This window comes from Mesorhizobium sp. G2-6-1 (assembly GCF_055809095.1).
Genome location: NZ_CM147896.1, coordinates 287,684 through 403,026 on the forward strand (window position 1 = coordinate 287,684; position 115,343 = coordinate 403,026).

At 55.8% G+C, this 115,343-nt stretch carries 98 protein-coding genes, 3 tRNA genes and 13 pseudogenes (2 of these 114 running past the window's edge); 48 read left to right on the forward strand and 66 right to left on the reverse strand.

Translation table 11 applies throughout. The annotated features are described in order from the left end of the window. From AC0L7S_RS01335 to AC0L7S_RS01345, 3 genes and pseudogenes are all read left to right on the forward strand, one after another. Window positions 1–228, forward strand: partial view of an SDR family NAD(P)-dependent oxidoreductase gene (locus AC0L7S_RS01335; RefSeq protein ID WP_473472737.1) — the final stretch only. It extends 555 nt beyond the left edge of the window; 228 of the gene's 783 nt are visible here — the last part of the coding sequence; its start codon lies beyond the left edge, outside the window; the stop codon is at window positions 226–228. 115 nt (window positions 229–343) lie between these two features. Continuing rightward, window positions 344–1,171 (forward strand): annotated as a pseudogene (locus AC0L7S_RS01340) (thiamine pyrophosphate-dependent dehydrogenase E1 component subunit alpha); the annotation flags it as partial. A 117-nt stretch (window positions 1,172–1,288) separates the two neighbouring features. Continuing rightward, a pseudogene (locus tag AC0L7S_RS01345) lies at window positions 1,289–2,282 on the forward strand (alpha-ketoacid dehydrogenase subunit beta). Window positions 2,283–2,515: 233 nt separating this feature from the next. Here AC0L7S_RS01345 and AC0L7S_RS01350 read toward each other — a convergent pair. Then, window positions 2,516–2,591: transfer RNA gene (locus AC0L7S_RS01350), tRNA-Val, on the reverse strand. 217 nt (window positions 2,592–2,808) lie between these two features. Between AC0L7S_RS01350 and AC0L7S_RS01355 the strand changes: the two genes are divergently transcribed. After that, window positions 2,809–2,885, forward strand: a tRNA-Asp gene (locus AC0L7S_RS01355). A gap of 241 nt (window positions 2,886–3,126) precedes the next feature. On the opposite strand, the gene AC0L7S_RS01360 is transcribed toward AC0L7S_RS01355, so the two are convergent. Further along, window positions 3,127–3,909 carry a class I SAM-dependent methyltransferase gene (locus AC0L7S_RS01360; protein ID WP_473472738.1) on the reverse strand — a complete coding sequence of 261 codons (783 nt, stop codon included), beginning with the start codon at window positions 3,907–3,909 and terminating at the stop codon, window positions 3,127–3,129. A 148-nt stretch (window positions 3,910–4,057) separates the two neighbouring features. Between AC0L7S_RS01360 and AC0L7S_RS01365 the strand changes: the two genes are divergently transcribed. Then, a complete protein-coding gene (locus AC0L7S_RS01365) occupies window positions 4,058–4,357 on the forward strand; it encodes a GtrA family protein (protein ID WP_473472739.1) in 300 nt (99 codons plus the stop codon). On the opposite strand, the gene AC0L7S_RS01370 is transcribed toward AC0L7S_RS01365, so the two are convergent. Beyond that, window positions 4,319–5,314, reverse strand: coding sequence for a glycosyltransferase family 2 protein (locus tag AC0L7S_RS01370; protein WP_473474130.1), 996 nt, complete (start codon window positions 5,312–5,314; stop codon window positions 4,319–4,321). The genes AC0L7S_RS01365 and AC0L7S_RS01370 overlap by 39 nt on opposite strands. Before the next feature lie 222 nt (window positions 5,315–5,536). On the opposite strand from AC0L7S_RS01370, the gene AC0L7S_RS01375 reads away from it, so the two are divergent. Continuing rightward, window positions 5,537–6,979, forward strand: a complete 1,443-nt coding sequence (locus tag AC0L7S_RS01375; protein ID WP_473472740.1) for a hypothetical protein — start codon at window positions 5,537–5,539, stop codon at window positions 6,977–6,979. A 199-nt stretch (window positions 6,980–7,178) separates the two neighbouring features. Here AC0L7S_RS01375 and AC0L7S_RS01380 read toward each other — a convergent pair. Next, window positions 7,179–7,828, reverse strand: a pseudogene (locus AC0L7S_RS01380) (transposase); the annotation flags it as partial. Between the two features lie 329 nt (window positions 7,829–8,157). On the opposite strand from AC0L7S_RS01380, the gene AC0L7S_RS01385 reads away from it, so the two are divergent. Together AC0L7S_RS01385 and AC0L7S_RS01390 are read left to right on the forward strand one after the other, a co-directional pair. Further along, window positions 8,158–8,334 carry a hypothetical protein gene (locus AC0L7S_RS01385; RefSeq protein WP_473472741.1) on the forward strand — a complete coding sequence of 59 codons (177 nt, stop codon included), beginning with the start codon at window positions 8,158–8,160 and terminating at the stop codon, window positions 8,332–8,334. Between the two features lie 107 nt (window positions 8,335–8,441). Beyond that, window positions 8,442–8,642: an ATP-binding domain-containing protein gene (locus AC0L7S_RS01390; RefSeq protein WP_473472742.1), complete on the forward strand. Its 201-nt coding sequence runs from the start codon at window positions 8,442–8,444 to the stop codon at window positions 8,640–8,642. Window positions 8,643–8,656: 14 nt separating this feature from the next. Here AC0L7S_RS01390 and AC0L7S_RS01395 read toward each other — a convergent pair. The 6 genes and pseudogenes from AC0L7S_RS01395 to AC0L7S_RS01420 form a co-directional block, all read right to left on the reverse strand. After that, window positions 8,657–8,809 (reverse strand): annotated as a pseudogene (locus AC0L7S_RS01395) (IS66 family transposase); the annotation flags it as partial. 414 nt (window positions 8,810–9,223) lie between these two features. Next, window positions 9,224–9,496 carry an HU family DNA-binding protein gene (locus AC0L7S_RS01400; RefSeq protein WP_473474131.1) on the reverse strand — a complete coding sequence of 91 codons (273 nt, stop codon included), beginning with the start codon at window positions 9,494–9,496 and terminating at the stop codon, window positions 9,224–9,226. Window positions 9,497–9,691: 195 nt separating this feature from the next. Next, a complete protein-coding gene (lon, locus tag AC0L7S_RS01405; RefSeq protein ID WP_473472743.1) occupies window positions 9,692–12,103 on the reverse strand; it encodes an endopeptidase La in 2,412 nt (803 codons plus the stop codon). A gap of 264 nt (window positions 12,104–12,367) precedes the next feature. Further along, window positions 12,368–13,642, reverse strand: coding sequence for an ATP-dependent Clp protease ATP-binding subunit ClpX (clpX, locus tag AC0L7S_RS01410; RefSeq protein ID WP_473472744.1), 1,275 nt, complete (start codon window positions 13,640–13,642; stop codon window positions 12,368–12,370). A 295-nt stretch (window positions 13,643–13,937) separates the two neighbouring features. Continuing rightward, window positions 13,938–14,567, reverse strand: coding sequence for an ATP-dependent Clp endopeptidase proteolytic subunit ClpP (gene clpP, locus AC0L7S_RS01415; protein WP_473472745.1), 630 nt, complete (start codon window positions 14,565–14,567; stop codon window positions 13,938–13,940). Between the two features lie 156 nt (window positions 14,568–14,723). Then, window positions 14,724–15,827 (reverse strand): NAD(P)/FAD-dependent oxidoreductase, encoded by a 1,104-nt coding sequence (locus tag AC0L7S_RS01420; RefSeq protein WP_473472746.1) that lies wholly within the window; start codon window positions 15,825–15,827, stop codon window positions 14,724–14,726. 430 nt (window positions 15,828–16,257) lie between these two features. Here AC0L7S_RS01420 and AC0L7S_RS01425 point away from each other — a divergent pair, with 430 nt between their 5' ends. Beyond that, window positions 16,258–17,511 carry a cytochrome P450 gene (locus AC0L7S_RS01425; protein WP_473472747.1) on the forward strand — a complete coding sequence of 418 codons (1,254 nt, stop codon included), beginning with the start codon at window positions 16,258–16,260 and terminating at the stop codon, window positions 17,509–17,511. Window positions 17,512–17,519: 8 nt separating this feature from the next. Here the strand turns inward: AC0L7S_RS01425 and AC0L7S_RS01430 are convergent, their stop codons facing one another. The 5 genes from AC0L7S_RS01430 to AC0L7S_RS01450 form a co-directional block, all read right to left on the reverse strand. Next, the gene (locus AC0L7S_RS01430; RefSeq protein ID WP_473472748.1) at window positions 17,520–17,861 is read right to left on the reverse strand and encodes a cupin domain-containing protein; all 342 of its coding nucleotides are present in this window, start codon (window positions 17,859–17,861) and stop codon (window positions 17,520–17,522) included. Beyond that, on the reverse strand, window positions 17,858–19,183 hold the full coding sequence (locus AC0L7S_RS01435; protein ID WP_473472749.1) for an O-acetylhomoserine aminocarboxypropyltransferase: 1,326 nt from the start codon (window positions 19,181–19,183) through the stop codon (window positions 17,858–17,860). Before AC0L7S_RS01435 ends, AC0L7S_RS01430 begins: the two co-directional genes overlap by 4 nt. Before the next feature lie 139 nt (window positions 19,184–19,322). Then, complete coding sequence (locus tag AC0L7S_RS01440; protein WP_473472750.1) at window positions 19,323–19,844, reverse strand: CoA-binding protein; 522 nt, start codon at window positions 19,842–19,844, stop codon at window positions 19,323–19,325. Window positions 19,845–19,903: 59 nt separating this feature from the next. After that, window positions 19,904–20,323, reverse strand: coding sequence for a VOC family protein (locus AC0L7S_RS01445; protein ID WP_473474132.1), 420 nt, complete (start codon window positions 20,321–20,323; stop codon window positions 19,904–19,906). Further along, entirely contained in the window at window positions 20,323–21,144 is an 822-nt protein-coding gene (locus tag AC0L7S_RS01450; protein WP_473472751.1) for an enoyl-CoA hydratase, read from the reverse strand. Before AC0L7S_RS01450 ends, AC0L7S_RS01445 begins: the two co-directional genes overlap by 1 nt. A 177-nt stretch (window positions 21,145–21,321) precedes the next feature. Between AC0L7S_RS01450 and AC0L7S_RS01455 the strand changes: the two genes are divergently transcribed. The 3 genes and pseudogenes from AC0L7S_RS01455 (at window position 21,322) to rpsI (ending at window position 22,943) form a co-directional block, all read left to right on the forward strand. Further along, a complete protein-coding gene (locus AC0L7S_RS01455; RefSeq protein ID WP_473472752.1) occupies window positions 21,322–21,765 on the forward strand; it encodes a PaaI family thioesterase in 444 nt (147 codons plus the stop codon). A 238-nt stretch (window positions 21,766–22,003) separates the two neighbouring features. Beyond that, window positions 22,004–22,468 carry a 50S ribosomal protein L13 gene (rplM, locus tag AC0L7S_RS01460; protein ID WP_473472753.1) on the forward strand — a complete coding sequence of 155 codons (465 nt, stop codon included), beginning with the start codon at window positions 22,004–22,006 and terminating at the stop codon, window positions 22,466–22,468. After that, window positions 22,468–22,943, forward strand: a pseudogene (gene rpsI / locus AC0L7S_RS01465) (30S ribosomal protein S9). Before rplM ends, rpsI begins: the two are co-directional and overlap by 1 nt. A gap of 269 nt (window positions 22,944–23,212) precedes the next feature. Here the strand turns inward: rpsI and AC0L7S_RS01470 are convergent. Further along, complete coding sequence (locus AC0L7S_RS01470) at window positions 23,213–23,836, reverse strand: invasion associated locus B family protein (protein WP_473472754.1); 624 nt, start codon at window positions 23,834–23,836, stop codon at window positions 23,213–23,215. A gap of 287 nt (window positions 23,837–24,123) precedes the next feature. Between AC0L7S_RS01470 and AC0L7S_RS01475 the strand changes: the two genes are divergently transcribed. Then, entirely contained in the window at window positions 24,124–25,890 is a 1,767-nt protein-coding gene (locus AC0L7S_RS01475; RefSeq protein WP_473474133.1) for an extracellular solute-binding protein, read from the forward strand. 37 nt (window positions 25,891–25,927) lie between these two features. Beyond that, a complete protein-coding gene (locus AC0L7S_RS01480) occupies window positions 25,928–26,608 on the forward strand; it encodes a DsbA family oxidoreductase (RefSeq protein WP_473472755.1) in 681 nt (226 codons plus the stop codon). A 17-nt stretch (window positions 26,609–26,625) separates the two neighbouring features. Here the strand turns inward: AC0L7S_RS01480 and mfd are convergent. The 3 genes and pseudogenes from mfd to AC0L7S_RS01495 form a co-directional block, all read right to left on the reverse strand. Then, window positions 26,626–30,113, reverse strand: a pseudogene (gene mfd, locus AC0L7S_RS01485) (transcription-repair coupling factor). A 10-nt stretch (window positions 30,114–30,123) separates the two neighbouring features. Then, the gene (locus tag AC0L7S_RS01490) at window positions 30,124–30,411 is read right to left on the reverse strand and encodes an FAD assembly factor SdhE (RefSeq protein WP_473472756.1); all 288 of its coding nucleotides are present in this window, start codon (window positions 30,409–30,411) and stop codon (window positions 30,124–30,126) included. 162 nt (window positions 30,412–30,573) lie between these two features. After that, a complete protein-coding gene (locus AC0L7S_RS01495; RefSeq protein ID WP_473472757.1) occupies window positions 30,574–30,726 on the reverse strand; it encodes a hypothetical protein in 153 nt (50 codons plus the stop codon). Window positions 30,727–30,824: 98 nt separating this feature from the next. Between AC0L7S_RS01495 and recG the strand changes: the two are divergent. Continuing rightward, window positions 30,825–32,932: pseudogene (recG, locus tag AC0L7S_RS01500) on the forward strand (ATP-dependent DNA helicase RecG). Here recG and AC0L7S_RS01505 read toward each other — a convergent pair. From AC0L7S_RS01505 to AC0L7S_RS01520, 4 genes and pseudogenes are all read right to left on the reverse strand, one after another. Next, entirely contained in the window at window positions 32,884–33,633 is a 750-nt protein-coding gene (locus AC0L7S_RS01505) for a DUF502 domain-containing protein (RefSeq protein ID WP_473472758.1), read from the reverse strand. The pseudogene recG and the gene AC0L7S_RS01505 overlap by 49 nt on opposite strands. Before the next feature lie 76 nt (window positions 33,634–33,709). After that, window positions 33,710–35,537: pseudogene (gene glmS / locus AC0L7S_RS01510) on the reverse strand (glutamine--fructose-6-phosphate transaminase (isomerizing)). Window positions 35,538–35,694: 157 nt separating this feature from the next. Further along, window positions 35,695–37,044, reverse strand: a complete 1,350-nt coding sequence (gene glmU, locus AC0L7S_RS01515) for a bifunctional UDP-N-acetylglucosamine diphosphorylase/glucosamine-1-phosphate N-acetyltransferase GlmU (protein ID WP_473472759.1) — start codon at window positions 37,042–37,044, stop codon at window positions 35,695–35,697. 88 nt (window positions 37,045–37,132) lie between these two features. Continuing rightward, window positions 37,133–37,878: pseudogene (locus AC0L7S_RS01520) on the reverse strand (cytochrome c biogenesis CcdA family protein). A 170-nt stretch (window positions 37,879–38,048) separates the two neighbouring features. On the opposite strand from AC0L7S_RS01520, the gene AC0L7S_RS01525 reads away from it, so the two are divergent. After that, window positions 38,049–38,423: a COG4315 family predicted lipoprotein gene (locus AC0L7S_RS01525; RefSeq protein WP_473472760.1), complete on the forward strand. Its 375-nt coding sequence runs from the start codon at window positions 38,049–38,051 to the stop codon at window positions 38,421–38,423. An 83-nt stretch (window positions 38,424–38,506) separates the two neighbouring features. Here AC0L7S_RS01525 and AC0L7S_RS01530 read toward each other — a convergent pair whose 3' ends face one another. Next, complete coding sequence (locus tag AC0L7S_RS01530) at window positions 38,507–38,665, reverse strand: hypothetical protein (protein ID WP_473472761.1); 159 nt, start codon at window positions 38,663–38,665, stop codon at window positions 38,507–38,509. 319 nt (window positions 38,666–38,984) lie between these two features. Here AC0L7S_RS01530 and topA point away from each other — a divergent pair. From topA to AC0L7S_RS01620, 18 genes and pseudogenes are all read left to right on the forward strand, one after another. Further along, window positions 38,985–41,598: pseudogene (gene topA, locus AC0L7S_RS01535) on the forward strand (type I DNA topoisomerase). Between the two features lie 5 nt (window positions 41,599–41,603). Next, window positions 41,604–43,910, forward strand: coding sequence for a ribonuclease R (gene rnr, locus AC0L7S_RS01540; RefSeq protein ID WP_473472762.1), 2,307 nt, complete (start codon window positions 41,604–41,606; stop codon window positions 43,908–43,910). Window positions 43,911–43,927: 17 nt separating this feature from the next. Continuing rightward, window positions 43,928–44,362 carry a DUF983 domain-containing protein gene (locus AC0L7S_RS01545; protein ID WP_473474134.1) on the forward strand — a complete coding sequence of 145 codons (435 nt, stop codon included), beginning with the start codon at window positions 43,928–43,930 and terminating at the stop codon, window positions 44,360–44,362. 70 nt (window positions 44,363–44,432) lie between these two features. Continuing rightward, window positions 44,433–45,173, forward strand: coding sequence for an NUDIX hydrolase (locus AC0L7S_RS01550; RefSeq protein WP_473472763.1), 741 nt, complete (start codon window positions 44,433–44,435; stop codon window positions 45,171–45,173). Window positions 45,174–45,187: 14 nt separating this feature from the next. Then, entirely contained in the window at window positions 45,188–46,369 is a 1,182-nt protein-coding gene (locus tag AC0L7S_RS01555; RefSeq protein ID WP_473472764.1) for an MFS transporter, read from the forward strand. Window positions 46,370–46,725: 356 nt separating this feature from the next. Continuing rightward, window positions 46,726–47,178 (forward strand): 30S ribosomal protein S6, encoded by a 453-nt coding sequence (gene rpsF, locus AC0L7S_RS01560; RefSeq protein ID WP_473474135.1) that lies wholly within the window; start codon window positions 46,726–46,728, stop codon window positions 47,176–47,178. Further along, window positions 47,178–47,426, forward strand: coding sequence for a 30S ribosomal protein S18 (rpsR, locus tag AC0L7S_RS01565; protein WP_006203718.1), 249 nt, complete (start codon window positions 47,178–47,180; stop codon window positions 47,424–47,426). Before rpsF ends, rpsR begins: the two co-directional genes overlap by 1 nt. Window positions 47,427–47,681: 255 nt before the next feature. After that, complete coding sequence (rplI, locus tag AC0L7S_RS01570) at window positions 47,682–48,296, forward strand: 50S ribosomal protein L9 (RefSeq protein WP_473472765.1); 615 nt, start codon at window positions 47,682–47,684, stop codon at window positions 48,294–48,296. A gap of 267 nt (window positions 48,297–48,563) precedes the next feature. Then, window positions 48,564–49,877, forward strand: a complete 1,314-nt coding sequence (locus tag AC0L7S_RS01575) for a class I SAM-dependent methyltransferase (RefSeq protein ID WP_473472766.1) — start codon at window positions 48,564–48,566, stop codon at window positions 49,875–49,877. A 362-nt stretch (window positions 49,878–50,239) separates the two neighbouring features. After that, the gene (locus AC0L7S_RS01580; protein WP_473472767.1) at window positions 50,240–50,923 is read left to right on the forward strand and encodes a small ribosomal subunit Rsm22 family protein; all 684 of its coding nucleotides are present in this window, start codon (window positions 50,240–50,242) and stop codon (window positions 50,921–50,923) included. 208 nt (window positions 50,924–51,131) lie between these two features. After that, entirely contained in the window at window positions 51,132–52,622 is a 1,491-nt protein-coding gene (locus tag AC0L7S_RS01585) for a replicative DNA helicase (RefSeq protein ID WP_473472768.1), read from the forward strand. A 59-nt stretch (window positions 52,623–52,681) separates the two neighbouring features. Further along, entirely contained in the window at window positions 52,682–54,097 is a 1,416-nt protein-coding gene (gene radA / locus AC0L7S_RS01590; RefSeq protein WP_473472769.1) for a DNA repair protein RadA, read from the forward strand. 27 nt (window positions 54,098–54,124) lie between these two features. Next, window positions 54,125–54,742: a CvpA family protein gene (locus tag AC0L7S_RS01595; RefSeq protein WP_473472770.1), complete on the forward strand. Its 618-nt coding sequence runs from the start codon at window positions 54,125–54,127 to the stop codon at window positions 54,740–54,742. A 194-nt stretch (window positions 54,743–54,936) separates the two neighbouring features. Continuing rightward, a complete protein-coding gene (purF, locus tag AC0L7S_RS01600) occupies window positions 54,937–56,397 on the forward strand; it encodes an amidophosphoribosyltransferase (RefSeq protein WP_473472771.1) in 1,461 nt (486 codons plus the stop codon). A 164-nt stretch (window positions 56,398–56,561) separates the two neighbouring features. Next, a complete protein-coding gene (locus tag AC0L7S_RS01605; RefSeq protein WP_473472772.1) occupies window positions 56,562–57,323 on the forward strand; it encodes an SDR family NAD(P)-dependent oxidoreductase in 762 nt (253 codons plus the stop codon). Window positions 57,324–57,432: 109 nt separating this feature from the next. Then, complete coding sequence (locus AC0L7S_RS01610) at window positions 57,433–58,059, forward strand: hypothetical protein (RefSeq protein WP_473472773.1); 627 nt, start codon at window positions 57,433–57,435, stop codon at window positions 58,057–58,059. Window positions 58,060–58,270: 211 nt separating this feature from the next. Beyond that, window positions 58,271–58,501, forward strand: coding sequence for a hypothetical protein (locus AC0L7S_RS01615; protein WP_473472774.1), 231 nt, complete (start codon window positions 58,271–58,273; stop codon window positions 58,499–58,501). Between the two features lie 395 nt (window positions 58,502–58,896). Then, a pseudogene (locus tag AC0L7S_RS01620) lies at window positions 58,897–61,139 on the forward strand (AMP-binding protein). An 83-nt stretch (window positions 61,140–61,222) separates the two neighbouring features. Here AC0L7S_RS01620 and pssA read toward each other — a convergent pair. From pssA to AC0L7S_RS01650, 6 genes and pseudogenes are all read right to left on the reverse strand, one after another. Then, window positions 61,223–62,032: a CDP-diacylglycerol--serine O-phosphatidyltransferase gene (gene pssA, locus AC0L7S_RS01625; protein WP_473472775.1), complete on the reverse strand. Its 810-nt coding sequence runs from the start codon at window positions 62,030–62,032 to the stop codon at window positions 61,223–61,225. A 7-nt stretch (window positions 62,033–62,039) separates the two neighbouring features. After that, a complete protein-coding gene (locus AC0L7S_RS01630; RefSeq protein WP_473474136.1) occupies window positions 62,040–62,738 on the reverse strand; it encodes a phosphatidylserine decarboxylase in 699 nt (232 codons plus the stop codon). A 173-nt stretch (window positions 62,739–62,911) separates the two neighbouring features. Next, a pseudogene (locus AC0L7S_RS01635) lies at window positions 62,912–63,497 on the reverse strand (DUF922 domain-containing Zn-dependent protease). A 59-nt stretch (window positions 63,498–63,556) separates the two neighbouring features. Then, window positions 63,557–65,443, reverse strand: a complete 1,887-nt coding sequence (locus AC0L7S_RS01640) for an ABCB family ABC transporter ATP-binding protein/permease (RefSeq protein WP_473472776.1) — start codon at window positions 65,441–65,443, stop codon at window positions 63,557–63,559. 24 nt (window positions 65,444–65,467) lie between these two features. Continuing rightward, a complete protein-coding gene (locus AC0L7S_RS01645; RefSeq protein WP_473472777.1) occupies window positions 65,468–65,800 on the reverse strand; it encodes an ArsR/SmtB family transcription factor in 333 nt (110 codons plus the stop codon). 63 nt (window positions 65,801–65,863) lie between these two features. After that, window positions 65,864–67,444 carry a LysM peptidoglycan-binding domain-containing protein gene (locus tag AC0L7S_RS01650; protein WP_473472778.1) on the reverse strand — a complete coding sequence of 527 codons (1,581 nt, stop codon included), beginning with the start codon at window positions 67,442–67,444 and terminating at the stop codon, window positions 65,864–65,866. 112 nt (window positions 67,445–67,556) lie between these two features. Here AC0L7S_RS01650 and AC0L7S_RS01655 point away from each other — a divergent pair, with 112 nt between their 5' ends. Next, a complete protein-coding gene (locus AC0L7S_RS01655) occupies window positions 67,557–68,168 on the forward strand; it encodes an LOG family protein (RefSeq protein WP_473474137.1) in 612 nt (203 codons plus the stop codon). 34 nt (window positions 68,169–68,202) lie between these two features. On the opposite strand, the gene rarD is transcribed toward AC0L7S_RS01655, so the two are convergent. The 7 genes from rarD to cysS form a co-directional block, all read right to left on the reverse strand. After that, on the reverse strand, window positions 68,203–69,135 hold the full coding sequence (gene rarD / locus AC0L7S_RS01660) for an EamA family transporter RarD (RefSeq protein ID WP_473472779.1): 933 nt from the start codon (window positions 69,133–69,135) through the stop codon (window positions 68,203–68,205). 79 nt (window positions 69,136–69,214) lie between these two features. After that, window positions 69,215–70,831, reverse strand: coding sequence for a citramalate synthase (gene cimA, locus AC0L7S_RS01665; RefSeq protein ID WP_473472780.1), 1,617 nt, complete (start codon window positions 70,829–70,831; stop codon window positions 69,215–69,217). Further along, entirely contained in the window at window positions 70,828–71,136 is a 309-nt protein-coding gene (locus AC0L7S_RS01670) for a hypothetical protein (RefSeq protein WP_473472781.1), read from the reverse strand. Before AC0L7S_RS01670 ends, cimA begins: the two co-directional genes overlap by 4 nt. Window positions 71,137–71,198: 62 nt before the next feature. Then, complete coding sequence (gene pip, locus AC0L7S_RS01675) at window positions 71,199–72,158, reverse strand: prolyl aminopeptidase (protein WP_473472782.1); 960 nt, start codon at window positions 72,156–72,158, stop codon at window positions 71,199–71,201. Further along, on the reverse strand, window positions 72,155–72,649 hold the full coding sequence (locus tag AC0L7S_RS01680) for a GFA family protein (protein ID WP_473474138.1): 495 nt from the start codon (window positions 72,647–72,649) through the stop codon (window positions 72,155–72,157). The genes pip and AC0L7S_RS01680 overlap by 4 nt, the downstream gene beginning before the upstream one ends. A 16-nt stretch (window positions 72,650–72,665) precedes the next feature. Next, the gene (locus AC0L7S_RS01685) at window positions 72,666–73,046 is read right to left on the reverse strand and encodes an endonuclease domain-containing protein (protein ID WP_473472783.1); all 381 of its coding nucleotides are present in this window, start codon (window positions 73,044–73,046) and stop codon (window positions 72,666–72,668) included. Between the two features lie 104 nt (window positions 73,047–73,150). Next, window positions 73,151–74,728, reverse strand: a complete 1,578-nt coding sequence (gene cysS, locus AC0L7S_RS01690) for a cysteine--tRNA ligase (RefSeq protein ID WP_473472784.1) — start codon at window positions 74,726–74,728, stop codon at window positions 73,151–73,153. Between the two features lie 389 nt (window positions 74,729–75,117). Between cysS and AC0L7S_RS01695 the strand changes: the two genes are divergently transcribed. After that, window positions 75,118–75,270, forward strand: a complete 153-nt coding sequence (locus tag AC0L7S_RS01695; protein ID WP_473472785.1) for a hypothetical protein — start codon at window positions 75,118–75,120, stop codon at window positions 75,268–75,270. 57 nt (window positions 75,271–75,327) lie between these two features. Here AC0L7S_RS01695 and AC0L7S_RS01700 read toward each other — a convergent pair whose 3' ends face one another. Together AC0L7S_RS01700 and AC0L7S_RS01705 are read right to left on the reverse strand one after the other, a co-directional pair. Then, complete coding sequence (locus AC0L7S_RS01700; RefSeq protein WP_473472786.1) at window positions 75,328–75,702, reverse strand: SOS response-associated peptidase family protein; 375 nt, start codon at window positions 75,700–75,702, stop codon at window positions 75,328–75,330. Beyond that, complete coding sequence (locus tag AC0L7S_RS01705) at window positions 75,699–76,121, reverse strand: SOS response-associated peptidase (RefSeq protein ID WP_473472787.1); 423 nt, start codon at window positions 76,119–76,121, stop codon at window positions 75,699–75,701. Before AC0L7S_RS01705 ends, AC0L7S_RS01700 begins: the two co-directional genes overlap by 4 nt. A 116-nt stretch (window positions 76,122–76,237) precedes the next feature. Here AC0L7S_RS01705 and AC0L7S_RS01710 point away from each other — a divergent pair, with 116 nt between their 5' ends. The 6 genes from AC0L7S_RS01710 (at window position 76,238) to AC0L7S_RS01735 (ending at window position 79,989) form a co-directional block, all read left to right on the forward strand. Further along, complete coding sequence (locus tag AC0L7S_RS01710; RefSeq protein ID WP_473472788.1) at window positions 76,238–76,717, forward strand: NUDIX hydrolase; 480 nt, start codon at window positions 76,238–76,240, stop codon at window positions 76,715–76,717. Next, entirely contained in the window at window positions 76,714–77,091 is a 378-nt protein-coding gene (locus tag AC0L7S_RS01715; protein WP_473472789.1) for a TIGR02301 family protein, read from the forward strand. The genes AC0L7S_RS01710 and AC0L7S_RS01715 overlap by 4 nt, the downstream gene beginning before the upstream one ends. Before the next feature lie 137 nt (window positions 77,092–77,228). Further along, complete coding sequence (locus AC0L7S_RS01720) at window positions 77,229–77,486, forward strand: hypothetical protein (protein WP_473472790.1); 258 nt, start codon at window positions 77,229–77,231, stop codon at window positions 77,484–77,486. Between the two features lie 67 nt (window positions 77,487–77,553). After that, window positions 77,554–78,366 carry a hypothetical protein gene (locus tag AC0L7S_RS01725; RefSeq protein WP_473472791.1) on the forward strand — a complete coding sequence of 271 codons (813 nt, stop codon included), beginning with the start codon at window positions 77,554–77,556 and terminating at the stop codon, window positions 78,364–78,366. A gap of 142 nt (window positions 78,367–78,508) precedes the next feature. Further along, window positions 78,509–79,369, forward strand: a complete 861-nt coding sequence (gene ygfZ / locus AC0L7S_RS01730) for a CAF17-like 4Fe-4S cluster assembly/insertion protein YgfZ (protein WP_473472792.1) — start codon at window positions 78,509–78,511, stop codon at window positions 79,367–79,369. Continuing rightward, a complete protein-coding gene (locus AC0L7S_RS01735) occupies window positions 79,366–79,989 on the forward strand; it encodes a hydrolase (RefSeq protein ID WP_473472793.1) in 624 nt (207 codons plus the stop codon). Before ygfZ ends, AC0L7S_RS01735 begins: the two co-directional genes overlap by 4 nt. A gap of 14 nt (window positions 79,990–80,003) precedes the next feature. Here AC0L7S_RS01735 and AC0L7S_RS01740 read toward each other — a convergent pair whose 3' ends face one another. The 15 genes and pseudogenes from AC0L7S_RS01740 to rpoZ all read right to left on the reverse strand — a co-directional run bounded on the left by AC0L7S_RS01740 (window position 80,004) and on the right by rpoZ (window position 94,970). Continuing rightward, window positions 80,004–81,467 carry a RimK family protein gene (locus tag AC0L7S_RS01740; protein WP_473472794.1) on the reverse strand — a complete coding sequence of 488 codons (1,464 nt, stop codon included), beginning with the start codon at window positions 81,465–81,467 and terminating at the stop codon, window positions 80,004–80,006. Next, entirely contained in the window at window positions 81,464–82,570 is a 1,107-nt protein-coding gene (locus tag AC0L7S_RS01745; RefSeq protein WP_473472795.1) for a peptidase C39 family protein, read from the reverse strand. The genes AC0L7S_RS01740 and AC0L7S_RS01745 overlap by 4 nt, the downstream gene beginning before the upstream one ends. A gap of 217 nt (window positions 82,571–82,787) precedes the next feature. Then, entirely contained in the window at window positions 82,788–83,582 is a 795-nt protein-coding gene (locus tag AC0L7S_RS01750) for an anti-sigma factor family protein (protein WP_473472796.1), read from the reverse strand. After that, entirely contained in the window at window positions 83,579–84,097 is a 519-nt protein-coding gene (locus AC0L7S_RS01755; RefSeq protein WP_473472797.1) for a sigma-70 family RNA polymerase sigma factor, read from the reverse strand. The genes AC0L7S_RS01750 and AC0L7S_RS01755 overlap by 4 nt, the downstream gene beginning before the upstream one ends. Before the next feature lie 238 nt (window positions 84,098–84,335). Further along, window positions 84,336–87,110, reverse strand: coding sequence for a DUF2339 domain-containing protein (locus AC0L7S_RS01760; RefSeq protein WP_473472798.1), 2,775 nt, complete (start codon window positions 87,108–87,110; stop codon window positions 84,336–84,338). Between the two features lie 68 nt (window positions 87,111–87,178). Further along, on the reverse strand, window positions 87,179–87,940 hold the full coding sequence (gene recO / locus AC0L7S_RS01765) for a DNA repair protein RecO (RefSeq protein ID WP_473474139.1): 762 nt from the start codon (window positions 87,938–87,940) through the stop codon (window positions 87,179–87,181). 151 nt (window positions 87,941–88,091) lie between these two features. Further along, a pseudogene (gene era / locus AC0L7S_RS01770) lies at window positions 88,092–89,026 on the reverse strand (GTPase Era). Then, the gene (gene rnc / locus AC0L7S_RS01775; protein ID WP_473472799.1) at window positions 89,023–89,748 is read right to left on the reverse strand and encodes a ribonuclease III; all 726 of its coding nucleotides are present in this window, start codon (window positions 89,746–89,748) and stop codon (window positions 89,023–89,025) included. The pseudogene era and the gene rnc overlap by 4 nt, the downstream one beginning before the upstream one ends. 3 nt (window positions 89,749–89,751) lie before the next feature. Further along, window positions 89,752–90,501, reverse strand: coding sequence for a signal peptidase I (lepB, locus tag AC0L7S_RS01780; RefSeq protein WP_473472800.1), 750 nt, complete (start codon window positions 90,499–90,501; stop codon window positions 89,752–89,754). Between the two features lie 78 nt (window positions 90,502–90,579). Then, window positions 90,580–90,993, reverse strand: coding sequence for a holo-ACP synthase (gene acpS / locus AC0L7S_RS01785; RefSeq protein WP_473472801.1), 414 nt, complete (start codon window positions 90,991–90,993; stop codon window positions 90,580–90,582). After that, window positions 90,990–91,556, reverse strand: coding sequence for a DUF2062 domain-containing protein (locus tag AC0L7S_RS01790; RefSeq protein WP_473472802.1), 567 nt, complete (start codon window positions 91,554–91,556; stop codon window positions 90,990–90,992). The genes acpS and AC0L7S_RS01790 overlap by 4 nt, the downstream gene beginning before the upstream one ends. An 80-nt stretch (window positions 91,557–91,636) precedes the next feature. Beyond that, window positions 91,637–92,215 (reverse strand): orotate phosphoribosyltransferase, encoded by a 579-nt coding sequence (pyrE, locus tag AC0L7S_RS01795; protein ID WP_473472803.1) that lies wholly within the window; start codon window positions 92,213–92,215, stop codon window positions 91,637–91,639. Between the two features lie 20 nt (window positions 92,216–92,235). Continuing rightward, a complete protein-coding gene (locus tag AC0L7S_RS01800; RefSeq protein WP_473474140.1) occupies window positions 92,236–92,418 on the reverse strand; it encodes an ACT domain-containing protein in 183 nt (60 codons plus the stop codon). After that, window positions 92,334–94,463: a RelA/SpoT family protein gene (locus AC0L7S_RS01805; protein WP_473472804.1), complete on the reverse strand. Its 2,130-nt coding sequence runs from the start codon at window positions 94,461–94,463 to the stop codon at window positions 92,334–92,336. The genes AC0L7S_RS01800 and AC0L7S_RS01805 overlap by 85 nt, the downstream gene beginning before the upstream one ends. 111 nt (window positions 94,464–94,574) lie before the next feature. Further along, window positions 94,575–94,970, reverse strand: coding sequence for a DNA-directed RNA polymerase subunit omega (rpoZ, locus tag AC0L7S_RS01810; RefSeq protein WP_473472805.1), 396 nt, complete (start codon window positions 94,968–94,970; stop codon window positions 94,575–94,577). Window positions 94,971–95,239: 269 nt separating this feature from the next. Between rpoZ and AC0L7S_RS01815 the strand changes: the two genes are divergently transcribed. Continuing rightward, the gene (locus tag AC0L7S_RS01815) at window positions 95,240–95,824 is read left to right on the forward strand and encodes a LabA-like NYN domain-containing protein (RefSeq protein ID WP_473472806.1); all 585 of its coding nucleotides are present in this window, start codon (window positions 95,240–95,242) and stop codon (window positions 95,822–95,824) included. 11 nt (window positions 95,825–95,835) lie between these two features. Then, complete coding sequence (locus tag AC0L7S_RS01820; RefSeq protein ID WP_473472807.1) at window positions 95,836–96,486, forward strand: uracil-DNA glycosylase; 651 nt, start codon at window positions 95,836–95,838, stop codon at window positions 96,484–96,486. Between the two features lie 48 nt (window positions 96,487–96,534). Here the strand turns inward: AC0L7S_RS01820 and smpB are convergent, their stop codons facing one another. Together smpB and dapA are read right to left on the reverse strand one after the other, a co-directional pair. Beyond that, complete coding sequence (gene smpB, locus AC0L7S_RS01825) at window positions 96,535–97,014, reverse strand: SsrA-binding protein SmpB (RefSeq protein WP_473472808.1); 480 nt, start codon at window positions 97,012–97,014, stop codon at window positions 96,535–96,537. Window positions 97,015–97,161: 147 nt separating this feature from the next. Next, window positions 97,162–98,043 carry a 4-hydroxy-tetrahydrodipicolinate synthase gene (gene dapA / locus AC0L7S_RS01830; RefSeq protein WP_473474141.1) on the reverse strand — a complete coding sequence of 294 codons (882 nt, stop codon included), beginning with the start codon at window positions 98,041–98,043 and terminating at the stop codon, window positions 97,162–97,164. A 421-nt stretch (window positions 98,044–98,464) separates the two neighbouring features. Between dapA and AC0L7S_RS01835 the strand changes: the two genes are divergently transcribed. Beyond that, window positions 98,465–100,492: a lytic transglycosylase domain-containing protein gene (locus AC0L7S_RS01835; RefSeq protein WP_473472809.1), complete on the forward strand. Its 2,028-nt coding sequence runs from the start codon at window positions 98,465–98,467 to the stop codon at window positions 100,490–100,492. Between the two features lie 80 nt (window positions 100,493–100,572). Next, window positions 100,573–101,472: an alpha/beta fold hydrolase gene (locus tag AC0L7S_RS01840; protein WP_473472810.1), complete on the forward strand. Its 900-nt coding sequence runs from the start codon at window positions 100,573–100,575 to the stop codon at window positions 101,470–101,472. A 286-nt stretch (window positions 101,473–101,758) separates the two neighbouring features. Here the strand turns inward: AC0L7S_RS01840 and AC0L7S_RS01845 are convergent, their stop codons facing one another. After that, the gene (locus AC0L7S_RS01845; protein ID WP_473472811.1) at window positions 101,759–102,910 is read right to left on the reverse strand and encodes a porin; all 1,152 of its coding nucleotides are present in this window, start codon (window positions 102,908–102,910) and stop codon (window positions 101,759–101,761) included. A gap of 449 nt (window positions 102,911–103,359) precedes the next feature. Here AC0L7S_RS01845 and AC0L7S_RS01850 point away from each other — a divergent pair. Continuing rightward, a tRNA-Ser gene (locus AC0L7S_RS01850) sits at window positions 103,360–103,450 on the forward strand. A 351-nt stretch (window positions 103,451–103,801) separates the two neighbouring features. On the opposite strand, the gene AC0L7S_RS01855 is transcribed toward AC0L7S_RS01850, so the two are convergent. From AC0L7S_RS01855 to AC0L7S_RS01880, 6 genes are all read right to left on the reverse strand, one after another. Next, window positions 103,802–106,993, reverse strand: a complete 3,192-nt coding sequence (locus tag AC0L7S_RS01855) for a type I restriction endonuclease subunit R (RefSeq protein WP_473472812.1) — start codon at window positions 106,991–106,993, stop codon at window positions 103,802–103,804. A gap of 36 nt (window positions 106,994–107,029) precedes the next feature. Beyond that, the gene (locus tag AC0L7S_RS01860) at window positions 107,030–108,124 is read right to left on the reverse strand and encodes a TIR domain-containing protein (RefSeq protein WP_473472813.1); all 1,095 of its coding nucleotides are present in this window, start codon (window positions 108,122–108,124) and stop codon (window positions 107,030–107,032) included. Beyond that, a complete protein-coding gene (locus AC0L7S_RS01865; RefSeq protein WP_473472814.1) occupies window positions 108,121–108,627 on the reverse strand; it encodes a restriction endonuclease subunit S in 507 nt (168 codons plus the stop codon). Before AC0L7S_RS01865 ends, AC0L7S_RS01860 begins: the two co-directional genes overlap by 4 nt. Further along, a complete protein-coding gene (locus tag AC0L7S_RS01870) occupies window positions 108,627–109,379 on the reverse strand; it encodes a restriction endonuclease subunit S (RefSeq protein WP_473472815.1) in 753 nt (250 codons plus the stop codon). Before AC0L7S_RS01870 ends, AC0L7S_RS01865 begins: the two co-directional genes overlap by 1 nt. After that, window positions 109,372–110,937 (reverse strand): class I SAM-dependent DNA methyltransferase, encoded by a 1,566-nt coding sequence (locus tag AC0L7S_RS01875; RefSeq protein ID WP_473472816.1) that lies wholly within the window; start codon window positions 110,935–110,937, stop codon window positions 109,372–109,374. The genes AC0L7S_RS01870 and AC0L7S_RS01875 overlap by 8 nt, the downstream gene beginning before the upstream one ends. Window positions 110,938–111,243: 306 nt before the next feature. Next, window positions 111,244–111,789, reverse strand: a complete 546-nt coding sequence (locus tag AC0L7S_RS01880; protein WP_473472817.1) for a hypothetical protein — start codon at window positions 111,787–111,789, stop codon at window positions 111,244–111,246. A 112-nt stretch (window positions 111,790–111,901) separates the two neighbouring features. Here AC0L7S_RS01880 and AC0L7S_RS01885 point away from each other — a divergent pair, with 112 nt between their 5' ends. Then, window positions 111,902–112,273, forward strand: coding sequence for a hypothetical protein (locus tag AC0L7S_RS01885; protein WP_473472818.1), 372 nt, complete (start codon window positions 111,902–111,904; stop codon window positions 112,271–112,273). Window positions 112,274–112,418: 145 nt separating this feature from the next. Here AC0L7S_RS01885 and AC0L7S_RS01890 read toward each other — a convergent pair whose 3' ends face one another. The 3 genes from AC0L7S_RS01890 to AC0L7S_RS01900 form a co-directional block, all read right to left on the reverse strand. Then, complete coding sequence (locus AC0L7S_RS01890) at window positions 112,419–113,378, reverse strand: site-specific integrase (protein WP_473472819.1); 960 nt, start codon at window positions 113,376–113,378, stop codon at window positions 112,419–112,421. Next, window positions 113,368–114,459 carry a hypothetical protein gene (locus tag AC0L7S_RS01895; RefSeq protein WP_473472820.1) on the reverse strand — a complete coding sequence of 364 codons (1,092 nt, stop codon included), beginning with the start codon at window positions 114,457–114,459 and terminating at the stop codon, window positions 113,368–113,370. The genes AC0L7S_RS01890 and AC0L7S_RS01895 overlap by 11 nt, the downstream gene beginning before the upstream one ends. Before the next feature lie 342 nt (window positions 114,460–114,801). Continuing rightward, window positions 114,802–115,343, reverse strand: partial view of a hypothetical protein gene (locus AC0L7S_RS01900; RefSeq protein ID WP_473472821.1) — the final stretch only. The gene runs 688 nt beyond the window's last position; the window shows 542 of its 1,230 coding nt (coding positions 689–1,230); its start codon lies off the right edge, out of view; its stop codon occupies window positions 114,802–114,804.

Consider the following 115,343-nt stretch of genomic DNA (forward strand, 5'->3'; position numbering starts at 1 on the left):
GGCATGATGGATACGGAATTGCAACGCGTGACCGAAGAAGCAATGGCGCGCATCGACGGCATCACGGACATTGATGCATTCATTACCGAGCGCACCAGACGCATTCCATTGGGATATCGTGTCGAACCCGAAGACGTTGCAAATGGCATCGTGTGGCTTGCACTTGACGCCCCAATCTACATCACCGCCGAGCGTTTGAACTTCAGTGGCGGGCTGGACAAGGATTGAACTTCTTATTCGCCGGTCAGGATCAATGACGCAAAGCACAGCCAGCTCAGAACTTGATCGAACGGGGAGCAATCTTCAGGTTGAAGCGGGTGTAATGCTCGACCTCTATGAAACGATGTTTCGGATCCGGTGTTTCGAGGAGAAAGCCACGGAGCTTTTCAAGGCTGGACGCATCAAAGGAACAGCCCACAGCTATGCGGGCGAAGAGGCGATCGCAGCTGGCACCTGCCGCAATCTGTTGGCAGCCGATTACATCGGGAGCTACCACCGCGGTCACGGCCATTGCATTGCCAAGGGTGCCAGCGTCGAGCGCATGATGGCCGAATTGATGGGGCGCTCCACAGGATATTGCGGCGGGCTCGGCGGCTCCATGCACATCGCCGATCTGGAACTCAACATTCTCGGTGCCAATGGTATCGTTGGTGCAACCATGCCACTAGGCGCGGGTGCGGCTTTGGCTGCGAAACTACGCAACACCGATGCGGTCGCCGTTGCTTTTTTCGGTGATGGTGCGGCCAACCAAGGCGTTTTTCACGAGGCTCTCAATCTCGCTTCGGTGTGGTCATTGCCAATGATCTTCGTGTGCGAGAACAATCAATACGCATTAAACACGCCTTTTAACGTCACGACGTCGGTCGAACTGATTGCGCAGCGCGCCGTTGCCTATAGCGTGCCGGGGCGCACCATCAATGGCAATGATGTTGTCGAGGTCTACAAGGTCGTGGGAGAGGCGGTCGAGCGCGCGCGTGCCGGCGATGGGCCGAGCCTGATCGAGGCGATGACGTGGCGTTGGGGCCCCCATAGCATGCGTGCCAACCTGCGCGAACCGCGAAGCAATGAGGATCGCAAATCGTGGGAAGCGCGTGATCCATTGCTCTTGCTGGAAGAGCGAATGGCGAAAATGGATGCGGATTTCAATTCTCGGGTCATCGACATACGAAACGCGGTCACTGATGAAATAGACGCCGCAGTCAAATTCGCCGAAGAGAGCCCGGAACCCGATGAAGATATTCTGGCTAAAGCCGTTTATGTGCCGCACGCGGTTCTTTCGGAACCGAGCATGCAGGCGCAACGTGAACTGACTTATGCGCAGGCTCTCAATGAGGCACTGCGACAGGAAATGGAGCGCGATCCAGACGTCTTTGCAATGGGCGAGGATATTGCCGAGACAGGGGGAATCTTCCAGGTAACAGCCGGATTGGTCGACCTGTTCGGACGTGAGCGCGTTCGTGATACGCCGATTTCGGAAGCGGGGTTCTGCGGGGCGGGTGTTGGTGCGGCGATTGCCGGCATGAGACCGGTGGTCGAGGTTCAGATTTTTGACTTCGTAACGCAGATGATGGACATGATCGTCAATCAGGCGGCCAAATTCCGTTTCATGAACGGCGGCTCTGCACGCGTGCCCATCGTAATTCGCGGCCCCCAAGGGGAGGCATCCGTCTCGCCGCCCAGCATAGCCAGAGTCTCGAAGCCTGGTTCATGCACATTCCGGGACTGGTTGTCATTGCGCCGTCTACACCGGCTGATGCAAAAGGCCTGCTGATTTCCGCTATACGTGATGACAACCCGGTTATCTTCCTTGAACACAAAATGCTCTATCTGGGGATGCTGCATCCGTTCCGGAAGAACCTTACGCCATTCCCATCGGAAAGGCCGACATCAAGCGTGAAGGTAGCGACATCACCATCGTGGCTACCCAGATGATGGTGGCGCGGTCCCTGTCCGCGGCAGCCACACTCCAACGCGAGGGTATTAGTGCTGAGGTCATAGACCCGCGTACGATCAAACCACTGGATGAAGACACGATCATCAAGTCCGTACGCAAGACCAACCGCCTCATGGTGGTGCATGAGGCGGTTCAGACCGGTGGTTTTGGCGCAGAGATTGCCGCAATGGTCGTTGACAAGGCATTTGATTGGCTCGATGCGCCGGTGGTGCGGGTGACGTCCGCAGATGTGCCAATGCCGTTCAACGATCACCTCGAAAACATCGTCATTCCGTCAAAAGAGCGTATTGTGTCTGTGGCGCGCGACCTCGTAATGGGACGCCGCTGATCGCCTGACGCTTCCATCAACCGAGCCCATTCCTTAGCGTCGGGTAGCAATCGGAAGGATTTGATGGCCTGGAGGTATCCCCGCCGCAGATTCGGACCTGATACCCGTCCCGATGTTTGCGAATTAAAACCATAATCGTCGTTTCTGGTGCCAGAGTGGAGCCAGTGACCTGTTTCATTGAAATTCGGGAACGTCTCGATACCTCTAATCTATTGGAACCGTTGAGGTAAACATGGTGGGCGATGAGAGACTCGAACTCCCGACATCTTCGGTGTAAACGAAGCGCTCTACCAACTGAGCTAATCGCCCTTCCAAGAGCGGACCTTTAAGCAGTTTGGCAGAATTTCGCAAGACCAAACGAGCATTAGCTCCGTAGTAAAGATGAAGCTTTGTGCCCAGGAAGCGCGGGGGGACAAAAAACATTCAGCTCTTTTCTGTTATGGCTCTCTACTCGGCTTGACACCCTTCGATGAACGCCTTATCCAGCCGCTTCGGAGCACACAATATTTGCTGTGTTCGTTAGTGCGCGGGTGTAGCTCAGTCGGTTAGAGTGCCGGCCTGTCACGCCGGAGGTCGCGGGTTCGAGTCCCGTCACTCGCGCCAGTTATATTCTCCTAGTAATTCAAGACGATGAGGATCGTTTTTCGCGGCAGCGCGAAAATTAGAGTTTCAACTTTTTCTCAAATCCGGTTTCAACTTTATGTTCGGTATTTGCTTTCAGGCTTCTGCCTGTCGCCGGACGAGTGTCTTTGAGAAATTTTTAAAAGTTCCGTTCTTTGGTTAGTCGTCATGACCTATGTGAAAATGAGATGGTATTTTCCACGATTTGTGATTGCGCAGAGTGCTATTTCGAGGCTTGCCAAAGTGTAAGCGTTGCAAACGAGAAGAAACGGCCGATTGCGTTTTGGGAGAACATTTTATCGACAGACCAGAGACCGGACACTAGCGATAGAGGGCCCTTGTTGAGCCAGGGAAAAGCATCAGGATTATAAAATAGCGTATACGCCGAAAGGCCAAAATTCAGATCGTATCTATGTTCAAGCCCAGCGTTTTCGAAAAAGCTCCAAAGTTCTTGCACATGGAATGCTCGCTCGGTTTCAGCGTCGAAAAGACTGTTGCGTTTGTACACGCGATTGCGAATGGCTTTGTAGAACGAATTGGCGTGCGTAGGTTCGAAGGCTACAATATAGCCGCCTGGCGCCAATGCTGATGCTAAATTCTTTACAGTATCTTTCGCCTTCCAATGAACGTGATGTAACCCGCCAATGATCAAAATAATATCGAACTTCTCCTGTGGGACGTAAGATGTCGCGTCTGCTAGAAAAACGCAGTCATTCCCATGAATTTCTTGCGCAGCGGCTACCATATTCGGGCTGTAGTCAAATCCCTGCCACTTTGGTGCGACATTCAGATACTTCTGAAGTAAATAACGTCCTTCACCTACCCCACACATTGCTTCCAATACACGTGGCGCATCCGGCACTTGCATACCAGACTTCGTGAAGAATTCCTCCCATATAAGATTCTTGATAAGAAGATGACGAGGATCCTTGCGGGCTTGAATGTAAGTGCTTGCTATGCCATCAAAGTGTGCCTGTTGTCGCTCCGACGCGCTTCGTTGTTGCATCGATTGGTCCCTTAGATTCTTGAGAGTTGTCCTGGCAATGTCGCCATTCCCCCGATTGTGTTTGCCAAATAACCACACTCTCCGTGAGTTGGCGTGGTTCGCTGTAGCCGGAGGAGCCAATGCCGCAATCTATTTCGTGGTTTCCTACATGGTAATCAGTCTAAATCCTAATTCGGTAATCACCGCGACAACCACAGGCTATCTCGCCGCGGTGATCGTGAGCTTTGTAATGAATTCTACCTTAACCTTCAAGAATGGCCGCATAACATCAGCATCTCAGGCAGGAAAGTACGCAATATTATATCTATTTGGATACATATATAATGTTACGATAATCGGCGGCGGTCAACTTCTTCTCGGGGCATCATTTATTTCGATGGTTTTCCTTGTTACAATTACATGGCCCCTTTTATCTTTCATGGCCGGAAAGTTTGTAGTTTTCCGATAGATCGGACTCTGAAGAGAATAGCGTGTCTTTAGACGAAGATCTAACAATATAGAGAGGCCTCTGCCTAGATTCCTCAACCAGATTTGCCAAATACTCCCCCATCATACCCAACACTAAAAAATTCATGGTTGACACCGAAAGCAAAATTATCATCAGCGACGACCAGCCACGCGCTGGGGAATCGGAAAACAAAGCTATTTCAAACACATATGCAAGATAAATTAGTAAACCGACAGCTAGTACAAGTCCAATATAAGTCGATACACGCAAAGGCATAACAGTAGTCGAGAGAAGCCCCGCTCTAGCCAATCCAAACATACGATGAAGATTATACGACGATTGTCCATAATTCCTAATGTCAGGCTGGTACGGGATGTCTTTTTGGCGAAAACCCAGCATAGGGACAACACCGCGTATAAAAATATTGCGCTCTCTGCTTTGGCGGAGTGCATCCACTGCTTGTTTCGAGAGCAATCTAAAGTCAGATCCGCCGGGAGTGATTTTAGTACTGGAAACAGAGTTGATGATACGATAAAATGCTATACTTGTGATGTATTTGACAGACATCACACGTTGCTCCTGCCGCACCATATTTACAATGTCAAAGCCGGCCTCGAACGCTTCGACCATTTCTCCTATGTGTTCAGGAGGGTGCTGAAGATCGCCATCAAGCATAATAACAGCATCGGCATCTGAATGATCCAATCCGGCTCGTATCGCTATCTGATGCCCGTAGTTTCGTGAAAAATCGAGAAAATGCACTCGATTGTCAAATTCATGAAGGCGACGCAACTCAAACATCGTTCCATCAACACTCCCATCATTCACAAATAGCATCTGAGGGTCACACCGCTCTGGGATGGCGGCTAATATGCGGTCGTAAATCGAACGAATATTCCCCTCTTCATTGTAACATGGGATGACAATGGAGAGTCTCAATGGCGTTTTTCGCTTCATAGTCAAAATACCGAAATTGATATCACAAAACCGCCAACACAGAGCGGCATACGCATTCAACATAATATATGAGCAATGAAAAGTATTTTTGGCAGTTGACACAAATCAAATAATCCAACATTCGAGCCTTGAGGGCTAAAATGCCATGCGTAAGCTTGAGGATTTTTCTGAAATATGACGATTTCTCGAATTATAAGATACTTGATCATAGACTTTCGACCAATGACTACCTGGTCTCTACAGCGCATTCTGATTTCAGTCGTCATTACTTTAGCAATATCTTATATTTCTGGTTTTTCCAGCTTTCAATCAGATTCCGGTGCTGCCATTACCCTTAGTCACGTAAAACAGTCGCTAAAGGTGGGGATGGCGCAATCAATTTGCGGCATCCCTAAACGATACAACAATAATATCGATATTAAAGAACTATTTAATCGAGAAATAGATTATGATAAGTCAATATATAAACTGATCGATAATTTTTACATTGGCGGCGTTAATCCATACTGCGTCGACGCAAAACAATCAGTTTCGAATTTCCATGAAGCAACGACGGCATACATAATTGGGTCGATTATGTCGCTAATACCGAACGCGTCTTTGAATGATGTTGCTTTTGGTATGAAAATAATTTTCGCAACAGGGTTACTTCTGTCGGCTGTTGTTATGGGATGCTTTGGTATCGGCGCGATACCGTTAGCAATTATTGTGTTTGCAACATTTCACGCTGGGAAATCGATGGGGCCCACATTCGTCTATGAGTATTATTTTCTCTTGCCAATGTTTGCTTTGCTCGGACCCGCGTTGTGCTCGGCTATGGTAAGAGAGGCTGTTCTGGGTAGAACGTTTGTAGCGTGCTTATTTTCGTGCGTCGTCGGCATTATTACTATTATAATTTATAGATATAGAACCACCTATGGTATTTCACTTTTTTTGATACTTATATTATCTATTGTTTTGTTTTTCTTAAACAAGAGGCAGAACTTCTATTCTTCTGTTTTCCGCGTGTTGATGTGCGCTTTGGTTTTCATGTTTTCCGCCGCGTCGGTCGATAATTATATGGCCGGCAGATATGATGAAAGCGGAGGAATCGTGAGCTACCATGCGTTCTGGCATCCAGTAGTACTGAGTTTAGCAATTCCAGGAAACGAACTTACTGCCAAAGAGGGAATTCAATGGCTGGATCAAGTAGGTGCCACCCTTGCGCATCGTATAAATCCTCAGGCGAAATACCTTACGCCAGCTTACGAGGCGGCCTTGAAGAAATATTACATCAGCCTTTGGACGGATCACCCAACTGAGATGGTTGATGTATATTGGAAAAAACTTGGGCTATTTCCGGGAGATATGATTGCGTCCTGGACATCGATGAACATTTTTCACGACCTACATGGAGCCATATGGTTTTCGATTTTGTCAGCAATTTGTTTGTGGTCTTTATATCTGTCATTTCAACTTGGCGAATTCGTATTTGTGTTGTTTTCAATTTCTTCATTGTATTTTATAATTCTTTGCTCAGAGCAATGGATTGTGTATTCACGATATTCCATGGCGTATCAATTACCATTTATGGGACCGACTGTGCTTATGTTGTTTGCGCCAATTTTATTTTACTGCTCTCGCAACGGGATTGCGAAGATGCGGTCTGTTCAGTCAAATGAATGATTGATTACTCTGATCCCCGATTAGCCTACCCCTGAAAAATGACCATTCCTGGGGTATGGTCACGACGCCCGCATCCTTCAGAATTTTGCGCAGCGCCCGGACGGCATCGGTGCGGAGCGTCTCGAGCTTGTAGTTGGGCTTGTATGATGGCGTGAAACGCCGCAGAGATCGTGCGGTCGATATCATGTCGAGTTAAAGCTCCGCAGGCGAACTGGTCGTGCACGAAGTCCAGTGACCAGCGCGCATTCGGCCTCCGCTTCGACCAGAATCAGCGCTCTCATACCCACCGCTCGTCGCCGCGCCCGGCGCTTGCGAACCGTCAACCCTTCCTCCCGGTAGAGCCGATAGATGCGGTTGATGCCAGCCGGCTCGCCTTCCCGCCGCAGCAGGATGAACAACCGCCGATAGCCGAAGCGCCGGCCTCATTGGCAAGGTCACGTAGCCGGCCGCGCAGTTCGGTCTCTGGCGGACGGCACGACGGGTAGCGGATCATCTTGCGATCCGCACTGACGAAGGAACAGGCCCGACGCTCCGACAGACCCATGACGGCCTGCAGATGCGCGATGGCTTCGCGCTCTGCGGCGAGCCCTACCATTTTTTTGACAGAAGTTCGCGAAGTGCCGATGCTTCCAGCATTTGGTCGGCGAGCAGCTTCTTCAGCTTTGCATTCTCGTCTTCCAGAGCCTTCAAACGCTTGGCGTCGGACACGTCCATCCCGCCATACTTTGCCTTCCAGTTATAAAGGGTCGCCTCGCTGATCCCGCGCTTACGAGCCAGATCGGCCGCTTTCGCGCCCGCCTCGTGCTCGCGCAGCACACCGATGGTCTGTTCTTCCGTAAACCGCTTCATCTGTCCGTCCTTCAATCGAGGCCGGACTCTAACTCCAAGTGGATAATTCGGACAGCAATGCAACGCGCTGAGAGAAAGCATGAGGCACATAGCATTTTCTACATTTTGGGGTGTTTTCGCAGGCATGGGGACATTGTTGCTCGCTTACGGCAGCGTTGTCGTCGGCATCGCGATGATTGTGTTGTGATTGGCTCGGTTGGTGTGACCCTAGCTCGCGCAAACTATAACAGAAAGGGATAACACGCGGCGTATATGGTTGTGTACCTCTTGAAATACGATCTGAACGCGCGTAACACTAATTCAGATCAGTATTAAACTGGAATAAATTAGTGTTTGCTAAGATAGTCTACTACACAGGCTGCGGAATACTCGGCCTTGTGCTCCTGCCGTTTGTTTTGATTGCCGCGCTCGTCTATGGAATTATCGTCGTTTGGGAATGGGCGGAAATGATGGCCATATTCAAAGGCAACCGAAACGCCTACGAAAAGGCGCGCGGTAAATACTGATCCGGTCAGAGTTCAGCCGCATCGGCGAAGAATTCGTCGATACCGGATCTTTTCTGCGTGAGACCAAGTTCGACGCAATTTCACACCTAGAAGACTATAGCCCTCGTGTGATTACGGTCGATACCGTTGCTCGTTTCAAGGGATTGGGACGTTCTATAATCGTGCTGCGGGCACTCGATGGCTGCACATCCCTGCATGACAAAGAGACGCTATACATTGGAATGTCACGAGCGAAATCGGCTCTCTATTTGTGCGGGTCGCGCGAAGCATCCTATAGCTTCATTCTATCAGGGGAATTTGGCGGATAGGGAAGCTAATCGACGAATGCGGCAAGGTGGCGCGCCACGCAATCAGCGCCTTTGCTGTCATCAAAACGATAGGCAACCATTGGCGGACTGGTTCCGCCATAGGGCCTATTACTCCGTGCGAAGGCCCATAGCGAGGCTTTCGTGGTTTTCCCGGAACCTAGGGCAAGAATGAGAAAATGTGCTGTCGCGACCTAGTAGGGACGTGTGAATAGGTGTACATTTACAGCGTCAAACGTGGCTTGTGTGGTTTCAACTTTAAGAACTCTCGGAGCACGTTTGGAGGATTCTGGAATTGAAATTTCCATTGAATTCGCAGTATGATCCTACGGCCTGTCACGCTAAAGGTCGCGGGTTCGAGTCCCGTCACTCGCGCCATTTCTTTTCTGCATATCCGGAGCCATAATGTGGCTTCAGTCATCGGAACCTGAGCCAGAACTTCTGCTTGTTGATGATCCTACCGCGGCGCGCATATTTGCTCCTTGCCTGAAAATACCAACCATAGCAAACACGCATGCCCTCCTTTTGATCACAAAAAAGCCGGGCAGGCCCGGCTTTTGAATTACACTCATGTAATGCGGTCTTTAATTGACCGCATCCTTGAGGCCTTTGCCCGCCGAGAACTTTGGCACGGTACGGGCTGGAATTTGCACCTCCGCGCCAGTCTGCGGATTGCGGCCGGTTGAGGCAGCACGCTGCGATACGGTGAAATTTCCGAATCCAACAAGACGGACATCTCCGCCCTTTTTCAACTCGCCGGTGATAACGGAAAATACCGCATCAACCGCCGACTGTGCGTCACCCTTCGCAATACTCGCGGCATCGGCGACTGCGGACACCAGTTCGTTCTTGTTCATAAAATTTCCCTTCCATGAGAAAACCGGGACGAGCGACTCATCCGGCAGGAAGGTGACTTTAAAAAAAGCGCTCCAGCAACCAAGCGGGAATGAAGGAAAAAACGCAAAAATCCCCTGTTTTCCGGGATTCTTGCCATAAAAAAACCGGGCACAAGGCCCGGTTTTCATATTGGTGCAATGCAACATTAGAATTAACTAATGTGCAAGGCTCTTTCCGGTCTCGTCTGCCGCGTCATCTGGCGCGGGTGGATTGATCGGTTCAACCCATTCGATTGGCTCCGGCATCCGCACAAGCGCGTGTTTCAAAACCTCACCGACCCTTGCCACTGGGATGATTTCCATCCCATTCTTGACGTTGTCAGGTATCTCCACCAGATCCTTGGCATTGTCTTCCGGGATCAACACGGTCTTGATGCCGCCGCGAAGTGCCGCGAGCAGTTTTTCCTTGAGACCGCCAATAGGCAGCACCCTGCCCCGCAAGGTTATCTCGCCAGTCATTGCCACATCCGCCCTGACGGGAATGCCTGTCAGGATCGAAACAATGGCTGTTGCCATTCCAACGCCCGCCGATGGACCGTCCTTTGGCGTGGCACCTTCCGGCACATGGACGTGGATGTCGCGCTTGTCGAACAATGGAGGTTCAACACCGAAATCGATGGCGCGAGAGCGGACGTAAGATGCTGCTGCGGAAATCGATTCCTTCATGACATCCTTGAGATTGCCGGTAACCGTCATTCGACCCTTGCCGGGCATCATGACACCTTCAATCGTCAGAAGTTCACCGCCGACTTCAGTCCACGCCAGACCGGTCACAACGCCGACCTGGTCGTCCGTCTCGACCTGACCGAAGCGATAGCGCTGCACGCCAAGATAATCAGACAGATTCTCGGCTGTGATTTTCACCGACTTCTTCTTGGTCTTCAAAATCTCGGTCACAGCTTTGCGGCCAAGCTTCATGAGTTCACGTTCGAGGCTGCGAACACCTGCCTCACGCGTATAGGTCTGGACGATCGCACGAATGGCGCTCTCGTCGACGGAAAACTCTTTCGGCTGCAGCGCATGATCGCGGACCACCTTTGGCATCAGGTGCCTTTTGGCAATCTCGATCTTTTCGTCCTCCGTGTAACCGGCGATACGAATGATCTCCATGCGATCCATCAAAGGACCAGGAATGTTGAGCGTATTCGCCGTTGTCACGAACATCACGCTCGACAGGTCATACTCAACCTCGAGGTAGTGGTCCATGAACGTCGAATTCTGTTCCGGGTCGAGCACTTCAAGCAAAGCCGAGGACGGATCGCCGCGGAAGTCCTGCCCCATCTTGTCGATCTCATCGAGCAGGAAGAGTGGATTGGACTTCTTCGCCTTCTTCATCGACTGGATGACCTTGCCGGGCATCGAGCCGATATAAGTGCGCCTATGACCGCGTATCTCGGCCTCATCGCGCACACCGCCAAGCGCCATGCGAATGAACTCGCGCCCCGTCGCCCTGGCAATCGACTTGCCAAGCGAGGTCTTACCGACGCCGGGAGGCCCAACGAGGCACAGAATAGGCCCTTTCAACTTCTTCTGACGGCTTTGGACGGCAAGATATTCAACAATGCGATCCTTGACCTTGTCGAGCCCGTAATGGTCAGCGTCGAGCACATCCTGCGCGAAGCCCAGATCCTGCTTGACCTTGGAATTTCGGCCCCACGGGATCGACAGGATCCAGTCGAGATAGTTGCGTACGACGGTCGCTTCCGCTGACATTGGCGACATGGTGCGCAGCTTTTTCAACTCGGCTTCCGCTTTTTCGCGGGCTTCCTTGGTCAGCTTCGTCTTCTTGATGCGTGCCTCTATTTCGGCGGACTCATCGCGCCCATCCTCGCCTTCGCCAAGCTCCTTCTGGATCGCCTTCATCTGCTCGTTGAGATAGTATTCGCGCTGCGTCTTCTCCATCTGGCGCTTGACGCGCGAGCGGATGCGTTTTTCCACCTGCAGCACAGAAATCTCGGCTTCCATGAAACCCATCGCCCGCTCAAGGCGAGATTTGACGGAAAGCGTTGCAAGCATTTCCTGCTTTTCGGGGATCTTGATCGCAAGATGCGAGGCCACCGTATCAGCAAGCTTCGAATAGTCGTCGATCTGGCTGGCAGCACCAACCACTTCGGGCGAGATTTTCTTGTTCAGCTTGACGTAATTTTCAAAGTCCGTGACGACAGAACGCGCAAGCGCTTCCATCTCCACCTCTTCATCTTCCGGCTCAAGAAGTACAGTTGCATGCGCCTCGTGGAAGTCGTCACGTTCGGTGAACGCTGTTATGTTCGCGCGCGATGTGCCTTCGACCAGCACCTTGACGGTGCCGTCCGGCAATTTCAGCAATTGAAGTACGTTGGCAAGCGTGCCGACATCATAGATCGCGCTGGATTCGGGATCGTCGTCTGCAGCGTTCATCTGGGTGGCCAGTAGAATCTGCTTTTCCTGGCCCATGACTTCTTCAAGCGCCTTGATTGATTTTTCGCGACCGACAAAAAGCGGCACAATCATGTGCGGGAACACGACTATGTCGCGCAAGGGGAGGACTGCGTAGACGCCGTCATCGGAAGATCGGGCTATTTTGGCCATTCTCAAACCTTTCCATCGCAACCGCTCTCAGCCAATTGCGAATCTCATATTAACGACCCGGGGTCGTTCCGCCTACCACCGATTATTGCCGGATATTTACAGCACAGAACGTGGCCCTACGGGCTTCCACAGTTAGTTGGATACACATCGTCGAAAGATCAAGGTCCAATGCAGTCACACCGTCGATCTATTGTATTCCATACCGAGCAAAGAAAAGCGAAACGGCGCCTTGCAGCGCCGCTTCTACATTCGATCCAGGCCATGTCAGGCGCTGACATTGCCCTTCTTTTCCTTCTCATCGGAATAGATATAGAGCGGTCGCGCACCGCCGGACACCACCTCTTCGGAGATGACCACTTCACGCACGCCCTCCAGCGCCGGCAATTCGAACATGGTATCGAGCAAAATAGCTTCCATGATGGAACGCAGGCCACGTGCGCCGGTTTTACGCTCGATGGCGCGCTTGGCGATCGCCGACAATGCATTTTCGTGGAAGGTCAGATCGACACTCTCCATCTCGAACAGGCGTTGATACTGCTTTACAAGCGCATTCTTGGGCTCGGTCAAAATCTGGATCAACGCAGGCTCGTCCAGATCCTCCAGCGTCGCGAGGACGGGCAGTCGTCCGACGAACTCGGGTATCAGGCCGAATTTCAACAAATCCTCCGGCTCAACCAGACGGAAGACTTCACCGGAGCGACGATCTTCCGGTGAAGAAACCGTGGCGCCAAAGCCAATGGAGGTTTTTCTGCCGCGATCCGAGATGATCTTGTCTAGACCGGCGAAAGCGCCGCCGCAAATGAACAGGATGTTGGCGGTATCGACCTGCAAAAACTCCTGCTGCGGATGTTTCCTGCCGCCCTGCGGCGGAACGGAAGCCACGGTGCCTTCCATGATCTTGAGCAACGCCTGCTGCACGCCCTCGCCCGACACGTCTCGCGTGATCGAAGGATTGTCGGACTTGCGTGAAATCTTGTCGATCTCGTCGATATAGACGATGCCGCGTTGCGCCCGCTCGACATTATAGTCGGCCGATTGCAACAGCTTGAGAATGATATTTTCGACATCCTCGCCAACGTAACCGGCTTCCGTCAGCGTCGTGGCGTCGGCCATCGTAAAAGGCACGTCGATGATGCGCGCAAGCGTCTGGGCAAGCAGCGTCTTGCCGCAGCCGGTCGGGCCGATCAGAAGAATATTCGACTTCGCCAGTTCGACATCGGCGCTTTTCGAGGCATGGGCCAAACGCTTGTAATGATTGTGAACGGCAACCGAGAGCACGCGCTTGGCGTAGGGCTGGCCAATGACGTAATCATCAAGAACCTGAAGAATTTCCTGCGGCGTGGGCACGCCCTCGCGCGACTTCACCATCGAGGTCTTGTTCTCCTCGCGGATGATGTCCATGCACAGTTCGACGCACTCATCGCAGATGAAAACCGTAGGTCCGGCGATCAGTTTGCGCACTTCATGCTGGCTCTTGCCGCAGAACGAGCAATAGAGCGTATTCTTGGAATCACCGCCGCCGTTGCTGACCTTGCTCATCTTCCAGTCCTTTCATGGTCGCCCGCCAGTGGTCTGGCAGACAAGGCCCACATACAATCTATCGCGGGTTTCCCACGTTGCCAGTGCCTTGATTTCCCGTCATCTGTTCCAGATGAAACATATATCGGAAAACGTGGCAATGACTGCCGGAGCCCCGTACAAAGCTAAGCCGCCGAAACTCAATATAGCCTTAACGTAGGCAATCGAGCACGCTGTGGGAACAGGCAATTGTGGCTGAAATGCCGCAAAATCATCAAAAACGCGTCATAGCACACGTCTTCAGTGGCGACAGCCCTTATTCCTTGACCTCTTCGACCGCTTCTCGCGACGAAATAACCTTGTCGATCAGGCCGAAATCCTTCGCTTCATCGGCGGTCATGAAATGGTCGCGATCCAGCGTCTTTTCGATCTCTTCGTACTTCTTTCCGGTGTGCTTGACGTAAACCTCGTTCAGCCGGCGCTTCAGCTTGATGATATCCTGGGCATGGCGCTCGATGTCCGATGCCTGCCCCTGGAAGCCGCCGGAAGGCTGGTGGACCATGATGCGCGCATTCGGCGTGGCAAAACGCATATCCTTGTGGCCCGCGGTCAAAAGCAGCGAACCCATTGAGGCGGCCTGGCCGATGCACAGCGTCGAGACGGCTGGCTTGATGAACTGCATGGTGTCGTAGATGGCCATGCCGGACGTGACCACGCCGCCAGGCGAATTGATGTAGAGGTTGATTTCCTTTTTCGGGTTCTCCGCTTCAAGGAAGAGAAGTTGCGCGCACACCAGCGTGGCCATGGCATCTTCCACCGGCCCGGTAATGAAGATGATTCGTTCTTTCAAAAGGCGCGAGAAAATGTCGTAGGACCGCTCGCCGCGGTTGGTTTGCTCGACCACCATTGGGACGAGGTTCATGTAGGTTTCGACGGGGTTCTTCATCGACTGTCCCTTACTTCAGGTGGAATTGTGGTGCCCCAAAAGGCAGAATCGTTCAGAATTGATCCCTGTAAATAGGACGCCCACTTACCGTTGTGCAAGACCAACCCTGCACCGTGCGTGGTTAAGGTTGCCTGTTAACGAAGGTCGTGTGAGCAATCAGACGATTTCGGCACGTAGCCAGCGCTTCAGTTCATCAAATTCGCCACTGCCAAGCGCGCCGGCAACACGGCGCCCCACGGCCGCGCCAAATTTGTAACCGTGGCCGGAGCAGGCCGAGACAATCAGGCATTTGTCTTTTTCGTGGGCCAGAAATTTCTCGTCCTGTGTAAATGTGTAGGCACAGGTCACAACTTCGGTAATGACGTATTCCTCGATCCGGGCAATTGGCGGCGAAAACAGATTGCGAATGGCCTCGCCTTCGCCTTCCACCGGTTGCCGATTCCAGTCGGCATCGCTGGTTTCCACCCTGTGCAGACCCGAGCCGAATTTCATGCCTGTTCCACGTGTCGGCGGGATCATGTAGCCGTCGGTTTGGCCACCAACATCAAGAATGACGGGGGCAGCGTCCCACGTTGTCTTGAGATCGGCCGGCGGCTCGACATAAGCCATCGCGGTTCGGTAGGTTTTCAATCTGGTGCCAAGTTCGGGGAAAAGCTTGAGAACCCATGCTCCTGCCGTGATGACGATCTTGTCTGCCTGCATGGTCTCGCCGCTGGCCAGTGTCACCACGCCCTCAGCCGAATCAACGGCCACAACCTTGCTGTGCTCGAAGACATTGGCGCCATTGGAGCGCAGCCAGCCGGCAATTCCGGCAGCTATCTTGCGGCAGTGCAGCGCGCCGCCATCGGGCGAGAAATAGGCGTAACGAAAAGTTCCCGCCTGCAGAAATGGCCAGCGGGCAACGGCCTCCGCAGGTTCATATAGATCGAAGGGGTAGCCACCCTCCTCCATGCCTTCACGATATTCCTCGGCTTCGTCGCCCACTTCACGCGAAACACACAGAAAACCGCGCGCGTCGAGATGGTTTTCACCGAGATCAGCCCAGAGTTCATCCCATGCCTCGTAAGCCTCACTGATCAACTGGCCGTAGCCTGTACCAGCCCGGTAAGCGCGGCGAATGATGCGATGGTGGTCGCCAGACGCCGCCAATGGATTGGGGATCGGCCCCTGTTCGACGATGCTCACGCTATGGCCTTCCTTGACCAGCGACCAGGCCGTCGAAAGACCGGCAATTCCGGCACCCACCACAATAATGTTCATCGGCACACGCCTTTCCACGGCAATTGATCGAAGCCCGAATTTCCCAGTGTCGGCTGCGTATTCGTCGGCTGACGAATTTCAAAGAGCTCCAGACTCCATAGTTTGAAATGGAAGCGGGCGCAAAAGCGGATTTCACTTTGGCTGGCCGTGTTCTATTGATCTAGGGTCAGGACTCATTAATCTGGTTGGACTGGTATGAGCAAATTTGTTCGGATACGAGGAGAAAGCCCGCAGGAAACCATCCGGTTTTCAAGGGCTTGCGACGCTGTAGGCGGGCAAATTGACCATATCCTTGCGGACGGCGAAACGGCTGCGACCTGCGTCGTCGAACCGCTCGATCGGGGGTGGACCCCGCTCTTCGCGCTTCTCCTTGCTTCTCATTGCCGTTTCAGCCGCCATTTCAATCACATTAATGAGTCCTGACCCTAGCATGAGCCAGACGTCACCGCCGCCCTATCTCCATTTTGATACCGATACGCGCCATATGCGGCTCGATCCGCATGAACCGGCTTTCGTTCAAAACCCCTATGAGGCCTATGCCTGGCTGCACGCGGTCAGCCCGGCATTTTTCTGGGAAGAGTACGGTTTCTGGTGCTTTGGCAGCTATGACGACGTCAGCCGCCTGCTCCGCGACCGCCGTTTCGGCCGCCAAAACCCCGGCGGCGTACCTGATACGCGCGCAACCAGCAATGACCGCACGCATCTGGCGGCGTTCGATACTATCGAGGCCAGATCCCTGCTCGAACTGGAACCACCGGTGCATACGCGTCTCAGAACATTGGTCAATCGCGCCTTCGTGTCTCGCCAGGTTGAACGGCTGCGTCCGCGCATCGAGGCGCTTGCCAACCATTTGATCGACGGGTTTCCACCCGGCACACCCGTGGACTTGTTGAGCAACTATGCAGCGCCACTTCCCATCACCATCATTGCCGAAATGCTTGGCGTGCCTGTCGAAATGGGGCCACAACTGCTCGACTGGTCGCACCAGATGGTGGCCATGTATATGCATGGACGCACGCGTGAAACCGAGGAGAGCGCCAACCGCGCCGCACTCGACTTTTCCAGTTTCCTGCGAAGCTACATTGCCAAACGGCGCAGAAATCCGGGCGACGACCTCCTGTCACTGTTGATTGCAGCGCGCGATGAAGGTCAGAAATTGAGCGAAGACGAGTTGGTGTCGTCTGTCATACTTCTTCTCAATGCCGGACATGAAGCAACCGTCCACCAGACAGGCAATGCGGTAAGGTGCATCCTCGCTCAAGGCGGCGATCCGCGCCGATTTTTCGGATCGCCAGAGGCGACTGCCACAACCGTCGAAGAGTGCCTGCGCATTGATGCGCCGCTGCACATGTTCACGCGCTACGCCTATGAGGAGATCGAGATTGCGCCGGGCATCTGTATACGTCCGGGTGAACTCGTCGGGCTCCTGCTTGGCATGGCCAATCATGACCCGGAAGCATTTGCCAATCCGCAGGCTTTTACGCCCGGACGGCCCGACCAGAAGAATGTGACATTCGGTGCCGGCATTCATTTTTGCGTCGGCGCGCCGTTAGCGCGGCTCGAATTGCAAGTGTCGCTGATGACATTGTTCGAGCGCATTGCGCATTTGAAACTGAAAGACCGCCCGCAGTTTCGCGACAGTTTCCATTTTCATGGGCTGGAGGCGCTTTACGTCGAAGCGTGAACGACGCTTCACAGCTTGATGACGTATTCCTTGCGAGTCGTTTCAAGCACTTCCCAGCTTCCCTTGAAGCCGGGTCTCAACACAAAACTGTCTCCTGCCTTGACGGTGCGCGCCTCGCCGCCATCCTCGGCGATGATCGAGGTGCCGGAAAGGATGTGGCAAAACTCCCACTCGTCATATTCGATGCGCCATTTGCCGGGCGTTGCCTGCCATATGCCGGCATAAAGGCCCCCGTCACGCTCCTCGACATTCCAGCTCGTGAATTTCGGGTCGCCTGAAATAAGCCGATCAGGAGCCGGCGCGCCATTCTCGGGCGCGACGGCTGCGATATCTATTGGCGCGAAGTTCACGCCTTGGCCAGTGCCTGTTCAAGATCGGCGATGATGTCCTTGACGTCTTCAATGCCGACTGAAAGGCGAACCACTTCCGGTCCCGCACCTGCCGCGACACGCTGCTCGTCGGACAATTGACGATGGGTTGTCGAAGCCGGGTGGATGACCAGCGACTTCGTATCGCCAATGTTTGCAAGGTGGGAAAACAGTTCCAACCCTTCGACGAACTTGATGCCCGCGTCATAGCCGTCCTTGAGGCCGAAGGTGAAGACCGCACCAGCGCCTTTTGGCGAATATTCCTTGTGAAGTGCGTTGTTCTTGTCGCCCGCAAGGCCCGGATAAGACACCCAGGAAATCTTGGGATGTTTGGACAGCCATTCTGCAACCGCCAGCGCATTGTCGCAATGGCGCTGCATACGCAGCGGCAAGGTTTCCAGACCGGTCAAGATCTGGAACGCGTTAAACGGCGAAATTGCCGGGCCAAGATCACGCAAACCAAGCACACGGGCAGCGATGGCAAAGGCGAAATTTCCAAATGTCTCATGCAGGACCATGCCGTTATATTCAGGGCGCGGTTGCGACAACATCGGATATTTGCCGGACTTCGACCAATCGAAGGTACCGCCGTCAACGATGATGCCGCCAATCGAATTTCCGTGGCCGCCAATGAATTTGGTCAGTGCGTGCACCACAATATCAGCCCCATACTCGAACGGGCGCACGAGATAGGGCGATGCCAGCGTATTATCGACGACGAGAGGCAGGCCATGTTTGTGGGCTATCTCGGCAATCTTCTTGATATCGACAAATTCGCCACCGGGATTGGCAAGGCTTTCGATATGAATGGCCTTGGTTTTTTCATCGATCAGCTTTTCAAAACTGGCCGGATCATCGACATCGGCCCAGCGGACTTCCCAGCCAAAACTCTGGAATGCATGGCCGAACTGGTTGATCGTTCCGCCATAGAGCTTCCGGGCGGCAACGAAATTCTCGCCTGCGGCCAACAGCGTATGGAAAACGAGAAGATGCGCGGATTGGCCCGACGCTGTGGCAAGGGCCGCCGTTCCGCCCTCGAGAGCCGCAACGCGCTCCTCCAGCACCGCCTGAGTGGGGTTCATGATGCGGGTATAGATGTTGCCGAACGCCTTGAGGCCAAACAGCGAGGCAGCATGGTCGGCGTTTTCAAATACGAATGAGGTGGTCTGATAGATCGGAGTCGCGCGAGCACCGGTAGCCGGGTCGGGCTTTGCCCCCGCGTGAACAGCAAGTGTGTTGAAGCCGGGGGGTCTGCGACATTTTATTCCTCCAGAAGAGCCAGATTGGAAATCGGTTGCTATCATTGGCGAAGCATTGCGGCAAATGCAAAGCGTAAAATGCCTCTGCACCGGGAGCTTTGGTACAAAGCTTCTGGCGTTCGACTATTTTTGAGAAAATAATTCTACGCGCTGCGCGGCAACGCTGCCCAAAGAGCAAAAGGGGTCAGGTCCGCCTGATGCCAAAACTCTGAAAACCGGCGCGCATTATCGGTTTTTTGGATGAAATCACGCCGGAATTGACTCCGTTCCAGCCAATTTCGCCGGAAAGTCGGCCATATTCGATCTTGGGACAGCGATTCATGACCACTTTTATGCCGGCGGCTTCGGCTTTTGCAGCGGCTTCATCGTGACGAACGGTAAGCTGCATCCAGATTACCCTAGGCAGCGGTGTCAGGGTCAAAATCTCATCAACAATGGCCGGCACAGCGTTCGAGGCGCGGAAAATGTCGACCATGTCGATCGGTTCGGGAACTTCAGACAGTTTCGCATAGGTCATGCGGCCAAGCATTTCTTTTCCGGCAAATCCCGGATTGATCGGAAAGACTGAAAAACCCTTGCCAAGTAGATATCTCAGCACGAAATTGCTCGGCCTGATCTCGTTGGCGGAAGCACCGACCATGGCGATGGTTTTCACCGAATTGAGAATGCCGGCGATGTAGGCGTTGTCATAACTATCGTGATTCATGCAGCCACTTCGGTTGGTTGGTGCCTGTATTTATTCATGGAACGAATTCGCGACGGCAATTAATCGGGCAGGGAAATACGGCCATCCTCATCTATGGGGAAATCCGGATTGTGGGCAATTTCCCAAAGATGACCGTCAATGTCGGCGAAATAACCGTACCAGCCGCCCCAGAATGCGCGCTGGGCTGGTTTGACTATGCGGCCACCTGCGAGTTCGGCAGCGGCGAGCACCTCGCTCACCTCTTCTTCGGAGCGGGTATTATAGGCAAGATAGACACTTGAAGGCGCATCAGCCAAATTTACGCCCGCATCCTTTTCAGCCTCGGCCCGTGGAAACAGAGCCAGAATTGCTCCGCCCATCTGGAAAAACGCTACCCCATCCTTGATACGATGGCGTTCAAGGCCCATCGCCTCGTAAAACGCTGCCGCACGATCAAGATCTGCCACAGCAATGGTGATGATGGAAATGCGTGGTTCCATCACTCCCCTTTCCATTCCGGCTTACGCTTGCCGATGAAGGCGCCGATGCCCTCCTCGGCATCGCGGGCCATCATATTTTCCACCATGACACGGCCGGTGTATTCATAGGCCTCGGACAGCCCCATCTCGGCCTGCCGGTAAAATGCTTCCTTGCCCGTCTTGAGCGCCAAAGACGATTTCGAAGCAATGGTTTCGGCGTATTTCATCACTATCTGATTCAGGTATTCCTTCGGGACGGCGCGGTTAACGATGCCAAATTCTTTTGCGGTTGCTGCGTCGATCGTTTCACCTGTCAGCAGCATCTCCATAGCCTGTTTGCGCGAGGCGTTTCGCGACAAGGCCACCATCGGTGTCGAGCAGAAGAGCCCGATGTGAACACCGGGCGTACAAAAAGTGGATTCGTGTGTGCAGACTGCCAAATCGCAACTGGCTACCAATTGCAGGCCGGCGGCAGTTGCCAGGCCATCAATTTCGGCAATGATCGGCTTGGGATGGTTGACGACAGCTTGCATGAGTGCGGCACAGGCATCGAACGTCTCTTCAAAAAACGCCCTGCCGCGATCAGGGTCTGCCCGATGCGCGGTCAGTTCCTTGAGATCGTGACCGGCGCAAAACAGTTTACCGGCAGCAGCGAGGACAATGACGCGAACGGCCTTGTCGTCCCGGGCATTTTCAAGCTCGCCTTGCAAGGCCTCCATCGCCGCCAGCGACAGGGCATTGGCGGGTGGGTTGGAAAGCGTCAAGCGCAAGACTGCCCCTTTGCGTTCGACCAAAACCAAATCATCAGTTACTTCGCGTTTCATTGCGACGACATCGGCCATTGTCATTACTCCTTGCATTGCGCCGGACTCCTTGCACTGCGCCGGTCCGTTTATCCGACATCGGAATGGCAAAAACCAGTACGACGTCCGTTGAACACGGAGATTGTGAACGAGGGCTTTGTGCCTGTACAACGAGACACGGCACAACCGTACCACGCGATATTCGAGGACCCTGACATGCCTGCACAGACAAACATCGACCCAGTCCTGAGCGCCGATCAGGTCAATGCGTTGATGCAGAGTGCCTATCCGCAACTCAACGAAGGTGGGCGCGCCTATGAAGCGGTCGATGTGTTTACCGGCGGCTGCACGGTTCGCCTGAATGCAGATGCTCGGCATTTGCGCCCTGGCGGTACCGTTTCGGGACCCTCCCTGTTCACGCTGGCCGACATTGGCGGCTATGTCTGCGTTTTGACACATGCTGGCCCCGATGCTCTGTCGGTAACGACCAATCTCACCATCAATTTCATGCGCAAAGCCGAGGCAGGCCCGCTCAATGGCCACTGCCGCATTCTGAAGCTCGGCAAAAGCCTGATGGTCTTCGATATCGACATTGTCGGCGCGGACGGACAAAGCGTTGCCCAAGCGAGCGGTACCTATTCCATCCCGCCAAAGAGCTAAATTTATGCGGTAAAATATTACCACATATCTAACATATTGTTTTTACTTATATTATTGCAGATTGCGGGTATTTTGGAACCTTGACGATCTGTATCCCGTTCCTTATAAGCAGCATCGAAACAGCGGCCTACAAAGGTCGCCGTTTTGTTTTGGTGGCAAACGCCTACCAATCAAAACAACAAGAAACGCCTTCCTGCTTCATTTTGGCAGGCATGGTCCAAACTGAAAGTAAATATCCATGACAACCTTTTCGCAGAAGCCTGCGGACGTGGTGAAGAAGTGGCTGCTGATTGACGCCGAGGGTCTCGTCGTCGGTCGCCTTGCTACTGTCGTCGCCAATCGCCTGCGCGGCAAACACAAAGCGACATTCACCCCCCATGTCGACGATGGCGACAATGTCATCATCATCAATGCCGACAAGGTGGTTTTGACCGGCAAGAAATACACCAACAAGGTCTATTACTGGCACACCGGACATCCCGGCGGCATCAAGGAGCGCACCGCGCGCCAGTTGCTCGAAGGCCGTTTTCCCGAGCGTGTTCTGGAAAAGGCAGTCGAACGCATGATCCCGCGCGGCCCGCTTGGCCGCCGCCAGATGAAGAACCTCCGCGTCTATGCAGGCGCTGAACATCCCCACGTCGCCCAGCAGCCCGAGATACTCGACGTCGGCGCGCTGAACGCCAAGAACAAGAAGGCATCATAATGGCTGAGCTTTCCTCGCTCGCAGAACTCGGCACGGTCGCACAGGCTGAAGAGACTGCTGCCCCGGTTCATGTCCAGAAACTCGACAAGTTGGGACGCGCTTATGCGACCGGCAAGCGCAAGAACGCCATTGCGCGTGTTTGGGTGAAGCCCGGCTCCGGCAAGATCGTCGTCAATGGCCGTGAGTTTGCGACATATTTCGCACGCCCGGTGCTACAGATGATCCTCAACCAGCCAATCGTTGCAACCAATCGCGTTGGCCAGTTCGATGTGATCGCCACGGTTATCGGTGGTGGTCTCTCCGGCCAGGCGGGTGCGGTGCGTCACGGCATTTCCAAGGCGCTGACCTATTATGAGCCAACGCTGCGTGGCGTCCTCAAAAAGGCGGTTTCCTGACCCGCGACAGCCGCGTCGTTGAACGCAAGAAGTACGGTAAGGCCAAGGCTCGCCGCAGCTTCCAGTTCTCAAAGCGCTAAACTCTTTCTTTCGGCAGTATGTCGAAGGCAACACAACAAAATGGCCGTGCGGACAACCGTGCGGCCATTTTGTTGCCTATTTTTCCAATCCCTGCGCCGCCGGTATCGCGCCTAAATTCGATGCTTGATCAAACGGGGCAAGGCATAGCAAAGCTGGTTGGGTTTCCGAAGACGAACGGATGACGAGTGACGAGCCGGTCTGGCCGGAAAGCACCCCTACAAAAAAGCCCCGAACGAGCCGGGGCTTTTGATTCTCGGTTTGGGTAAGATCAATTCCCGGCTTTCGCCTTGTCCTGCTCTTCCTTGAGCTTCTTGGCGAAGTCCTCATTGTTCTTGGTAACGAATTCCTGCAACTTTTTCTGACGTTCCTCGATATCGGACTGCTGGAGTGGCGCGCCATCGAATGCGTCACTGAAACCTTGCAGGGTGATTTTGATCGGGTTCGGCTGATTCTGGAAATTGATCGACGTCAAAGTCAATTCCGAACCTTTCTTGAACGACGTTACGATCTGGTCGGTCAAGGGCACTTCTGCCACGCAACGATCTGGAAAGCAGATCACATAGTCAAGCTTTTGCGCCTTGCCGCCATCCACCTGCAAACCGATGCCGGGGGGCACCAAGCGACCGGTGGGAACGGTGACCTGGAACACCTTGCGGTTAACCTTGCCCTTGAGGTCGATGAGGCTGACACCCGTGATGAGCTGACCATTTCCGGCGGTGACGATATTCTGCACATTGCAGATGTCCACATCTTCCTGCTTGGTGCAGGCCTTGAACCAGCCCTGTGGAATATTTTGCTGGGCAGCAGCTTGCAGCAGGCCCGCTCCCAGGAAACCGGCCACGCCTGCGGCGATGACCGAAAGGCGGTAAGCGTTGGAGTTCAAGCTCTTCATATGGTGCGCTTCCTCTCGACTGTGCCTGCGGCACGTTGCCCGTACCGTATGGCCCCGCTACCTGTTGCTGAAATGCGGCAACAGAATGGCTTTGGCGGGCGTGTTACACTGCCATCGCCAACGAATCCAGTCTATTCAACGCATTTCTTGCTCGGCGCACAGCGAGGCGCGAAGATCGTCGCCTCATGTTACGGTGTCAATCGAATCATCATATCCGATTTCAGGAGACGGTCATGGGCCGCAGTTATATCTGGCTGACCGCCGCGCTATCCTTACTTGTCATATCGATGCAGCCGGCAGCTTCGGCACCCAAACATGCGATTTCCATGCAAGGTGAACCGGCGCTACCGGCAGATTACACGCATTTTACCTACGCCAACCCCGATGCGCCGAAAGGCGGCAACATCACATATTGCGTCGTTGGGACATTCGACAATCTCAACCCGTTCATCATCAAAAGCCTGCGCACTACGGCTCGTGGCATGATGGACACAATCTTCGGCAATCTCGTTTTCGAGCCCTTGATGCAGAGAAACGCCAATGAGGCCTTCAGCCTCTACGGTCTGCTGGCCGATTCGGTTGACATGGGCCCAGAACGAAAATCCATCGAATTCCACCTGAACCCCGCTGCAAAATGGTCGGATGGCGAGCCGGTGACGCCGGAAGACGTACTGTTCACCTATGACGTTTACACCGAGAAAGGGCGCCCGCCCTACAGCAGCCGAATGGCAAAAGTGGCCAAGCTGGAGAAAACCGGCGACCGTAGCGTGAAATTTACTTTCAATGACAAGGCCGACCGTGAATTTCCGCTCATCATCGCGATGACGCCTATTCTGCCAAAGCACGCTTTCGATAAAGAGACATTCGACAAGACAACGCTAAAACCATTGATCGGCAGCGGCCCCTATACGGTAGCGCAAGTGGTGCCGGGCCAGCGCATCGTGTTCAAGCGCAATAGTTCATATTGGGGCAAGGACATCCCGTCGAAACGCGGTTTCGACAATTACGACCAGATCACCATCGAGTATTTCCTCAACGCTAATGCGCAACTGGAAGCTTTCAAGAAAGGGCTTTGTGCCATCAATACAGAGGGCGACCCCGTCAAACGCGCGCGTGATATGGATTTCCCGGCTTTCAAGGATGGGCGCGTAGTCGCCGAAACCTTCAAGAGTGGCATCCCTCCGGTGGTTACCGGTTTCCTGTTCAACACGCGGCTGGAGAAATTCTCCAATCCTCTGGTGCGGCGTGCGCTCGGCATGCTTTATGACTTCGAATGGGCCAACAAGAACCTGTTTGGCGGCAATTTCACCCGCACGACCAGTTTCTGGCAGGGCTCTGATCTGTCGGCGCTTGGTCATCCCGCCAGCGCCAAGGAAAAAGCCATGCTGGCCCCCTTTCCCGGCCGCGTGCCGCCAAATGTGATGGACGGTACATGGAGGCCGCCGGTGAGCGATGGCTCCGGGCAGGATCGCAAAGTGCTGCGCGCCGCCTTCGATCTTTTGAAAAGTGGCGGCTACCAGATCAAGGATGGCGTGATGCTCGATCCGAAGGGCCAGCCATTCGGTTTCGAGATCATGACATCATCGCAAAGCGAACAAAGGCTTGCGGCGCTTTACCAGCGGACGCTTGAGAAGCTTGGCATTCAGGTGAGCATTCGCGCGCTTGACGGCGACCAGATCCAGTCGAGAAAGCAGCGTTTCGACTTCGAAGTGCTGATCGGCTCCAGCGGCTTCAACAATTCGCTGTCGCCCGGCATTGAGCAGATCGGACGCTGGGGCTCGTCGGCAGCCAATATCGAGGGATCGTTCAATCTCGCCGGTGTGGCCGATCCGGCAATTGACGCGGCCATCAATGCAATGCTGAACGCGCGGGAGAAAGACGACTATGTCGCCGCTGTTCGTGTGCTCGACCGGTTGCTGATTTCCGGCAATTACATGGTTCCCATGCAGCACAATACCGAGCAATGGGTCGCGTACTGGAATTATCTGGACCATCCGAAAAAGACGTCACTATATGGCTATCAGTTGCCGACATGGTGGCGAAAAGCCAACTGAATTCCTAAGTATCCGGTTTCCACGAAAGGATATTGACATGAGCGAGACGGCTTCCATTTCCATCGACGTCGTGTCGGACGTTGTTTGCCCGTGGTGCTATGTCGGGCAAAAGCGACTGGATACGGCCGTAGCGGCGGCAAGCGATGTTGATGTTCATATCAACTGGCGGCCGTTCCAGCTCGATGCGACCATCCCCACAGAGGGCAAGAGCCGCCGTGACTATCTGGTTGGGAAATTCGGAGACGAAGAGCGCATTCGAGAAATGCATGAACGCATCGAGTCCGTTGGCACGGATGAAGGCATTGCGTTCGATTTCGACGCCATCAAGATTGCACCAAACACGCTGAATGCGCACCGCGTCATTCGCTGGGCCGGTGCGATGGGTGAAGATATCCAGAACCGGCTTGTGCGGCGTCTATTCCAGCTCAATTTCGAGCAAGGCGCAAATCTTGGAGACCCGGCGGTTTTGCTTGAGGCTGCGGGCGATGCGGGCATGGACACGGCGACTGTCGAGGCGCTGCTGCCAACCGATGCGGATGTCGAGACCGTGCAAAGCGAGATTGCCACGGCAAGTCGCATGGGTGTTACCGGGGTTCCGTGTTTTCTCATTGAAGGCAAATATGCGGTGATGGGTGCGCAGGATGCCGAGACCATCGCCGATGCCATCCGGCAAATTGCTGCTGCCAAGGCACGCGGGGAACTGGAAAACGCTGAGTAGGCTCAGCGCCCAGCGGCCTACCCCGCAAGTTTTGCCAGTTGCGTCATGACGAGCGCCGATCCGCCAAGCCGTTTTTCGGCATTGGGCCAATCGCGGATGAACACGACGCTCTGATCCGGTCTGATGCGTGCAAGCGAACCTTGTTGCGCAATAAAATTCACCAATGCCGCCGGATTTGAGAACTCCTTCTTGCGGAACTGGACGACGACGCCCTTTGGCCCGGCGTCGAGCTTTTCCACATTGGCCTTGCGGCAGAGCGCCTTGATGAAAACGATTTTCAGCAAATGCTCGACCTCTTGCGGCAGCGGCCCGAAGCGGTCGATCAGTTCGGCACCGAATGCGTCGATTTCTTCCGTGTTATCCAAATCGCCAAGACGCCTGTAAAGCGCCAACCGCAATTGCAAATCAGGAACATAGCTTTCGGGGATCATCACCGCCGTACCGACGGAGATTTGCGGTGACCAGCCACCCTCGTGAACCTCGCCCGAATCCTTGACCTCGGCCACCGCCTCTTCCAGCATCTGCTGGTAAAGCTCAAATCCGACTTCCTTGATATGGCCCGACTGCTCCTCGCCAAGCAGATTGCCCGCGCCGCGAATATCGAGGTCATGGCTGGCGAGCTGGAACCCAGCACCCAGCGTATCCAGCGACTGCAACACCTTCAAACGCCGGTCAGCGGTATCGGTAAGCTTCTTTCTGGCAGGCAGGATAAACAGCGCGTAGGCGCGCACCTTCGAGCGGCCAACGCGACCGCGCAACTGATAAAGCTGCGCCAGCCCGAACATGTCGGCGCGATGGACGATCAGTGTATTGGCGGTTGGAACGTCGAGGCCGGATTCGACAATGGTCGTCGACAGCAAAACGTCATACTGGCCGTCATAGAAGGCGGTCATGATGTCATCGAGTTCGCCGGGCGGCATCTGCCCATGCGCAACTGCGATTTTCAATTCCGGCACGGATTCGCGCATGAAGTTCTGCACTTCGACAAGATCGCTGATGCGTGGAACGACATAGAATGATTGGCCGCCGCGATAGCGTTCGCGCAGCAGTGTTTCGCGTATGACCAGCGGATCGAAGGGCGAAATGAAGGTACGCACCGCCATGCGATCCACCGGCGGTGTCGCGATAAGTGACAATTCGCGCACCCCTGTCAGGGCGAGTTGGAGGGTGCGCGGAATAGGCGTGGCGGACAAGGTCAGCACATGCACGTCGCTCTTGAGGTCTTTGAGGCGCTCCTTGTGCTTGACGCCGAAATGCTGCTCCTCGTCGATAATCAGCAGGCCCAGATTCTTGAACGCAATCGAGGTTCCAAGCAGCGCGTGCGTGCCAACGACGATATCGACGGTGCCGTCAGTTACCCCCTTCTTGGTCTCGGCCAGTTCCTTGGCGCCGACAAGGCGCGAAGCTTGGCGGATGCGAATCGGAAGACCGGAAAAGCGTTGCGAAAAAGTCTTGAAATGCTGGCGTGACAGGAGCGTTGTGGGGACAACGATCGCGACCTGAAAACCTTCCATTGCAGCGACAAAAGCCGCGCGCAGCGCGATTTCCGTCTTGCCGAAACCGACATCGCCGCAGATCAACCTATCCATCGGCCGGCCAGCGGAAAGATCGTCGATTACCGAGTCGATGGCGGTTTGCTGATCCTCGGTTTCTTCATAGGGGAAGCGCGCCGCAAACTCGCCATAAAGACCGTCAGCGGGGACGAGTGTCGGGGCGGCACGCATCTGCCTCTCTGCGGCGATGCGGATCAATTGCCCGGCCATGTCGAGCAACCGCTTCTTCAGGCGCGCTTTACGCGCCTGCCAGGCTCCGCCGCCTAGCCTGTCCAGAGGTGCCTCTGCCGAGTCCGAGCCGTAACGCGACAAGAGTTCGATGTTTTCCACCGGCAAGAACAACCGATCATCGCCTGCATAGTGAATTTCAAGGCAATCATGCGGCGCGCCAGCCGCCTGTATGGTTTTCAACCCGATGAAACGGCCAATACCGTGATCGGCATGAACCACGATATCGCCAGACGACAGTGAGGAGGCTTCGGCGATGAAATCGGAAGCCTTCTTCTTGCGCTTTGACCGGCGGATAAGCCGATCACCCAGAATGTCCTGCTCGGCGACGACAACCAGTCGGTCCGTCTCGAACCCGGCTTCAAGGGGCAGAACGGCAAGACCGGCCTGTCCGCCAGAAAGCTTGTCGATGTCGGCAAGTGTCGCGACCGTTATCAGATTGCCAAGATTATGTTCAGCAAGGATCTGGCCAAGCCGGTCGAGTGAACCCTCGGTCCAACCGGCAACGACCACGCGCCGCTTTGCTGCCCGCTCATCGCCAATGTGCTTTACCACCACATCGAAAACATTGGCGTTGGGGTCGGCGCGTTCCTCGGCAAAACTGCGCCCCGAACGCGCGCCTGCATGGAAAAGTTTTCTCGCACCGGCATCTGGCGCTGCAAAAGGCGTGAATTCGATCGATTCGCGCTCGACAAGAGAAGCCGTCAGGTCGTCCGGTGAAAGATAGAGCAAATCCGGCGGTACCGGCTTGTAAGGCACCGCTTCCTTCAACGAGGCATCGGCCTGTGCCTTGCGTGCTTCGTAATGGTCGAGGATCAGCGCGTAGCGCTCAGCCAGCGCCTCATGGGCAAGATGGTCGAACACGACAGGCACATCCGGCAAATAGTCGAATACGGTCTCCAGCCGTTCGTAAAACAGCGGCAGCCAGTGCTCCATACCGGCAAAGCGACGTCCTTCACTGACGGCCGTATAAAGACCATCGTCAGGGGATGGCGCACCGAACGCTTCGATATAGGAACGGCGAAAGCGACTGATGGTTTCGGGCGTCAGCGCAACTTCACTCATGGCCTGCAACGCCATGGCGTTGCGCTGGCCGGTGGTGCGCTGGCTGGCAACATCGAAGGCGCGAATCGATTCCAGAGTGTCGCCAAAAGTCGAGCCGAAGTGCTTCCGCCCAACCAGGTGCATAAAGATCGAGAATGCCACCGCGTACGGCAAACTCGCCAACGCCCCGAACGGTGGGAACACGCTCGAAACCAGACGTCTCCAGCCTGGAAGCGAGCTTGTTCATGTCGATCTGATTGCCGGGCTTGGCCATCAATGTTTGGGATTCGAGCAGTTCTGCCGGAGGAATGCGCTGGAGCAAGGCGTTGGCGGTTGTGAGGATAACCGCGCGATGTGGGTTTCTTGCAAGTTCAATGAGCGCGCTAAGCGAGATCAAGCCGGCGTGCGGCAACCTCGGAACCGGGTGAAACACGGTCATAAGGCAAGCAATCCCATGCCGGCATTTCAAGCACCGGCAGACCGGGCGCAACGAAGGCCAGAGCCTCGACAATCGCGGGCAGGCGCTGGCCGTCGCGAACGACAAACAGCAGCGGTTTGTCGGGCGTGATTTCATGAGCCGTTTGCGCAATCGCAAAAGCCTCGTAGCCATCGGCAACGCCGTCGATGATGAATGAACCGGCCGCGTTTTTCGGCAGGCCGATTGTGGGGATGAGTTTCATGAAATCACGTTCAGAATGTCATTGTGCGCCGCGCGGCTAGTATCTTGTTCAGGATCGGCGATGCTGCAGAATCGGGAATCGGCTGTGCAAGGGTGATCCAGGCCAGGAGATCGGCATCGGGAATATCCAGAAGCTTTTCATATTGCTCGATCTCGTCACTGGTCAAGTTGCCAATCTCAGCATCGGCAAAAGCGCCCAAAATGAGATCCATTTCGCGCATACCGCGATGCCATGAACGGAACAGCAGCTTGCGGCGGCGAGCTTCGAGGCCCTCGCTCGATCTGGTTATTCCGGTCATGTTTCTTAAAATCCTTTTCGATTGGCGCGGATATAGCGTGGATAGCGCCTTGTGTCAGCCTTGTGTGAAAAGCAAGTTGCTCTAGGGTCAGGACTCATTAATGTGATTGGAATGGCGGCTGAAACGGCAATTAGGAGCAAGGAGAAGCGCGAAGAGCGGGGTTCACCCCCGGTCGAGCGGTTCGACGACGCAGGTCGCAGCCGTTTCGCCGTCCGGGCAGATATGGCCAATTTGCCCGCCTACAGCGTCGCAAGCCCTTGAAAACAGGATGGTTTCCTGCGGGCTTTCTCCTCGTATCCGAACAAATTTGCTCATACCATTCCAACCAGATTAATGGGTCCTGACCCTAACATCGCGAACGTGAAAGCTACACCCGACGCCACCCTTCAAATTTTCGCCGTCGAGCCGAACTGATGCGCCCTTCCCTCCTCGATCCGCTGTTTGCACCCATCACCTCGCTTGCAGGCGTTGGCCCCAAGGTGGCGACGCTGATCGAACGCATCCTGCCTTTGGATATTGGTGAGCGTGAAGCGCGTGCGGGCGACCTCGTATTCGTGCTGCCAAACTCCGTTATCGACCGGCGCAGCAGGCCGGGCATTGCAGGGGCACAAGAAGGGGCCATTGTCACACTCGACGTGCGGGTTGACCGCCACCAGCCTCCGCCACGCGGTAATAAATCCGTGCCCTATCGGGTCTTTGCGCATGACGAGACGGGCGAGATTACCCTGACATTTTTCACGCCCATGCCACCTATCTGGAAAAGGCCATGCCGGAAGGCGAAGAGATCGTGGTGTCGGGCCGTATGGAATGGTTCAACGGGCGGCCGAGCATGGTGCACCCCGACCATATCGCACTGGCCACCGAGGCCCATAATCTGCCGCTGATCGAACCGGTCTATCCACTGACAGCCGGGCTTTCGGGAAAGGTACTGCGCCGCGCAATAGGCCAAGCGCTGGAGCGCGTGCCAAAGCTGCCTGAATGGCAGGACGGCGCGTTTTTGCAACGCCGCACCTTCCCCCTTTTCGATGAGGCGCTGCAACGCATTCATAACCCCGCCGACCCATTGGACGTGGCTGTCGAAGGTGCGGCTTGGCGCCGCCTTGCCTATGACGAATTTCTGGCCGGTCAACTTTCGCTGGCACTGGTGCGAGCGCGAGTGCGGCGGCTTTCTGGCCGGCCAGTGACAGGAGATGGGCGCATCGTTGAACGGTTGCGTTCTGCCTTGCCCTACAGGCTGACCGGTTCGCAGGAAGTGGCGCTTGGTGAAATCCTGTCTGATCTTGCCAAACCGGAGCGTATGCTGCGCCTTTTGCAAGGCGATGTCGGCTCGGGCAAAACGGTGGTTGCGTTGCTGGCAATGGCGCGCGCCATCGAGGCCGGTGGGCAGGCTGCCCTGATGGCACCGACCGAGATTCTTGCTCGCCAGCATCTTGCAACGATCACGCCGCTGGCGGCCAAGGCAGACCTTAACGTCGCCATTTTGACGGGGCGTGAAAAAAAGCGCGATCGCAGCGAAACTCTGGCGCGCCTTGCCGATGGAACAATCGACATCGTGGTGGGCACCCATGCACTTTTTCAAGAAACAGTAAGATATAATAATCTCGTCTTTGCCGTCATTGATGAACAACACCGGTTTGGTGTTCATCAACGTCTTGCCATTACAGCCAAGGGCGATGCGCCCGACATGCTGGTAATGACGGCAACACCCATCCCGCGCACGCTGGTACTGACCGCTTTTGGCGACATGGACGTGTCGAAACTCACTGAAAAACCGGCTGGCCGGCAGCCTATTCGCACTGTCACCCTGCCGCTTGAACGTCTTGATGAACTGGTCACTCGTATGAGCGATGCGGTGGCCGATGGGCAGAAAATCTACTGGATATGTCCGCTGGTTGAAGAATCCGAAGAGATCAAGCTGATGGCGGCCGAAGATCGTTTTGCCTCTCTGAAGCCGGTATTCGGAGATCGCATCGGCCTTGTACATGGCCGCATGAAAGGCGCGGAAAAAGACGAGGCCATGCGTGCCTTCAAGGAGGGCGAAACGCGTGTTTTGGTCGCGACGACCGTTATCGAGGTTGGCGTCGATGTTCCAGATGCCACGATCATGGTTATCGAACATGCCGAACGCTTCGGACTTGCACAGTTGCACCAGTTGCGAGGCCGTGTCGGGCGTGGTGACAAGCCCTCATCTTGCGTGCTGCTCTACAAGGACCCACTTGGCGAGACGGCGAAGCGGCGGCTTTCCGTGATGCGAGAGACGGAGGATGGCTTTCTCATCGCTGAAGAAGATTTAAAACTGCGTGGCGAAGGCGAGCTTCTGGGAACCCGTCAATCCGGCACTCCCGGTTTCCAGGTGGCGCGCATCGACGCCCATGCCGATCTTCTGGAAGCGGCGCGCGATGATGCACGCCTCATCCTGTCACGCGACCCCGAATTGCAGACACCGCGCGGCGAAGCCCTGCGCCTTCTTCTTTATTTATTCGGGCGCGACGAGGCTGTGCGTTTGCTGCGTGCTGGCTGAACCGCGCCAAATTCGGGATTGGTGACAACAATTGGCTTGCCGTCAGCTTTTACCAGTTTCTTTTTGATATCGGGTGCGACCAGTCCGGCTGAAACGATGAGGCGCGCACCCTCCTCGATGCTCATATCGAGCATGACAATCTCGGATTTGCGCACATACATCAAAAAGCCGGTTGTTGGATTGGGCGTACAAGGCATGAACACCGCTGTCAGCGGGTCGTCCTTGGCATCGAGTTTTTCATTGATCTCGGTTTCCCTGTCACCGGAAATGAACACCAGCGACCAGACGTCCTTACGCGGATATTCAACGAGGCCGACCGAACGGAACATATCGCCCTTGTTGGACAATACCGTCTCGAATATCTGCTTGAGCGAGCGATAAATGCCCCGCACCAGCGGCATGCGTCCAAGCAGGCGCTCACCGAAATTGACAATGGCGCGCCCGACGATGTTGGCCGTGAGAAAGCCAATCAAGGTTATCAGCACCAGCGCGACAATCAGCCCGAAACCGGGAATCGGGAATGACAGGTAGGTGTCGGGGCTGTAGCGCGCGGGGATATAGGGTTTTACCCATGAATCGACCCAGCCGATAAATGACCATGCGATATAGGCGGTAATTGCCAGCGGCGCGCAGACAATGAAGCCGGTCAGGAAGTAGTTCCTGAGCCGGGTCATGCCGGAAGTTTTGGGCAGTTCAGACATCACTCACCGCAGCTTGGTTGCAATGCAACAATAGTGATGCACTGGTCGCAATGAAATAGCGCATTTTTCCGGTTACTTATTCCACCGTCACTGATTTTGCGAGATTTCGCGGCTGGTCAACATCGGTGCCCATGAATACAGCGGTGAAATAGGCCAGCATCTGGATCGGCAAAGCGTAGACGATGGGCGAAATGATTTCCGGCACGTCAGGCAAAATGATTGTTTCCATCGTATCGACCGACGCCTGCGCGGCACCTTTCTTGTCGGTGATGAGAATGATCTTGCCGCCACGGGCTGCAACTTCCTGCATGTTGGAAACGGTCTTTTCGAAGATGCGATCATGTGGGGCGATAACGATGACCGGCATTTTCTCATCGATCAGCGCGATAGGCCCATGCTTCAGTTCTCCCGCCGCGTAGCCTTCCGCGTGAATGTAGGAGATTTCCTTGAGCTTTAGCGCCCCTTCCATTGCCAACGGGAAGTTTGTGTCGCGACCAAGATAAAGAACGTGTTCATAGCGGGTGAGTTCGCGGGCCAGTTTCTCGATCTGATCGGCCAGCTTTTGCAGTACCTGATTTGTGTAGCGCGGTGCCTCGGACAAGGCGCGAACCAAAGTCTTTTCCTCATCCGCAGAAATCGTGCCACGGGCGGAAGCGGCCCTGAGCGCAAGCGATGCCAGAACCGAGAGCTGGCAGGTAAACGCCTTGGTTGAAGCGACACCGATTTCCGGCCCGGCAAGGGTCGGCAATATCACGTCAGCCTCACGCGCGATGGTCGATTCGCGCACATTGACGACGGCACCGATCTTCATGCCAGCCTGGCGGCAATAGCGCAGCGAGGCCAATGTGTCGGCGGTTTCCCCCGATTGCGAGATGAACAGCGCCACATCGTCTTTCGATAGCGGCATTTCGCGGTAGCGGAATTCCGAAGCGATATCGATATCGACCGGCAGGCGGGCATAGCGCTCGAACCAATATTTGCCGATCAGGCCCGATAGATAGGCCGTACCGCAGGCAGATATGGCCAGACGCCCGGTTCGTGCGAAATCGAAAGGCAAGTCGAGCCGCTTTGAGGTGCCCTTGGCAAAATCCAGATAATGCGCCAGCGTATGCGAGATGACTTCCGGCTGCTCATGGATTTCCTTCTCCATGAAATGGCGATAATTGCCTTTATCGACGAGGTAGCTGGTGCCCAGCGATTGCTGGCGTTTGCGTTCGACCTCATTGCCTTCCATGTCGAAGATGGCGACGGCGTTGCGGCGCACCACCACCCAGTCACCATCTTCCAGATAGGTGATGGAGTTGGTGAACGGGGCAAGCGCAATTGCGTCCGAGCCAAGGAACATTTCGTCTTCGCCGTGACCAACCGCCAATGGTGGGCCGTTGCGGGCACCGACGATCAAATCTTCGTCGCCCTTGAACATGATGGCGAGCGCAAAAGCACCCTGCAAGTGCTTCAGCGCCTTGTGCGCGGCCTCAACCGGGGCGCACCCGTGCGCCAATTCGCGAGCGATCAGATGCGCAATGACTTCCGTGTCGGTCTGGGAAGTGAATTTATAACCGTCGGCGCTCAATTCGTCTCGCAATTCGGCGAAATTCTCGATGATGCCGTTGTGTACGACTGCAACGTCGTTGGAAAAATGCGGATGTGCATTGGTCTCGTTAGGAATGCCGTGCGTCGCCCAGCGTGTGTGCCCAATACCGATATTGCCGGAGAGCGGCTCGTCATTGAGGCGCGATTCCAGATTGACCAGTTTGCCTTCTGCCCGGCGGCGCGCCAGTTCGCCATGCGCGATAGTGGCAACGCCTGCCGAGATCGTAACCGCGATACTCAAGACGCTTCAAAGCGTCCACGATGAGCGGTGCCACAGGCGTGTGACTGACAATTCCAACAATGCCGCACATATGCGCTTGCCCCTAATCCTGCCTGAACCCGGCTTCACTTTAGAAAGGTCAGGTCTGGTGTGAAAGTCAAATTGCGTTTTGTCTTGTATCAGCCAAAACGATGCTGCAAGAGATGGTGATGCCAGATCGGCATTGCGATCCGGTTACCAGAATATGCTTACTTTTTCGCCGCATCTGCGCGACGCGCGCGCAGTTCACTGGCTTTTCCCGGCAAAGTCTTTTGGCGTGCACGTCCAAAGGCCAGCGCATCGTCTGGCACGTTTTCCGTGATCACGCTGCCCGACGCGATATAGGCGCCGTTGCCGATGGATATCGGCGCCACAAGCGACGTATTCGAGCCGATGAAGGCATTTTTGCCTATTTCGGTGATGAATTTTGAATAACCATCATAGTTGCAGGTGATGGTGCCCGCCCCGATATTGGCACCGGCACCGATGTGGGCATCGCCAATATATGTCAGGTGGTTGACTTTGGCACTCTGTTCGATGGTAGCTCTTTTGACCTCGCAGAAATTTCCGACCTTGGCCTTTGCTTTCAGATCAGCCCCGGGGCGCAGGCGCGCAAAGGGGCCGACAACGCAGCCTGTTTCTATGGTCGTGCCTTCAAGGTGGCTGAAAGCATGGATTGTTACCCCCTCGGCAATGCTGACACCGGGGCCAAACCAGACATTCGGCTCGACAAGCGTATCACGACCGATCTGCGTGTCATGGGAGAAATAAACCGTCTCAGGCGCAATCAGGGCGACACCGTCAAGCATGGCCTCGTGCCTGCGTCTTTTTTGCCATATGGCCTCGGCTTGCGCCAACTCGACCCGCGTGTTGATGCCAAGCGCGTTTTCAAAACTGGCTTCGGAGGCAACAACTTCCAGCCCTTTATGGCTGGCAATCTCAACAATATCGGTAAGGTAGTATTCGCCCTTGGCGTTGGCATTGCCAACACCATCCAGCAATTCCAACGCATGACGACCGGAAATCGCCATCAGCCCGCCATTACAGAAGGTGATTTGCCGTTCCTCGTCGCTGCAATCTTTTTCTTCACGGATGGCAACGAGTTTTCCGTCCTTCTCGATCAGCCGGCCATAACCGGATGGTTCATCTGTGCGAAACCCGATCACCACCACGCTGGCACCTTCGGCGAGTTTGAGACGGGCTACGGCAAGCGCGTTGGCGTCAATCAGGGGCGTATCGCCAAACATCACCAGAATGTCATCAAAACCGCGGTCAATCGCTGTTCGTGCGGCTAGAACGGCATGGGCCGTGCCAAGGCGCTTTTCCTGCACGAAGGTCTCAGCATCAGGTGCGAATTTGTCCACCGCCTCGCGCATTACCTCGGCACCATGACCAATGACCAGCGCCAGATCACCCGTGCCTGCGGCCTTGGCGGCCGCAACTACATGGGCAACCATCGGCAGGCCGGCGACCTTGTGAAGCACCTTTGGCGTCGTACTTTTCATGCGCGTACCCTCGCCAGCGGCAAGGATGATCGACAGGCATGTTCTTTGGTTCATGGGATAGCGACCTGATGCAGAGTTGCAAGAATCGACGCTATGTAGCACCACGGCGCGGTTGGTCCAAGGCGGTGATACTCAACAGGCCCTAACCCAATCGCCCCAGAACCGGGAAGTTTTCCAGGAGCCAGTAAGATACGGTTTGAACGCCGCCTGTCAGGAAAAACACGCCGGCAACCACCAGCAGTGCACCGATGACCTTTTCGACACGCCCGAGGTGAACACGGAATTTTCCAAGGAAGCGCATGAATGCGCCGGAAAACAAAGCTGCAATGAGAAACGGAATTCCAAGGCCCAGCGAATAGGCAGCAAGCAGCAATGCGCCCTCGCCAACTGTCTCGCGCCCACCGGCAAGGGTCAGAATAGGCCCGAGCACCGGCCCGATGCATGGTGTCCAGCCGAAGGCGAAGGCCAGCCCCATGATGTAGGCGGCTGCACGACTGGCAGGTTTGCCCTGGGACTGGAAGCGCGCTTCGCGTGAAAGAAAAGGAATTCGCAAGATGCCAAGGAAGTTCAAGCCCATGATGATGATGAGCACGCCCGCGCCCATCGCCAATGGCTCCTGCCAGACACGCAACAAGCGACCGATGGTCGAGGCACCTGCCCCGAGCGCCACGAAAACAGTGGAAAAGCCAAGCACGAAAGCGATCGATGATGTCAGCAACGCGCTGCGCGCCCTGCCTTTGCCGTTATTCCGGCGTCACCTCGGAAATCGTCAACGGATACGCCAGCCATATAGCACAGGTATGGCGGCACGAGCGGCAGGACGCATGGCGACAGGAACGATACTGCCCCTGCTCCAACCGCGCTAACATAGCCGATGTCAATTGCCATCAATCACACTCCAGATTTCATGACATGGGATTAACGGCACATGCGCTTGTGTTCCAGTAACAGTTACGTGGCATGACGCCACGGCAGGGAAGAATGCGCGCCTTGAGAGCGTTGTTGGATCATGGTGGCGCGTTCGCGCGCTTCCTTGAATTTGATCCAAGGAGACGAAAATGAAAGCGATCACAGCAGGGCTGGCCGCGATTTTACTCAGCACAGTTGCAAGCTATGCAGCAGATGCCTGGAAAGAAGCTGACGTTGGCGGCAGCAAAATCTACACCGATGCCAACGGCATGACCCTTTACACATTTGATAAGGACGAAGCAGGCAAGTCGAACTGCTATGACAAATGCGCGACAAACTGGCCGCCGCTGATGGCCGATGCCGACGCCACAGCCAACGGCGAATGGACGATTGTCGAGCGTACCGACGGCACCAAGATGTGGGCCTATGACGGAAAGCCCGTCTATACTTTCATCAAGGACAAGATGGCTGGCGATGTGACCGGTGATGGTGTTGGCGATGTCTGGCACATTGCCAAACCCTGATCGGTCAGGACTGCTCGCACAGGGCGGTCAATCCGCCATTTTGATAAAATGATCCTGTTTGTGCCGCGTCTGTACAAACAGGATCAAGCCACGTCCCTGCGCTTGTCCATCCGGGTGTGCGCAGGGCGCTCGCCGCGGATGATGTCGCTGGTTTCGACATAGGCCATCTCAATCAGATAAGCGAGCATGTCGCAGCGCTCGGCCTGGGCCATAGTGCGCAACTGTCCCAGCAATGCCTGCATGTAATCGAGTGTCTCCGTACGTCTTCTTGTAAATGAATGCCGCATCGACAATAGTCCTCGCTATCCGTCGCCGCCGCAACGCCGGATTCATACTGATCTGCCCGAGTGTGATTGCACCTTTCGAGTCCGATACAAGTGTAGTATCTATATCTTAAATTGCAATATTTTAATATAGCAACTCTAGGTTGTATATCAGCCAAATTGGACGACAACCCTTGACCGGACGTAAAAGCGCGGCCATTTGACAGGCTACTTCAGGGGATATTGTCGCGGCCTGCCCTTCTCCTCAGCCGCCACGCAAGAACAGATATGAGCTCAGATGGACGTTGTCGTCGTCGAGATCGCCGGCCAAAGCGAAAACCATAAACAAGTACCTCGGGCGGAATTATAAGGTTCTCGCCTCGTTCGGCCATGTTCGTGATCTGCCGGCCAAGGACGGCTCGGTGCGGCCCGACGAGGATTTTTCCATGTCGTGGTCGGTCGATACAGCGTCCGGCAAGCGCCTCGCTGAAATCGCCAAGGCGGTCAAGGATGCGGACGGGCTGATTCTCGCCACCGACCCTGATCGCGAGGGTGAGGCTATTTCCTGGCATGTACTTGAGGTCTTGAAGCAGAAGCGTGCGCTGAAGGACAAGCCGGTCAGTCGCGTTGTCTTCAACGCCATCACCAAGCAGTCCGTGCTGGACGCCATGGCCAATCCGCGTGAGATAGACGTGCCGCTTGTCGATGCGTATCTGGCACGCCGGGCGCTCGATTATCTGGTCGGATTCACGCTCTCGCCGGTTTTATGGCGCAAGCTGCCGGGGGCCCGCTCGGCAGGGCGCGTGCAATCGGTGGCGCTACGGCTGGTATGCGACCGCGAACTGGAGATCGAACGCTTCATCCGTGAAGAATACTGGCAGATTGCCGCTATCCTTGGCACGGAACGCAAGGACGCGTTTGAGGCCCGTCTCACGGCATTTGAAGGCAAGAAGCTTCAAAAGCTCGACATTTCAAACGAGGCACAGGCAACCGACATCAAGACGATGCTTGAGGGCGCAGCTTTCAAAGCGTTGTCGGTTGAAGCCAAGCCGACCAAGCGCAATCCGGCACCGCCCTTCACCACCTCGACTTTGCAGCAGGCGGCTTCCTCGCGCATGGGTTTTTCAGCCAACCGCACGATGCAGGTGGCGCAACGTCTCTATGAAGGCATGGATGTTGGCGGCGAAACGGCCGGCCTCATCACATATATGCGAACCGATGGTGTCCAGATCGCACCCGAGGCGATTAGCCAGGCACGTGATGCCATCGCCAAGGAATTCGGCGCCAAATACCTGCCTGAAAAGCCACGCTATTATACGACCAAAGCAAAGAATGCGCAGGAGGCGCACGAGGCCATCCGGCCAACCGATTTCTTCAGAACTCCGGCCTCCGTGCGGCAATATCTGGATGCAGACCAGGCACGCCTTTACGAATTGGTCTGGAAACGTGCCATTGCCAGCCAGATGCTTCCTGCCGAGATCGAGCGCACGACCGTCGAAATCGAGGCACAAAACAGCGGGCGCAGCGCCGGTTTGCGTGCGGTTGGTTCAGTTGTGCGTTTTGACGGGTTCATTGCCGCCTATACGGATCATAAAGACGAAGATTCGGAAGACGAGGAAAACCGCCGCCTGCCTCAGATCAACTCTGGTGAGCAGCTTTCACGCGATGTCATCAACGCGACCCAGCACACCACAGAACCGCCACCACGCTATTCCGAGGCCTCGCTTATCAAAAAGCTGGAAGAGCTCGGCATCGGGCGGCCTTCAACCTATGCCTCGACGCTGAAAACGCTGGAAGATCGTGACTATGTGACGATCGACAAGCGCAGGCTGATACCGGAAGCAAAAGGGCGGCTGGTAACGGCATTCCTCGAAAACTTTTTCGAGCGCTATGTCGAATATGATTTCACGGCCTCGCTTGAAGAAAAACTCGACCAGATTTCCGACGGGAAGCTCTCCTGGAAAGATGTCTTGCGCGATTTCTGGAAAGAATTCTCCGGCACTGTCGACGACATCAAGGAACTGCGGGTTACTGCCGTTCTCGACGCACTCAACGAAGCCCTTGCACCACTGGTCTTTCCTGCCCGCGAAGATGGCTCGAACCCGCGTATCTGCCCGAAATGCGGCACCGGCAATTTGTCGCTGAAGCTTGGTCGCTATGGAGCCTTTGTCGGCTGCTCGAACTATCCCGAATGCGGTTTCACCCGCCAGCTTGGCGATGCCAATGGCGACGGTGAGAATGGCACTGTTCAAGACGGCAACAAGGTGCTGGGCAACGACCCCTATACGGCCGAAGAAATCACCTTGCGCAGTGGCCGTTTCGGCCCTTACGTGCAGCGCGGCGACGGCAAGGAAGCCAAACGCTCAAGCCTGCCCAAAGGCTGGGCCGCCGACAGCATCGACCATGAAAAGGCGCTGGCGCTTCTGGCGCTGCCGCGCGATGTTGGAAAACACCCCGAATCCGACAAGATGATCTCGGCGGGGCTTGGCCGCTACGGACCGTTTGTGCTGCATAACGGCACCTATGCCAATCTCGATAGTATCGAAGACGTGTTCTCGATCGGTCTCAACCGCGCGGTCACGCTGATTGCCGAAAAACAGGCCAAGGGCGGGCGCAATGGCGGCGCTGCTGCGGCATTGAAAGAACTTGGCGACCATCCCGATGGTGATGGCAAGATCGTCGTGCGCGACGGCAAATACGGGCCCTACGTCAACTGGGGCAAGGTCAATGCCACATTGCCGAAGGGCAAGGATCCGCAATCGGTAACGGTCGAGGATGCTCTGGCGCTGATCGCCGAAAAAATCGCCAAGGGTGGCGGCAAGAAGCCGGCACGCAAGGCTGCGGCCTCAAGCAAAAAGCCTACCACCAAGAAAGCTGCCGCAAAGAAGCCGGCAGCCAAGAAGAAGGGCTAGAAAATTTGGCGCGCAGGATCCCCGGTCGAGGCAAGGGCGGTCCAAACGCGCCACAAGGCCATTCCAGCGCGGGCACCAAGGACGCCTTTCGCCCATCGCGCGAAGATATTTTACGCTACATAACGGAAAATCCCGATCGCGCTGGCAAGCGCGACATTGCCAAGGCATTCTCGCTACGTGGCGAGGATCGCATCTGGCTGAAAGACCTGCTGCGCGACTTGCAAGATGAAGGGCTTTTGACCAAGGAGCGCAAGCGGCTTGCCCGTGTTGGCGCGCTGCCACATGTCACGGTTCTCGACATATTCGGCCGTGATGGTGACGGAGTCTTGCTGGCTCACCCGAGCGAACACAAGGGCGATGGTACGCCGCCGGTTGTGGCAATCCGCATTTCACGCAGTGGCGTTGCCCCCGGTATAGGCGACCGGGTTCTGGCGAAAACATTTGCAACTGACGACCCGACAGGCCCAGCCTATACGGGACGGGTCATGAAGATATTCGAGAAGCGCACCGATGCCGTGCTTGGTGTTTTTCGGGTCTTGCAGGATGGTTCGTTTCGCATCGAACCGGTCGAACGGCGCCAATCCGAACTGATCGTCGACAAGGAGTTCCAGAACGGCGCGACCAATGGCGATCTGGTCGAGGTCGAGCCCGCCCATGCCAGCCGCTATGGCCTGCCGCGTGCCAAGGTGATTACGGTTCTTGGCTCACTGACCAGCGAGAAGGCGGTCTCGATGATCGCCATCCATGCGCACGACATCCCCCACATTTTTCCAGCAGAGGTGCTGGCAGAAGCGAAAGCCTTGGCCCCGGTTACGCTTGAGAAGCGTGAAGACTGGCGCGATTTACCGCTGATTACCATCGACCCTGCGGACGCCAAGGACCATGACGACGCCGTGTTTGCCGAACCGGACGAGGATGAAAAGAATGTCGGCGGCGTTATCGTCACCGTCGCCATTGCTGATGTTTCCGCCTATGTCCGCTTTGGCACGGCACTTGATCGCGAGGCGCTAAAGCGCGGAAATTCGGTCTATTTTCCCGACCGTGTCGTGCCGATGCTGCCCGAGCGCATCTCGAATGACCTGTGCTCTCTACGTGAAGGCGAAGAGCGCCCGGCAATGGCTGTGCGCATGACCTTTTCTGCAGAGGGAAGGAAAGTGCGCCACACATTCCATCGTGTGATGATGAAATCGACGGCAAAGCTTTCCTATACACAGGCACAAGCCGCCATCGACGGAGTAGCGGACGATAAGACCAAACCTTTGCTGGAAACGGTCCTGCGGCCACTATGGGACGCCTATGCCATTCTCAAGCGCGGTCGCAACACCCGCCAGCCACTCGAACTCGACCTGCCGGAGCGGAAAATCCTGCTAAAAGACGATGGCACGGTCGACCGCGTCATTGTGCCGGAACGGCTGGACGCCCATAAACTGGTCGAAGAGTTCATGATACAGGCCAATGTGGCAGCAGCCGAAACGCTGGAAAACAAGAAGCAGGCGCTGGTCTATCGTACCCATGACGGCCCCTCTTTGGCCAAACAAGAGTCGTTGCGCGAATTCCTGCAGACCCTTGGTCTTTCGCTGGCGCGTGGCGCGCAGATGCGCCCCTCCCAGTTCAACGGCATTTTGGAGCGCGTGCGCGGTGAAGATAACGAACAATTGGTCAATGAGGTAGTGCTGCGCTCTCAAAGCCAGGCCGAATATTCGCCTGACAATATCGGGCATTTTGGCCTTAATCTGAAGCGATATGCGCATTTCACATCGCCAATCCGGCGTTATGCCGACCTGCTCGTGCATCGCGCACTGATCACCAGCGGGGGCTTCGGCCCGGATGGTTTGAGCCCGGAGCAGGAAGCGCGGCTGGAAGAGATTTCCGTTCTCATTTCTGCCGCCGAGCGGCGGGCCATGACAGCCGAGCGCGATACCGTTGACCGCCTGATTGCCGCCTATCTTGCCGAGCGCGTCGATGAGCGTTTCGACGCACGCATTTCCGGCGTCACCAAATCCGGACTATTTGTCCAATTGCCGCAGTATGGCGCAGATGGCTTTATTCCGGTGTCATCTCTGGGTGATGACTACTATATATATGACGACACGGCACGATCGCTGTTTGGAGAGCGTAGCGGCAAAGGCTATCAGTTGGCGGATCGGGTCGAGGTTCGCCTGATCGAAGTGGCACCGCTGGCAGGTTCGATGCGTTTCGAAATGCTGTCGGAACCCAAGCCCTTGCCCGGCTCGAAGCGGTCGTTCCACAAATCCAAGGGCCGCGCCCGCGCGTCGCAAAAACGGCCCGGTAATCGCGGCAGGAGACGATGACGATGGACGTACCGGCGATGGAAGAGCAAGTATTCGGCGGAGAGCATCAGTCCGGCCGTCCGGCGCGCGCGCTGTGGACAGCAATGAAGCGCGGAATGCTCGGGCGCTGTCCTCATTGCGGAGAGGGAAAGCTGTTTCGTGCCTTCGTCAAATCCGTCGATACATGCGAGCAGTGTGGCGAGGATTTATCGCACCATCGCGCCGACGACCTGCCTGCCTATCTGGTCATTGTCGTGGTCGGTCATGTCGTCCTTGGCGGCTTCATGGCCGTTGAGATGACCTCTACATGGTCGATGTGGATGCACATGGTTGTATGGGCACCCCTGACCATCATTCTGGCTCTGGTGCTGCTTCAGCCAGTAAAAGGCGCGGTTATCGGCTTGCAATGGGCGCTTTACATGCATGGTTTCGGAGGTGAGACCGATCAATTGGAGACTCACCCCGAACTTTAGGTGCGCCGGTGCAACGCTACGCCTCTCAATCCCTCTTTCACATGCGGCGTCTTTCGGCTAGGTCGTGTTCATGCAAGGCATGAGCAAGGCTGAGATCGACAAGGTCGAACACGCAGAAATCAGAAAGACGGCAACTCCACTTCGCCCACGCGATGCGGCAAGCCTGATCCTGCTTGACCGAAAGGACGGACAAACGCGTGTATTGATGGGGCGTCGTCACGCACGCCACGCCTTCATGCCGGGCAAATTCGTTTTTCCCGGTGGCCGCACGGATCCCGCAGACAGCCGAATCGTGCCCTCGTCGCAACTGCACCCGGACGACGAGGCGAAGCTGACAACCAAAGCCGGACGCACCGGCGCTGCGCGTGCAAGGGCTATCGCGCTATCCGCAATCCGCGAGACCTATGAAGAAGCCGGTCTGCTGATCGGGTCCAAGGGTCCATTCGCTACATCGAAACCCGACTGGCAGGGCTTTGCCGAGCATGGTGTGCAGCCGGCGCTTGGCGTGTTGCGCTTCATTGCCCGTGCCATCACGCCGCCGGGGCGGGTACGCCGCTACGACACACGGTTTTTGAGCGCGTGGCGTAGCGATGTTGCTGTTGAGTTGACGGATGGCGGACCGACAAATGAACTGGAAGAATTGACCTGGCTGCGGCTTGACGAGGCTAAAGACGGCGATGTGCCTGCCATTACCCGCACGATCCTGGAAGAGCTCGAAAAACGGCTCGCCGACGATCCCCTGCTGCATCCGGGTGGTGCAGTCCCCTTCTATCGTTTGGTTCATAAGCGCTTTGTGCGCGATCTCATCTAGGACATCACGCTCTTATGACCGTCGATATTCAGACTAATGATGAGGAGCGCATTCATTGGTTGCCAATGCTTGCTGCCATTTCCTCGATCAGCGTGGTTGGTATTGCCATCGGGCTTGGCATGCCATTGCTCAGTGTCATTCTTGAAACACGCGGCCATTCGGCCTCGATGATCGGCTTCAACACGGCAGTGGCCGGTCTTGCCTCAATCGCGGGTGCGCCCCTGGCCACACCATTGGCGATGCGTTTTGGCGTTGCCAAGACAATGATTGCCATGATTGCAACCGGAGCCCTGGCATTTGTCGGCTTTCACTTCGCGCCTGCATTCTGGATGTGGTTTCCGCTGCGCGTGGTTTTGCATATCGCGCTGACAGTGCTCTTCATCCTGTCAGAGTTCTGGATCAGCACGTCAGCACCGCCGCGCCGGCGCGGTTTGGTGCTGGGCATATATGCAACCGTTCTTTCACTCGGGTTCGCGGGGGGACCTTGGCTATTTTCACGCATTGGCAGCAGCGGCTTCCTGCCATTTGGCGTCATAATTGCGTTGGTGATATTTGCCGCAGTGCCCGTGCTGGCAGCGCGTAACGAGAGCCCGAAGATCATGCGCCAGGAACAGACCGGCGGATTCTTGCGCTATATCTGGCTGGTGCCAACGGCAACGGCTGCCGTGCTTGTGTTCGGTGCCGTCGAAACCGGCGGTTTTGCGCTGTTTCCGGTTTACGGCAACCGCATCGGCTATTCGGAAGCGAATGCGGCACTGCTTTTGACCATGATCGGTCTTGGCAATGTCATGTTGCAGATACCAATCGGCATGATCAGCGATCGGATGCGCGATCGACGTCTTCTGCTGCTCATCTGTGCCCTGGTCGGCCTGGTAGGCACGGTCTTCATGCCGCTTTTTGCCCAGAACTGGCATTTGATGGCAGGGCTGCTATTTGTCTGGGGTGGCGTGGTGGCGGCTCTTTATACGGTCGGGCTTGCCCATCTTGGCGCCCAGCTTTCAGGCCACGAACTCGCCTCCGCCAATGCCGCCTTCGTGCTGTGCTATGGCATTGGCATGGTGCTTGGCCCGCAAGCCATCGGCATCGGCATGGACCTGTTCGGCCCGCCCGGTTTTGGCTGGGCTCTTGGCCTGTTCTTCGGCTCTTACGTGGCGCTTGCATTGGGTCGGCTGATTTTTCGCGTGCGGACACGCTGAGACATTTGAGATAGCAAGATTCGTGGCAATGGCGGAAACCGGCGTGTGCACGAGGTCGAGCGACAACCCGTATCCCCTGCCGAAATTACTATGGGTCAGGCGTGAATTTCAGCGCTCTCTTGCCTTCGTGGCGAATTGCTGTATAGACCCCGTCAATCTGCCGGTCCCAGCTGGGGGCTGAACGGAGGGCCTGAGGTTTTTCGAACCTTTGCGTGAAGCCAAAAGTGTTTCCGCCTCCCGTGTCTCCGCTCTCGACCGTCTCGTCGTGCTCCTTTCTTCCCCGTTTTGCGGGTCAAGAGAAGTTGCAGAGGCTTTAGCCGCCGGGAACCGGGAGAGAAATGAAGAAAGGCAAGACTATGGCACTTTATGAACATGTGTTTCTTGCCCGGCAGGATTTGTCGCAGCAGCAGGTCGATGAGCTCGTTGAACGTTTCAAGGGCATCGTCACCGAAGGCGACGGGTCAGTTGGCCGGGTCGAAAATTGGGGACTGAAGTCCCTCACCTACCGGGTCAAGAAGAACCGGAAGGCATATTACACACTGATGGACCTTACCTGCCCACCGGCAGCGCTCAACGAAATGGAGCGCCAGATGGGTCTTTCCGAAGATGTACTGCGCTTCATGACGATCAAGGTCGATGCGCATGAAGAAGGTGCGTCGGCCATGATGCAAAAGCGCGAAGAACGTTCGGATCGTGGCAATTTCGGCGACCGCGACCGTGGACCTCGCTCGTTCGGCGATCGGGACCGTGGCGATCGGGGAGACCGTGGGCCGCGCCCGCCACGCAACAATGAAGGGAGCGCAGAATAATGGTCGACATCAATCAGATCCCGACCCGGCGTCCTTTCCATCGTCGGCGCAAGACCTGCCCGTTCTCGGGTGCCAACGCTCCGAAGATCGACTACAAGGACGTGCGCCTTTTGCAGCGCTATATTTCCGAGCGTGGCAAGATCGTACCCTCGCGCATCACCGCCGTCAGCCAGAAGAAGCAGCGTGAACTCGCCAAGGCGATCAAGCGCGCCCGTTTCCTCGGTCTGCTGCCTTACGTGGTTCGCTAAGCAAATTTCGAGGCGGGCAGTTTTTCGCCCGCTTCGTCCCTTCGTGACGGGCACGAAGGGAACCTTGAAATCCCGAGTTGGGCGTTTCCTGTTTGGCCCATGATCTCATCCGAAAAGTTTCGGCTATTTCCGAGATCATGCGCTGCGCCCTAACTGCCTCAGACAGGCAGGACAGCGAAACCGGCATCACCGCCACTTTGCTTCCTGACCTCGTCATTTTTCGTCGGCCAAGTTCAGGCCCAGAAAGGACAGATCATGGATGTTATTCTTCTCGAACGCGTTGCACGCCTCGGCCAGATGGGCGATACCGTCAAGGTCAAGGACGGTTTCGCCCGCAATTTCCTTTTGCCGCAAGGCAAGGCGTTGCGCGCTAATGAGGTCAACAAGAAAAAATTCGAAGGCCAGCGTGCGCAGCTTGAAGCGCGCAATCTGGAGCGCAAGTCGGAAGCCCAGGCGGTTGCCGACAACCTCGACGCCAAGAGCTTTATTGCTGTTCGTTCAGCAGGTGAAACCGGGCAGCTTTACGGTTCAGTTTCGACACGCGACATTGCCGATCTTTTGATTTCAGAAGGTTTCAATGTCTCGCGCAACCAGATCGAACTGAACCATCCGATCAAGACGATCGGCATCACCAATGTGGCCATCGTGTTGCACCCGGAAGTCGAAGTCACGATCACACTCAACATTGCGCGTTCGACGGACGAAGCCGAGCGTCAGGCCAAGGGTGAGTTGTTGACCACGGCAGAAGCCATTTATGGCGAAGACATCAATGACAATGCACGGCCAGACAATTTCTTCGACCCGAATGCTGAATTCGAGGGCGAAGAGGGTGAAGTTGAAGCCGAGAGCGAAGGCGAAGAAGACGCCTGAAAACGCTAAAGCACGTTGCGTCTAAAGGGATTCATGCAGCGTGCTTTAAGCCATTGTTTTCATGCATGTCGTTGTCCCAAAACCGTTGCACATTTTTGGGCGACATGCATTGATATTTGACCATCTGGACCAAAAACCCGGGCAAACTGCCCGGGTTTTTTTAATAATGGAACTTTTCAAACGGATTTGTTTTTAGCATGATCAGGTAGCAACGCTGTCTGGAGCGTCGGATATTGCATCATGCCGCGCTCCCTTGAGGGTCGAGCCATGAACATAATATTGCAAAGCATCGTCGATCGTATCGTCCACACAGGCAATCTGGCCATTACAGGGCCAAGCGGCAGAACAAGAACATTTGGTGACGGGAGCGGTGAGCGGGTTCACATGATGATCCACACCGTACGTGCCGAGCGGGCGATAACGCTGCATCCGACACTGGCCATTCCTGAAGCATTCATGGAGCAGGAACTCGATTTCGTCGAAGGCGACGTGCTGAGCTTCCTCCATCTCGTCTACCAAAATATGGGCATATCGTGGAACGATTCGAGTTGGGGCAAGCTGCTCAACTCGGTGCGCTTGGTCGTGCGGCCCTTCCAGCAGATGAATACGACGCGACGCTCCAAGCAGAATGTCGAGCGCCACTACGATCTCTCAGGCGAGTTGTATCGGCTCTTCCTTGATGATGACATGCAATATTCATGCGCCTATTTCGAAAACCCCGACATGACACTGGAAGAGGCGCAACTTGCCAAAAAGCGCCACATCGCCTCAAAGCTGCGCATCAAGCCGGGGCACAATGTGCTGGATATCGGCTGCGGCTGGGGCGGTCTTGGCCTGTACATCGCCAAGACTTTCGAAGCTGACGTTCTGGGCGTGACGTTGTCCAGCGAGCAACATCAGGTTGCGACGGAAAGGGCGCAGGCGGCAGGGTTGGAGCACAATGTTCATTTTGAGCTGCGTGATTATCGCAATCTCTCCGAGCGTTTCGACCGCATCGTTTCCGTCGGTATGTTCGAACATGTGGGTGTCGCGCAATATCGTACCTATTTCGACACATGCGCTACGCTGCTCAAGCCCGATGGCGTGATGCTTGTTCACTCGATTGGGCGCACAGCCCCACCAACGACGACCAACGCCTTTATCCGTAAGCATATTTTTCCGGGCGGCTACATTCCCGCCTTGTCGGAGATCATGCCCGCAATCGAAAAATCCGGGCTTGCCATCACAGATGTCGAAGTGTTGCGCCTCCACTATGCGGAAACGCTGAAACATTGGCGGAAACGCTTCCTGGCCAATCGTGATAAGATCAAGGATATCTATGACGAACGGTTCTGCCGTATGTGGGAATTCTATCTATGCGGCGCGGAAGCCTCATTCCGCTGGCAGGATCTGGTGGTGTTCCAGCTTCAACTTACCCGCAAGAACGATATATTGCCCATAACCCGCGACTATATCGGCAAGTGCGAGAAAGCACTTTCGATGCATGAAATGGCTCACGAAAACCCACCGGCAAACGCCAAGGCCAATTCAAAGCCGAGGGCCAAACCTGCCAATAATCGAAAAGTCACTGGCGGCAAATAAACGGCTGGCACCAATACAGCCGACTTGCCAAATGCGCCTGCATCCGCGAAAAAAGCTCCGCCCGAAGGAGAGGACAGAGCTGTGGAATTGCCAGCGTCGCTACGCAAGTCTGTCGACGCCTATCTGGAGCACACGCCTCTTCCTGTGCTTAAACAGGCGGCGAAAACACTGTCCGAACGTTACCGGGCCGAATTGCGGGACGGGCGTTTACATATGGCCGATGAGTTGGCCGTCAAGGCCTATCTCGCCACGCGGTTGCCTGCGACCTATGCTGCGGCACGCGCATGCCTCGCAGCGATTGATGATGCCCGATCAAACTGGGTTCCCAAAGCCTTCTCGATATCGGAGCCGGTCCTGGAACCATGCTCTGGGCCACGAGTGAGACATGGCCGGAACTTTCACACGCCACGATGGTGGAAACGAGCGCTTCAGCGAGCCGGATCGGTAAAGCCCTGACATCCACGTTGAATGTGGACTGTGATTGGGTCAGCGGCGATGCGACGTTTGAAGGTGGCAAACTGCCAAGCGCCGATCTCGTTACCGCTGCCTATCTTCTGGACGAGATCGCTCCGCGCGAACTGCCGCTCCTGCTTGAGCGCCTGTGGGATGCAAGCACGGATACGCTGCTGATAATCGAACCCGGCACCCCCGCCGGCTGGCGGCGCATCATTGCTGCGCGCACCTTGTTGCTCGCCAATGGTGCGCAACTTATTGCCCCCTGCCCGCATCAAGCCCCATGTCCGCTGGTTGAGCCTGACTGGTGCCACTTCGCGCGCCGGGTTGCCCGTTCGCGCATTCACAGGCAGGCAAAATCGGCAGATGTGCCGTGGGAAGATGAGAAATTCAGCTATATTGCAGCAACGCGCGCAAAAATCGGACCAAGCAGTGCGCGTGTCATTGCGCCGCCCAGAACCGGCTCCGGTAAAGTTCAACTCAAGCTTTGTGAAGCGGATGGCGGCGCGCATGAACGCATGTTTACAAAGCGCGATGGCGAAGACTTCAAAACCGCTCGCCGACTGGGCTGGGGCGATACGCTTCCAGATTGAGATTTTTCGGTTTATTCCTGTTTTGTTCCGCCGCCGAACGCGCTAGATTGGATATTGCGATTCGAGTCAATCGGGATTCTTTCCACCGAAACTCTTAGGCTGTGAATCGTGGGCATCAATTCCATTTGAGCGCGCGCAGGCGCAGATAAGTCAGCACCAAGCCGTTCCATTCTGGTATCGAAAGCCCAAATCGCAGTTCGGGGACATCATGGCAGAGGCAGCGCGTAAATTCGAGGTTGCAGAAACACCGCTTTATCGCGAGGCACCTAACAATATCGAGGCAGAGCAGGCCCTTCTTGGCGCAATTCTCGTCAATAATGATGCGTTCTACCGCGTTTCGGATTTTCTGAAATCCGGCCATTTCTACGAGCCGTTGCACCGCAAAATCTTCGACGTCTCGGCAGAACTCATCCGGATGGGCAAGATGGCCAATCCGGTGACGATCAAGACATTCCTGCCAGCCGACGAAAAAGTCGGTGACATGACGGTTGCGCATTATCTGGCACGTCTCGCCGCCGAAGCCGTCACCGTTATCAATGCAGCCGATTATGGCCGCGCCATTTACGATCTTGCCACGCGCCGGGCGCTTATTACCGTCGGCGAGGATATGGTCAATATCGCCTATGATGCGCCTGTCGACATGGCACCATCCGAGCAGATCGAGGACGCGGAACGCCGCTTGTTCGAACTGGCGGAAACCGGGCGTTATGACGGCGGTTTCGAGAGTTTCACCGATGCCGTGAAAACGGCTGTCGACATGGCCAACGCGGCCTATATGCGCGACGGGCATTTGTCGGGCATTGCGTCGGGTTTGCGCGACCTTGACCGGCGCATGGGTGGGCTGCAACCCTCCGACCTTATCATCATCGCGGGCCGTCCCGGCATGGGCAAAACCTCGCTTGCCACCAATATGGCTTTCAACATTGCCGAGGCTTATGTGCCGGCGCAACAGGCCGATGGCACGTTCAAGGCTGCCAATGGCGGGGTTGTCGGCTTTTTCTCGCTCGAAATGTCGTCGGAACAGCTCGCCACGCGTATCATTTCCGAACAAACGGAAATTCCCTCATCGAAAATTCGACGCGGTGAAATCACCGAGATGGATTTCGAAAAGCTTGTCGCCTGTTCGCAGACAATGCAGAAGCTGCCGCTGTTCATCGACCAAACCGGCGGCATTTCGATTGCCCAGCTTGCGGCACGCGCGCGCCGCCTGAAACGCCAGCGCGGGCTTGATGTCATTGTCATCGACTATATCCAGCTTATGCAGGGGTCGAGCGCAAAATCGGCGCAAAATCGCGTGCAGGAAATCACCGAAATAACCACCGGACTGAAAGCACTGGCAAAGGAACTTGGGGTGCCAATCATTGCGCTGTCGCAATTGTCGCGTCAGGTGGAAAGCCGCGATGACAAACGCCCCCAGCTTTCCGATCTTCGCGAATCGGGCTCGATCGAGCAGGACGCCGACGTGGTGATGTTCGTCTACCGCGAGGAATATTACCTCAAGAACAAGGAGCCAAAACCCGGTTCCGACGAATATATCAAGTGGGAAACCGACATGAACGAGATGCGCGGCAAGGCCGAAGTTATCGTTGCCAAGCAGCGTCACGGACCTACCGGCTCCGTCAGCCTCGCCTTCCACGGCGAATTCACACGCTTTTCCGATCTCGCCGAGGAACATCATCTGGCAGAACGGTTCGAGTAGAGATTTGGCCTGCTTTTTGTCTTCTCATGCCCCCGTCGGCTGTGCGGAAAGTCACTGGTTTGGCTAAATCTCGCATCCAGTTCATCTGCCAGAATTGCGGCAGCGTGCATCAACGCTGGGCGGGAAAATGCGATTCGTGCGGCGAATGGAACACGCTGGTCGAAGAGGGAACATCGGGCGGCATCGGTTCCGGGCCTGCCTCGATGCGCAATACCCGCAAGGGGCGCGCAGTGGTTTTGACCACGCTTTCTGGCGACATCGAGGATGCGCCGCGCATCGTTTCGGGAATTGGAGAGCTTGACCGGGCAACCGGTGGTGGCTTCGTGCGCGGGTCGGCACTGCTTGTCGGGGGCGATCCAGGTATTGGCAAATCGACGCTTCTGACGCAAGCAGCCGCGGCTCTTGCCGCGAAAGGCCACCGCATTGTTTATGTATCTGGCGAAGAAGCCGTGGCGCAAATCAGACTGCGCGCCCAACGGCTTGGCGTCGCCGACACGGCGGTGGAACTCGCTGCCGAAACCAATGTCGAGGATATCTTAGCCACCATAGCGGATGGAAAGAGGCCCGATCTCGTTATCCTCGATTCGATCCAGACATTGTGGACCGATCAAGCCGATTCGGCACCGGGAACGGTGACGCAGGTTCGCGCCTCCGCACAAGCGATGATTCGCTATGCGAAATCGACAGGCGCGGCAGTCGTTCTGGTCGGCCACGTCACCAAGGAAGGCCAGATCGCGGGCCCGCGCGTCGTCGAACACATGGTTGACGGCGTCTTGTATTTCGAAGGCGAAGGCGGGCACCATTATCGCATCCTGCGCACCGTCAAGAATCGCTTTGGCCCTACTGACGAAATTGGCGTGTTCGAGATGTCGGACAAGGGGCTGCGCGAGGTTGCCAATCCATCAGAGCTGTTCCTTGGCGAACGTCATGCCAAATCGCCGGGTGCTGCGGTTTTTGCCGGTATGGAGGGAACGCGCCCGGTACTGGTGGAAATTCAGGCACTTGTCGCGCCATCATCGCTCGGCACGCCGCGCCGCGCCGTCGTTGGATGGGATGGAGCGCGGCTTTCCATGATCCTTGCCGTGCTTGAAGCCCATTGCGGGGTGCGATTCGGCCAGCAGGATGTTTATCTGAATGTGGCTGGCGGCTATCGCATTTCGGAGCCGGCGGCTGATCTCGCTGTTGCTGCGGCACTGGTTTCCTCGCTCACCGGTATTGCCCTTCCTGCCGATTGCGTCTATTTCGGCGAAATCAGCCTTTCGGGGGCAGTGAGGCCGGTGGTACATTCGCAACAACGCCTCAAGGAAGCTGAAAAGCTGGGCTTTGGAAGCGCTGTTCTGCCACTTGGAAGTTCGAAGGGCAGCGAGGAAATGGTCGGAGGGATTGGGGCCGGTGCATTCCAGCCTGTCGAGCTTTCCGATCTCGTGGTACGCATAGCCGGTTCGCGCCGCAGCCGTGCCACGGAAGATGAATAATGCGGCTCATGAAGTGGGACGACGGATATGCCGATTACGCTGCTTGACGGAATTCTCGTCGGATTCACGCTGGTTTCGGCGATGCTTGCGATGGTGCGTGGTTTTTCACGCGAAGTGCTCTCAATCGCATCCTGGGTAGCGTCGGCTGCGGCTGCCTTCTTCTTCTACAAGCCAGTTCTTCCTTACGTTCAGCCATATATCGAGAATGAAAAGATCGCCATGGCTGCATCGGCTGCCATAGTATTCGTCATTGCGTTGATCGTGGTGAGCGTCATCACCATGAAAATTGCCGACTGGATCATCGATTCCAGAATTGGTGCGCTCGATCGCACCCTTGGCTTTCTCTATGGCGCGGCGCGCGGCGTCCTCGTGGTTGCCGTCGGGCTTTTGTTTTTCAACTGGCTGGTGGGAGACAGGGCACCGGGCTGGATTGAAGGCGCCAAGTCGCGCCCCTTGCTGGAATCGGTTGGCGCCAAGTTGGAAAGCCTGCTGCCTGAAGACCCGGAAAATACCATTCTCAAGCGTCTGAACGCGGGTGCGCCGGCAACGCAAAGCGATGCAGGAACACAGCCGACGGCAAATGCGCCGGACAGCACTGATGCTCCGGCTCCGGCTGAAGACGATTCGGCACCGGCCGATGAATGACAGAATGCCGTCTCCGAGAACTCTGCATTGCTTCGAGACTGTCGCGCGCTTATATAGCGCGTGAAGAGTGGTTGTGCGTTTCGAGTTGACTGGCGAACCGCTCAATTGAGTAATTTAGGCGCAATTTCGACGAAAAACCGGACCGCGGTTTTCGGAATTATCTCAAAACCTCGCTCTGGCGGAGCTTTAGCTTGATGGCAGACGTTCTCTCAGCCGAAGCCGATGACCACTTCCACGACGAATGTGGGGTGTTCGGCATATTTGGTCGGCAAGATGCGGGCGCAATCGTGACGCTCGGACTTCATGCTCTCCAGCATCGCGGACAGGAAGCGGCAGGCATCGTCTCTTATGATGGCACGCAATTTCATGTCGAGCGCCATGTGGGATTGATTGGCGACACCTTCACCAAGCAACGTGTCATCGACAGCCTGAAAGGCAACCGTGCCATCGGCCATACGCGCTACGCCACATCTGGCGGCGCGGGCATGCGCAATATTCAACCCTTTTTCGCGGAACTGGCCGATGGCGGCTTTACAGTGGCGCACAATGGCAACCTGACCAATGCCATGACCGTACAGCGTGTTTTGCAAAAACAGGGATCGATCTTTTCTTCGACTTCTGACACCGAAACGATCCTTCATCTGGTTGCGACCAGTAAGGAACGCGACCTCAATGCGCGGTTCATCGACGCGGTTCGACAAGTCGAAGGCGCGTTTTCGCTGGTCGCACTGTCGTCGAAAAAGATGATCGGCTGCCGTGATCCACTCGGCATCCGCCCGCTGGTTCTTGGCGATCTCGACGGTGCATGGATCCTTGCTTCGGAAACCTGCGCCCTCGACATTATCGGTGCGCGCTTCGTGCGCGATGTCAAACCGGGCGAGATGGTGGTGGTCACCGCCAAGGGCGTTGAAAGCTTTTATCCGTTCGAGCCGCAAAAGACGCGCTTTTGTATCTTCGAGTATGTCTATTTCGCGCGCCCTGACTCGTCCGTGGAAGGACGCAACGTGTATGAGGTCCGCAAGCGGATCGGTGCGGAGCTTGCCCGCGAATGTAAGGTTGAAGCCGACGTTGTCGTACCGGTGCCGGATTCCGGCACGCCGGCTGCTATCGGGTTTAGCCAGGAAGCAGGTCTGCCGTTCGAACTTGGCATCATCCGCAATCACTATGTGGGCCGAACATTCATTTCGCCGGGCGATTCCATTCGTCACATGGGCGTCAAACTGAAGCACAATGCCAACCGGCGCATGATCGAGGGCAAGCGGGTTGTGCTGGTTGACGATTCGATCGTGCGCGGCACTACCAGCCAGAAGATCGTCCAGATGGTGCGTGAGGCCGGTGCGCGCGAAGTGCATATGTGCATTGCCTCACCTCCGACACGAGCCTCCTGCTTTTACGGCGTCGACACGCCGGAGAAGTCCAAACTGCTGGCATCACGCATGTCGGTTGAGGAAATGGCGGAGTTCATTCGGGTCGATTCGCTCGGTTTCCTGTCGATAGAGGGTCTCTACCGGGCGGTTGGCGAGACTGGGCGCGATAATGAGCAACCGCAGTTTTGCGACGCGTGCTTTACCGGCCAGTACCCAACGCGGCTTGCCGATTTTGAAGGCGCTGACAATGTGCGCACGCTGTCGCTACTGGCAGCAAACGGAACCTAGTGTCCCGAATCTGAAATTTGCATTATGATTCTAGTGCGGGATGAAGAAAAATTCTCACGTGGTTGCGCGTAGGCCGAAGAAGATCCTGTTGTGCAGGGTTTCGTTCTCGGTAAATCCATCCTATCTGATGGTAGTTTACCGACCCGCTCGAACTGGATGCCAGCATGACTTCATCTCTTGACCTCACCGGCCGCACTGCCGTCGTCACCGGCGCATCGCGTGGCATCGGCTATTTTATCGCCAAGGGTCTTGCAGCGGCGGGTGCCCATGTCATCGCGGTGGCGCGAACCGTTGGCGGGCTCGAGGAGCTTGACGATGAGATCAAGGCTGAACACAAAAAGACCGGCAAGGGAGAGGCAACGCTTGTTCCGCTTGATCTTTCGGACATGGACGGAATTGACCGGCTGGGCGGCGCTATTTTCGAGCGGTGGGGCAAACTCGACATTCTCGTTGCCAATGCAGGTGTCTTGGGAACGATTTCGCCGATTGGCCATGTCGAAGCCAAGACTTTCGACAAGGTCATGGCCATCAATGTTACCTCGACCTGGCGGCTGATCCGCTCGGTCGATCCGTTGTTGCGCCTTTCCGACGCTGGACGCGCGATCATCATTTCTTCAGGAGCTGCCCACTCCGCGCGCGCATTCTGGGGACCTTATGCAGCTTCCAAAGCGGCGGTTGAAGCACTCGCGCGCTCCTGGGCGGATGAAACGCGCAACATGGCGCTTTGCGTAAACGCGGTCGATCCGGGCGCGACCCGCACGGCCATGCGTGCCCAGGCCATGCCGGGTGAAAACCCCGAAACATTGCCGCATCCATCCGAAATCGCAGAGCGTATCATAGTGCTGGCCAGTCCATCGCGGAGCGAGACCGGCATGATCTATCAGGCAAAGCATGACCGCTGGGTGTCTTATAAAATGCCCGAATAGGTGGCTTTGCGGGAGGCTTTTGCACACCAATACGTGATTGTGGAAGATTCGTCTCCCTTATATCGTTCACTTGTAGGCGACAAACGTCAACAAGCTGGAGGACACCATCATGCGAAAATTACTGCTCATGACTGCCCTGACCCTTGCCGCCGCTGGCGCGGCCCATGCTCAAGACACTTCGATGAGTTTCTTCGTGACAAGCCAAGGCTCCGGTAACGGTGCCAATCTCGGCGGACTTAGCGGGGCCGATGCGCATTGCGCTTCGCTTGCGGAAGCCGCCGGCGTCAGCGGGAAAACATGGCATGCCTATCTATCGACCAGCGACACCGATGCTCGCGACCGCATCGGCAGTGGCCCGTGGTACAATGCCAAGGGTGAAAAAATCGCCGACGATGTTGCTTCGCTTCACAGCGATGCCAACGGCATCACCAAGGAGACCGCGCTGAACGAAAATGGAGAGGTCATCAATGGGCGCGGCGATACACCGAACCGCCACGACATCTTAACAGGGTCCAATCCCGACGGCACGAAAGTCGCGGACAATACATGCGGCGACTGGACGTTAAGCGGAGAAGAAGGGGCTGCAATGTTGGGCCATTCCGACCGTATGGGGCTTGACGATTCGGCGGCGGCCAAATCGTGGAACTCTTCGCACGGCTCGCGCGGCGGGTGTAGCCAGGATGCGCTCAAAGGCACAGGTGGAGACGGCTTGTTCTATTGCTTCGCGGCAAACTGATGTGGTGGATTTGATAGACCCGTCAAACCACTCAATATATTTGTTTTTACTCAACCTCTGACGTAGAATTGCCACAGGCGAACCGAGTTCAGGTTCGCCTGTGAGTCATAATGCCGCGCCTTTAACCAAGGCTTCCGCGTCGTGGCGTTAGTTGATAAAATTCGGCTGTGGCCATCATGTGATGGCTAATTGCAACATAGCGAGAATTTCAATGTCAGCGACTGTAGCGCTAGTCTGGTATCTGGTCGTTTCCGGGCCGCAAGGCGGCATGGTTGTCTTGCCCACTGCCTTCGATGGGCGCGATGAGTGCGCCGCCGCGATCACCGAATACCAAAAGCAACCGGTGCCGGCGGGCTGGTTTGTCCAGTGCATTCCAAGCGCCTCACCCTATACCGACGACATGGGCGATGACCAACCATCGGCAACGGAACCTGCCGAGTAAGATTTCGGTCATTTTTTCTGGCGACAGGGGAACCATTCGCGGGATCGTGAATTATTGGTCAGACGGGCCTCCCCAAATCCCTCACCCCCTGCCCGTCTCCCTCTATAAGCCGGCCCAAGGGTCGGCTTTTTTTCGCCAATATTATCTATCCTTTCCCATGCGCTTCATCCGCCGCTTTGCTGTGCGGTGCTGGCGTGTTCCGACACATGAAAAGCTGATCTCGGCCCGCAACCAACGAGACATCGAGAGACCGTACGCCATTGACGTTGATCGAACTTCGTCTAGTTTCCTAGAGCATCGGACCGAAAAGTGGTTGCTGGTTTTCGGAATCTCCTGAGGCTTTAGACAAACGGCCGGAAGAGCTGCGATGCGTCAAATATTGGGAGTGATGCGGCATGATTTTAGCCCTTGCGTTACTCGCGTGTATCGTCGGCGCGTGGTGCCTCGCCACCATATTTATGATTGTGCGGCTGGGACTTAGCTTCAGGCAAGCGTTCCTGTATGTCCCATTAAAGCTCGCCTATCGAATTTCAGACCGCCAGGTGAAAATCGCCCGAAACGCGCGGGCCCCGGTTATCTATGTCATCACGCACCAGTCGCGTCTTGACCCAGCGCTAATGCTGTCGCTCCTGCCCGCCGATACATTGCACATATTGGACGAAGCCTCGGCCAAATCACTCTGGCTGGAACCGTGGCGTGAACTTGCCCGGTCGATCGCCTTCAAGGCCGAGCATGTCTTCGTCAGCCGCAGGCTGGTTCGTGTCTTGAAAGGCAAGGGACGTATTGCAGTCTATCTGCCCGAAGCGGTTGAACCGGACGTGAAGTCGTTTCGACTTTACCGCGCCGTTAGCCGGATCGCCCGGCAATCCGACGCTTCCATCGTGCCGATCTTCATCAATGGTGCCCGTCACCTGCCGTTTTCGCTGACTGAGGCTAAAAAAGCCCCCGGCGATGGTTTCCCCGCCTTTCGATATGCGTACTCGATCCCTTGACGGTTACCGAAATGACCAAGCGTGGTTGCGCACAGGCAATCAATGCGTCGAATGCGCTTTTCGACCGTGTGGCAGAGGTGCGTGTTGAAGCCACCGACTCCAACCGCAGCCTTTTTCTTGCAACGCGCGACGCAGCGGATCGCTTTGGAGCTTCGCGTATCATTCTGGAAGATGTCGTCAGCGGCGCGCTGAGTTACAGGAAGCTGTTCATCGGCGCCCGGGTCCTGGGTGAACGATTTCAAGCCATATCGGCGCAGGGAGAAGCCGTTGGCTTGATGTTGCCCAACACCAATGGCGTCGTCTTGTCCCTGCTTGGTCTGTCATCGGCTGGCCGGGTCGCCGCAATGATCAACTATACAGCCGGGCCAGCCAGCGTTACCGCAGCAATCCGCACTGCCGGGATAAGAACGGTGGTTTCCTCACGCGCCTTTATCGAAAAGGCGGCGCTCGATGACATCGTGCAGGCGGTGGAAGCTGGCGGCGCAAAATTCCTCTGGCTCGAAGATGTGCGCGCAAGCATTTCCACATTGGAAAAATTGACGGCAGCGATAAAGTGGAAACGCCCGTTGTGCGCGCAAGATGGCGAAAAGCCAGCCGTCATCCTGTTTACTTCCGGCTCGGAAGGCACTCCCAAAGCCGTCGTGCTTTCGCATCGAAATCTCGTCGTCAATGCCATGCAGGCGGAGGCACGGGTGAGCATATCCCCGCTGGACACGCTTCTCAATGTGCTGCCTGTCTTCCATTCGTTCGGCCTGACCGGCGGCACGTTTCTGCCGCTGCTAGGCGGGGTTCGCCTTTTCCTTTACCCCTCGCCATTGCACTACAAAATCATTCCTGAAATCGCGCGCAAAATTCGACCGACGATCATGTTCGGGACAGACACGTTTCTGGCGAATTATGCCCGCACCGCCAAGGATGAGGACTTTTCCAGCCTGCGGTTCGTCGTTGCCGGCGCAGAGTCGGTACGACCAGAGACGCGCCGCATCTGGTTTGATCGCTTTCAGACCCCGATCATTGAAGGGTTTGGTTTGACTGAAGCGGCGCCTGTCGTAGCCGTCAACAGCGCTATCCACAATCGCGACGGCACCGTCGGGCGGTTGCTGCCAGCGATGCGGATGAAGCTGGAAGCCGTGGAGGGAATTGCCGAAGGCAAACGTCTTTGGGTTTCCGGTCCGAATATCATGATGGGTTACATGACCGCCGAGCGACCGGGGGAATTGCAACCCACCGCCGAAGGTTGGCACGATACGGGTGATATCGTGTCTGTCGACCGCGATGGCTTCATCACCATTTGCGGGCGTGCAAAGCGGTTCGCCAAGGTTGCTGGCGAGATGGTTTCACTTGGGGTGGTGGAAATACTGGTTCATTCGTTGTGGCCTGAGCAGAACCATGCAGCGGTGTCTGTTCCTGACAAACGGCGCGGCGAACGGATCGTACTCGTCACGACGTCAAAGGAGGCGAGCGCGGAAGCCTTGCGCAAATTCGGAAAGCAGGCTGGCGTGGCGGAGCTTGCGGTGCCCAACGACATCGTCAAGGTCGACCAGATTCCGTTGCTCGGTTCGGGCAAGACCGATTATGTTTCGACACAGAAAGTTGCGCTTGAGCGGCTTGAGCGTGCCGCAAAAGAGAAGCAATCTCGATTGTGATTTCAGTCGATCGAGATTTTCGTCCTCTGTCTTTGCGCGATTTTCAACGTTAAGCCGGATAGACTTTCCGTAGAATGTTCAAATCATTCAACGTCAGGCGGCAAAATCGCTTCGCCTTCCCGCTTGGCACGGCGCGAATAGGCGCGAACGCTGAACGGAAGGAATATGAGATATGCCACAACCGAAGCCGTGAGTGTGTACCAAGGGTAACTGGCCAGAAGCAGAATGCAGAGCGCAACGGCAAGGATTACCAGCAGCATCTTGTCGCCCGGAATCTTCATGCTCTTACCGGAATAGATCGGCAGCCTGCTAACCAGCAAGAATGCGACGACCACGGTAAATGCAGCGCCGACAAAGGAAGCCAGCCTCGTCGGCTCAAGGCCAAGAAATGACAGATAGAGCGGCAACATGACCAGAACGGCTCCAGCCGGTGCAGGAACGCCGACGAAATATTCGGCCTGCCATGAGGGTTGATCGGTGGCTTCGTCCAGTACATTGAAGCGTGCCAACCGCATGGCGCAGGCGATGACAAACAAAAGCGCGGCGATCCAGCCCGGTGAACCGGCACCATCGAGCAGGAAGGCATAGAGCACAAGGGCCGGTGCGACACCGAAATTGACGATGTCGGCCAATGAATCCATTTGCGCGCCAAATTTCGATGTGGCCTTGAGCAGCCGCGCGAGCCGGCCATCGACGCCGTCGAGGAAGGCCGCAAGCAGCACCATCACCACAGCAGTCTCGAAGCGTCCCTCGAAGGCGAAACGGATGCCGGACAAGCCCGCACAAATTGCCAGAACGGTAACGAGATTTGGAAACATCATGCGCAACGGGATTTCCCGGATGCGCGGCCCGCCTGCCCCGTGTGGTTCGAACTTCTTGTAAGGCGCACTCATCGTTCGATCACGAGACGCGCACGAGTGGAACTGTGGCTACGCCACCAAATTCGGCGATGACCGTCTCTCCTGCCACCGCTGTCTGCCCGACCGCGACGCGCGGCGTGGCGGTTGCTGGCACGTATACATCAACGCGCGATCCAAAGCGGATCAGGCCAAATCGTTCACCGATGCCAATAGTCTCGTCGGCCTTGGCCCAACAGACGATGCGGCGCGCCACCAAACCGGCAATTTGAACTGCGGCGACTGTCCCGTTAGGGCTTTCGATGACGAGACCATTGCGCTCGTTTTCCGCACTGGCCTTGTCCAGTTCGGCGTTCAGGAACTTACCGGGCCGATGCTCGATGCGGTTGATGCGACCACGCACCGGGGCGCGGTTCACATGACAGGAAAAGACGTTCATGAAAACGGATATGCGGGTCAACTCAGCGTTTCCAAGGCCAAGCTCACGTGGCGGCACGGCTGGTCCGACCGCGGAGACAACGCCATCAGCCGGGCTTACCACCAGCCGATCATCGACCGGGGTCACACGCTCCGGGTCGCGGTAAAAATACGCGCACCAGGCGGTCAGGATCAGCCCGATCCAGAACAGAAACGATGAAAAGAAGCCAAGAACCAGCGTCACCACCGCAAAAATAGCGATGAAGGGATAGCCCTCACGATGGATCGGAACAAAAGCGTTTTTGATCGTGTCGACAAGTTGCATCAAGTTGAGACCGGCTCCATTTCGGGTCGCGTCTGTCTAGACGAAACCGCCTCGCCTCGCAACGCAACAATCTGGCGAGGTGCCGCTTGTACGCAACCCAAGCACCGCGCCTGCCATATATGTTTAACGCTGGCGGCTATACCGAAGGCAGGAGCCTGCCTCTCCAACGTCATTCAGCGCCCGCTTACCAGTTTCAGAATCAGTTGGTGCATATTCCCCCTGACTGAGTTCGGCGCGATCAAAATCCCGGCTTTGCTGGCGTTGTGCGAGAGAAAGTTCGGATAGACGTTGTTTCAGCTCTTCCCGGATTTTACGGCAGCCGGGATCATTGGCAACGCTCATTCCAACGCTGGTTTTCACGATCTTTCTGACCATATCCTTGATGATGTCACCATGCACCAACTCATGACTGCGTATTCCGGCAATGAAGCTATCCCAGCTTTTGCGAACGGCAGCGGAGAGTTTTGCCGACGGTTCAGGTAGCGTGTAGGTGATGGTGAGGTTGGGACGGGCTGAAGCCAGAACGCAGGCATTGCCTCGCGGTTCATATTTTCTGGACCATGTCAGTTTGAAATTTGTATGGGCAATAACCCTGACATTGCCCAGTTTGGGGCCTTTCTGACCTATAGATGCATAAAGTTCAGCGCCATTTTTGCCGGTGATGGCGTAGGTTTTAGCTGTCTCGACTGCTTTCCAGCCCGCATATGCTGATATCGGCAAGACAGTGATGCAACCGAACAGGAGCAGGCCTGCGCGAATCGATTGTCTTGTCCGGCTCCAGGAGAACCAGTGCCGCACTGCGCCAAGGAAGGGGTCGGTCACTCAACCTCCGAAGTGCGACGGCGCACGATAACGCCAAGTTCATCTGCCTCGCGCGCGATACGCAAACGCTCTTCCGCTTCGGTCGCTTCACGCTGGCGATCCCACATCGAAGCATAAAGGCCTTTTTCGCCCAGAAGTTCAGCATGTGTCCCGCGTTCGGCGATCATGCCCTCTTTCAACACGATAATTTCGTCGGCGGAAATCACGGTTGAGAGCCGGTGTGCGATGACGATGGTGGTACGCCCCCGGCTGACGAGATCGAGAGCTGCCTGAATTTCCTGCTCTGTGTGACTATCCAGCGCGGACGTTGCCTCGTCGAGAATGAGGATAGGCGGTGCTTTCAGAATGGTGCGGGCAATAGCCACGCGCTGCTTTTCGCCGCCCGACAGCTTCAGGCCCCGTTCGCCGACCATTGTGCGATAACCATCCGGCAAACTTTCGATGAATGGGCCGATCTGGGCAAGTTCAGCCGCCTTTTGTATATCTTCTTCGCTGGCACCAACCCGGCCATAGCGGATGTTGTAGGCAACCGTATCGTTAAACAGCACCGTATCTTGCGGTACCATGCCGATCTCGGCCCGCAGGCTTTGTTGCGTGACCTCGCGAATATCCTGACCATCGACAAGGACAGCGCCAGCCTGAATATCATAAAAGCGGAACAAAAGGCGCGATATGGTCGACTTTCCAGCGCCGGAAGGGCCAACAATGGCCACTGTCTTTCCGGGCTTCACCTCGAAGCTGACACCCTTCAAGATATTGCGATTGGCCTCATAGGAAAAGTGCACATCGCGAAATTCGACGTTGCCCTTTTCGACATGCAGAGGTTTGGCGTCTGGCTTGTCGATAACCTCCTGGCGCACATCGAGCAGGTCAAACATCTGCTCGATGTCGGTAAGACCCTGACGGATTTCGCGATAGATAAAGCCGATAAAATTGAGCGGCACGGATAGCTGCATCAGCATCGCATTGATGAAAACGAAATCACCGATGGTCTGCGTTCCCGCCTGCACTTCCAGCGCCGACATGGCCATTGCGACCGCCATGCCAACTCCGAAAATCGCACCTTGTCCGAAATTCAGCCAACCGAGAGAAGTCCAGATCTTCGTCGCCGCTATCTCATAGCGCGCCATCGCGTGGTCGAAACGCTGCGCCTCCATTTTCTCGTTGTTGAAATATTTGACGGTTTCGAAATTCAGAAGCGAGTCGATTGCCTTGGTGTTTGCGTCAGTATCGCTGTCATTCATGTCGCGGCGAATGGAGATGCGCCAGTCGCTCGCGCGCACGGTAAACCATGTGTAGATTGCTACCGTGACAGCGACCACGGCCACATATCGCCAACCATAACTGACTGCGAAGATTGCGGCAGTCAGGGCAAATTCGAGAATGGTCGGCAAGGTGTTGAGGACCGTGAAACGCACAATGGTTTCAATGCCCTTGGTGCCGCGTTCGATGATGCGAGATAGCCCGCCGGTTCGCCGCTCCAGATGAAAACGCAACGACAATTCGTGCATGTGAACGAATGTACGATAGGCGAGCTGACGCACCGCATGTTGCCCGACCTGCGCGAACATGGCATCGCGCAACTGGTTGAAGCCCAATTGCACCAATCGTACCACATTATAGGCAATCACCAGCATGACAGGCACCAACAGGATGGCTGGCAATGGCGGAGCTGACTTCGCATCGCCAGCCAAGGCATCGGTTGCCCATTTGAAGAAATATGGCCCGGCCATCAATGTCAGTTTGGCAACGACCAGAAGCACGCTTGCCCACACGACCCGTGCCTTGAGATCAGCGCGATCCGCTGGCCACATGAATGGCCACAAGTTCACAATGGTCTTGAAGGTCGAGCCGGATTCTGCGGATACGGTTTTTTCAGCCACGTTTCATGCCTTGCGGGTAGAGGATCAGCAACCGGAGCAGCAAGATCTGGTGAATGCGTCAACAGCAGCCGAAACCGATGCAAGCGCCTCGCGATCGATGGTATAGTGGGAGCGCTGGCCTTCGGGCGCGAGGTGAACGAAACCTGCCGCGACCAGTATTTTCAAATGCTGGGACACGGTGGATTGCGCCAAATCAAGCCGATCGACCACGTCGCCACAGCAGCACGACCGATTTGAGGACAAATGGCGCAATATCTCGATGCGCGTCGGATGCGAAAGAGCTGCGAGTTTGGCGGCAAGCATCTGGCCATTGGCCAGACCATCAGCCATCGCATTGTCAGTTTGTAAAATATTCATCGTATATCGTCGATATACGATGATATTTGATTCCACAAGTGCCCTGCCGAAAAGAAAACCCGTCTATTGTGGTGTCGTCGTTATCTGGTCGCCCATTGCATCGAGGTCAGCAGCCTCGCCTTCCTTCGATTGTTCGGGAAGCTTGAACACCTGGCCGGGCCAGATACGATCAGGATCGCTGATCTGGCTCTGATTTGCCAGATAGATCGTCGAATAACGTATGCCGCGTCCATAAACCCGTCGCGAAATCCGCCACAGCGTATCGCCACGCCTGATGATAACGGCGCTATCAGCATGTTCGAGTTTGGGCGACACAGTTGCCGCTACCTCGTCAGAAGGTGAAGCCGAAGCAACTTTTTCGCTTATCTGACCGTCCGTCGCGGCAGGCTCCGCCGATGAAGCCTGTGTCGAGACAGATGGTTCTGCTGACGCCACCGGCGTTTCACCGGCTGCGGCATCGGTCCCGGTCTGCATCGATTGGCTGGGGGCTACTGCGGCAACAGATTCACCGGGTTCGCGCTGGAAAGGCACTGTTGCGCGCGCCACAACTTTCGAACCGCTGGCATCAAGACCGTCCACGCGGATGGTATATTCGCCGACCGGGATATTGCGCGTCGCTTCGACAAGGAAGTGACCATCAGGTGAGGTCAGCGCATCGCCAAGCAGGATCTCGTTGGCATAGGCACGAACCTTGCTTCCTGGATCGGCCTGCCCGGCGACAAATATCTTGTTACCGTCGATCTCGACCGCCTCGACAACGATCTTCGGTGCACCTGAGGGAACTGTTTCAGCCGCGGGCGCTGTCGCGGCGGGGGGAACGGTTGCGGCTGGAGCGGATTGATCGTCACCTGTCACTTGCGCTTCGCCAGTTTGCGGTGCGGCCTGTTCATCGGGTGTTGTCGTGGTGGCAGCGGAAGGCTGATCGTTTTGCGCCGGGATCGACGCTGAATCAGATTCGGCCGCAGTTTCCGGCTTCGTTTCAGATTTGGGAAGCGTCAACAATTCAGCCGGTTTGCCCGGCTCTTCAACCATTGCCAATACTTGGCCATCGGGCTTTTCTGGGATGGAAAGCACGGCTGTTTGCGTCGAGGTCGCCACGACATTGCCCGGCGCGGTCGAACGCAACACGATCTGATAGTCGCCAGGCTTCAGCGGATTATTGAGAACGAAGACAAAATCCCCATCGGGGCCGGCGACCGTTTCACCCAGAACCGTCGATCCATGTACGATCTCGATCTTCGCAGCCGGTGCGGCTTTGCCGGCGACGACAACCGACCCATTACCCTCAACGCGCATAACATCGAAACTCGGGGCAATCACGCCTGCTGGTGCTGGATTGGCGGGCGCTGGATTGGTCGATGCTGCGTCCTCCTCAGCAGATTTCATCGGCTTCATCGCATCGGTGGCTGAGGGCGTGGCAGGTGGATTTGAACTTGTTCCATCAGCCTCAGGCATACGGCCCTGCGTTCCGTCAGCCGTCGTTGAGGTGGGCGCTGGCTCTGAAGATTGGGATAGCACGGAAACGTCGGTCGATGACGGCTTATTGATATAGGGATCGAAAGCGCCCGCAACATAGGCAACCGCCGCAACTGCGGCCAAGCCACCAGTTGCGAACAGGAAAGCTCTCAACGGAGTAATTGCCATATCGTTCTCGCCCTTAACCACCTAACGCGGTCTAGCCTGTTTTATTCAAGCCGACAAGAAAAAGCCCGTTTAAGGCTTGACCGTCGTGCCTACGCACAGCACCAATTATAACATGAACAAGATTCGCTCCATTTGCGTCTATTGCGGCTCATCTGTGGGCCGCAACTCCGCCTACCTCGAAGCTGGGCGCGCGCTTGGCCAATCCATTGCGCAATCAGGCTTACGCCTCATTTATGGGGGTGGCACCAAAGGTATTATGGGAGCCGTGGCCGAAGGTGCAATGCGAGCCAATGGCAAGGTCTGCGGCATCATTCCGCGCTTTCTCATGAACCGCGAAGCTACCGAGATGGCGCTTGATCGACTGGATCAGGTCGTTGTCACCGACAACATGCACGAGCGCAAGCAACGGATGTTTGAAGAATCCGACGCTTTCGTAGCGCTGCCCGGCGGCATCGGTACGGTGGAGGAAATCGTCGAGATCATGACATGGGCGCAACTCGGCCATCATCGCAAACCTATGGTCTTTGGCAATGTCAACGGATTCTGGGACCCGATGATGATTTTGATCGAGCATATGGCGAGCGAAGGCTTTATCCACACGGCTCACAAAGTCAGGCCGCTGGTGGTGAATGCCCCCGAAGCCATTGTCGCTGCCATTCTGACGGCTGCCGCTGCGACGGACGGCCCGCCAGAGGGCGTCTCTTCGATTATCGAAAAGATGTAGCGCCTTTTGTGCGTCCAATTGGATGCACGCCGTTTTAATGGATAGGCGGTGCTTTGGCCGGCGGCGGGCGATGGCTCAGCATCGACCACGTATAAATTGCCAACGCTGTCCAGATCAGCATGAAGGCGATTGCGTCGACCGTGCCGAACGGCTCTCCGAATATGAAAACCGCGATCAGGAACACCAGCGTCGGCGCGATATACTGCATGATTCCAAGCGTGGAGAACCGGAGCAATTTCGCGCCAAATCCGAACAATAACAGTGGGATCGCCGTGACCGGGCCACATCCGATCAGCAGCATCGTGTCGCTGAAATTTCCGGATATGAAATGGTCCTGCCCGGAAGCGACCAGCCAGCCGAGATAACCAAGCGCGGGAATCGCCAAAATGATGATTTCGAGCAGGAAGCCCTGGCTTGGGCCTATCGGCAATGTCTTGCGAAAATAGCCATATGCCGAAAATGAAGCGGCAAGACCCAACGAAACCCAAGGCAATTTTCCACCCTCCCATGTGAGAATGGCGACCGCAATCGCCGCAAGGGCTACGGCTAACATTTGCCGCCGATCCAGCCGCTCACCGAGCAGAAGTGCACCGATCACAACATTGACCAATGGATTGATATAGTAACCCAATGCCGTTTCAATCGTGCGATCGGCTGCAATCGCCCAGACATAGATACTCCAGTTCAGTGTGATGAGCGTAGCCGTCAGTGCAGCCATACCGAGTACACGCGGGGAACGAAGCGCAGTCGTGAAATCCGCAGTGCGCCCGAGCCAGATGAGCACGGCGGCAGCAATGGGCACCGACCAGATGACACGGCTGGCGACAACCTCCATCAGTGGCAAATAGGCGACCCATTTCATGTAGAAGGGCAAAAGCCCCCAAAGAAAATAGGCCGAACAAGCAAGTGCAAACCCACGTTGCGCGTTTTTGGAATCAACTTCTGCTTGAAACGCGTTCGTCACCATCGCCCCTATATGAAGCCGTTACCGGGGTAGCACCACTTCAAATTTCTGATGGTTCAATGCTCTTTCGTTGATGGCCCAACTATTCGGCCGCAACCAACCCGGCCATTTCCCGGTTCTTCATCAACTTGAAAATAATCGAATCCATCAGTGCCTGAAACGACGCGTCGATGACATTATCGGAAACGCCGACTGTCCACCAACGGCTGCTATCGCCATCCTGAGATTCTATCAGCACGCGCGTAACCGCCTCGGTGCCACCGTTGAGAATGCGCACCTTGTAGTCCACCAACTCAAGATCGGCGATCTCTTCCTGATAGCGGCCAAGATCCTTGCGCAGCGCAATGTCGAGTGCATTGACCGGGCCGTGACCCTCTGCGACCGACATCCTTGTTTCACCTTCCACGACGAGCTTCACAAACGCTTCCGAAATCGTCTTGATGCTGCCATTGGCATCGTAGCGGCGCTCGACCATGCAGCGAAAACTCTCGACCTTGAAGAATTCCGGCACTGTGCCCAGCGTGCGGCGCGCAAGCAATTCGAAGCTGGCGTCTGCGCCTTCATAGGCATAGCCTTCGGCCTCGCGTTCCTTGACCAGAGCAATCAGCGTATCGAGGCGGCGATCATCACGGGCAACTTCGATACCGCGCCGTTTGAGTTCTGCGATGAAATTCGCCTTGCCACCCTGGTCCGATACCATCACCCGGCGCCGATTGCCGACAGAGTCAGGCTCGACATGCTCGTAAGTCTTTGGTTCCTTGGCCAGTGCCGAGGCATGGATACCAGCCTTGGTGGCAAATGCCGACTGGCCGACATAGGGAGCCTGTGCTTCGGGTGCGCGATTGAGCAATTCATCGAAGGCACGTGACAACCTTGAAACGCCCGCAAGCTGTTCGGTCGAAACGCCGGTCTCAAATCGCTCGGCATAGGCCGGCTTCAGCAACAGAGTGGGAATGATGGTAATGAGGTTGGCATTGCCGCAACGCTCGCCGATGCCGTTCAGCGTGCCTTGAATATGGCGCGCGCCTGCCTCCACCGCCGCCAGCGAATTGGCCACGGCCTGTCCAGTATCGTCATGCGCGTGAATGCCGATATTGGCACCGGGAATGCCAGCGGCAATGACTTTAGCAACAACAGACATGATCTCGCTAGGTTGCGTGCCGCCATTGGTATCGCACAACACAACCCAGCGCGCGCCGGCCTCATACGCGGTTTTGGCGCAAGCCAAGGCGTAGGCTGGATTGGCTTTGAAGCCGTCGAAGAAATGCTCGCAATCGACCATGGCTTCTTTGCCGCTTGCAACGGCGGCATCGACTGAAGCCTTGATGGCGTCCAAATTCTCCTGCTCGGTGCAGCCGAGAGCTACACGGACATGATAGTCCGAGCTTTTGGCGACATAGCAAATCGCGTCGGCATGTGACTGCAAGAGCGTGGCAATGCCCGGATCGTTGGATGCCGAGACGCCGACGCGCTTGGTCATGCCGAAGGCAACGAACTTTGAACGCTGCGTGCGCTTGCGTTCAAAGAAAGCCGTATCAGTGGGGTTTGCCCCCGGATAACCACCCTCGACATAGTCCATACCGAAATCGTCGAGCAGCTTGGCGATAGCGATCTTGTCCTCAACCGAGAAATCGATGCCCGGCGTCTGCTGGCCATCACGCAGTGTCGTGTCGTAGAGATAAAGGCGTTCGCGGATCATTCGCCTACCTTATTCGCTATTACGATGTCACGCATCCGACACGCAAGAATTGATCTCGTCATGAAATAAACGAAAATTACCACAATCAGCACGATAGCTCCAAAAAATGTCCAATTCTGTGATTGTTCATTGTCGAACGTCGCCCAGAATTGAAAAAAGAAGCCAAGTAACAATAAAGGCAATCCAAAATTTGCGTCTATTCTTTGTTCACAAAGCGCCAATATCAAATGCGGATTGTAACCGTAATAAGTTCCTCCCTGTGCGGCGATCATTTTCACGCTGTTGAAAAACAGCGCCTTGGCCAAGAAGAACCCACCAATTATGTCAAATAACAATCCGATCTGTCCGATATGAAGGGGCGGTATCGTCATTTCTTGCCCGCAAATTTATCAGTGGCATAGATCAGCCGGTCGAGAATTCCCGGCTCCGAATAGGCGTGGCCCGCACCTTCGATCAGGAAGAACTCAGCCTTTGGCCAGACCTTGTGCAAGGCCCATGCATTGTGCGCGGGACAAGGCATATCGTAGCGCCCATGAACAATGACGCCGGCAATGTCTTTCAATTTGCCCGCATCGCGCAGCAATTGCCCTTCTTCCAGCCATCCGGCATGGATGAAATAGTGATTTTCGATCCGGGCGAAGGCAACGGCATAATCCTCCTGCCCGAACGGATCGCTGGTTTCAGGCTCCGGCAGAAGGGTTATCGTCTCCCCTTCCCACTGGCTCCAGGCGCGTGCCGCCTCGATCTGTGCCTTGCGGTCCGACCCAATCAGACGCTTGCGGTAAGCCCCCATCATGTCGCCGCGTTCGGCCTGCGGAATTGGAGCCAGAAAACGCTCCCATTTTTCGGGGAACATCTGCGACACACCAAATTGATAATACCAGTCAAGTTCGGCACGGGTCAGCGTATAAATGCCACGCACGACGAGTTCGCTGACGCGTGCCGGGTGGGCTTCAGCATAAGCCAGCGCCAAGGTCGACCCCCAGGAGCCGCCGAAGACGAGCCATTTGTCAAACCCCGCCATTTCGCGCAGCCGCTCGATGTCTGCCACCAGATGCCATGTCGTATTGGCATCAAGCGATGCATTGGGCGTCGATTTCCCGCAGCCGCGTTGATCGAACAAGATGACATCGTAGAGTTTCGGATCAAACAGACGCCGATGTTTCGGTGAAATCGTTCCGCCCGGCCCACCATGCAAAAATACGGCAGGCTTCGCGCCCTTTGTGCCAGCCCGCTCCCAATAGATCGAGTGACCGTCACCAACGTCGAGCATACCCGAGTCGAAGGGTTCGATTTCGGGGTAAAGAGTGCGCAATCGGGTACTCATGGTTTGTCTTCCTGAGGCGGCCATTCGGTCGTGTCGTGGTCGGGGTGCTGGTAGGAAATGAGATCGTGGAGAAAGGCGGCCGCTTCGCCATCAGCCAGGGTGTCCTTCTCAGGCAGCGCGGCTATGGCGTCGACATAAGGCAATTTGGCTTCAATGCCCCACTGGATCACCGGCGCGATGTCGGCTGGGCAATCGAACGCCCCGATGGCGAGTGCAACGCCATCCGGTGCCTCATAGGTAAGCGGCGTGCCGCAATCGCCGCAAAACCCGCGCCGCACCTGATTGGAAGACTGGAAATATTTCGGCGCGCCTCGGGTCCATTCGAACCTGGCTCCCCGCACAGCGACAAGCGGCGCATAGAAAGCGCCAAATGCCTTTTGGCACATGCGGCAATGGCAGACAGATGTGTCTCCCAACGCGCCCTCGACGCGAAAACGAACGGCACCACACTGGCAGCCACCTGAATAAACCGGAAAATTGTCGAGGCTCATCATGATCTCATCCTATTCAGGCAGGTGGCTGGCCGGCGTCTTCGACCATCAGGCCAGCACTGATCACAATATGCTGGCAGACATTGTCGATGTCACGCAGCACATCGTCGTTCCAGAAGCGAATGACCGTCCAGCCAAGAGCCTCCAGTTTCGCATTGCGGGTTCTATCATTTTCGGCACCGGCATGTTGAGAGCCGTCAACTTCCACGACGATCTTGTGCGATGGGCATGCGAAATCGACGATATAGCCAGCAATCGGCAATTGACGACGAAAACCAAGATCCATCAGCCGGTGCGCGCGTAGCTCGTTCCAGAGTTTTAATTCGGCATCAGTCATCACCTTGCGCATTTTTCGGGCGTTGCGGCGGTTCATAGGCGGTACAAGAGCGTGATTCATTGGTAATCACCCCCTCTGCCCTGCCGGGCATCTCCCCTCAAGTGGGGAGATTGGCGGTTTCAGACTTGCGGAATACCTATTGTCGCTGGAGATGGACGAACGCGTTACGGTTGGCTGATCTCCCCACTTGAGGGGGAGATGCCCGGCAGGGCAGAGGGGGTGCCAAAACCCTCGATCACCTTTTCACCTCCCAGGTGGTGACACGCTCGCCTGTAGTGGGGTCCTTGCCATCCTTCAACTGAATGCCCTGCGCGAGAAGTTCGTCGCGGATACGGTCGGCCTCGGCCCAGTTTTTGCGCGATGAGGGCGAGGCGTTCGTTAATCTTCGTCTCGATTTCCTCGCGGGAGACTCCCAATTCACTCAATACCACGGAGTCAGATGCCGATTGAAGTGATTTACGAATTCCGGCTTTCTGCTCTGCACGCAGTGTCTCGCCGATCCTTACAACTCGTTCCTCAAACAGATTCAAAAAATGCACGGAAGCAGCGACGTCAGATGGCTTTCCTTTGCCGCGCTGAATAGCTTGGATTGCTAGCGGCGTGTTTAGGTCGTCATGCAAGGCATCCAATACTTCAGGCAAGATTATCCCGTCCGCTGGCCCATATCGTCGGGCAAGATCGACCCATTTGAAACTGATAACCCGAGCCTCTTCCAGTCTCCTCACCGAAAAATCTATCGGTTCGCGGTAGTGCGTCATCAGCATGGCAAGGCGCAGCACTTCGCCCGGCCATTTTCGCCCGCCGAATGTGTCCGTCTCCAGCAATTGATCGATGGAATAGAAATTGCCCAGGCTCTTGGACATTTTCTGTCCTTCGACCTGCAAAAATCCGTTGTGCATCCATACCTTGGCCATCGTAGGCGTGCCGTGGGCGCAGCGTGACTGGGCAATCTCGTTTTCATGGTGCGGAAAAATCAGGTCCAGCCCGCCGCCATGAATGTCGAATTCTTCGCCGAGATAGGCCGACGACATGGCCGAACATTCGATGTGCCAGCCGGGGCGGCCCCTGCCCCAAGGCGATTCCCAACCCGGTTCATCGGGCGAGGAGAGTTTCCACAACACAAAATCCTGCGGGCTTTTCTTGTGCGCATCGACGGCGATGCGGGCACCTGCTTGTTGCTCGTCAAGCGGACGCTTCGACAATTGGCCATAGTCTGGCATCGAAACCGTATCGAACAGCACTTCGCCTTTTGCTACATAGGCATGGCCGCGCTTGATGAGAGATTGAATCAGGCCGATCATGTCGGTCTTGCCGTCTTCGCGTGGCTGTACAAACTCGGTGGCGCGCGGCTCGAATGTCGGCGGCAGGCAGCCAAGTGCTTTCACATCCTTGTGGAACTGGTCTGCCGTCTTTTCCGTCACGCGCCGGATCGCTTCATTAAGCGAGAGCGCACCCGATGCGATATCGTCGCCAAAGTCGCGCAGAGCGCGCGCGTTTATCTTATCGTCCACATCTGTGATGTTGCGCACATACGTGACGTGATCTGCACCATATATTTGGTTCAAGAGACGAAACAGAACATCGAAGACGATCACCGGACGCGCATTGCCGATATGGGCAAAATCGTAAACGGTCGGGCCGCAAACATACATGCGCACATTTTCGCGGTCGATCGGAGAAAATTCCTCCTTGGTGCGCGTCAGCGTATTGTAAAGGCGCAAGGGTTTTTGGTCTTCAGACATTCGATACCTTCCCGGCAGCAACCGGCTCACAATACACACCGAAATTCAGCCTGCTGGCCGGTTCGTTTGTCCACTTTGAAGGAAAGTTGAAGCGAAAACGTCCGGGCCAGCGCGAAGCTAGCCGATAATCGAAATGCCACATATGGCAAAAGACGTTTTCATGGGCCGCTTTATCGCCTTCGCCTGTGTTGCCGTCAAGACGCACTTTTCATGAAAGCGCCGCATGCCATACCGCGTAGGGTCTGAGTAGGAGATTTGAAACATTTTATTAAACATCTCGGCACAGCGTCGAAACATTCCACGGCCTGGATCGTTAGTGTCACGATTTAGTCGGAATTGATCACCATGTGCGGTGCCGCAAATACAAACGCCAGGAAAGGAACAGAACAATGTTACGAAAACCGGAAGTCCCACAAAGCCAGCAACCGCAACTTGCCAAGCAATACCGCGCCATTGGCGTCGCTGCCGTGGCTGCAGCACTTCTTCACACGACGAAGAAGGAAAAACCTACACAGAAGTTTGTTTCGCCACGCGCGGCCTGAGACCCAGGATAGTATCAAGCCATAGCGGCATGGGTCGAACTGTTGGTGCCATAGCGCCTAAAACAGTGTCATTTGGCTGTCATCAGCGCCGGATCGGCGGCGCTTTGCATCTGGCGGTTCTTCACCGGAACCGATAATTGCCTCCTCCTGTATTTCCGGACCCGAATTTGCAACCTTGTTGACGCGCTCCGTTACAGGGATCGCTTCGAAGAAATCCGGTTCGACCGGTTCCAGCAGGTCAGCAACATCGCGCGGTTCCTGATCATAGCAATTGAGCCAGCGCGTAAAATCCTGTTGCTTGATGACTGCGGGCATCCGCTCATGAATATGAGCAAGGCCGGAATTTGCACGCGTCGTCAAAATAGTGCCGGTATCCATCTCGCAACCGCCTGGTTCAGCGTAGCTTTCCATCAGGCCAGCAAAGGCAATCAAGCCGCCATGCCTTGGGCGTATCCAATATGGCTGTCCTTTTTCCTGCCGCCGCTCGTCTTGCCGGCCGTTTTGCCGGTTTGGCGCCATTCGTAGAAGCCGGATGCAGGCACCAATGCGCGACGATGGCGCATCGCCGTGCGAAACGAGGCTTTCACCGCCGCCTCCTCGGAGCGGGCATTGAACAATAGCGGAAAATTGCGCGTATCCTTTACCCAGGTGGGAATCAGCCCCCAACGCACCAGCATCGCGTAGCGATCCGGCATATTGGAACCGGGAGCACGTGGCGGACCCGCCAGCACCATCATGATCGGCTGAGTCGGCGCGATATTGTAGCGCGGCGCATGGGGATCCGGCCCGATAATACCCATCTGCGCGGCTATCTCGTCTGCCGAACCGGTCAAAGCGAATCGTCCGCACATGGTTGCGCCTCACCAAATTACGTGAATGCTTAAAGTGGCGATGGACTGCTTCACCCGCAACGGATAAAGCGCCATCGAACCGGCAGTCCACAACCGACTGCTCCCATATATGGACCATGATGGATCGTTTGCCAGAAATTCCTGCCGTTTCGGTTGCTGTGATACGTGCCAACCAAGTGCTTTTGGTCAAGCGGGCGCGTCCACCTGCACAGGGCCTGTACGCCTTCCCCGGTGGAAAGGTGGAAAATGGCGAAACACTGGAAGAGGCGGCGCGGCGCGAATTGCTCGAAGAAACCGGGCTGAAGGCCGTACGTTTTCGCCCATTACAGACCTTGATCATCGAAAGCAATCATGGAGACAATTCGCCCAACTACCGGTTGACGGTGTTTGGCGCTGCCTATGCCGGGGGCGAAGCAATGGCCAATGACGACGCGGAAACAGCCAATTTTTACACCTTGGCTCAAATGGAAGTGCTGCCGCTTGCCGGGTCCGTCTTTACCATCGCGCAAGAATTACTGGCTGATCCAGCAACACATGATGCAACTGCGCAAAATCGCCTTGCCGACGACAAATTGTTTCGTCACAAAGACTTATGATGAGCGCACGCCTGTTTCTTGCTGCATATCTTGCCGTTGCGACGGCTGTGTCCGTGCGTCCGGCATTGGCAGTCGAGGCTCCATTTGAACCGGGCCTGATGCGGCTGGCCGAGATACTCGGCTCGCTTCATTTTCTGCGCAATCTTTGCGGCGAGGACGGCAACCAGTGGCGCGGACAAATGGAAATGCTGCTCGAAACGGAAAACCCCGACCCAGAAAGGCGGGCTCGCTTCATCGCTTCATTCAATCGCGGATACCGCTCATTCAGTGGCACATATGCCCACTGTACCGGTTCGGCCACCGAAGCAATCCGGCGCTATATGAAGGAAGGCGAGACGTTAAGCCGTGACATTGCCTCTCGCTACGGCAATTAGCGTCTCGTTAACTTTTCCGACAATGGGCGAGTGCAATCGCCCGCAAGCGTGCTAAAGTCTTAATGGGAAATTAAAGGGGTGCCTCAAGTTTGATCAGTATTTGAATGATCGAGGCTTGTATTGGGTGGTTGTTGCGTATGGAACACAGCGTCAGCGATATCGACGCAATGGTCAGGGAAGAAAAGCGCCTGACTGCCGTCGAAAGTCACAATGAAGCCTGGGCCGAAGGTCTTTCGGCGGGCATCGAACCGGAAATCATAGCCGAAGCCGCACTTGAGACGGCTTTTGGCGAGATATTGCGCGCCAATGGCGAGACGGCGGCCCTGGCCCTGCTGGACCGCATGCGCGAAAAGGTTATTGCCGGTGCTTTTGAACCCGAGCGATTTCGCCACTGAGGCCAATCAGCTTTGACGCGCATATATCCTTTGGGGCATCATGTCCGCCACAATGGAGATGCGGTCAGTGAATTTTACAATACCCCATAAGCGGCGTGGCCTTGGGTTCGTCGTTTGGCTTGTGATGATGTGCAGCGCGACACCCGCCGCCCTTTTGTCGCTCGTGGGGGCGGCGTGGGCGCTCAGCGAAATCAAGCGCGAAGAACTGCCCTCACCTGTTGTTCCACCGGCATCGGACAGCGAAATGGGCTCGCCGAATGCCGTACCCATGCCCGACCCCATCGAGACGACACAGCCGCCATCAAACCAACCCGCCTCTCCCGAAGACAGGGATGAACCCTCGCAGGTGAACCCCGAGGGGCCAAACGACGGCAATGACGTTTCCAACCCTGATGCTGACAGCAACGCGCCGCTTGCCGAAGTCATTTACAACCTCGACAGGCTGCCTGAACCGGTGCGACGGATGCACGATCTCATCGTCGAAGCCTGCAAGAGCGGAGATATCGAGAAGCTGAGACCACTGATCGGCATGGGCAATAGCATGACCCAATTGTCGCTGACGGAAATTGAGGGCGACCCGATCGAATTCCTGAAAAGCCTTTCTGGTGACACTGATGGACAGGAAATCCTTGCCATTATGGAAGAGGTTCTTGGTGCCGGCTTTGTCCATGCTGACGTTGGTAGACCGCAGGAACTCTATGTCTGGCCGTATTTCTTTGCGCTGCCCCTCGACAGGCTCGATCCCCGCCAGCGGGTGGAGTTGTTCAAGATCGTCACCGCAGGCGATTATGACGATATGAAGCAATTCGGTGCCTACATTTTCTACCGTGTAGGTATTTCGCCACAAGGTCAGTGGGCGTTCTTCGTGGCTGGAGACTGACCGGCGATTTGTCAAATTTGCCATCTGGCCGGTTTCCATAGTGCGGGCCATTCCAATCGACCTTTGGCGAAGGTGACGCTTGCGAGTGGCGTTGCGCGGGACTACGTAAAGCCAACTGCTCTCGATTCAGGTCCGCACTCCAATGCCCTTTGCACTTCTCCAAGACCGCGCACTCATTTCCGTCTCGGGGGCAGAGGCTTATCAATTCTTGCAGAATATTCTGACCATTGATCTCGATTCGATTCGCAGCGGCGAAGTCCGATCCGGTGCGCTGCTGACGCCGCAGGGGAAAATCCTGTTCGATTTTCTCATTTCCAGAGATAGCGAAAACACGTTTCTGCTTGAGTGCCGCGAAGACGTTGTGAGCGACTTCATGCGCCGTCTGGCTCTCTACAAACTCCGCACAAAGGCGGAAATAACCAAGCTGGATCAGACATTTGTCACGGCAGCATGGCAAAATGATTCAAGCACTTCGCATCCTGATTCAACTTCGCTGAAGGACGCGCGCTTTAACGATGGCAACGTGATGCGGCGTTATGGTAGCGATGCAGAAGCTGGCGACCTTGCCGGGTGGCATGCCTTTCGCATTGCCAATGGCGTTGCTGAAAGCGGCCGCGATTACCAACTTGGCGATGCCTTCCCGCATGACGTTCTGCTTGACCAGAATGGCGGCGTGGGCTTCAAGAAAGGCTGTTATGTCGGTCAGGAAGTAGTGTCGCGGATGCAACATCGCGGCACTGCGCGTCGGCGCGTTCTGATCGTATCGGCAGGCGATGCCTTACCCCAACCGGGCACTGAACTGACTGCCAATGGTCGTGCCGTTGGGACGCTCGGCTCAGTGGCAGGCAAGCAAGGTCTGGCTATTGTCCGTATTGATCGGGTCAAAGATGCGATGGACGGCGGGCAGGACATTCTTGCTGGCGATTTGCCGGTTACACTGGAAATCCCAAGCTGGGCCACATTTACATTTCCACAAGATGAAACTGCCGCGGAGTCGTTTTGATGGCTGACCGTGCTGGCGCGCCGGTGCGTGCATGGCAGAGGATGCTATCCGGACGCCGCCTTGATCTGCTCGATCCCTCGCCGCTCGATATCGAAATCTCGGACATTGCCCATGGTCTGGCCCGTGTCGCCCGCTGGAATGGGCAAACGCATGGCGATCATGCCTTTTCCGTTGCCCAGCATTCTCTGCTGGTCGAAGCCATTTTCACCGAAATGACCAAGAGCGCCACAGCCGCAGCGAGATTGGCAGCACTTCTGCACGACGCGCCCGAATATGTCATTGGCGACATGATCTCACCGTTCAAGTCGGTGGTCGGCGGCGGATACAAGGACTGCGAGCTTCGTCTTCAAAGCGCCATTCACCTGCGTTTTTCGCTGCCTGCTGAACTTGGCGGGGGACTGCGCAAGGATATCAAACGGGCGGACCAGATCGCTGCCTATTTCGAGGCGACTGTGCTGGCCGGGTTCTCACTTCAAGAAGCCGCGCAGTTCTTCGGGCGGCCCCGCAATATCACTGCCGATAATTTCGACCTCACGCCGCGTCCAGTCATTCAGGCACAAGACGCTTTCCTGAAGCGATTTGCGAAACTCGACCAATTGCGTGCGCAGCAAGTTCGATAGAATAGCTTTTCCACTTACCTGCCCTGCCGGTCCAACCGTTCGAGAAACCACTGGGTCAGCCGTATCCAGACCTCGTCTTTCTCACCAGTATCTTCGCAGCCATGATCGAGATTCGGGTTGTCATTGACCTCAATGACGAAAATGCCGTCACTGGTTTCCTTGAGGTCGACACCATAGAGGCCGTCACCGATGCAGCGCGCGGCTTTTACCGCCGTTTCGATAACTTCGACGGGAGCATCCTTCAAGGTAAAGGTCTTGAAACCACCTTGAACCGGCTTGCCCTTGGCTTTGTGATTGACGATCTGCCAATGTTTCTTTGCCATCAAATATTGAACCGCGAACAAGGGCTGTCCGCCAAGCACACCAACACGCCAGTCATATTCGGTTGGAATGAATTTCTGGGCGATCAGCAGGTCGGAATCCTCCAGCCACTCGCTCGCCAGCGCCTTCAATTCAGGAAAATTCGCACATTTCTTGACGCCACGCGAAAACGAGCTGTCCGGTATTTTCAATACGAGCGGGAAGCCGAGCGATTGTGCGGCAATGTCGAGATCCGACTGGCCCGCAATCATCACGGTCGGTGGTACCGGCACCTTGTTGTAGCTCATCAACTCGTTGAGATAGACCTTGTTGGTACAACGGATCATCGACAAGGGATCGTCGATTACCGGCATGCCTTCCTGCTGGGCACGGCGGGCAAAGCGGTAGGTGTGGTTGGAGATGGATGTCGTTTCGCGGATGAAGAGCGCATCGTAGTTGGCAAGCTTGGCAAGGTCCTTGCGCGTTATCGGCTCAACCTCGACGCCCATTTTCTCGGCAATCCTGGCCCAGTGGCGCAGCGACGCTATTTCGGATGGCGGCAATTCTTCATTCGGATCGACCAGCGTTGCAAAGGTGTAGCGGGCGGGCGTGCGCGTCTTGGTGTCTCTCCATTCACGCCCGGTATAGGTTTCCAGACATTCGAGGAAACGCCTCTCCTCGCCGCCTTTCATACGGACGATCGGATGAAAGCCGATTTTCCTGATAGAAGCCCATTCGCCATTATCGCGGATCGAGACTTCCAGTGATGGCGCGCGAAACCAATCGAACAGAAGTTTCGAAAAGCGGTCCCAGGGCTTTGATGGTCCGATGCCGAAAAAGATGCAGATTTTTCCGGGAAACGGGCTATCCAAATTCTTGCGGAGTCTGTTCAGCGCTTGCTCCAGTTCCGGCAAGGCGTGTTCATAGAGCTTGCGTTCGGACAGGTCGATCATCGTCTCGACTGTCGGAATGACCTTATGGCCACGCGAACTCGCCAGCAGCGAGGCATAGTAGGAGCGCGTCTGGTAGGCATAATTGTTCGATAGATTGATAATTTTTGGCCGCTGACCTCGAAACAGAGCCGGATGAGCAAGATAATCGCGCGTGGTGATGACCTTGTGCGGTGTCGCCACCTGATCGAGGTCGTTGTTCCGTCCAGTGAGGATGACCCAGGTCATTGTCGTTCGCGCTTTCCCAGCATGATGGCCGCGCGCAGACCGTCGCGGCCGAACTGCGCCATTGTCATGAAAATATCGTAGGGGACCGGGATATTGGCCGCGTCCGATACGGTTTCTTCCCTTTCGTCCTCAACCCACGGGTCATGGATCAGGATGTGACTACCGTCGTCACCTATTGCCAGCACCCAATGAGGCACCTTCTTGCCGAACATGAGAAAACCGCTGATCAATACCAGCACCAGTTTGCCTCCAGAGATCGCAGCCCGGATATCGTCAATCGTGAATGGCCGATAGCTGATCGGGATCGCGTAACTGCCCGCGCGCCGGCGAAAGTCCACTTGCGCCAACTCCATGACGCGGCGCTTTTCTTCACTGCGAACTGATTGGAGGAATAACGCTCCATAAAACGAAACGTGGATTTCCGCTGACAACCCGCTTTCATAGGCGCTGACCGCAAGCCCGAACGGCTCGCAGCCTCCCGGCCCGGACATCATGAAGACAGTTGTAGCCTCCCGCCAAAGTCGGATTTCCATGACGGGATCGGGAATGAATGAGCGATCGAAATAGGCCATTGCCATCATCAGGCAACATGGCCCACAGGTGAAATCGCAGGTTTGCTCGTAAAACGGCACGACCGTTGCCACCGGAACGTCGCCGCGCAAGGTTTTTTCGTATCGCAGCGCGGGGGCACCGTCCTCGTAATAGTCGGGTTCACGGCCAATCTTGCGGTAAGAGGCTTGCTCGTAAACCCGGATGGCGCGCTGGTTGTCTTCGCGCACTTCGAGACGCAACAGCATACGCCCATGATCGAAAGCGACATCTTCGGCTGCTTCGAGAAGCTGGCGTCCAATGCCTTTGCCCGATAGATCGGGAGCGGCTGCAATCGAATAGAGACGTGCCACCCCACTGCCCTTGCGAAACAGAACGATTGCATAACCAGCAACGCGACCATTGTGTTCAGCTATCAGGGTTTGCGCCGTCTCGCGCTCGATCAGTTTGCGAAATGAACGACGAGATATGCGGTCGCTATCGAAGACGGCATTTTCGATAGCGGCAAGGGCATCGACATCAGTGGCACGGGCCGTTCGGATTTCGGCAGGCATGCGAGCTGGAAACCCTCAAACTTGGTGGAGAGAACCCTGGTCAAAATAGCCCATGCCATCGCCGAAGCGCCAGCATGTCAAAGCGCTATCGCGCTTCGATTGGGGCCGAATTGTGGCTTGAATCAATGATGGTCAATCGAATTGAGAAGCAATGAAATCGCAGTGTTTTGGAGGCCGGCTGCCAGACATTTTTCAATGCATTCGCAACTCACACATCTCAACTCCAGAGAGTGGACGCCAATTGCTGGTAGGCTCTCTTGGCGACCTCGTTGAGGCGATCCGCGGGCAGCGTGCCAACGACAGCGCAGCCATAGCCCTTGTCCAGCCAATAAACGGCGCTTGGCCCGCCAGCCGCCTGATTGTAAACGCCAGCCGTCTTGCGCGACGATTCCGCCGTGATGAAAACGGAAATTCGATTGCCACTCTCATCTTCGTAGAGCAGCATGGCCGCGTTGTTTGTGCCTGCGGGCAACAATCTTCCACCAACAAGCTGGAAGCCATCTGCGGTGAGGTCTGGCGTCACGAGTTTAAGCCCGACGCGATTGGACAGCCATTTTTGCAGATGATCCTTGTCACTGGCAGGCACTTCCACCGCGTGGCGTTTTTCAGCCGCGTAGATGATATGGGCGGCAATGGCTTCTTCGGCCAACTGATCATCAGATGCTTCGTCATGATTGAGGCCAGAAACAGCGGCGATATAGCCACCCGCTCCGCCAATGGTTAGAAGCGCGATAGAAGCCGCAACAGCAAGCCACCAGCGTGATCTGGAACGCGCCGCCTCTTGCGATGCCTCGCCCGTGACGAGCTTGTGAAGGCGCGCTGGAACCGGTTCATCGAGAACGAGAGCCAACGCACCACGAAGTGCTGCCTGATCGGCAATATAGCGGGTGTTTTTTGCCTGCATATCGGGATTGGCTTCGAGCCAGGCCTCAAAAGCAACACCGTCTTCACCCGGCAACTCGTTGTCGAGTGCCATGTGCAGGTCGAGTTCTGTAAAGTCGCGTTTTGTCATTTCTCGACGACCCTTATCGTGCGTCGCCGCGCGGTGTCGTCGAGCAAGGCTCTCAAATCCTCGCGACCGCGCGAAATGCGCGACATGAGCGTGCCGGCCGGGACGCCAAGAATATTGGCGGCCTCGGCGTAGGAAAAACCTTCTATGGCGACCATAATCAAAGCCGCACGCCTATCGGCACTGATTGCCTGCAAGGCGTTGACAATCTCGCGTGAGGCTATCGTTTCCAATTGCTCGGCAGGGGCGGACAAAGCCTCGTTGGTATCGAGCGAAAGCATTGCCGCTTCGCCTCGACGATCCGTTTTGCGCAACTGGTCGATGAAGAGATGATGCATGATCGTAAACAGCCACCTCCTGGGGCTTTCTCCGGTTTGCCAGTTATCAAGACGGTTCAGCGCACGCTCAAGGCAGTCCTGAACCAGATCGTCAGCGGCATCCCGGTCGCGCAGCAAGGCGCGTGCGTAGCGACGCAAACGCGGTATTTCACCAAGAATCGCAACCTTTTTGCCGTCCATGACCGCCTGTCGAACACCACACCTGTTGGATGCCGATTGAACGCTGCATTGCCTCTCAGCGCAAGCCACCCGCGAGGCAGTCCAACACCTCGATCACCCAAGCACTATAAAAACGCATCAGCCGCCTGAATTATTCCAGACAGTGGAAAATACGCGAATTACCTCGCGCTCAGCCGATCTTGCCAGATCACGATGATCAAGAACGGGATGCGGGTGGAAAACCGGGAGCCACTTTTCCTTATCCCGCCCTGGCAGCTCTGGTTAGCAAGCGTTGATAGAACAGCCCGATGCCGATCAGGACAACGCCAAGTCCGATGAAGGAAAATGCTCGCAAGACACCTTCGAGTTCGGACATGTCGAACAAGAAGACCTTGAGCACGGCAATTGCGATGAGAGCGGCGGAAGCAATGCGCAGCACTTGAGACTTCATCCATACGCCAGCGGCCAGCAAGACAACCCCCATTGCCAGCCAAAGCGCGGAATAGCTGTAGGTTTCCAGTTGCTCCATGCCGCTCCACCAGCCGATGAACTCACCCTTGAAAAGACGCCGGACAGAAAGCGTGGCATAGGCGAAAGCGAGCAGCGAAGCGACCAGCGCCAGCATTGCCGTATACCATCCCGGCCTCTTACCACGCGCATAGACAGCTAATGCGCCAGCGGCCAAAGCCGGTAGCAAATAAGCCAGAAACAGCAGATTGAAGACCGGTATGCCCCCGGTCGATTCATCGGTAAACAGCGGGTTCAGTAACAGGAAATGCTGCGAGACGATGAACAGGAACGACACCACGCCCGCCGCCATTGAGCCATAGCGCAGCACCAAACTTGGTGAGCGCATGTCGATGGCGATGAGGATTGCGCCCGCACCAATTGCGATCAACGTGTAAATCGCCTGCTCCGCCAATGTCGGCGCGCCGGTGTCGATGACGCCGCCATGCATGGCGTGGCGCACCAGCATTGCCAGTGTGAGCAGGGCAAAAAGGGCTGCGGCCGCCTCCATGATCAGCCTAGGGCGACCGTTGGTCGTGCGCGCCAATTGCCAGGCTGCAAAGCCGAATGCGAGAGCGGGAATGCCGTAACCTGCCAAAAGCCAATTGAAGACCGGTGTCGTGGAGAGGACCTCGGCTCCCACGATAGTCGGATCGAAAGCGATACGGCAGATGACGGCGACCACCGCACCACAAGAAAGCCAACCGAGAACCGGATAGCTGCGCCAGCGGGTCGCCAATGCCGGAACGATTGCGGCGGCTCCAAGCAGCACCGTGGTGAACCCCGAACCGAATGCCATATGCAGCACAAGCAGCGCGGCTACCGATGCGCCAAGAAGGGAAAAAGAGGTAGAGCCGCCGCCTGTCAGTGGGAGAGCTTCGGCTCGAGCGAGCCATTCCGCCCCGGCCACGAAGCACACAAGCAGGATTGCCGCGATTGCAGCGTAAGTGAGATCGCGATCGATATTGCCGAATGTGACCCACACGCTTGTCAAAACAACCAGCGGCAAGGCAACGGCCCAAAACGCCCAGGATGCAGATTGAAACGAACCGGACGCCACATGACGACGGGCCGACCAGAAGCCTGTTATAGCGAACACAAGACCAAGACCCGCGCCAATCCATTGCATGATGCCGGTCGCTTGCGCCAATGCAAGGCTATCTATCGTCAGATATGTTCCCGACAGATCGAGCCAAAGCAAATGCACCGGCATCATGTGCAAAAAGACCAGCGCTGTCACAATGCCTGCGGCATGCAGCAGAGCCAGAGCCTGCGAGCGGTAGGCGGCCCCTGCGATCATGGCGACAATGATGATTGTCGCGCTCACTGCGCCTTCCACTGTGATAAATCCGGGGATTTCAAACAGCACCAAGGCCGACAGGGCTAAAAAGAAGGCTGGCGCAATGGATGGCCAGTCAATCTTTCTGCTGGTTGCGGCATCGCCTGCCATGTCCGTGTTTGCAACGTCCTGACTTGGCAGATGTGGAAGCCACAGGAAGACCAGGACCGCCAACATCACAGCGCAGATAAAAAGGATCGCTGCCATGGTTAGCCCTGTTCCGCTGGCGGCATAGAGCAATGTCCATAGACCCGTTCCGACGAAAGCTGCGCTCATCAGGAATGACCATCTGCGTATTCGTGCAATCGCCCCGGTGGCGGCAAGCACGATTGCCAGATAGCCGAACAGCGCCCAAGGATTAGGGGCTTGTGAGGCGACCAGCATCGGTGTCGCCAGCGCACCGAGCAGGCCGATGCCCGCCAATGCCTGTCCGTGGACAAGAGCGGCCGCAATCGTTCCAACGCCAATGAGCCCCATCAGCACAAAGGCAAAGGTTGGCCCGATAAAGCCGTAGACACCGTGCGCGGCATAGACCGTACCAAACAGGGTAAAAGCGGCGGCGGCGGTCAGAATTGCCGGTATGTAGGCCCCGGCGATACCTTTCATGGGGACATTGAAACCAGTGCGGCGAATGAATTCACCGCCGCCTGCCATGACCAGACCGAGGATCGCGGCCATCGTCAACCGCACGCCCGGCCCGAAAATGCCGGATTCGATGGAATAGCGCACGAGGAACAGCCCCCCGAACGCAAGTGCAATGCCGCCGACCCAGACCGCCCAGCGGGTGCCGAGCGCGGTTTCGATGTCGCGTTTTCCAGCCTCGGCAGTTTCCTCGACCGGTTGTGCCGTTTGCGCAGCAACAGCAGCAGGCGCAAGCGTGCCCCAAGGTCCGGGATCACCCTGCCCTGATTGCTCGCCTGTCGATCCGGCATCGCTTTCAGGCGCGGCGGCCAAATTTTCGGCGTCCGGCGCAACCTGAGCGGCGATCTGAGTGTCCGCTATGGTTGGTGTCTCTTCTGTTTCTGCGGTTGGGGTTTGCGCCTGATCGTCTCTGGCGACAATGCCTTCGCCACCAAGTGCGCGCAGTTCATCGAGTTCGGCTTCGACGCGATTAAGCCGCCTTTGCTGCTTTGTCGTGATCACGAACAACGCAATGACTGCAATAAAACCAATCAGACTAGAGAACATCAAAGCGTCCTTGGATCACAATCAGAAGCCGACATTTTGAGCTGGTTTGAGTCTTGAAAATCGGGCGCTCATGCAGCCGTCTCGTCTGCTAACGCCTGCCGGGCGGCAAAATGCTTGCGAAGTGCTGCAAGGAAACCAGTGCGTGAGCCCGGTGCCTCAATGCCACGCGGTTCATAGACATGGCGCGCAAAGAAGAAACCGGTCAGCCGGAAGGCATCCTCCAATGCGGCAGGATCGGCACGAAGACCGGAACCGCGCCCTAGAAAAGCCGGGAGAGGCAGCATCTTGTCATGCCAGGGCGTACCTGCGGCGCGCGATACAGCCCGACCGGATTTCGGGGAGACATAGGCAAGATCATCCTTCGTACCGGTTGCCGCACATCGGGCGAGGTCGAGGCCGAACCCCAGACTGTCCAGCACCAGCAATTCGAAACGGGCAACCAGTTCACCGGCAGCATCGCTATCGTCGAGATGACCGATTATCGCGGCCAGCGTCTCGAATAATTCTTCATGGGCATCACGCTCGGGCAACAGGCGCAGATGAGCGGCCAATAGCTGCATTGCATAGATGGCAATGGCGCTGTCCATCAATCTTGCCGCATTCATTTCCATCGCTTCGGCCTGATAGGTGCCGAGATGTTCATCAAGGCGTGCCCGCCACATGAGTTCGACGCGGTTTCCTACCTGCAAAACCGGCTGCTGCTTGCGCGAACGACCGCCGCGCACGAGGCCGAGATGACGGCCATGAGTGCGGGTCATCACTTCGAGGATGGCGCTGGTTTCGCCATGCTTACGAGTGCCGAGAATGATTCCCTCGTCGCGCCATTCCATGATCGGACTGTTGACGGCTTCGGCGACAAAATCAAGATGATGTGCCACGCTTCGTGACAAACACCTGAACAATGCACGCCTAAAGCATAGCGCGTCTATAGGGATTCATGCAGCGTGCTTTCGTTGATTTTTGTGGTGTTCAGGCGAAAATCTAGATCGGGAAATTCAACCCCATCTCGCGGTAACGTTCAGGGTCATTGCCCCAGTTCTCGCGCACTTTCACGAACAGGAACAAATGCGCTTTCTGTTCAAGAATGGCACCGATTTCCTTACGGGATGCCTCGCCTATAGCGCGGATCGTCTCGCCCTTGTGGCCGAGTACGATTTTTTCTGGCTATCGCGCTCGACATAAATGACCTGCTCGATGCGCACCGAACCATCTTTCTTTTCTTCCCACCTTTCGGTTTCGACGTGGGAGGAATAGGGCAACTCCTGATGCAGGCGCAAAAAGAGTTTTTCGCGTGTGATTTCGGCGGCTAGCTGGCGCATCGGCAAGTCCGAAATCTGATCTTCCGGATAGTACCAGGGCCCTGCCGGTAGCGTTTGCGCCATACAATCGAGCAAATCCTTGCAACCGGAACCATTCAGAGCCGAAACCATGAAGGTGCGCTGGAAATTGACGCGTTCATTGGCGGCCTTGGTCAATTCCAGCAGGGTGTCGGGCTTTACCCGGTCAACCTTGTTGAGGATCAAGACCATCGGCTGGCGTACATCCTTCAACCGCTCAAGAATGGCGTCGGCGTCGCCCCTGATGCCACGTTCGGCATCAATCAGCACAAGAACGATATCGGCGTCCTTGGCTCCGCCCCAAGCCGTCGTCACCATCGCCGTGTCCAGACGCCGGCGAGGCTTGAAAATACCCGGCGTATCGACGAGGACGATTTGCGCCGCGCCATGCGTGGCAATGCCGCGCACCAGTGCGCGTGTTGTTTGAACTTTATGGGTGACTATCGACACTTTTGTACCGACGAGTTGGTTGACCAACGTCGATTTTCCCGCATTGGGCGCGCCGATCAGCGCAACGAAGCCGGAATGTGTTACAGCACTGGCCTCATCTGCGGCAGAAACGCCTTCATCGTCTGTCATTTTGCGTTCCCATCACTTGACCAGACACCTTCACGCACCAAAAGTACAGTCGCGGCGGCCTGCTCGGCTTCGCGTTTTGACCGGCCTTTGCCAAGGGCAACTTCAAAAGCGCCAACCGAGACGCTGACTGTAAACAGCGGGTCATGATCTGGCCCCTCACGATCTTCGATCTTGTAGGCAGGCATTGCAGCCGCCGCCTGATGCGCCCATTCCTGCAATTCGGTCTTTGGGTCGCGGCGCGCCGTAGCCATAGCCTGCGAGCGTGGTAGCCAATAGCGGTGAATGAAGGCACGGGCCGCTTCCAGTCCACCATCGAGATAGAGGACCGCAATCAGAGATTCCAATGCGTCGGCGCGCAGATTGACCCGCTTGCGTTGGGCAAGGTTTCGCACGTCACTACCGGCGCGGATCAATTCGGGAAGACCAATCTCCTCAGCAATCTCCGAAAGCGCTTCGGCGTTGACGAGGGCGTTGAGCCTTAGCGAGAGTTCGCCTTCGACAGCCTGAGGAAATGCAGCCAGAAGCATGTCGGCTATGACGAGGCCAAGAACCCTGTCGCCCAAAAATTCGAACCGCTCATAGTCTATGCCCGCATGCGCGCTGCGGGCGCTGGCATGGGTCAAGGCGCGCTGTAACCGCTGCTCGTCGCCAAAGGCATGCCCGGTACGTTCCCGCAGTTCGGCTGCGAGCGCATCGGCGGTCAAGCGCTTTGTCTTTGCCATCGACTAGTTGATGAAATGGAGCAGCCGCCCGATGCGCAGCGCCGTCGGCCATTTCCAAATTTCAAGCGGGCTGGCTTCATCGGCTATCGAGAAGAAAATGATGTTGGCGCGTCCAACCAGGTTCTCGTAAGGCACAAAACCGACAGTGAAACGGCTGTCGCTCGAATTGTCGCGATTGTCACCCATCATGAAATAATGTCCGGCTGGCACGTCAAATTCGCGCGTGTCATCGCCGATCCCGTTCTGCGTGAGGTCAAGTGTATCGTAGGACGCGCCGTCTGGCAGCGTCTCGCGGTAGACATCGACCGGCCGGTTTACCTCCGTGATGTCGGGATTGTTGATCTCGCCAACCTTCTCGCGCGGTACGCCGACGCCATTGATGAAAACCTGACCGCCCTTCATCTGGATATGATCACCCGGCAGGCCGATCAGGCGCTTGATGTAGTCTATTGACGGATTTGGCGGGAATTTGAAGACCACGACATCGCCGCGTTTTGGTTCAGAGCCCCAGATGCGGCCCGAAAATATGTTTGGGGAGAAGGGAAGCGAATAACGTGAATAGCCATATGCCCATTTGGTGACGAAGAGATAGTCACCTTCAAGGAGCGTGGGCCGCATCGAACCTGACGGAATGGAGAAGGGCTGGAACAAAAGCGTACGGATGACCAGAGCCAGTGCCAATGCCTGAACGATGACGCTGACGGTTTCGCCAAGTCCGCCGGATTTTTTCTCGGATTTGTCAGCCACGCTCATGTCGTCCTCGATTCTTCGCAGGTGTGTATAGAGTCTCAGCGCTCGCGGGGCAACGCCAACGGCTGCGGAGTGACCCAATCAATGTGGCGCTTCTTCGGCGGTCAACGCCTCGATGATCACAAAGGCTTGAGCGAGCGGGAAATCATCTGTGATGGTCAGGTGAATGACCGCTTTGCATCCTTTGGGCAGTATTTTTTCGAGGCGTGCAGCAGCGCCGCCTGTAAGCGCCATTGTCGGCTTGCCTCCGGGAAGGTTTGCGACGCCCATATCGCGCCAGAAAACACCTTGGGAAAGCCCGGTTCCCAAGGCTTTCGAGCACGCTTCCTTGGCAGCGAAGCGTTTGGCATAAGACGCGCTGCGCTGCCTGCGACCTTCTGAACGCACTTGTTCAATATCTGTATAAATTCGCTGGATGAAGCGCTCGCCATAGCGCTCCAGTGACCGCCCGATACGGCGAATATCAATCAGGTCACTGCCGATGCCGATAATCATCGTGACGCAGGACCGATGTGGTTACTTGGGCCGAAAGGCACATTGTCGCGTTTTGCCTTTAGGGCGAGCCTTTTTCGCTTTTGTTCCTGAAAGGTAGTCATGCCCCAGCGCGTGACGCCATAAGCTATCAGACCGAACAGGAGGCCAACAGGAACCGCGCCAATGGCCATCGGTTTCAAAACCGGGTCCCACAATTGCGCCAAACTCAAATCTTGCAGCATCGTGCCGAGATGGGCCGAGGTTGCTCCCGATTCAGGGTGCTGACGCAAGATCAGCTTGCCGGTTTCGTAGGAAGCGCCCCACAACACGGGAAATGTAAGCGGATTGCCGAATGCTGTGGCCAAAATCGCGGCAACGAGGTTTCCCGCAATAAGCCAGGAAACGATTGCCGCTATGATGAAATGAACGCCAAGTGGAAAAAACGAAGCGAAAATACCAGCCGCCACACCGGCGGCGACCGCATGTGGTGTCGCCTTGAGCCGCAGTATTCGCTTCAGGAAATATTGCACAGAACGGGTAAACGAGCGGCGCGGCCACAGCCAAACGCGGGCGCGCTGCCACAAGTTCTCCGATTTCCTTCGTTTGAACAGCATTCAGATCTATCTTTGCTCAACTCGTTTACGCTCGGTCACGCACGGGCTGTTCATATGCTACGACTTCCCGGCTTAACTGCCGGAATTGCGGCCAGTTCAGGCGGTAATTTATCAGCAGGATACGCCGGAACTTCATATTGCGCGAGTGAAACCAACGGCACGCCGACATCGACCTTGCCGGCCGAGCGATCAACAATGCAAGCGGCGGCGCGAACATCAGCGCCAATTTCACGCAAGCAGTCGATGGTTTCCCGGATCGACAAGCCCGTCGTCACAATGTCTTCCACAATGACGACACGGGCACCCTTTTCAATTTCAAAACGCCGAAGCCTGAATGTTCCCTGCTCGCGCTCAACCCAGATTGCCGGCACGCCGAGGTGGCGCGAGGTTTCATAGGCAGGGATCAAACCACCAATAGCGGGGCCTACAACATAGTCGATCTGGCCGGGAACATCAGCGCGGATCTTGTCCGCCAATGCCTTGCACAATCGCTCGGTCTTGTCGGCATGCATGAAAACGCGCGCCTTTTGCAGAAATGTCGGGCTTCTCATCCCGGATGTCAGGATAAAATGCCCCTCGAGAATGGCACCCGCATCGCGAAAAATATCCAGCACCTCTGCCGTGTCCATATCTTGCAATCCTAATAAATTCAGCCGTTGACGCGCTGGGCGTCGCTGACGCTAGTGTTGTCCTTCAGTTGCCCAAGCAACCGGTTGAGGTGTTTCAAATCCCAGACTTCAAGGTCGATCAGCATTTCAGTGAAGTCGGGGGCTGTACGCACCATGGATAGCGTATGGATGTTGGCGTCATTGGAAGCAACCACCTGTGCGATGTCGGCAAGCGAGCCGGGGGCGTTGATGGCGGTAACCGATACGCGCGCGGAAACCTTTCCTTGTTGTTTTCATCGATATCCCAACGCACATCTATCCAGCGTTCAGGTTGATCGTCGAATGCCGTCAGCGATGGCGACTGAATAGGATATATGGTGATGCCTGAGCCAGGTTGCATGATGCCGACGATACGGTCACCAGGCACCGCCCCTTCCGGTGCAAAATGCACAGGCAAATCACTACGCACACCGCGAATGGGAACGCCGGCGTCCTTCGGCAAGGATTTGCCGCGGCGCGGCGCCCGGCCCGGTATCTGAAACAGCATACCGGCTGCATTGCGGATTCTCGACCAGCCTTCCTCGCGTTGCTTGGGAACGGGTGGCGTAACGCGCTCGTCCTTATAGTCGGGGAAAACTGCCTTGATAACGTCGGCGGAAGACAGTTCGCCGCGCCCGACCGACGATAAAACATCCTCGATATCCTTGCGCGCCAGGCGATGAAGAACAGGTTTGAGGCTTTCCTTGGCAAAAGTCTTGCCGGTTCGCTCGAATGCGCGTTCCAGAATGCGCATTCCCAGTCCCGAATATTGCTTTCGGATCGCGTTCTTGGTGGCGCGGCGAATGGCCGAACGCGCCTTTCCGGTGACGACCATGGATTCCCAGGCGGCAGGTGGAACCTGTGCCTTGGAGCGGATGATGTCGACCTCGTCGCCGTTCTTCAACTCGGTCATCAACGGCATGATGCGGCCATTGACCTTGGCACCGACGCAACTGTCACCGACATCGGTGTGCACCGCATAGGCAAAATCGATTGGCGTTGCTCCGCGCGGCAAAGCAATCAACATGCCTTTCGGCGTAAAACAGAACACCTGATCCTGAAACAGTTCCAGCTTGGTGTTTTCGAGGAAATCCTCGGGATTGTCACCGTCCGCGAGCTGTTCGATGGTGCGGCGCAGCCACGCATAAGCGTTTGTGTCCTTGGAGATCGTCGTAGCGGAAGTGCCCGTCTTGCCACCCGTGTCCTTGTAGATCGAGTGTGCAGCCACGCCGTACTCGGCAATCTTGTTCATATCGAGTGTGCGGATCTGCAATTCCACGCGCTGACGCGACGGACCGACGATAGTGGTATGGATCGAACGATAATCGTTCTGTTTCGGGGTCGAGATGTAGTCCTTGAAGCGGCCGGGTACCATGGACCATGTGGTGTGGATCGCGCCAAGCGCGCGATAACAATCATCGACGGAGGACACCACAACACGAAACCCGAAGATGTCGGATAGCTGCTCGAATGACAGCGCTTTTGCTTCCATCTTGCGAAAAATCGACCACGGCTTCTTCTGGCGGCTGGTGACACCGGCCACAAGGGCATGCTTCTCGAACAGGCTTGATAGCGCATCCTCAATTTCGCCGAGGACGCCCCTGTTGCGTTCGAAAATTTCCTGAAGCCGCTCCGTGACCATGCGGTGGGCTTCAGGATTGATATAGCTGAAGGCGATTTCTTCCAGTTCTTCGCGCATGCCCTGCATGCCCATGCGCCCGGCCAGTGGCGCGTAAATCTCCATTGTTTCCTCGGCAATGCGCAAGCGCTTGGCTTCGGGAACATGATATAATGTGCGCATGTTGTGGAGGCGGTCGGCAAGCTTGACCAAGAGCACCCGCACATCCTCGGAAATCGCAAGCAAGAGTTTGCGCAGGTTTTCCGCCTGTTCGGCTTTCTTCGAGACAAGGTCCAGTTTCTTGAGTTTGGTCAGCCCTTCGACCAGTTTCCCCATTTCGGGACCGAACAACTCGTCGATCTCGGGGCGCGTCGCGGTCGTATCCTCGATCGTGTCATGCAAAAGCGCGACGGCGATTGTCGCCTCGTCCATATGCATGTCGGTCAAGATGGCGGCGACTTCGAGCGGGTGGGAAAAATAGGGATCGCCGGATGCGCGTTTTTGATGGCCATGCTTTTGCATGGCGTACACGTAAGCCTTGTTCAAAAGCGCTTCGTTGACGTCTGGCTTGTAACGCTGAACGCGCTCGACAAGCTCATACTGACGCATCATGGACGTATTCTCGCAGCGGAAATAAAAAACATGCACCACAACGATGTGCGGTGCATGTCATCAATAGCCACGATCACGCCGCGACGGAAGTACCGAAGCGGCGTCCAGCGATCAGTAGTCGTCGCTTTTTTCCGGCGGAACCAGACCTTCAATGCCAGCCAGAAGATCTTCTTCGGTCATGCGGTCGAATGTGATGGCCTCTTCGGGGGCGTCAACATCGGTGCTCAAGGTAACGTCACCTTGATCGGCGGCATCGCCTTCTGCTTCAGGCTCGTCAACCTCGACATGCTTTTGCAAGGAATGAATGAGATCTTCCTTGAGGTCGCCAGGCGACAATGTCTCGTCAGCGATCTCGCGCAGAGCCACGACCGGGTTCTTGTCGTTGTCGCGGTCAATGGTGATCTGTGCGCCCTGGCTGAGCAGACGGGCGCGATGACCGGCCAGAAGGACCAGTTCAAAGCGGTTGTCGACCTTGTCAATACAGTCTTCAACGGTTACGCGGGCCATGGAACGCCCCTTTCATTGCGAAGGATTTGTTGGAAAACAGGTGCGGTCCATAACCCGATCGCCAGAAAATTACAAGCGCGATGCGACAAGTGCCCAGGCATCGACCGAAAGCTGCCAGCAAACTGCCACCCAATTTTCTTCATGACGCATTGCAATGCCACGAAACTGACGCTTTTTCTTCCAATGAAGGCTAGCGGATCAGTTTTCCCGCATGTATCACGATGCCGCTTTTTTTGACCGGTCCCCCATTTTGATGAAGGATATTGTTGATGTTCGACCAGCGCGAAAAAATCGCTCTTTTCATTGACGGTGCCAATCTTTACGCAACATCACGCTCGCTTGGATTTGACATTGACTACCGCAAGCTGTTGTCGAATTTCCAGCAACGCGGCTACTTGTTACGGGCCTATTATTACACGGCCCTTGTTGAAGATCAGGAATATTCCTCGATCCGCCCGCTGATCGACTGGCTCGACTATAATGGTTTCAAGGTGGTGACAAAGCCGGCCAAGGAATTCACCGACTCGGCCGGGCGGCGCAAGATCAAGGGCAATATGGACATCGAACTCGCGGTGGACGCCCTGGAACTGGCCGATGTTGTCGATCACTATGTGATTTTTTCCGGCGATGGTGATTTCCGCACGCTGGTCGAGGCGCTGCAAAGGCGCGGGCGCAAGGTTTCGGTTGTCTCGACCGTCGCCTCGCAACCGCCGATGATATCCGATGACCTGCGCCGTCAGGCCGATCATTTCATTGATCTTGTCTCGTTGAAAAAGGAAGTTGGGCGTGAACCTTCGGAGCGTCCGCTACGTCGTACCGATCCGGCTGAACCTGATGAAGAGGATGACTACTGAGCACCGCCAGCATGCAACCGTTTCTTGAACCCGATCGCGATTGTGCGCTGTGCCCTCGCCTGCATGACTTCATCGCCGGTTGGCGGGAAAAAGAACCGACATGGTTCAATGCACCCGTTCCGCCCTTCCTGCCGCCGGAAGGTGACGACGCGGTGCGCTTGCTGATTGTCGGGCTGGCACCCGGTCTGCGCGGTGCAAACCGGACCGGGCGACCATTTACCGGCGATTACGCTGGCGATCTTCTCTATGCGACGTTGATTTCGCATGGATTTGCACAAGGTGAATTCAAGGCGCGCCCGGATGATGGCCTGCGGCTTCGCGGCACGGCCATCGTCAATGCCGTGCGCTGCGTTCCGCCGCAGAACAAGCCGGTGGGAGCTGAAATCTCTATGTGCCGCACTTTCCTGGTCCCGACCATCACACGTTTCAAGAACCTTCGCGCCGTTCTGGTGCTTGGCACGATCGCGCATCAATCGACCGTAAGAGCACTCGGTGGCCGTGTCGCGGCACATCCTTTCAAGCATGGGGGGCGTCATGAAATCGGTCAGATCACGCTATTTTCCAGCTACCACTGCTCGCGCTACAACACCAATACAGGCGTTTTGACGGAAGACATGTTCGTCAATGTTTTCAAGAATCTGGCTGAATTTCTCAGCAAATAGAATCAGGTCGTTACCCCAAAACCGCTACACACTTTTGGGCGACATGCATTATCCGCGTTCCTTCAACAGACGGCCCTTCTCGCGCGCCCAATCCCGCTTCTTCTCGGTCTCGCGCTTGTCGTGCAGTTTCTTGCCTCGGGCAACGGCAAGCAGCAGCTTGGCCCTGCCCCGATCATTGAAATAGATTTTGAGCGGGACGAGCGTCATGCCTTCGCGGTCCACACTTTGCGACAGGCGAGCGAGTTCACGCTTGCCAACCAGCAGTTTGCGGCGGCGGCGCGGTTCATGATTGAAACGATTGGCTTGCAGATATTCCGGCAGATAGGAGTTTATCAGCCATATGCCGCCATCCTCGACCGAGGCATAGGATTCCTGAATGTTGGCCTGGCCCTGGCGCAGTGATTTCACCTCGGTACCGGCCAGCACCAATCCGGTCTCGAGTGTATCGAGAATCTCATAGGAAAAGCGGGCTTTGCGATTTTCCGCAACGACCTTGCTATTCGGATCGGCTTTTCTGACCTGGTTCATGATGCTCAGGTGGGATGTCTCACCTAGTCCTTTGTTTTACGCAATTCCGGACAGAAAACCGGTTCCCACTTTTCCTGGAATTGCCTGATCTCTTGTTTTTACGCAATTCCGGACAGAAAACCGGTTCCCACTTTTCCTGGAATTGCTCTAGTTGATCAATCCGGCGTATTTCATTGCGGCGTCGATTTTCGCGGCCGTTGCGTCCTCTACCGTTACCAGTGGTGAGCGCACCGTGTTTTCGACTTTTCCGAGCTTTGACAGTGCGTATTTCGCACCTGAAACACCAGGTTCTGTAAAAATTGCTTCGTGCAGCGGCATAAGGCGATCCTGCAATTCCAGCGCCCGGGCGCTATCGCCGGAAAGCGATGCAGTCTGGAATTCGGCACACAGGCGTGGCGCGACATTCGCCGTGACGGAAATGCAGCCCACGCCACCATGTGCATTGAAGCCAAGCGCCGAAGCATCTTCGCCGGAAAGCTGGATGAAATCCTTGCCGCAGGTCGCGCGCTGTTGCGAAACGCGTTCGACCTTGCCCGTCGCATCCTTGACGCCGCGAATATTATCGAAGTCATGCGCCAACTTGCCCATTGTCTCCGGTGTCATGTCAATAATCGAACGCGGCGGGATATTGTAGATGATGACAGGCAGGCTGGTGGCCTTGGCCACCGCTGCGAAATGCGCATAAAGGCCGCGCTGCGGCGGCTTGTTGTAATATGGCGTGACCACCAGAACCGCGGCGGCACCCGCACTCTCGGCATATTTGACAAGACCGATTGCTTCTTCGGTGTTGTTGGACCCGGCACCCGCCACCACCGGTACACGCCCCTTGGCCACCTCAACGCAAATCCTTACCACCTCGCGATGCTCGTCATGCGACAATGTTGGTGATTCACCAGTCGTCCCCACCGGAACCAGACCGGTCGTGCCCTCGCTGATCTGCCATTCGACAAACGCACGAAAAGCTTTCTCATCGAAGCGCCCGTTCTTGTCGAACGGTGTCACGAGCGCGGTAAGCGAGCCTTTCAGCATGTCGTCCAATTCCTTGTAACTTTCGGGGTAATTCTCGGGTTTCCAAGCTTGTTTCACTATTGGGGCTTCTAACCCAAAGCAAGGCGGCGCACCATAGTCTCGACATCGTTGCAGGGCAAGGAAGCGCTTCGGGCCACATGATATAATTCGAATAGCCTCGACGGCCAGTGTCCCGAATCCGAAATTCGCCTCATTGTTTGAGGGCGCTGTATGAATTTCGGGTTCGACAAGGACACTAGCAAATTCACGAATCTAGTGGAGCTTTTGAATTTGACATTTGAGCAAGAGCCTTGCGGCAGCCAAGACACAAATGTCAAATTCGTCCCACTAGTCATTCACGTCACTTTCACCCGATGCCCTTAATGATTTTGCAAAGCGGCACCGGCATGTGACGGGCAATAACAGGAAATTGACAATTGTCATGAGCGCAGGAAAACCATTTCGCCTCGTACTTTTGGGTGCCGCAGCAGCGCTGGCGACAAGCATGGCGATCGGTTCTATCCTCGACGGACATGCCACTTCGACCATTCCGGTGCCTGTTTTCAAGGACGCCATTCACCCAGCAATTCCCGCTGTATCGAACCTCAAGAGCGGGCTCGATGCCTTGGCGGCGAGGGATATCGCCAGTGCCGGTGCCGTGCGCGATACCTTGCCCGCCAACTCGCTTGACCGGCATGTGCTCGCTTGGGCGATTTCGATGTATGGCGGCGACCAGGTACCAAGCAGCGATATTGAAGCGACCGCCCGGATGCTTCCGGATTGGCCGGGCATGGCAACATTGCGCAGGAACGGCGAGCGCGCGCTCTACCGTGAAAACCCTGATCCGCAAACGGTCGTGAAGGCATTTAATGGTAGCCAACCGCAGACCGTGGACGGTGTTATTCTGCTTGCCCGCTCCTATGTGGCGCTTGGCAATATCAATGCGGCGCGCAGTGTCGTTTCGCCGCTGTGGCGACGGAACAAGCTGAAAGCCGAAGACGAAATCGCCATCATCAAGGAATTCGGGAGCATAATATCTGTGGCTGACCATCGTTTTCGAATGGAGCGCATGTTCTATGCCGACCGGATCAAGTCTGCGCAACGTGTGGCCGATCTGGCCGGAGCAGGGGAATTGGCCAAGGCGTGGACTGCTGCAATCAAGGGCGACAAGACAACGCCTTCATTGCTTAAAGCGGTGCCACGCGAGCAACGCTCTGCCGGGTATTTTTTTGCGCAGGCTGAATATCTGAGGAGGCAGGAGAAGTTCTCCGAGGCGGCCAATGTTGTGTTGAAAGCACCGACAAACCGGGCCGCCCTTGTCGATCCTGATGCATGGTGGATTGAACGGCGCGTTCTTTCACGTGAGCTGGTCGATCTGGGCGACATGAAAACCGCCTATCGCATCGTTGCCGCCCACGCAGCAGAAAGCGCGGCGAATGCCGCTGATGCCGAATTCCATGCCGGCTGGTATGCGCTGCGCGGCTTGAACGATCCCAAGACTGCCGCCAAGCATTTCATGGCAATTGCGAATCTCGCCGAAGGCCCGATATCGCGGGCGCGTGCATATTATTGGCTGGGCCGGGCGGCGGCTGTTGGCGGCCCGGGCAATGCCCGAGACTATTTCGCCAAGGCGGCTGCCTATGGCACGACCTTTTACGGGCAACTCGCAGGCGAGCGTATTGGGGAGCAAGCGCTCAATATCGCCTACCCAGAACCGACTATTGTCGAGCGCCGGATTTTCGCCGCACGAGAAGCGGTGAATGCCATTCGACTGCTGCAAGATGCAGGCTATGAGCGCTATGCAAGGACACTTTATCTCGATCTCGCCGGACAATTGACCAGTCCGGGCGAACTGGCTCTGCTGGCGGCGATGGCCGAAAAGCAGAGCGATCATTTCATTGCCTTGAAAATAGGCAAGATCGCCGCTGGCCGTGGCATCGACGTCGGAGCACTATCACACCCTTTGGGCGTCATCCCGGCATCTGCCGACATATCCGGTTCAGGCAAGGCACTGGCCTATGCGATTGCCCGTCAGGAGAGCGAATTCAACGTTGGCGCCGTATCGGGGGCAGGCGCGCGCGGGTTACTACAACTCTTACCGGGTACGGCAAAACAAGTGGCCAGAAAGGCCGGACTGGCGTTCTCGCGAGTCCGTCTCACCACCGATGCCGGCTACAACGCCACGTTGGGTTCGGCATTTCTTGGCGAACAGCTTGAGCGCTTCGACGGGTCTTATATATTGACCTTTGCCGGCTACAATGCCGGCCCCAGCCGCGCAGCGCAATGGGTGAAACGTTATGGCGATCCGCGTGGTAAGGATCTCGACACCGTCATCGACTGGATCGAGAAAATTCCCTACACGGAAACAAGAAGTTATGTGCAACGGGTGATGGAGAATTACGAAGTTTACAAGATGCGCATTTCCGACAAATTCGATATTGCCGGCGACCTCGTCAACGGACGCAATTGATCTCGCGGCAGACCTGACTGACACGGCAGTTCCGAGCCTCGACATTCAACTCTTGCGTGTTATTCAATTGAAAGCCTGATATGCCGACACCGGACGAATTTTCCGACTTCTTCTACCCTGCACAAGATGGGCTCAAGCTGCACGCGCGCGTCTATGATACGGACAATAGTTCCGGCTGGCCGGTTGTGTGTCTTCCAGGTTTGACCCGCAATGCACGCGATTTTCACGAATTGGCACTCTATCTGTCTCGCCATGCCAAAAGTGCGCGCAAAATTGTGGCGTTTGACTATCGGGGCCGCGGTCAATCCGCCAATGATCCCGATGCCGCAAATTACAATGTCGGACTTGAAACCACCGATATCATCACCGGGCTTGCGGCTCTTGGTATCGAAGAGGCCGCCTTTATCGGGACGTCGCGTGGCGGGTTGATTATCCATGTTCTGGGCAGTCTTAAACCGGCCTTGCTGAAAGCAATCATATTCAACGACATCGGCCCAGTCATAGAATCTGAAGGACTTGCCCATATCCGCTCTTATCTGGAGCGTGCACCACGACCTCAGACCTTTACAGAAGCTGTTCTAGCGCAAAAGGCAGCCCACGGCACAGATTTCCCGGCGCTTACCGAGGCAGACTGGGCACGTATGGTTGGAGCAATTTATCGAGTGAAGAATGGCAAGATGGAGCCGGATTTCGATCCGAAACTGGTGAATACTCTCGCCGAACTCGATCTTACACAGCCCTTACCAACGCTTTGGCCGCAATTCGATGCATTAGCTGACGTGCCTGTCCTGGCAATTCGTGGCGCGCATTCCCGGCTGCTATCAGCCGCCACGGTGATGGAGATGGAAAAGCGTCATAGCTGCCTTGAAACGGTTGGCGTTGAAGGCCAGGGGCATGCGCCCTTTCTTGAAACCGGCAACTTGCCAACGACGATTTCCGATTTCATCGACAGAGCGGAAAGTCACGCCAGATCACAATGATCTTGGATCGAGCCGATCCAAAGCCATAAACGTGGTCGATTCAAATGGTTGAGAGCGGGATGCGGGCGGAATACTCGGCGCTCTCGCATTGTCAGGCGCTACTGCGCCTTTTTCGTTAGCATCTAAAAAGCTGACACCGTGAACTAGTTATCGTTCCAGATCAGACCCGATGCCTCGCCAAGACGACGTCCCGCGCCGCTATCGCGAATTTTCAATTGCCGCCAATTGAAACAAAACGGCCCGGACACTTGCGTGTCCGGGCCGAATTCAAACAGTCAAGACTGTCTTAGAACGAGCGCTGGAAGCGTACGATACCGCCGATGGCGTCGTTGCCAGCAACAGGAACACCGGTCCAGTTCGATACACCGGAATTGATGTAATCAAGTTCAGCCGTGATGGTGAGACCAGGAACGATGTCATAGGCGATATTTGCCGCTGCACCGAAGTTCTTGTCGTCATCATACGAGAGCTGGGCGTTCAAAGACGTCTTCTCGTTGATCTGGTAGGAACCACCGCCCCAAACAGCCCAGTTTCCGCCCCAGGCCTTGTAGAAGTTGCGGTCGACATTCTTGTCTGAACCGTAACCGCCCATGAGGAACAGGGTCAGCTGGTCTGTCGCCTTCACATCGAGACGAACCTTGCCGGCCCACTCGTTGAAGTTGCTGTTATAGGCAGCAACGGCAGAAACGCTACCCCAGCCCTGCGTATACTTCACGCCGCCAACGACATGCGGCATATAGCTGTCGATGACATTGATGGTTGGGTTTGCGGTCAAAGCCCAAGAAGCCGGAGGTACAAAGCCAGCAGCCATGCCGCCAGCCGTGCCGATCAGGCTGTAGCCGTTATTGCCCTGCTCGAGCGAGACAACTGCCGAGAAACCGTTGCCGCCGTCGAAGTAGTAGCTGACCAAGTTGGTAGCGAACCCACCGTAAGGTACCAGCGTATCGTTGATGACGTTACCGGCATAACCCGTGAACGTATCAAATACCGATTCATCCAGACCTACGCGCAGACCACCAAGCTGGATATAGGCGAAGTTCAGCGTAACACCGCTGGTGCCACCGTTGGCGAAGTTAAAGCGGCTTTCGGTGTACGTCTTCAAGGTACCCATCTCGGTCTCGGAACCAGTCCAGGTCCGGAGCGAAAGACGGCTCAAAGTGCTGTAGCTGCGACGTGGTGCATTCGTGCGCGCATCAAAAGTACCGCGACCGTTGAATGAACCAGCCTCGCCACCGCTGGCCTGTACACGGACATAGCCGCCAACGCGCAGGCAGGTTTCGGTGCCGGGGATGTAGAAGTAGCCCGCGCCGTAAACGTCGCAAATCTTGACGTATTCAGCGGGTTCCGGTTCGGCGACGACGACAGCGTCGGCGGCGCGCGCAGCGGAGACTGCGAGCAGAGCCGCAGCGGAGCCGAGAAGTAGGCTCTTAATGTTCATTTTCTGACCTCCAGTCAAAAGTTAAAAAACGGGTCTGGGTATTTTTTGCTGAAGGACAGCGTTCCCTGCCCCATCCCCACTACTGAAAAAAGACACGCACCGCGTCCCTTCTTCGGATGTGACATTACTCATCGCTCGACAGCGTTCAACTACGATCATGCCATTGGAAAGGCGAACGGGGTGCTATCCATTGTTGTTGTTGCACAAATGACACGATTTGCGGTCTCGCGGAAAGCACTCATTAACCATAGAGGGGTGGAAACGCCAGAAAAGCCCGGATTTTCCGCAATTTCGGCGATTCGACGAGAGAATCAGTGCTTCGGACGCGCAACTTTGGGGCTGCGCACAATGAATGGCAGGGCCTTCACGCTGGCCAATGCTGTTTTTTCAAGGATAATGCGCCATGCTTATTGCGTGCGCGCGTCCTTTTCTTTATCCAGCGCCGCAACGGAGAGGTGGCCGAGTGGTCGAAGGCGCTCCCCTGCTAAGGGAGTAGAGGTCAAAAGCTTCTCGTGGGTTCGAATCCCATCCTCTCCGCCATGCCAATATTAAATATTGCATGATAACAAGTAGTTATAACCAATTAAGAATAATTGCCCCACGTTTTGCCCCACGAATGACAAGGCGTATTGGGCTATCTATCCTGGCGGAAAGAGTGCCGCTGTCTCTCGTGCTCTCTCGTCCGCAAACGCCCAGTCGCGACCAGCATTTCCATAACGTCCTCGACACTCTCTCGCCGTTTCGTTGTATTTCTACTGTCGAATATGATCGCGAGAACGTTGGTTGGTACTGGGACATTGGCAAAGACGTCGAGAACCAGCCTGATCTGCTCCGCACCATTTCGGGCATTGAGCCATATCCAGCAAATCGAAGTCAGATGTGCCGATATGCTCAGCTTCCGGCTTCTGCGCTTTTAAACGTATATGATTGCTGTTTCGCAGAGATGCTGACTTCTCGCAACATAACCTCGGCCTGTGCCAGCACGGTCTGCACGGCCTCCTGTTCGAGGTCGGGAGGGTAGCCGTATTTTTTCAAGATGCGTTTGACGAGAACGCGCATACGGGCTCGGGCGCTGTTTTTATGCTGCCAGTCAACAGAGGCCGACCCTCGCATCTGCTCTACCAGTTCATGCGCTATGATGCGCAGCTGCTCGCTACCCATCGCCTCAACAGCACTGTCGTTCTCGGCAAGCGCGTCGTAGAAGGCAAGTTCCTCCGGCGACAGCCCATGTTCCTCACCTCGGGCTGCGGATGCCTTGATGTCCTTCGCCAGTGCGATCAGCTCCTGGATCATCTCTACCGTCGATATGGCGTTGGCATGGTAGCGGGCAACAGCCTCCTCCAGACGCCGGGAGAATGATTTGGTCTCGACCACGTTGGAGTGTGACCGGCTCTTGATTTCGCCGTTGAGCAGCTTCTTCAGCGCCTCCAACGCGAGGTTCTTCTTTTCCATGTGTTGGATTTCGGCGAGGAACTCGTCTGAGAGGATAGAGAGGTCCGGCGACTGGATGCCTGCCGCCTTCAAGATGTCCACGATCTCGGCATTGGCAACAGCCTGATTGAGTAACTGCTCGACGGCGAAACTCTTGGCCTGATCCGACATCTTGCCAGTCGCCGTGGTTTTGACCAATGCCGCCCGAACAGCCTGAAAGAAACCGACTTCATCGCGAATGGTCCGGGCCGCATCGCTGGCCGAGGCAAGGGCGTAGGCTTTACTCAATTCCAGAACGGCGTCTTGGTAGCGGCGGTGCGCTTTCTTCTTCTCGTCTACGCTCTCTACCTTGGCCGCTTCCTGCTCCTGCCATTTCAATATCCAGTCGATGGCATCAGCAAGGGCAGCAAGACGCTGGCGCGGCTGGCCGGTGATGCCAAGAGTGTAATCGTGACCGTGGTACATGCCGCGCACGATGTCGTATTTCTCCATAAGGACGGCAACGGCTTCTTCCTCATCAATGCCGGTCTTGTCCTGATCGGATTTGGTGTACTGCCCGAGAGCATTCTTCAGGTTTTGGGCGATGCCGATGTAATCGACGATCAAACCGCCTGGCTTGTCTTTGAATACGCGGTTGACGCGGGCGATTGCCTGCATCAACCCATGGCCGCGCATCGGCTTATCGATGTACATGGTGTGCATGCAGGGCGCATCAAAGCCGGTCAGCCACATGTCGCGCACGATAACCAACTTGAGCGGATCATCGGGATTGCGGGCCCGCTTGGCGAGTTCATCTCGCCGCTTCTTGTTGCCAATATGCTGTTGCCAGTCGAGCGGATCGGATGCCGATCCCGTCATGACGATCTTGACCGCCCCCTTGTTGTCATCCGCGGAATGCCAATCAGGTCGTAAGGCGATGATCTGGTTGTAGAGGTCTACGCAGATACGGCGGCTCATACAGACGACCATTGCCTTGCCGCTCATTCCTGCAATACGGGCTTCAAGATGATCGACCAGATCAGCGGCAATCTGTGACAGGCGCTTTTCCGAGCCGACCAGCCGCTCGACGGTCGCCCATTTCGCCTTCTGTTTCTCCTGCTCCGACATTTCGTCGTCTTCGAGGATTGCCTCAATTTCGGCGTCGATGCGCGGCTTTTCGCTCTCATCCAATTCGATGCGGGCCAGTCGGCTTTCGTAGAAGATAGGAACCGTCGCCCCATCCTCGACGGCGCGGCTGATGTCGTAAACGTCAATGTATTCGCCGAAGATCGCGGGCGTGTTCACGTCATCCGCCTCAATCGGCGTTCCGGTGAAGCCGATGAAAGAGGCGTTGGGCAAGCCCTGTCTTATATAGTGCGCATAACCATAACGGCGCTTGCCGGTCGTCTTGTCGAGCTTGGCGTCGAACCCGTACTGGCTGCGATGCGCCTCGTCTGCGATGACGATGACGTTGCGCCTGTCGGTCAACACGGGAAAGCTCTCTTCTCCGGCCTCGGGCGAGAATTTCTGGACGGTGGTAAAGATCACGCCGCCGGATGCCCGATTCAGCAAACGGCGCAGCTCGTCACGGCTATCAGCCTGCTCCGGTGTTTGACGAATGAGATCACGGCACAGGCTGAAAGTCGAGAACAACTGATCGTCCAGATCATTACGGTCTGTCAGCACAACCAACGTCGGGTTCTGCAACTCTTTCGACCGCACGATCAGGCCACCGAAGAAGGCCATCAACAGGCTCTTGCCCGACCCTTGCGTATGCCAGATCACACCGATCTTGCGATCACCATCAGGACGCGCCGCCTCAATTGCGCTCGCCAGCGCCTTGGTCGCGCCGTGGAATTGGTGATATCCGGCGATGATCTTGAACGGGCCTTCGCCTTTATCGCCGAACACGATGAAATCGCGCAGCAAGGTGAGAAAACGGTGCCGGTCGAACACCCCGCGCAGCAGCGTTTCCATTTCGCGAGGACCGTGGGGCGTGAAATCGCCTTCCGCACCCGTCACGGTGCGCCACGGCATAAAGCGTTCCTCGTCCGCCGTTAGCGAGCCAATGCGTGCCAGCATGCCGTCAGAGGCGATCAGGACCGCATTGGTGCGAAATAGCGACGGTATCTGCGCCTTGTAGGTTTGCAATTGGTTGAACGCGCCGGTGATATGGGCGTTCTCAGCGCCTGCGTTCTTCAACTCGATGATGGAGAGGGGCAGGCCGTTGACGAACACCATGATGTCGGGGCGGCGGTTATAGCGGCCCTCGACCACGGTGAACTGGTTCGTCACCAGCCAATCGTTGTTGTCCACATTGTCGAAGTCGATCAGCCAGACTTTATCGCCCCTGATTTCGCCGCCATCGACATGGAACTCAACATCGACGCCCTCGGTCAACAAGCGGTGAATGCGCCGGTTCTCCTCGACCAGCGAGGGCGTTTCCGTGATGAAAAGCTGCTTGATCGCTTCAGCGCGGGCTTCGAAGGGGATCGTTGGATTGAGCCGCTCAATTGCCGCCGTAAGCCGTGTGGTCAAAATGACATCGGAATAGGCAGTGCGTTCCGGCGCTGTGCCGTCCGGCGCAATTTGGCTGGCGCTGGCGTAGGTATAGCCGAGATCGGCAAAGATGCTGAGCGCCGCTTGCTCAACGATGTCTTCGTTTATGGTCATGCCAACAGCCTTCGCACAAATCTTAGAGGTAAGCAGTTAGAACGGTATTTCATCATCCGCCTGCGGCTTGATCTCTACGATTTCTGCATGATGAATTTCGATTTTTTTGCCGGTACATTTCTCCAGAAAACTCTTTAGTCGCTGATATTTACTCGTTAGGTGTCCCGCATTGTAAAGTTGGTCATTGATTTTGAAGCCTGCCTTTATCTGTTCGAACTGATCGTCATCTAACTCCTCAACTACGCCCGCCATACGGTCGAACCGCATCTTTGCCTCGGAGAAGTCCGGTGAATTGACAAATGCGTTGATGAGGGACTGCTGAAGACGACGTTTCTGCCCAACTTTTTCAGCAAGCAGTTCGTAGAGGGCAGGCACGGATGCTGATGGATTGGCGAGGTTCCCTCTCAACGCTTGTTCTGCACCAATGAAACCTCTTGGATCGTGCCGTTCAAGCTTCAATGAGATGATCGGTACGCCCTTGCCCAAGGCATATCCAACCTCTTGGTTGGTCCATACACTTTCATGGAAATCGTCTGTGATGAACGTAAGCATTACCTCCATCGTCTGGAGGCCTTTAAAAATCTCTTTCTGCCACGTAGTCATTGGCTGGATGGTGTCGTGAGCAACGAAGGCCGATACCCCGTATGTTTGCAGTGCCTCGGCAAGAAGCTTTGCGGCAGCCTTGTGGTCGTCGCGGTGGCTGATAAATAATCTAAGATAACCGGGCATCCAAAAGGGAACGGTTTCCGGCTCTATTTGGGCTCGTCTAGAGAATGGAACAGATTTCTGAAATTCGAGATCGCTATCGTCGGCTAGTTCGATGTGCACGGCACGAAAATGCTCGTTTTCAACGGCAGACGCACATTGCTGTAAATCGTCACGGATCGTACCACAGAGCTCGGCTTGCCGGTCAAATCCAATCATCATCAGAATTTTAGGCGGAAGAAAGAGCACCACATCGTGGCCGTAGGTGCCGCCATTCCAATTGTCATAGTCGATTGCCTCTCGCACAACGTATCTAGCGGCTTGCAACACGAGACGCAGTTGATTGGTCCCACACCGTGCATACTCAATATCCAACCGCCGCAAGTACGCTCCCACTTTCGATGGGAGGAAATACGCAGTACTCATTCCGCTGCCTCGACAACCTTATCTTCTTTTGAAAGACTTATTTCTCCGGACATAAGCTTGGGGAGCAGTAGGTCTCGGGTCGAAGCGAGTGTGCAGTTTTGGGCTAATCCTGCCTTAATCCTCGCAAAGAGCCCATCAACAATTCCTTCGAATGCCCGCAGGATATGGGGTGTCGCATTCACTAGCTCGATACCCTCAAACGTACCACGTGTGATGGTCGAAAACACCGACCCATGTGCCATTGCCTTCAATCTTTCGACAACCCCTTGGCTCGCGAGATAGACAAAATAGTCTCCAACTCCGTCCAAACCCTGAAGAGCATAGCAGGATTGGTTGAAGGTCATATCACGACCGGCGACAGCCAAGTTGCCAACAGTGCCTCTGGCTGAAATGATAGTCGTGCCCGCTCTGACGGTTCGGGTTGAGCTTTCAGCCAAACCCTCTTGAGTGATAGATTTCACGGTAGCGAGGACGAATACGGAGCCTACCTGCGGAGTATCCACTACCGAAAACCAAGGTATGTCACCGCCCCAATACGCGGGAACGGAAGTTTTTGGCGTCCCCCGCCGGTAATGCCAATCATCCTAGCAAAGCCTTCATTACGCCACCCTTCAGGCAGTCCATCCTCACCCAGCATGACCGGAAACATTTCCGCTAGTTGCCGCGCCCGGGCGGGATCGCTGACCAGACCGCCCATGATCTCGACGGGATCAGTCACGCCGTCGATCTTCCGGCGCGTGGGGCCGAAATCGACAAACCAGTCACGGAAGATCGCCTGCGCCATCGCCTCCAGCGTCTCGGACATGCGACGGTTGAGCTCGATCTTGTCATCGAGAGAGCCGAGGACAGATGCAATCGTATTCTGCTCCTCGATGGGTGGAACTTCTATATCGCGGACATAGACGGCTGCCCGTGTTGTAGATGGGATTGGCGAACCATCATCGATCTCACCAAGCCGGTGATGTACAACAGCGTAGTATAACCAGCGCATATTCATGTCGCGCTTCGGCTGGACGTAATACGCTGTATCAATCACAAAAAAGGGGGCGTGCGAATACCGGACCCCACGATATGCACCCTTTCGGCCCAGAATTATTCCGGGGCCGGGTGCCAACGCCTCGGTATGCCAACCAACAGGACCATTCGAACCAAAAACACGATAGGGGGCCGTTGCGTTCTGGTAGCCACGGATAGCCTTGCCGTACTGGAGTTTGACTTCATCGCCCCATTTGCTCCTACGCCAACTTTCAGGCATTCATCGAAACCTTGCCGAGTAGCAAATTAATACGTTCCTCAAATGCCCGGCCTTCGGCAAACTGCGACTGCAACTGCCCCCGCAGCGCGTCGAATTTCTCAGCGAACGACACACCGTCATCCTCGATGTCAGCCGCGCCGACATAGCGACCCGGCGTCAGCACATGGCCATGCTCACGAACGTCAGCCAGCATAGCGGATTTGCAGAAGCCGGGTTCGTCAGCATATTCGGCCCAACTATTTTTCTCCCGCGTCTCCGGCTTGGCCCGCCAGCGATGATAGGCACCCGCGATCTTGTCGATATCGTCGGCGCTGAACTCCTTGCGGACACGATCCACCATAAAACCCTGCTTGCGGGCGTCAATAAACAGGATTTCACCGCGCCGATCCCGATGTCCGTTGGCGCTTTTGTCTTGTGACAAAATCCACAGGCAAGCCGGGATTGGCGTCGAGAAGAACAACTGACCTGGCAGAGCGACCATACAGTCCACCACATCAGCCTCGATCATCGCCTTGCGGATGTCACCTTCACCGGATTGCTGCGACGACATGGAGCCGTTGGCCAGAACAACTCCACCCGTGCCACGTGGGGCGAGATGATGCAGGATGTGCTGGAGCCAAGCGAAGTTGGCGTTGCCCTTCGGAGGTGTGCCGTATTTCCAGCGGACATCATCCGCCAGTCGTTCTCCGCCCCAATCGGAAATGTTGAAGGGCGGATTGGCGAGAATGAAATCTGCCTTCAGGTCGGGTAGCTCATCACGGTGGAAACTGCCCTCGTTGTTCCAGCGGATATCGGCATCGATCCCCTGCACGGCAAGGTTCATCTTGGCCAGCCGCCACGTGGTATGGTTGATCTCCTGTCCATAGACGGCGATATCATCGCGCCGCCCGCCTCGCTCCTCAATGAACTTTTCCGACTGGACGAACATGCCGCCCGAACCGCAGCACGGATCGTAGACACGGCCCTGATAGGGCTCCAGCATTTCGACCAGCGTGCGCACAACCGACCGTGGTGTGAAAAACTCGCCGCCGCGCTTGCCTTCCGAACTGGCGAAACCCGACAGGAAGTATTCGTAGACACGACCCAGCAGGTCTTTCGCCTTGTCGGTGCTGTCGTGCATGCCGATGTTGGAGAACAGATCAATCAACTCGCCCAACATCGTCTTGTTCAGCGTCGGGCGGGCATAGTTCTTGGGCAGAACACCCTTCAACCCCTCGTTAGACGGAGCCTTTTCGATAGCATCCATCGCCTCATCGATCAGCTTGCCGATTTCGGGACGCTTGGCGTTGGCTTGCAGGTATGACCAGCGGGCTTCCTTCGGCACCCAGAATACGTTCTCGGCCAGATACTCTTCCGGGTCTTCCTCGTCGGCGTATTCATCGGCGGCCAGCTTGGCGTGCTGCCCCTCGAAGGCGTCGGAAATGTATTTGAGGAAGATCAGGCCAAGTGCGACATGTTTGTATTCGGACGGCTCCAGATTGCCCCTGAGCTTGTCGGCTGCCTTGAACAAATCCGCCGTAAAGCTGAGATCGCCGTTATTATCTTTCTGGACTGCCACTTCATCCCCCAAATCAGCAGGGCGAAGTTAGTTCGCGCAATGTGCAGTTGTAAAGGATGATGTTGCCTGAGTGATGCCGCGTGCAGCCGCAGTCAATAGGTACCTCATAGGCTCTGATAAGTGAAGGTTATCGGAGGTTAGAGCACTTTCTGATGAGAGGTTTTTTTAATAGACTTAAACAAATAAAAATGGCCAGAAACATAAAATGGACGGTGTCGTATCATTACACCTCCACGATCCATGGCAGCTAGTCTTATTTTCGTGTTCGCTAAACTGCGCCCAAGCCACATCTGTCATTGCGTCCCCTTAGTGGAAGTACCAACCGGGCACCCAGAGAGCGAGGGTACCGCTTGGCGTGTCTATCGCCATTTCTTTGTAGTCCGCGACTTTGCTCATCAGTGTCACCTTCGTATCTCGTTTCACGACGATGCATGACAACTGGTTGGCCAAGTCCATCCTTCTTGCACTGTACAGGTTGATCCAACGATCAACGTCCATGATGTTCGCGCAAGCTGGGAGGTCGATAGGGGCTGACTGCACATTCGGATTGCCCTCTGGTTCTTCTTCCTCGGGAGTACGGCCTTCGCTGTTATTGTACTGCGTGGTCATATACTGACTGACCGCCGCTACCTGCTCGACACCATCAGCCTTGATTGCGTCGTCCTTCTGGCTGTAACAGAGGTCTTCGGCTTCATCGGGGTGGGCATACTGCTTGATCTGATCCGACCAGCAGCTCATGTACGCATCCATCTGAGGGCTGAACTCGGCTGTCCTGCCCTCGGTGACAGAACCAAAATTAAACGCCATAGCGATGAGCCAAAAGTTTATGTTCAACAGGAGTACACGGGTCATATGAAATCTCGTAAGCAATTTCGACTTCTTCTCTTTTCGGATTGTACTTACGTTAACTTGCAAATGGATTACGGAATTTATCATAAGTCGAAATAGCATCATCGCTGCTCGATTGTCTGCTCGCCTGCTCCTTCACCGGGAGGCAACATGGCCGTGTCTACGAAATGGGTTCGGCAGTCTCGTTGCCACCTATCCAGAGCGGATTTTCATCACTCATGAGGCACTGGTCAAAACGGTTGAACTGAATGCAAACATTGCGTTCAAAATCGAAACTGTTGTTACAGACGCCCGCTACCCGGTCATTGAACGTCTAGCGGAGGCTCTCGGTGTTGATCCTGCCAAACTTTTCACCAGCGAAATCCCGAAAGGGGCGATAAACCGGGGTCCAATGATCGACTTAACGACACGGCTTGCAGGTCTATCGGCTAACGATCTGCGCTGGATCACGGGGGTGGTAGAAGCCGCGTTGCGCAATCGGTCATAGGATCGCCGCCGCATTTTCGGTGAACATGTCACCATCACGAATGTAGCGGTTGAGCATCGCATCGGAAGCATGGCCGGTTTGCTGGCGGATTTTCCACGTGCTTGTGCCTGCCATAGCCGCACTGGTGGCCAAACCGGCGCGGAGGCTATGACCGCTTGTAAGGATTGGTGTCGAAGCCCGCCGAGCCTGCCAGTGCCTTTACGATAATAGACAACGCTTCACCGGACAGTCGCTGTGCAGAGATGTGGCCATGACGATTGACGCAACGAAAGATCGGGCCATCCTCGATACCGGCGTGATCTAGCCAGTTGGCTAGATGCTTGACCGGACACCATCGGGTTCTTCCGAACGGGATGCCGATCTTGCGCCCCCGGCCATTCTGGTCCGATTTTGATTTGCGCAAGTTGATGACAATGCCCTGTCGCACATGCTCGATGTCGGCAACGTCCAGGCCCACCAACTCGGAACGTCTGAACGCGCCCGCGAAGCCGATGAGCAACAACGCTTTGTCCCGCACGTCTTTCGTTCTGTTGCCCATCTGAGCCAATATCTCGAACAAGTCTTCTCGCAAGATCGGCTTGGCCTCGCGCTGGGCGGTGCCGATTGTGCGTTTGATCCCACGCATTGTCGCCTTCACGACTTCAGTTCCACACGGACTGTCGGCTCCTATGGCGCGGTGCGCCTTGGTCAATGATGACAATCGCCGTGTGATTGTTGCCGCGCCATGAGTGACTGAGAGTGCAGCAAGGTATTCTGCGATCCGCTCTGGTGAGGAAGGGATCATGCCGCCCCACGCCTCGAAATGACGCAGATCAGCCCCATAGGCTCGTTTGGTCGCTCCACTGATGGAGTTGTTGACCAGTTCTCTGATGGCCGCTGGTAGGGCTGGAAATTGCGAGGTAGGTACTTCTCGCTCGAATGTAGGCGCACCTGTCCGACGATGGTCAGTGCAATTAATTGCACAGGATGTTTCTTTCAATGCTGCCATCCATCCTGTGCAATCAAGCATACCGACACTCGGATTAAATTCCGATTTTACCAACGGCTCGCATTTTACCGAACCGTCGATTTTCTGCTGGGTGTGGCCGACGCGCTCAATGCCCATAAGTCGCCTCCCGCGCGTCATTCAGGAAGTTGACGTCACTCTGCAACAGGGTGAGCAGGGTCGCGGCGTCTTCGGGCGGAAACGGCCAGCTATCGAAATCAGCTTGCCGTCGTAACCGTTCTCCTGTCGTCCAGATCATGCGATCCACGACAAGCCCCGCCTCGACCCGGAATTGCGCATGTCGCAAGACGTTCATCCGGTCACCCGATGCAACATGCGTCCGTATCCATTGAGCGGTAGCGCAATCTGTGTTGAGGAAGCGTACCAGCGCCCTGCGGCCTTCCCGGCTAAAGCCGTCTAGCGCCCAGCTTGGCACGCCGCCTATATTTTCCTCGGGTGGAAATGGGTCGGTGCAAAGTTCGGCCTCGCTGCCGTCGAGTTTCCGATGCAGCAATGGCAGGAAGGCAGTGAACGGTTCGCGGGTCAGACGGTATGCCTCGCGTGCAATCTTGCCGAGGCTGTGTGGGGCAATCTCGCACAACATATCGAACAGGGCCTGTGGACGCCCTCGACGTCTCTCCAAATTGCTGCTGGTCACCATGTCAGTTCCCATCAAGTAGCGCACCGCTATGGCGCGGCGTTCTATCGTCTCATCCGCTGCAATTAGATCGTACAGGTCACACATGGGTAGTTCGGCAAGTTCCAGCCTGTCCTCGCGCCATCTCGGAACGTCTTCCGTTGAGACGTATAGATCGTCACAGGAGCGGCATTTCTCTGCCGATGCCAGCCGGGTGATGATCAGGCCAGCAAGGCGGTCCTCACCAAAACGTTGTTCCAGACGCCGTCGATGCGATGCAGCGGCAATGGTCTGATACACCGCGTCGAGGTCGCCAAGGCCAATGTCTTCGACCGCGATGATGACGAGCCTGCGCCAGAGCCGTTCCTTCGCACCTTTCAGAAAGTGGGCTGCGGCGGCAAGCGCGAGATCAGTTCGACCGCGCCTTATGGATTTCTGTAACAGGGCGGCAGCGACCCCCGGTGAAACTATCGCCGGAATGCTGGCTGGATGCTCTGGGTGATGATGTTGAATGTCGCGTTCGATGTCGGCCAATACCGACACAACAATTTCTGGTCCGTTCAAGTCGCCCTCCATGGCTTGTTTGCCGGGAGGGGGCTGGATCATCCGAACCCACTACGAACTTTAGCTAAGAACCGGGCTAGGAAAAGGAGAAATTCAGCGGGCACCGCGTCTCGCCAGCACGTGCCTCAATGTGGCATCATTTTGTGGCCCCGCAAACGGTCACTTACCCTATGGTTTTATTAGCGCGCCGGGCGTAGTCAGTCCGAAACTCTCCTTGTCTACTTCCTTTTCCAGACAATGTGCCCGGACAAGGGGTGGATGGGTCTTAGCACACATATGGCCCTCTCGCTTGTCTAGGCACATTTGACGGAAAAATGGACAAATTAATCAATCAAGACAGTGCTATGATCTACGGTGCGATGGTTCGGTGAGGCCGCGCCTGGGAGCGATAACATGCCTGACAAAAAGTCTGCGATGAGCGATTTCGTTATCAGCTCCCCGGACTTCGGCAGGTACATGCGACCATGGTACATCACCGAACATCACGATGCTCGGAGGAGCGGCTACGTCTATTTCATGGGCCACCTCCCATTTTCCGTCACGCCGCTCATCCTCTTCCTCGTCGCTCAACTCAATCGTGTCGAGTGTTGGCAACAATCGCTCCTCTACTTCAGCTCGTTCTCGCTGTTCCGAAATCATGCGATTAATGCTTTCCTGGCGCTTTTCTCGTCCAAGTTTTTCTCGCTTTTCCTGATCAAGATTTTGACTAGCCCGCTGATGTCGTCGTTGCCACATAGAAACGGCGACGTCAGTGAATTTTAGTAGAAATTCGACTTGCGGCACCTGGGGCATGTTGAATGCCCCTGCTTCGTCTCTAGCGAGAGAGGTGAACGCATTCCACGAGGAAACAACCTCGACCAGTACCACGTTCCCTGATCCTTCCG

What these genes read in the sequence shown, in the direction of transcription:
- AC0L7S_RS01745 (WP_473472795.1), bottom strand. Translation starts at nt 82,570, where the DNA reads ATGCCTGCCGAAATCCGAACGGCCCGTGCCACTGATGTCGATGCCCTT.
- AC0L7S_RS01450 (WP_473472751.1), bottom strand. Translation starts at nt 21,144, where the DNA reads ATGGCCGATGTCGTCGCAATGAAACGCGAAGTAACTGATGATTTGGTT.
- AC0L7S_RS01880 (WP_473472817.1), bottom strand. Translation starts at nt 111,789, where the DNA reads ATGACCCGTGTACTCCTGTTGAACATAAACTTTTGGCTCATCGCTATG.
- AC0L7S_RS01740 (WP_473472794.1), bottom strand. Translation starts at nt 81,467, where the DNA reads ATGACCTGGGTCATCCTCACTGGACGGAACAACGACCTCGATCAGGTG.
- AC0L7S_RS01845 (WP_473472811.1), bottom strand. Translation starts at nt 102,910, where the DNA reads ATGAACATTAAGAGCCTACTTCTCGGCTCCGCTGCGGCTCTGCTCGCA.
- AC0L7S_RS01645 (WP_473472777.1), bottom strand. Translation starts at nt 65,800, where the DNA reads ATGAATATTTTACAAACTGACAATGCGATGGCTGATGGTCTGGCCAAT.
- AC0L7S_RS01835 (WP_473472809.1), top strand. Translation starts at nt 98,465, where the DNA reads ATGAGCGCAGGAAAACCATTTCGCCTCGTACTTTTGGGTGCCGCAGCA.
- recO (WP_473474139.1), bottom strand. Translation starts at nt 87,940, where the DNA reads ATGGAATGGCGCGACGAGGGAATCATTCTCGGCACTCGTAAGCATGGC.
- AC0L7S_RS01695 (WP_473472785.1), top strand. Translation starts at nt 75,118, where the DNA reads ATGTTACGAAAACCGGAAGTCCCACAAAGCCAGCAACCGCAACTTGCC.
- AC0L7S_RS01365 (WP_473472739.1), top strand. Translation starts at nt 4,058, where the DNA reads ATGGTAATCAGTCTAAATCCTAATTCGGTAATCACCGCGACAACCACA.
- smpB (WP_473472808.1), bottom strand. Translation starts at nt 97,014, where the DNA reads ATGAACCAGGTCAGAAAAGCCGATCCGAATAGCAAGGTCGTTGCGGAA.
- clpX (WP_473472744.1), bottom strand. Translation starts at nt 13,642, where the DNA reads ATGAGCAAGGTCAGCAACGGCGGCGGTGATTCCAAGAATACGCTCTAT.
- AC0L7S_RS01555 (WP_473472764.1), top strand. Translation starts at nt 45,188, where the DNA reads ATGACCGTCGATATTCAGACTAATGATGAGGAGCGCATTCATTGGTTG.
- acpS (WP_473472801.1), bottom strand. Translation starts at nt 90,993, where the DNA reads ATGATTATCGGCATCGGCAGTGACCTGATTGATATTCGCCGTATCGGG.
- glmU (WP_473472759.1), bottom strand. Translation starts at nt 37,044, where the DNA reads ATGAACCAAAGAACATGCCTGTCGATCATCCTTGCCGCTGGCGAGGGT.
- AC0L7S_RS01680 (WP_473474138.1), bottom strand. Translation starts at nt 72,649, where the DNA reads ATGAGCCTCGACAATTTTCCGGTTTATTCAGGTGGCTGCCAGTGTGGT.
- pssA (WP_473472775.1), bottom strand. Translation starts at nt 62,032, where the DNA reads ATGAGTGCGCCTTACAAGAAGTTCGAACCACACGGGGCAGGCGGGCCG.
- AC0L7S_RS01630 (WP_473474136.1), bottom strand. Translation starts at nt 62,738, where the DNA reads ATGCAACTTGTCGACACGATCAAAAACGCTTTTGTTCCGATCCATCGT.
- AC0L7S_RS01650 (WP_473472778.1), bottom strand. Translation starts at nt 67,444, where the DNA reads ATGGCAATTACTCCGTTGAGAGCTTTCCTGTTCGCAACTGGTGGCTTG.
- AC0L7S_RS01475 (WP_473474133.1), top strand. Translation starts at nt 24,124, where the DNA reads ATGCAGCCGGCAGCTTCGGCACCCAAACATGCGATTTCCATGCAAGGT.
- rarD (WP_473472779.1), bottom strand. Translation starts at nt 69,135, where the DNA reads ATGGTGACGAACGCGTTTCAAGCAGAAGTTGATTCCAAAAACGCGCAA.
- AC0L7S_RS01530 (WP_473472761.1), bottom strand. Translation starts at nt 38,665, where the DNA reads ATGCAGGCATTGCTGGGACAGTTGCGCACTATGGCCCAGGCCGAGCGC.
- pyrE (WP_473472803.1), bottom strand. Translation starts at nt 92,215, where the DNA reads ATGGACACGGCAGAGGTGCTGGATATTTTTCGCGATGCGGGTGCCATT.
- AC0L7S_RS01580 (WP_473472767.1), top strand. Translation starts at nt 50,240, where the DNA reads ATGCTCTGGGCCACGAGTGAGACATGGCCGGAACTTTCACACGCCACG.
- AC0L7S_RS01705 (WP_473472787.1), bottom strand. Translation starts at nt 76,121, where the DNA reads ATGTGCGGACGATTCGCTTTGACCGGTTCGGCAGACGAGATAGCCGCG.
- clpP (WP_473472745.1), bottom strand. Translation starts at nt 14,567, where the DNA reads ATGAAGAACCCCGTCGAAACCTACATGAACCTCGTCCCAATGGTGGTC.
- AC0L7S_RS01455 (WP_473472752.1), top strand. Translation starts at nt 21,322, where the DNA reads ATGCCTGCACAGACAAACATCGACCCAGTCCTGAGCGCCGATCAGGTC.
- lepB (WP_473472800.1), bottom strand. Translation starts at nt 90,501, where the DNA reads ATGAGCGTGGCTGACAAATCCGAGAAAAAATCCGGCGGACTTGGCGAA.
- AC0L7S_RS01610 (WP_473472773.1), top strand. Translation starts at nt 57,433, where the DNA reads ATGCGAAAATTACTGCTCATGACTGCCCTGACCCTTGCCGCCGCTGGC.
- AC0L7S_RS01400 (WP_473474131.1), bottom strand. Translation starts at nt 9,496, where the DNA reads ATGAACAAGAACGAACTGGTGTCCGCAGTCGCCGATGCCGCGAGTATT.
- rplM (WP_473472753.1), top strand. Translation starts at nt 22,004, where the DNA reads ATGACAACCTTTTCGCAGAAGCCTGCGGACGTGGTGAAGAAGTGGCTG.
- AC0L7S_RS01575 (WP_473472766.1), top strand. Translation starts at nt 48,564, where the DNA reads ATGAACATAATATTGCAAAGCATCGTCGATCGTATCGTCCACACAGGC.
- AC0L7S_RS01870 (WP_473472815.1), bottom strand. Translation starts at nt 109,379, where the DNA reads ATGCCTGAAAGTTGGCGTAGGAGCAAATGGGGCGATGAAGTCAAACTC.
- AC0L7S_RS01375 (WP_473472740.1), top strand. Translation starts at nt 5,537, where the DNA reads ATGACTACCTGGTCTCTACAGCGCATTCTGATTTCAGTCGTCATTACT.
- AC0L7S_RS01445 (WP_473474132.1), bottom strand. Translation starts at nt 20,323, where the DNA reads ATGGAACCACGCATTTCCATCATCACCATTGCTGTGGCAGATCTTGAT.
- rpsR (WP_006203718.1), top strand. Translation starts at nt 47,178, where the DNA reads ATGGTCGACATCAATCAGATCCCGACCCGGCGTCCTTTCCATCGTCGG.
- AC0L7S_RS01495 (WP_473472757.1), bottom strand. Translation starts at nt 30,726, where the DNA reads ATGAGCAAATTTGTTCGGATACGAGGAGAAAGCCCGCAGGAAACCATC.
- AC0L7S_RS01715 (WP_473472789.1), top strand. Translation starts at nt 76,714, where the DNA reads ATGATGAGCGCACGCCTGTTTCTTGCTGCATATCTTGCCGTTGCGACG.
- AC0L7S_RS01440 (WP_473472750.1), bottom strand. Translation starts at nt 19,844, where the DNA reads ATGAATCACGATAGTTATGACAACGCCTACATCGCCGGCATTCTCAAT.
- ygfZ (WP_473472792.1), top strand. Translation starts at nt 78,509, where the DNA reads ATGCCCTTTGCACTTCTCCAAGACCGCGCACTCATTTCCGTCTCGGGG.
- purF (WP_473472771.1), top strand. Translation starts at nt 54,937, where the DNA reads ATGGCAGACGTTCTCTCAGCCGAAGCCGATGACCACTTCCACGACGAA.
- AC0L7S_RS01585 (WP_473472768.1), top strand. Translation starts at nt 51,132, where the DNA reads ATGGCAGAGGCAGCGCGTAAATTCGAGGTTGCAGAAACACCGCTTTAT.
- AC0L7S_RS01855 (WP_473472812.1), bottom strand. Translation starts at nt 106,993, where the DNA reads ATGACCATAAACGAAGACATCGTTGAGCAAGCGGCGCTCAGCATCTTT.
- AC0L7S_RS01815 (WP_473472806.1), top strand. Translation starts at nt 95,240, where the DNA reads ATGTTCGACCAGCGCGAAAAAATCGCTCTTTTCATTGACGGTGCCAAT.
- AC0L7S_RS01360 (WP_473472738.1), bottom strand. Translation starts at nt 3,909, where the DNA reads ATGCAACAACGAAGCGCGTCGGAGCGACAACAGGCACACTTTGATGGC.
- AC0L7S_RS01545 (WP_473474134.1), top strand. Translation starts at nt 43,928, where the DNA reads ATGGAAGAGCAAGTATTCGGCGGAGAGCATCAGTCCGGCCGTCCGGCG.
- AC0L7S_RS01720 (WP_473472790.1), top strand. Translation starts at nt 77,229, where the DNA reads ATGGAACACAGCGTCAGCGATATCGACGCAATGGTCAGGGAAGAAAAG.
- rpsF (WP_473474135.1), top strand. Translation starts at nt 46,726, where the DNA reads ATGGCACTTTATGAACATGTGTTTCTTGCCCGGCAGGATTTGTCGCAG.
- cimA (WP_473472780.1), bottom strand. Translation starts at nt 70,831, where the DNA reads ATGATCCGCGAACGCCTTTATCTCTACGACACGACACTGCGTGATGGC.
- cysS (WP_473472784.1), bottom strand. Translation starts at nt 74,728, where the DNA reads ATGTCTGAAGACCAAAAACCCTTGCGCCTTTACAATACGCTGACGCGC.
- AC0L7S_RS01750 (WP_473472796.1), bottom strand. Translation starts at nt 83,582, where the DNA reads ATGACAAAACGCGACTTTACAGAACTCGACCTGCACATGGCACTCGAC.
- rplI (WP_473472765.1), top strand. Translation starts at nt 47,682, where the DNA reads ATGGATGTTATTCTTCTCGAACGCGTTGCACGCCTCGGCCAGATGGGC.
- AC0L7S_RS01435 (WP_473472749.1), bottom strand. Translation starts at nt 19,183, where the DNA reads ATGATAGCAACCGATTTCCAATCTGGCTCTTCTGGAGGAATAAAATGT.
- AC0L7S_RS01525 (WP_473472760.1), top strand. Translation starts at nt 38,049, where the DNA reads ATGAAAGCGATCACAGCAGGGCTGGCCGCGATTTTACTCAGCACAGTT.
- rpoZ (WP_473472805.1), bottom strand. Translation starts at nt 94,970, where the DNA reads ATGGCCCGCGTAACCGTTGAAGACTGTATTGACAAGGTCGACAACCGC.
- dapA (WP_473474141.1), bottom strand. Translation starts at nt 98,043, where the DNA reads ATGCTGAAAGGCTCGCTTACCGCGCTCGTGACACCGTTCGACAAGAAC.
- rnc (WP_473472799.1), bottom strand. Translation starts at nt 89,748, where the DNA reads ATGGCAAAGACAAAGCGCTTGACCGCCGATGCGCTCGCAGCCGAACTG.
- AC0L7S_RS01805 (WP_473472804.1), bottom strand. Translation starts at nt 94,463, where the DNA reads ATGATGCGTCAGTATGAGCTTGTCGAGCGCGTTCAGCGTTACAAGCCA.
- AC0L7S_RS01425 (WP_473472747.1), top strand. Translation starts at nt 16,258, where the DNA reads ATGAGCCAGACGTCACCGCCGCCCTATCTCCATTTTGATACCGATACG.
- AC0L7S_RS01550 (WP_473472763.1), top strand. Translation starts at nt 44,433, where the DNA reads ATGCAAGGCATGAGCAAGGCTGAGATCGACAAGGTCGAACACGCAGAA.
- AC0L7S_RS01595 (WP_473472770.1), top strand. Translation starts at nt 54,125, where the DNA reads ATGCCGATTACGCTGCTTGACGGAATTCTCGTCGGATTCACGCTGGTT.
- AC0L7S_RS01755 (WP_473472797.1), bottom strand. Translation starts at nt 84,097, where the DNA reads ATGGACGGCAAAAAGGTTGCGATTCTTGGTGAAATACCGCGTTTGCGT.
- AC0L7S_RS01710 (WP_473472788.1), top strand. Translation starts at nt 76,238, where the DNA reads ATGATGGATCGTTTGCCAGAAATTCCTGCCGTTTCGGTTGCTGTGATA.
- AC0L7S_RS01370 (WP_473474130.1), bottom strand. Translation starts at nt 5,314, where the DNA reads ATGAAGCGAAAAACGCCATTGAGACTCTCCATTGTCATCCCATGTTAC.
- AC0L7S_RS01505 (WP_473472758.1), bottom strand. Translation starts at nt 33,633, where the DNA reads ATGTCTGAACTGCCCAAAACTTCCGGCATGACCCGGCTCAGGAACTAC.
- AC0L7S_RS01655 (WP_473474137.1), top strand. Translation starts at nt 67,557, where the DNA reads ATGAACAAGATTCGCTCCATTTGCGTCTATTGCGGCTCATCTGTGGGC.
- AC0L7S_RS01615 (WP_473472774.1), top strand. Translation starts at nt 58,271, where the DNA reads ATGTCAGCGACTGTAGCGCTAGTCTGGTATCTGGTCGTTTCCGGGCCG.
- AC0L7S_RS01820 (WP_473472807.1), top strand. Translation starts at nt 95,836, where the DNA reads ATGCAACCGTTTCTTGAACCCGATCGCGATTGTGCGCTGTGCCCTCGC.
- AC0L7S_RS01685 (WP_473472783.1), bottom strand. Translation starts at nt 73,046, where the DNA reads ATGAATCACGCTCTTGTACCGCCTATGAACCGCCGCAACGCCCGAAAA.
- AC0L7S_RS01605 (WP_473472772.1), top strand. Translation starts at nt 56,562, where the DNA reads ATGACTTCATCTCTTGACCTCACCGGCCGCACTGCCGTCGTCACCGGC.
- AC0L7S_RS01480 (WP_473472755.1), top strand. Translation starts at nt 25,928, where the DNA reads ATGAGCGAGACGGCTTCCATTTCCATCGACGTCGTGTCGGACGTTGTT.
- AC0L7S_RS01420 (WP_473472746.1), bottom strand. Translation starts at nt 15,827, where the DNA reads ATGAACATTATTGTGGTGGGTGCCGGAATTGCCGGTCTTTCGACGGCC.
- lon (WP_473472743.1), bottom strand. Translation starts at nt 12,103, where the DNA reads ATGGCCAAAATAGCCCGATCTTCCGATGACGGCGTCTACGCAGTCCTC.
- AC0L7S_RS01470 (WP_473472754.1), bottom strand. Translation starts at nt 23,836, where the DNA reads ATGAAGAGCTTGAACTCCAACGCTTACCGCCTTTCGGTCATCGCCGCA.
- AC0L7S_RS01490 (WP_473472756.1), bottom strand. Translation starts at nt 30,411, where the DNA reads ATGACCGGAATAACCAGATCGAGCGAGGGCCTCGAAGCTCGCCGCCGC.
- AC0L7S_RS01890 (WP_473472819.1), bottom strand. Translation starts at nt 113,378, where the DNA reads ATGGGCATTGAGCGCGTCGGCCACACCCAGCAGAAAATCGACGGTTCG.
- AC0L7S_RS01860 (WP_473472813.1), bottom strand. Translation starts at nt 108,124, where the DNA reads ATGAGTACTGCGTATTTCCTCCCATCGAAAGTGGGAGCGTACTTGCGG.
- pip (WP_473472782.1), bottom strand. Translation starts at nt 72,158, where the DNA reads ATGAGTACCCGATTGCGCACTCTTTACCCCGAAATCGAACCCTTCGAC.
- AC0L7S_RS01760 (WP_473472798.1), bottom strand. Translation starts at nt 87,110, where the DNA reads ATGTTCTCTAGTCTGATTGGTTTTATTGCAGTCATTGCGTTGTTCGTG.
- AC0L7S_RS01840 (WP_473472810.1), top strand. Translation starts at nt 100,573, where the DNA reads ATGCCGACACCGGACGAATTTTCCGACTTCTTCTACCCTGCACAAGAT.